Origin of the sequence: Dyadobacter tibetensis Y620-1, assembly GCF_000566685.1 — a bacterium.
In the GTDB taxonomy this organism is placed as follows: Bacteria; Bacteroidota; Bacteroidia; order Cytophagales; family Spirosomataceae; genus Dyadobacter; species Dyadobacter tibetensis.
Genome location: NZ_AZQN01000002.1, coordinates 519044 through 634386, shown reverse-complemented (window position 1 = coordinate 634386; position 115343 = coordinate 519044). Strand labels below are relative to the sequence as shown.

General features: G+C 42.7%; 86 protein-coding genes and 1 tRNA gene (2 of these 87 running past the window's edge). 37 read left to right on the top strand and 50 right to left on the bottom strand.

Features of this window, described 5'->3' with window-relative positions:
- The 10 genes from X939_RS0106280 to ppk1 all read left to right on the top strand — a co-directional run.
- On the top strand, positions 1-1675 hold the 3' portion of the coding sequence (locus tag X939_RS0106280; protein ID WP_025762413.1) for a SusC/RagA family TonB-linked outer membrane protein. The gene continues 1424 nt to the left of window position 1, outside the view; 1675 of the gene's 3099 nt are visible here — the last part of the coding sequence; its start codon lies off the left edge, out of view; its stop codon occupies positions 1673-1675.
- 8 nt (positions 1676-1683) lie between these two features.
- Entirely contained in the window at positions 1684-3285 is a 1602-nt protein-coding gene (locus X939_RS0106275; protein ID WP_025762412.1) for a SusD/RagB family nutrient-binding outer membrane lipoprotein, read from the top strand.
- 137 nt (positions 3286-3422) lie between these two features.
- Complete coding sequence (locus X939_RS0106270; protein WP_025762411.1) at positions 3423-6752, top strand: VCBS repeat-containing protein; 3330 nt, start codon at positions 3423-3425, stop codon at positions 6750-6752.
- A gap of 7 nt (positions 6753-6759) precedes the next feature.
- Positions 6760-8097 (top strand): vanadium-dependent haloperoxidase, encoded by a 1338-nt coding sequence (locus X939_RS0106265; RefSeq protein WP_052353417.1) that lies wholly within the window; start codon positions 6760-6762, stop codon positions 8095-8097.
- Positions 8098-8183: 86 nt separating this feature from the next.
- Positions 8184-9152, top strand: coding sequence for an outer membrane beta-barrel protein (locus X939_RS0106260; protein WP_131694647.1), 969 nt, complete (start codon positions 8184-8186; stop codon positions 9150-9152).
- Between the two features lie 398 nt (positions 9153-9550).
- Positions 9551-10417, top strand: a complete 867-nt coding sequence (locus X939_RS0106255; RefSeq protein WP_084299347.1) for a ThuA domain-containing protein — start codon at positions 9551-9553, stop codon at positions 10415-10417.
- Positions 10418-10466: 49 nt separating this feature from the next.
- Positions 10467-13634 (top strand): PVC-type heme-binding CxxCH protein, encoded by a 3168-nt coding sequence (locus X939_RS0106250; protein ID WP_025762407.1) that lies wholly within the window; start codon positions 10467-10469, stop codon positions 13632-13634.
- Between the two features lie 196 nt (positions 13635-13830).
- Positions 13831-15525: a hypothetical protein gene (locus tag X939_RS0106245; RefSeq protein WP_025762406.1), complete on the top strand. Its 1695-nt coding sequence runs from the start codon at positions 13831-13833 to the stop codon at positions 15523-15525.
- Positions 15526-15694: 169 nt separating this feature from the next.
- Complete coding sequence (gene gyrB, locus X939_RS0106240; protein ID WP_025762405.1) at positions 15695-17653, top strand: DNA topoisomerase (ATP-hydrolyzing) subunit B; 1959 nt, start codon at positions 15695-15697, stop codon at positions 17651-17653.
- Positions 17654-17925: 272 nt separating this feature from the next.
- A complete protein-coding gene (ppk1, locus tag X939_RS0106235; RefSeq protein ID WP_229236011.1) occupies positions 17926-20157 on the top strand; it encodes a polyphosphate kinase 1 in 2232 nt (743 codons plus the stop codon).
- A 61-nt stretch (positions 20158-20218) separates the two neighbouring features.
- Here the strand turns inward: ppk1 and X939_RS0106230 are convergent, their stop codons facing one another.
- The 4 genes from X939_RS0106230 to X939_RS0106215 form a co-directional block, all read right to left on the bottom strand.
- Positions 20219-22687, bottom strand: coding sequence for a bifunctional UDP-N-acetylmuramoyl-tripeptide:D-alanyl-D-alanine ligase/alanine racemase (locus tag X939_RS0106230; RefSeq protein ID WP_025762403.1), 2469 nt, complete (start codon positions 22685-22687; stop codon positions 20219-20221).
- Positions 22688-22946: 259 nt separating this feature from the next.
- A complete protein-coding gene (locus tag X939_RS0106225; RefSeq protein ID WP_025762402.1) occupies positions 22947-23567 on the bottom strand; it encodes a nucleotidyltransferase family protein in 621 nt (206 codons plus the stop codon).
- A complete protein-coding gene (locus X939_RS0106220; RefSeq protein ID WP_025762401.1) occupies positions 23564-24718 on the bottom strand; it encodes an XdhC family protein in 1155 nt (384 codons plus the stop codon). Before X939_RS0106220 ends, X939_RS0106225 begins: the two co-directional genes overlap by 4 nt.
- 8 nt (positions 24719-24726) lie before the next feature.
- A complete protein-coding gene (locus tag X939_RS0106215) occupies positions 24727-25884 on the bottom strand; it encodes a cysteine desulfurase family protein (RefSeq protein WP_025762400.1) in 1158 nt (385 codons plus the stop codon).
- 348 nt (positions 25885-26232) lie between these two features.
- Here X939_RS0106215 and X939_RS0106205 point away from each other — a divergent pair, with 348 nt between their 5' ends.
- The gene (locus X939_RS0106205) at positions 26233-26868 is read left to right on the top strand and encodes a peroxiredoxin (RefSeq protein WP_025762399.1); all 636 of its coding nucleotides are present in this window, start codon (positions 26233-26235) and stop codon (positions 26866-26868) included.
- A gap of 67 nt (positions 26869-26935) precedes the next feature.
- Here the strand turns inward: X939_RS0106205 and X939_RS0106200 are convergent, their stop codons facing one another.
- Entirely contained in the window at positions 26936-27670 is a 735-nt protein-coding gene (locus X939_RS0106200; RefSeq protein ID WP_025762398.1) for a DUF6962 family protein, read from the bottom strand.
- Between the two features lie 425 nt (positions 27671-28095).
- Between X939_RS0106200 and X939_RS0106195 the strand changes: the two genes are divergently transcribed.
- Positions 28096-28797 (top strand): MCP four helix bundle domain-containing protein, encoded by a 702-nt coding sequence (locus X939_RS0106195; protein WP_025762397.1) that lies wholly within the window; start codon positions 28096-28098, stop codon positions 28795-28797.
- A 65-nt stretch (positions 28798-28862) separates the two neighbouring features.
- On the opposite strand, the gene X939_RS0106190 is transcribed toward X939_RS0106195, so the two are convergent.
- Positions 28863-29414 carry a hypothetical protein gene (locus X939_RS0106190; RefSeq protein WP_025762396.1) on the bottom strand — a complete coding sequence of 184 codons (552 nt, stop codon included), beginning with the start codon at positions 29412-29414 and terminating at the stop codon, positions 28863-28865.
- A 225-nt stretch (positions 29415-29639) separates the two neighbouring features.
- On the opposite strand from X939_RS0106190, the gene htpG reads away from it, so the two are divergent.
- Positions 29640-31466: a molecular chaperone HtpG gene (gene htpG, locus X939_RS0106185; RefSeq protein ID WP_025762395.1), complete on the top strand. Its 1827-nt coding sequence runs from the start codon at positions 29640-29642 to the stop codon at positions 31464-31466.
- 50 nt (positions 31467-31516) lie between these two features.
- Here htpG and X939_RS22110 read toward each other — a convergent pair whose 3' ends face one another.
- The 4 genes from X939_RS22110 to rho form a co-directional block, all read right to left on the bottom strand.
- The gene (locus X939_RS22110) at positions 31517-32053 is read right to left on the bottom strand and encodes a helix-hairpin-helix domain-containing protein (protein WP_025762394.1); all 537 of its coding nucleotides are present in this window, start codon (positions 32051-32053) and stop codon (positions 31517-31519) included.
- A gap of 22 nt (positions 32054-32075) precedes the next feature.
- Positions 32076-32585: a hypothetical protein gene (locus X939_RS0106175; RefSeq protein WP_025762393.1), complete on the bottom strand. Its 510-nt coding sequence runs from the start codon at positions 32583-32585 to the stop codon at positions 32076-32078.
- Between the two features lie 35 nt (positions 32586-32620).
- Positions 32621-33520 (bottom strand): OmpA family protein, encoded by a 900-nt coding sequence (locus X939_RS0106170; protein WP_025762392.1) that lies wholly within the window; start codon positions 33518-33520, stop codon positions 32621-32623.
- A gap of 126 nt (positions 33521-33646) precedes the next feature.
- Positions 33647-35386 (bottom strand): transcription termination factor Rho, encoded by a 1740-nt coding sequence (gene rho / locus X939_RS0106165; RefSeq protein ID WP_025762391.1) that lies wholly within the window; start codon positions 35384-35386, stop codon positions 33647-33649.
- Positions 35387-35836: 450 nt separating this feature from the next.
- Here rho and X939_RS0106160 point away from each other — a divergent pair, with 450 nt between their 5' ends.
- The 3 genes from X939_RS0106160 to lptC are packed head-to-tail and all read left to right on the top strand — an operon-like array spanning position 35837 to position 38429.
- Complete coding sequence (locus X939_RS0106160; protein WP_025762390.1) at positions 35837-36556, top strand: type III pantothenate kinase; 720 nt, start codon at positions 35837-35839, stop codon at positions 36554-36556.
- Positions 36546-37862, top strand: a complete 1317-nt coding sequence (bamG, locus tag X939_RS0106155) for a BamG family beta-barrel-assembly machinery protein (RefSeq protein WP_229236009.1) — start codon at positions 36546-36548, stop codon at positions 37860-37862. Before X939_RS0106160 ends, bamG begins: the two co-directional genes overlap by 11 nt.
- A 24-nt stretch (positions 37863-37886) precedes the next feature.
- Positions 37887-38429 carry an LPS export ABC transporter periplasmic protein LptC gene (gene lptC, locus X939_RS0106150; RefSeq protein WP_025762388.1) on the top strand — a complete coding sequence of 181 codons (543 nt, stop codon included), beginning with the start codon at positions 37887-37889 and terminating at the stop codon, positions 38427-38429.
- Here the strand turns inward: lptC and X939_RS0106145 are convergent.
- The 11 genes from X939_RS0106145 to X939_RS0106095 all read right to left on the bottom strand — a co-directional run bounded on the left by X939_RS0106145 (position 38426) and on the right by X939_RS0106095 (position 47942).
- A complete protein-coding gene (locus X939_RS0106145; protein WP_229236008.1) occupies positions 38426-38848 on the bottom strand; it encodes a c-type cytochrome in 423 nt (140 codons plus the stop codon). The two genes, lptC and X939_RS0106145, sit on opposite strands and share 4 nt — an antisense overlap.
- The gene (locus X939_RS0106140; RefSeq protein WP_025762386.1) at positions 38841-39506 is read right to left on the bottom strand and encodes an SCO family protein; all 666 of its coding nucleotides are present in this window, start codon (positions 39504-39506) and stop codon (positions 38841-38843) included. Before X939_RS0106140 ends, X939_RS0106145 begins: the two co-directional genes overlap by 8 nt.
- 1 nt (position 39507) lies before the next feature.
- Complete coding sequence (locus X939_RS0106135; RefSeq protein ID WP_025762385.1) at positions 39508-39942, bottom strand: hypothetical protein; 435 nt, start codon at positions 39940-39942, stop codon at positions 39508-39510.
- 21 nt (positions 39943-39963) lie between these two features.
- Positions 39964-41622, bottom strand: coding sequence for a DNA repair protein RecN (gene recN / locus X939_RS0106130; RefSeq protein WP_025762384.1), 1659 nt, complete (start codon positions 41620-41622; stop codon positions 39964-39966).
- Between the two features lie 140 nt (positions 41623-41762).
- Entirely contained in the window at positions 41763-41990 is a 228-nt protein-coding gene (locus tag X939_RS0106125) for a hypothetical protein (protein ID WP_025762383.1), read from the bottom strand.
- Positions 41991-41994: 4 nt separating this feature from the next.
- Positions 41995-42906 (bottom strand): type IX secretion system protein PorD, encoded by a 912-nt coding sequence (porD, locus tag X939_RS0106120; RefSeq protein ID WP_025762382.1) that lies wholly within the window; start codon positions 42904-42906, stop codon positions 41995-41997.
- Positions 42903-44129 (bottom strand): bifunctional phosphopantothenoylcysteine decarboxylase/phosphopantothenate--cysteine ligase CoaBC, encoded by a 1227-nt coding sequence (gene coaBC, locus X939_RS0106115; RefSeq protein WP_229236007.1) that lies wholly within the window; start codon positions 44127-44129, stop codon positions 42903-42905. The genes porD and coaBC overlap by 4 nt, the downstream gene beginning before the upstream one ends.
- Before the next feature lie 115 nt (positions 44130-44244).
- Entirely contained in the window at positions 44245-44556 is a 312-nt protein-coding gene (locus tag X939_RS0106110; RefSeq protein WP_025762380.1) for a DNA-directed RNA polymerase subunit omega, read from the bottom strand.
- Positions 44557-44607: 51 nt separating this feature from the next.
- Positions 44608-45549 (bottom strand): outer membrane protein assembly factor BamD, encoded by a 942-nt coding sequence (locus X939_RS0106105; RefSeq protein ID WP_025762379.1) that lies wholly within the window; start codon positions 45547-45549, stop codon positions 44608-44610.
- A gap of 73 nt (positions 45550-45622) precedes the next feature.
- Positions 45623-46234: a T9SS type A sorting domain-containing protein gene (locus tag X939_RS0106100; RefSeq protein WP_025762378.1), complete on the bottom strand. Its 612-nt coding sequence runs from the start codon at positions 46232-46234 to the stop codon at positions 45623-45625.
- Between the two features lie 166 nt (positions 46235-46400).
- Positions 46401-47942, bottom strand: a complete 1542-nt coding sequence (locus tag X939_RS0106095) for an OstA-like protein (protein ID WP_025762377.1) — start codon at positions 47940-47942, stop codon at positions 46401-46403.
- Positions 47943-48107: 165 nt separating this feature from the next.
- On the opposite strand from X939_RS0106095, the gene tilS reads away from it, so the two are divergent.
- The gene (gene tilS, locus X939_RS0106090; protein ID WP_025762376.1) at positions 48108-49454 is read left to right on the top strand and encodes a tRNA lysidine(34) synthetase TilS; all 1347 of its coding nucleotides are present in this window, start codon (positions 48108-48110) and stop codon (positions 49452-49454) included.
- A 64-nt stretch (positions 49455-49518) separates the two neighbouring features.
- On the opposite strand, the gene purL is transcribed toward tilS, so the two are convergent.
- Positions 49519-51780 carry a phosphoribosylformylglycinamidine synthase subunit PurL gene (gene purL / locus X939_RS0106085; RefSeq protein ID WP_229236006.1) on the bottom strand — a complete coding sequence of 754 codons (2262 nt, stop codon included), beginning with the start codon at positions 51778-51780 and terminating at the stop codon, positions 49519-49521.
- A gap of 192 nt (positions 51781-51972) precedes the next feature.
- On the opposite strand from purL, the gene X939_RS0106080 reads away from it, so the two are divergent.
- The 10 genes from X939_RS0106080 to X939_RS0106030 all read left to right on the top strand — a co-directional run bounded on the left by X939_RS0106080 (position 51973) and on the right by X939_RS0106030 (position 61476).
- Positions 51973-52057 (top strand) — tRNA-Ser (locus tag X939_RS0106080).
- Positions 52058-52653: 596 nt separating this feature from the next.
- Positions 52654-53862, top strand: coding sequence for a GTP-binding protein (locus tag X939_RS0106075; protein ID WP_025762374.1), 1209 nt, complete (start codon positions 52654-52656; stop codon positions 53860-53862).
- A 28-nt stretch (positions 53863-53890) separates the two neighbouring features.
- Positions 53891-54136 (top strand): hypothetical protein, encoded by a 246-nt coding sequence (locus tag X939_RS23280; RefSeq protein ID WP_084299326.1) that lies wholly within the window; start codon positions 53891-53893, stop codon positions 54134-54136.
- 12 nt (positions 54137-54148) lie between these two features.
- Entirely contained in the window at positions 54149-54784 is a 636-nt protein-coding gene (locus tag X939_RS0106065; RefSeq protein ID WP_025762373.1) for a class I SAM-dependent methyltransferase, read from the top strand.
- Between the two features lie 82 nt (positions 54785-54866).
- Positions 54867-55778 carry an NAD(P)/FAD-dependent oxidoreductase gene (locus tag X939_RS0106060; RefSeq protein WP_025762372.1) on the top strand — a complete coding sequence of 304 codons (912 nt, stop codon included), beginning with the start codon at positions 54867-54869 and terminating at the stop codon, positions 55776-55778.
- Between the two features lie 371 nt (positions 55779-56149).
- Positions 56150-56500, top strand: coding sequence for a four-helix bundle copper-binding protein (locus X939_RS0106055; RefSeq protein ID WP_044198529.1), 351 nt, complete (start codon positions 56150-56152; stop codon positions 56498-56500).
- An 88-nt stretch (positions 56501-56588) separates the two neighbouring features.
- Positions 56589-57125 (top strand): DUF421 domain-containing protein, encoded by a 537-nt coding sequence (locus X939_RS0106050; protein ID WP_025762370.1) that lies wholly within the window; start codon positions 56589-56591, stop codon positions 57123-57125.
- Between the two features lie 295 nt (positions 57126-57420).
- Positions 57421-59826: a TonB-dependent receptor gene (locus tag X939_RS0106040; protein ID WP_025762368.1), complete on the top strand. Its 2406-nt coding sequence runs from the start codon at positions 57421-57423 to the stop codon at positions 59824-59826.
- Positions 59827-59926: 100 nt separating this feature from the next.
- Positions 59927-60403, top strand: coding sequence for a DUF4625 domain-containing protein (locus X939_RS0106035; RefSeq protein WP_025762367.1), 477 nt, complete (start codon positions 59927-59929; stop codon positions 60401-60403).
- 143 nt (positions 60404-60546) lie between these two features.
- Positions 60547-61476, top strand: coding sequence for a DUF4625 domain-containing protein (locus tag X939_RS0106030; RefSeq protein ID WP_025762366.1), 930 nt, complete (start codon positions 60547-60549; stop codon positions 61474-61476).
- Between the two features lie 72 nt (positions 61477-61548).
- Here X939_RS0106030 and X939_RS22105 read toward each other — a convergent pair whose 3' ends face one another.
- From X939_RS22105 to X939_RS0105990, 7 genes are all read right to left on the bottom strand, one after another.
- Positions 61549-62976: a sulfatase family protein gene (locus X939_RS22105; protein WP_198034367.1), complete on the bottom strand. Its 1428-nt coding sequence runs from the start codon at positions 62974-62976 to the stop codon at positions 61549-61551.
- 289 nt (positions 62977-63265) lie between these two features.
- On the bottom strand, positions 63266-64213 hold the full coding sequence (locus X939_RS0106020; protein ID WP_025762365.1) for a glycerophosphodiester phosphodiesterase family protein: 948 nt from the start codon (positions 64211-64213) through the stop codon (positions 63266-63268).
- Positions 64214-64761: 548 nt separating this feature from the next.
- Positions 64762-67278 carry a zinc-dependent metalloprotease gene (locus X939_RS0106010; protein WP_025762364.1) on the bottom strand — a complete coding sequence of 839 codons (2517 nt, stop codon included), beginning with the start codon at positions 67276-67278 and terminating at the stop codon, positions 64762-64764.
- Between the two features lie 37 nt (positions 67279-67315).
- Positions 67316-68794, bottom strand: a complete 1479-nt coding sequence (locus X939_RS0106005; protein WP_025762363.1) for a RagB/SusD family nutrient uptake outer membrane protein — start codon at positions 68792-68794, stop codon at positions 67316-67318.
- 20 nt (positions 68795-68814) lie between these two features.
- Positions 68815-72297: a SusC/RagA family TonB-linked outer membrane protein gene (locus X939_RS0106000; RefSeq protein WP_044198692.1), complete on the bottom strand. Its 3483-nt coding sequence runs from the start codon at positions 72295-72297 to the stop codon at positions 68815-68817.
- Positions 72298-72463: 166 nt separating this feature from the next.
- Positions 72464-73438, bottom strand: coding sequence for a FecR family protein (locus X939_RS0105995; protein ID WP_025762361.1), 975 nt, complete (start codon positions 73436-73438; stop codon positions 72464-72466).
- 106 nt (positions 73439-73544) lie between these two features.
- A complete protein-coding gene (locus tag X939_RS0105990; RefSeq protein ID WP_025762360.1) occupies positions 73545-74138 on the bottom strand; it encodes an RNA polymerase sigma factor in 594 nt (197 codons plus the stop codon).
- Between the two features lie 306 nt (positions 74139-74444).
- On the opposite strand from X939_RS0105990, the gene X939_RS0105985 reads away from it, so the two are divergent.
- The 4 genes from X939_RS0105985 to X939_RS0105970 all read left to right on the top strand — a co-directional run bounded on the left by X939_RS0105985 (position 74445) and on the right by X939_RS0105970 (position 79116).
- Positions 74445-74888 carry a hypothetical protein gene (locus tag X939_RS0105985; protein ID WP_025762359.1) on the top strand — a complete coding sequence of 148 codons (444 nt, stop codon included), beginning with the start codon at positions 74445-74447 and terminating at the stop codon, positions 74886-74888.
- Between the two features lie 425 nt (positions 74889-75313).
- Positions 75314-77395, top strand: a complete 2082-nt coding sequence (locus X939_RS0105980) for a glycoside hydrolase domain-containing protein (RefSeq protein ID WP_025762358.1) — start codon at positions 75314-75316, stop codon at positions 77393-77395.
- A gap of 216 nt (positions 77396-77611) precedes the next feature.
- The gene (locus X939_RS0105975; protein WP_025762357.1) at positions 77612-78229 is read left to right on the top strand and encodes a YceI family protein; all 618 of its coding nucleotides are present in this window, start codon (positions 77612-77614) and stop codon (positions 78227-78229) included.
- A 5-nt stretch (positions 78230-78234) separates the two neighbouring features.
- Entirely contained in the window at positions 78235-79116 is an 882-nt protein-coding gene (locus X939_RS0105970; RefSeq protein ID WP_131694649.1) for a cytochrome c, read from the top strand.
- 438 nt (positions 79117-79554) lie between these two features.
- Here the strand turns inward: X939_RS0105970 and X939_RS0105965 are convergent, their stop codons facing one another.
- From X939_RS0105965 to X939_RS0105940, 5 genes are all read right to left on the bottom strand, one after another.
- Entirely contained in the window at positions 79555-80307 is a 753-nt protein-coding gene (locus X939_RS0105965) for a carboxypeptidase-like regulatory domain-containing protein (RefSeq protein ID WP_025762355.1), read from the bottom strand.
- Positions 80308-80394: 87 nt separating this feature from the next.
- Positions 80395-81786 (bottom strand): right-handed parallel beta-helix repeat-containing protein, encoded by a 1392-nt coding sequence (locus tag X939_RS0105960; RefSeq protein ID WP_025762354.1) that lies wholly within the window; start codon positions 81784-81786, stop codon positions 80395-80397.
- A 617-nt stretch (positions 81787-82403) separates the two neighbouring features.
- Complete coding sequence (locus X939_RS0105950) at positions 82404-83129, bottom strand: LytR/AlgR family response regulator transcription factor (RefSeq protein ID WP_025762352.1); 726 nt, start codon at positions 83127-83129, stop codon at positions 82404-82406.
- A 62-nt stretch (positions 83130-83191) separates the two neighbouring features.
- On the bottom strand, positions 83192-83971 hold the full coding sequence (locus X939_RS0105945; protein WP_025762351.1) for a LytR/AlgR family response regulator transcription factor: 780 nt from the start codon (positions 83969-83971) through the stop codon (positions 83192-83194).
- A complete protein-coding gene (locus X939_RS0105940) occupies positions 83943-85136 on the bottom strand; it encodes a sensor histidine kinase (protein WP_025762350.1) in 1194 nt (397 codons plus the stop codon). The genes X939_RS0105945 and X939_RS0105940 overlap by 29 nt, the downstream gene beginning before the upstream one ends.
- A gap of 422 nt (positions 85137-85558) precedes the next feature.
- On the opposite strand from X939_RS0105940, the gene X939_RS0105935 reads away from it, so the two are divergent.
- From X939_RS0105935 to X939_RS0105910, 6 genes are all read left to right on the top strand, one after another.
- On the top strand, positions 85559-85978 hold the full coding sequence (locus X939_RS0105935) for a nuclear transport factor 2 family protein (RefSeq protein ID WP_025762349.1): 420 nt from the start codon (positions 85559-85561) through the stop codon (positions 85976-85978).
- A gap of 495 nt (positions 85979-86473) precedes the next feature.
- A complete protein-coding gene (locus tag X939_RS0105930) occupies positions 86474-88291 on the top strand; it encodes a sulfatase-like hydrolase/transferase (protein ID WP_025762348.1) in 1818 nt (605 codons plus the stop codon).
- A 21-nt stretch (positions 88292-88312) separates the two neighbouring features.
- Complete coding sequence (gene sugE / locus X939_RS0105925) at positions 88313-88630, top strand: quaternary ammonium compound efflux SMR transporter SugE (protein ID WP_025762347.1); 318 nt, start codon at positions 88313-88315, stop codon at positions 88628-88630.
- Between the two features lie 158 nt (positions 88631-88788).
- A complete protein-coding gene (locus X939_RS0105920; protein ID WP_229236005.1) occupies positions 88789-89472 on the top strand; it encodes an RNA polymerase sigma-70 factor in 684 nt (227 codons plus the stop codon).
- Between the two features lie 37 nt (positions 89473-89509).
- Positions 89510-90514 carry a FecR family protein gene (locus X939_RS0105915; protein WP_198034366.1) on the top strand — a complete coding sequence of 335 codons (1005 nt, stop codon included), beginning with the start codon at positions 89510-89512 and terminating at the stop codon, positions 90512-90514.
- Positions 90515-90693: 179 nt separating this feature from the next.
- Positions 90694-92136: a sulfatase family protein gene (locus tag X939_RS0105910; protein WP_044198524.1), complete on the top strand. Its 1443-nt coding sequence runs from the start codon at positions 90694-90696 to the stop codon at positions 92134-92136.
- Between the two features lie 416 nt (positions 92137-92552).
- Here the strand turns inward: X939_RS0105910 and cobA are convergent, their stop codons facing one another.
- The 16 genes from cobA to X939_RS0105825 form a co-directional block, all read right to left on the bottom strand.
- Entirely contained in the window at positions 92553-93314 is a 762-nt protein-coding gene (cobA, locus tag X939_RS0105900; protein WP_025762342.1) for a uroporphyrinogen-III C-methyltransferase, read from the bottom strand.
- A gap of 100 nt (positions 93315-93414) precedes the next feature.
- Positions 93415-95634 carry a nitrite/sulfite reductase gene (locus X939_RS0105895; RefSeq protein WP_025762341.1) on the bottom strand — a complete coding sequence of 740 codons (2220 nt, stop codon included), beginning with the start codon at positions 95632-95634 and terminating at the stop codon, positions 93415-93417.
- Between the two features lie 100 nt (positions 95635-95734).
- On the bottom strand, positions 95735-96979 hold the full coding sequence (locus tag X939_RS0105890; RefSeq protein ID WP_025762340.1) for a sulfate adenylyltransferase subunit 1: 1245 nt from the start codon (positions 96977-96979) through the stop codon (positions 95735-95737).
- Between the two features lie 71 nt (positions 96980-97050).
- Entirely contained in the window at positions 97051-97950 is a 900-nt protein-coding gene (gene cysD, locus X939_RS0105885; protein ID WP_025762339.1) for a sulfate adenylyltransferase subunit CysD, read from the bottom strand.
- 86 nt (positions 97951-98036) lie between these two features.
- Positions 98037-98741 carry a phosphoadenylyl-sulfate reductase gene (locus X939_RS0105880; RefSeq protein ID WP_025762338.1) on the bottom strand — a complete coding sequence of 235 codons (705 nt, stop codon included), beginning with the start codon at positions 98739-98741 and terminating at the stop codon, positions 98037-98039.
- A 23-nt stretch (positions 98742-98764) separates the two neighbouring features.
- The gene (locus X939_RS0105875) at positions 98765-99937 is read right to left on the bottom strand and encodes a trans-sulfuration enzyme family protein (RefSeq protein ID WP_025762337.1); all 1173 of its coding nucleotides are present in this window, start codon (positions 99935-99937) and stop codon (positions 98765-98767) included.
- Between the two features lie 69 nt (positions 99938-100006).
- Complete coding sequence (locus X939_RS0105870; protein ID WP_229236004.1) at positions 100007-101179, bottom strand: sulfite exporter TauE/SafE family protein; 1173 nt, start codon at positions 101177-101179, stop codon at positions 100007-100009.
- A gap of 500 nt (positions 101180-101679) precedes the next feature.
- Positions 101680-103005 carry a Gfo/Idh/MocA family protein gene (locus X939_RS0105865; protein WP_025762335.1) on the bottom strand — a complete coding sequence of 442 codons (1326 nt, stop codon included), beginning with the start codon at positions 103003-103005 and terminating at the stop codon, positions 101680-101682.
- A 337-nt stretch (positions 103006-103342) separates the two neighbouring features.
- Positions 103343-105241, bottom strand: a complete 1899-nt coding sequence (locus X939_RS0105860; protein WP_025762334.1) for an FAD-dependent oxidoreductase — start codon at positions 105239-105241, stop codon at positions 103343-103345.
- A gap of 42 nt (positions 105242-105283) precedes the next feature.
- Positions 105284-106258, bottom strand: coding sequence for a hypothetical protein (locus X939_RS0105855; RefSeq protein WP_131694650.1), 975 nt, complete (start codon positions 106256-106258; stop codon positions 105284-105286).
- 19 nt (positions 106259-106277) lie between these two features.
- A complete protein-coding gene (locus X939_RS0105850) occupies positions 106278-107276 on the bottom strand; it encodes an FAD:protein FMN transferase (RefSeq protein WP_025762332.1) in 999 nt (332 codons plus the stop codon).
- A 78-nt stretch (positions 107277-107354) separates the two neighbouring features.
- Positions 107355-109160: an FAD-dependent oxidoreductase gene (locus X939_RS0105845; protein WP_025762331.1), complete on the bottom strand. Its 1806-nt coding sequence runs from the start codon at positions 109158-109160 to the stop codon at positions 107355-107357.
- Positions 109161-109221: 61 nt separating this feature from the next.
- Positions 109222-110385 carry a hypothetical protein gene (locus X939_RS22100; protein WP_131694651.1) on the bottom strand — a complete coding sequence of 388 codons (1164 nt, stop codon included), beginning with the start codon at positions 110383-110385 and terminating at the stop codon, positions 109222-109224.
- Positions 110386-110391: 6 nt separating this feature from the next.
- Positions 110392-112851 (bottom strand): hypothetical protein, encoded by a 2460-nt coding sequence (locus X939_RS0105835; RefSeq protein WP_025762329.1) that lies wholly within the window; start codon positions 112849-112851, stop codon positions 110392-110394.
- A 59-nt stretch (positions 112852-112910) separates the two neighbouring features.
- Positions 112911-114599, bottom strand: coding sequence for a RagB/SusD family nutrient uptake outer membrane protein (locus tag X939_RS0105830; protein ID WP_025762328.1), 1689 nt, complete (start codon positions 114597-114599; stop codon positions 112911-112913).
- Positions 114600-114610: 11 nt separating this feature from the next.
- On the bottom strand, positions 114611-115343 hold the 3' end of the coding sequence (locus tag X939_RS0105825; RefSeq protein ID WP_025762327.1) for a TonB-dependent receptor. The gene runs 2687 nt beyond the window's last position; the window shows 733 of its 3420 coding nt (coding positions 2688-3420); the start codon falls outside the window, past its right edge — the gene reads right to left on this strand; its stop codon occupies positions 114611-114613.

Below are 115343 nucleotides of genomic sequence, written 5' to 3'. Positions count from 1 at the left end.
GGCAGCCAAATACACCTTTACCGATTGGTTATATGCTCAGGCTAGGGTAGGTTATGACAACTCCAACGATAGGATTTTCAAAGTAACTCCATGGGGTACTGCTTATTCGAAGGAAGGGAAAGGGGCGCTAGATGAACTGTCTAATGCGCAGCTAACCGAAATTAACTTGGATGGTTTGATAGGTGTAAACAAGAATTTTGGTGAAGACTTTTCCTTGGATGCGTTGTTAGGAGGAAATATACGTAAAAACGAATATGAGAAAATAGGGGTTAATGGTAGTCCGTTCGTTCTACCCTATTTATATAGCTATAATAATGTAGTCAATTACGGCCGTTCTTATGACTACTCCAAAACGGAAGTGCAGTCGGCGTATTATAGTGTTGATTTAGGCTATAAAGGGTTTTTGACGCTGAGTACCACGGGACGTTATGACGTTTACTCCACCTTACCTAAGGATAACAGAGGTATTTTTACACCATCTGTAACAGGAGCTTTGGTATTTAACGATTTGGTGGATATTCCCGCCCTTAGCTTCGGGAAGCTCCGTGCCTCTTATGCTATTACCAGTGGAGAGCCTACGACCGCCTATGGGACAGCCATTTATTACGGTGTAGGGAATGCATTTAACGGGATAGCCACGGGGAACTTTAGTTATGGACTGCCCAACCTATTTTTAAAGCCCTTTACCAAGGATGAAGTAGAAGTTGGTCTTGAGTTAAAGTTTTTCGGAAGTCGCCTAGGCCTGGATGTTTCTTATTATGAGCAGAAAACAAAGAATGAAATCATGCCTGCTAACTACAGCCCGGCTACAGGATATACCAGTGGGGTAGTGGGTACGGGTTCGGTGCAGAATAAAGGTCTCGAATTACAGTTGTCGGGAACACCGGTGAAGCGGGAGAAGTTTGGTTGGAACGTCTCCTTCAATCTTACTTCGGTACATAATAAGATCCTCAAAACGGATGGAAATAAGCAAACCATTAATTTGGGATCAAACAGAGCCACATTAGGAAATGCTGTAACTGCTTTTGTAGTAGGAGAAGCAGGGCCTCAAATTAGAGCCTATGATTATAAATATGCCTCTAACGGAGCGATTGTTGTGGACGAAGCAGGGCACCCAGTGCGTAGTGACGAGCTCAAGAATTTTGGAAGCGTATTGCCCACATTATTTGGAGGGATTAATAACGACCTGAATTTCGGAGCCTTTAATTTCTCTTTCCTGGTTGATTATAATTTTGGAAATAAGATCCTTTCTGCCACAGAAAATTATGCTATCCGGAGAGGATTACACCAAATGACCTTGGAAGGCCGGGATGGGATAACCACAGGCGTTACAGAAGGAGGGGCAGCCAATACGGTGGAGGCTACGGCCAAAGGATATTATACTGCACTAGCTAATAATGTCACTGGTGTAAGTGTTCTGGATGGAGATTTTATTAAGCTACGCCAATTGACATTGGGCTATAGCATTCCTGCCCGTCTGATTGAAAAATGGCCGCTGGTTCGCGCTGTAAACGTGTCTATTGTGTCTAGAAATTTGGCGGTATTGATGAAGAAAACGACTAATATCGATCCGGAAGCAACTTTTGGAGCCAATTTAAGATATGCCGGTATCGAAGGTACCAGTCTTCCGGCTACTCGCAATTTTGGAGTCAACGTAAATATTAAGTTTAAATAAGAAGGACTATGAAAAAGAGCATATATACCTTGGCCTTAATTGGATTAATCCAGTTTGGGTGTACCGATAATTTTGATGAAATTAATACGGATCCTACCCGTTCATCAGAGGCAAGTTTTGATGCCAATCTGTTGCTGCCTAGCATACAATACAAGCATGCTTCAGCTACTGCAGGTTATAATGGCTCCATTTTGTTTCAGAGTATGTGGGTGAAAATATTAGCCTCTACCACTTCTGGTGCGGCCAGCTATTATAGCAATGCTGATAAGTATGTTATTTCGAGCAATACCAACTCTTATTTGGCGAGTAGCTGGAATACCGACTTCGGGGCGGCGAGTTTCGCATATGAAATGGAGCAGCTAGCGGCCGAGAAACCCTTACTGAGCAATCTCAAGAATATCGCTATCATCATGCAAATCCAGAGTTTGGCTGCTATTAGTGATATCTATGGAGATATTCCCTATTCTGAAGCACTAAAAGCCAAATCGGCAGGCTTGATCTTGCCAGTATATGATACCCAGGAGAGCATTTATAAATCGATGTTGAGCAGACTGGAAACGGCAGTAGTAGCCTTGGATCCTGCTGGAGCGATTCCTACCAACGATGCTTTTACTTATAAGGGGGATATAGTAAAATGGAAGAAGTACGGTTATTCCCTGATGCTGAAGCTGGCCATGCGCTTGACTAAAGTGGATCTTGCTACTGCCAAGACCTATGCCGAAAAGGCAGCAAAAGGAGGTACTTTTACTAGTATTAGCGACGACGCCTATATTATGACCGACGAAGCTAATGGGTATACCAACGGAAATGGATCCGCACTTTCAACTCCAGCCGACGTGTACCAGGTACGTTGGAGTAAGCGATTGATTGATTATCTGAAAGAAAATGATGACCCCCGCCTAGGTAAAATTGCGGAAGTCCCTCAGGCTGGGCTAGCAGCGAATCAGAGCTTTGATAAGGCTGGAAATTCTACTCCGGCCATACAGATGGGATTACCCAATGGTTATGATTTGAATGGCGGAGCCACCGATATCACAAAGGCCCCAGGATATCCTGGTCCTACTGGTTCTGGAGCGGATGTTACCCCCATCGGTAATTATTCCAGACCTACCCAATTTTACAGGGATAGAAGCGGGCCCTTGTATGTGTTGACTTATGCGCAGACAGAACTGTTACTTGCAGAAGCAGCGACACGTGGTTTCGCAGTTGGTGGAACGGCTGCAGCTCACTATAAAAATGCAGTATCTGCCGGGATCCAGTCATTGTCCTATTTTGGAGCAGAGGCAAGTATTCCGGCGGCCACGGCCAATGCCTATGCCGAAGCTCATCCTTTGGTTGAAGCCAATGCCCTAAAGCAAATTAATGAACAGTATTGGGCGACCACTGGCATGTTTTTTAACTTCGTTGAAGCATGGAATAATTGGAAACGCTCAGGGTTTCCTGAGTTAACTCCTGTGAATTATGTGGGTAATTTCTCGGGTGGTCAGATACCCCGTCGCCAACCCTACCCAACATCGGAAGCTACCTTAAATGGGGTTAATTATAATGCAGCTGTCGGCAGACTTAATGGAGGAAACAACTGGGTTTCCAGAAGCTGGTGGGATAAATAAGATAAGTGGTCTATGGCTAGGAAGGCTCCCTTCTTAGCCATAGGCATTTTTAATGTACTGGTTTATGGCTAACTTCAACGACTCGTTGAAGTTTTTTGTTAATAGCCTCTATACCTACCCGAATTATTGATAAGATCATGATGATTCCTCTACGCTTTTTACCCTTCACCACCTGTTTCTGCCTATTATTAATCGGTAATGCGTCTTTACTCGCTCAGATACCCTTGTTTAAATTAATCAGTTCTAAGGAGTCCGATCTCAAATTTGTGAATTCGCTAAACGACAAGGAAGATCTGAATGTTATGGCCTACGAATATTTTTATAATGGAGGTGGCGTAGCCGTAGGTGATATTAATAATGACGGACTGGAAGATTTGTTCTTGACCTCCAATATGGGGGAGAACAAATTGTACCTTAATCTTGGCAATTTAAAATTTAAGGATATCACTAAACATGCCTCCAAAGAACTTCAAGGACGTAAAGGCGGATGGAAAACCGGCGTCAGTATGGCGGATGTGAATGGTGATGGATTGCTTGATATTTACATCTGCTATTCTGGTAAGGTTGAGGAGCAGCTCCGGAAGAATCAACTGTTCATCAATTTAGGGGTGGGTGATGGTGTCGTTAAATTTGAAGAACAGGCAGAAAAGTATGGTTTGGCTGCGCCCAGTTATAGCACTCAGGCTGCCTTCTTCGATTACGATCAGGATGGAGATCTGGATATGTTTCTACTCAATCATAGTGTCAAGAAAATTGATAATTTAGAGTTGGCTAAATTTAGGCAGCAGACAGACGAACTGGCAGGGAATAAACTATTTGAGAATAGGAATAATCATTTCGTTAATGTAACTGAATTGGCGGGGATTAAGCAATTTCCATTGACTTTCGGTTTGGGGCTCGCCATCGCGGATGTCAACCAGGATGGGTGGCAGGATATTTATGTTACCAATGATTATAACGAACCTGATTATCTCTATATCAATCAAAAAAATGGAACCTTTGAGGACGTCTCAAAGACTTATTTCAGACATATGGCCCAGTTTTCCATGGGAGTCGATATAGCAGATTATAATAACGATGGTCTGCCTGACCTGATATCCTTAGACATGCTGCCTGAAGATAACCGGCGTCAGAAACTGTTGCAGCTTCAAGAAAATTATGAGGCATTTGAGTTAATGACAAAACAGGATCTACATCGGCAGTATATGCGCAATATGCTCCAGTTAAATAACGGTAATGGGACTTTCAGTGAAATTGCCCAGCTGGCGGGAGTCTCTAATACAGATTGGAGCTGGAGTCCACTACTGGCTGATTTCGATAATGACGGATACAAGGACTTATTTGTCAGTAACGGGTATTACCGCGACTACACCAATAAGGATTTCTTGCGTTATTGGGGCGATTATAAAATTAGAAAGGCCATAGACCGTGAACCAATGAAGTTGATGGATCTGGTTCAGGCAATGCCTTCCACTCGAATTGCCAATTATATATTCAAAAATAACCGTGATCTCACCTTCAGCAATCAGCAGCAGGAGTGGGGGCTTACTCATCAGGCCGTTTCGGCAGGTGCTGTTTATGCAGACTTGGATAATGACGGGGATCTGGATCTGATCATTAATAATATCAACGAAGAGGTGTTTTTATATGAAAACCAACAGAATGTAAATGGAAATCAAGGATTTATGCAGGTGGTTTTAAAGCAGAACCAGGGGAATACCAACTGCATCGGAGCAAAGGTATCTGTCTATAGCAGGGGCCTGACGCAATACCAGGAGGTCAATCCATCTCGCGGCTATCTATCCAGTATGTCTTCACGACTGCATTTTGGGTTGGGGGCCGGGCAATTTCCTGTCGATTCGGTGGTCGTAATATGGCCTGATATGCAAAAGCAGGTACATAAGGGCCTTGCTATTAATCAACAACATGTTTTATTTAAGGATCCCAAGGGGGGCACGAAGCGCCCAAATAGGGAGTCATTATCGGCAACTTCAGCTGAATCGATGGTCAGCATGATCAGCAGTCCTATTCAATATATCCATCAGGGTTTCGACGAAAATGATTTTAAAAGGCAACCGCTGATGTTATCGATGTATTCTCAAACGGGCCCTATTTTGGCACAAGGCGATGTCAACAAAGATGGCTTAGCCGATGTCTATGTATCAGGACATTCCGATCGTCAGGCGAAGATATGGATTCAGGGCAGAAATGGGGAATTTTCTGAAATGCCTGGATTTTCAGTAGGCGATGAGAATGAAAGTACTAACTCTGCTGCGTTATTTTTTGATGCCAATGGAGATGGTTACGATGATCTATATCTGGCCAAGGGGGGATATGGATTGGTGGTTCCGAACACCCTGGCCCTGCAGGACGAACTGTACCTTAATGATGGGAAAGGTGCCCTTCGATTGTCCGTTCTCTCCCTGCCCAATCTGAAAGGGAGCAGCAAGTCTTGTTTGCGACCCGCTGATTTTGATGGGGATGGCGATCTGGATTTATTCGTTGGGGGACGCATTATCCCTGGAAGATATCCTGAAAACCCTAAATCTTACCTTTTGGTAAATAAAGGGAATGGAACTTTTGAAATTGCTCCTACTCCTTTTTCTGAAATAGGAATGATAACAGATGCGCAATGGGGGGATGTGAATGCCGATGGCCGCCCCGATTTAGTACTTGCAGGAGAGTACATGCCTATAAAGATTTATCATAATTTGATAAGTGGATTTGAGGATGCTACCACTCATTATTTTGAAAAAGAAATGTCAGGAATTTGGAGTAGTCTGACCCTGGCAGATGTGAATGGCGATGGTCAACTTGATCTGCTGGGAGGCAATATGGGTTTGAATTCACAGGTCAAAGCTTCCCAAGAGCAACCTGCTATGCTTTATTATGCTGATTTTGATGAAAACGGTTCAATTGATCCATTTTTTACCTTCTACATTCAGGGCAAACCCTATCCCTTTGTCAGCAGAGATGAATTAAACGATCAGATGTTTGGTATGCGTAAGAAGTTTCGTTCCTATCAGGATTATTCTGATGCCGGAATAACCGACATCCTTTCGCCAGAGCTAATGAAAAAGGCCAAAGTCAAAACTGTGAACACCTTAGAGACCCAGGTTTTTATTCGCCAGGGTGAGCGGTTTATAAAGAAAACCTTGCCTATCGAGGCACAATTTGCTCCGGTGACTGCGTTGGTGGCCAGGGATATAAATCAGGACGGGAAAGTAGATCTTTTGTTATTCGGTAATAAATCGGCCAATCGATTGAAAATTGGTTCTATAGATGCTAATTATGGCTTCATGCTTTTAGGAGATGGAAAGGGTGGATTTGATTATGTACCGCAAACTCGTTCTGGAATAAATGTTCAGGGAGATGTAAAATCAGTAATAGACATGACCGTGGCAGGGAAAAATATAATGTTAATTGGGGCTTTCGACCATCCTATCCAGGCCCTTTCATTTAAATAAAATGTCAATGAGAAGTTGTACTTTCTTCCAATATAGTTCTGTCCTCCTCCTCATCATGTTGATAGGCTCTGATTCATATGCACAGCGCATAATCGCCTACGAAAAATATATGAAGGACATCGTTCAGGCGACCTCCATGGTGATGATTCACGACGTGGTGAATCCTCCGGCAGCAAGTAGGTTTTATGCTTACAGTCTCTTAGGTGCTTATGAAATTATGGCGAGCCAGAAGAAGGATATAGTGCCATTAACGAGCCTGAATACCGGATTTGGGCCAGTAATGGTACCCAAGAATGAAGTTTATGATTATCAGGTTGCAGCCTTGCTTACAATTCTTCTTACGGCACAGGAAATATTGCCATCGGGATATATGCTGGAAGAGAAAATTAATTCCTTTACTACGACTCTTTTAAAGGAAGGATTAACCGTTGAGCAGTTGAACCAGGCTAAGATGATAGCCGATACGGTGACCAAACAAGTGCTTCGACAAGCCTCTCAGGACAATTACGCCAAGTTAAGTGCCCTGCGTAGATATCGCCCTCTCAAGGGAGATGCTTATTGGTACCCCACGCCTCCTGGCTATATGGAGGGGATAGAGCCTAATTGGAATATAATCAGGCCGGTTTTCCTGGATAGTTGTAGCCAATTTACTCCCATGGAACCAGTTGTTTATAGTAATGATCCGAACAGTTCCTTCTATAAAATGACTGATGAAGTATATCGCACGGTCAATAATCTGACCGAGGAACAAAAGCTAATAGCATCATTCTGGGATTGTAATCCATTTGCTATCAATACCTCGGGTCATATGATGATCGGTTTCAAAAAAATTAGTCCGGGTGGACATTGGATGGGGATAACGAGCATAGCAGCAGACAAGGCCAATTTGGATCTGGGCAGATCCATTACCGCTCATGCCCTGGTGGCGTTCACCCTGATGGATGCGTTTATCAGTTGTTGGGACGAAAAATATCGGAGTAACCGAATCAGACCCGAAACAGTAATTAATCGGCTTATTGACAAACGCTGGCAACCTTTATTGCAAACCCCACCCTTCCCGGAGTATACCAGTGGTCATAGTGTCATTTCAACTGCGGCTGCAGAGGTCCTGAGCTTTTTGTTTGGCGATTCTTTCCAATTTACCGATGATACCGAGATTATTTTTGATCTGCCAAAGCGAGATTTTCCTTCATTTCGTTATGCGGCGCAGGAAGCGGCTATTTCCAGACTATATGGAGGTATACATTATAGAGATGCCATTGAAGCTGGGCAGGACCAAGGGGGGAAACTGGGGAGGTTTATCGTTGGCCGGCTTAAATTGGCAGGTGTCCGGTCATTGCGCTAGCATTTCCTGTTCGACAATTATTAAAATCTAACCCTTATCTTTGAACCCGTTAATTGACTTTTACCAAAAGGCTGAAGGTATCGAGTGTGAAAAATTGTCTCTATCTATTTCTTTTCTTATTTGCATGTTGCAACCCAAAGGCTTCAGGCCAAGATCTATTGGTCACCTCGCGGGGGGACTCTTTGCAGGTTCGATTACACGAAGTCGAAGGAGAGTATATTCGCTTCGATTGGAAAGAAAGATTGAGGACCACGGTTAGGGAGCTTCCCCGAAGTGAGGTGGCCGTGCTCATCAAAGGTTTCTATGAGAATCAGAAAAGGCCTAGGGATACTCAGAAAAATACAGAGAACACAGATAGTGCCCAATCTGCAGCAAAGGGTGAGAAAGTACCGGACACTGAATCCATTGAAGTAGCCTTTCTGGATACTATTCAAATATCGTCTTCATATAGTCCTGAGTGGCAGTTAGGTGCGTATGCAGGGTTAAGTAAACGACTGTTCAGTCCCAAGATTGGCCTTTCGCAGTCAGAACTTGATTACCTTCAAAAAATTAAAACTGGTTATTCTTTTGGTATTGCCGCTAATCACTTTTTCAAAAAGCGCTGGGGGCTAGGCTTACGTTATGATACCTACCGGTCTGATGCCAGGAAAAATGAAACGAATACCAATAAGGTTAACATTCAATTTATAGGTTTGTCGCTTTTGCATCGCAGTCCCCTTAGCGGAGTTGGTGGGTATATTCAATCAGGTTTTGAAATCGGCTACCAGCCCTATCGCAACCATGCCGTGATCAATGGGTTGGAGTCCTTGCTCCATGCTAAGTCTATGGGATGGGGCATTTCTGTGGGTTACCACAGAGCCGTAGCGGAGAAAATAATTCTCAGTCTGACGGGGACCTGTTTGATAGGAGTTAGTTATAAAATGACCACTGAAGTTAATGGTTCAAGACAAACATTGTATCTAAACAGAAAAGATTTTGAAGATCTCACCCGAGCCGCTATAACTTTAGGGATTGCATTTGCTGATGTTGTCCCGAATCTGTTTCGAACAAAGTAAGCGCCTATTTTTATGTAATAGAATGGTTTGTGAAGCACCTGATTCTGGAGAGAGACAGGATAGATTTAGAAGGAGCGGTTCGTTACTTCATAGCCTGGGCTCTTGCCAACAATTAGGTTCAGTAATAGTCCCCAATGCAATGATATGAAAGATCAATTGATGGAATTCTGATCAGACTTTGAGCCATATGAGTCTTTATTGAACTCCTCATATGCCGGTTTTAAAAATTATAATAGGATTAACTAAGGGGGAAATAGGAGTTTAAAGTCTATACCATATGTCATTGCTGAAAAATTATGTCAATATTCGTTCATTTTGCGGTAGAATGGCTGAATAATTGACTTAAAATAAAGAAATTCCTAAATAACCATTCAACCTTAGCTTTAATGAAAATTAAAATGACTTTTTGGCTTTTGGGGCTGCTAGTAGTGACCCATTCCGCATTCAGTTGGGATGTACCCAATAGCCATCCTACAAAGAAAAAACCCCTCGTAGTCTTCGTCACTGGCGATCATGAATACAGTGGAGAAGCCACTCTTCCCATAATTGCCACAGAATTAGAGAAGAAATATGATATACGTGCTATTGTCCTTAAGGCCTACCCAAACCAGAATAGCGAAAAAAATATCCCCGGACTTGAGATCCTGAAAGAAGCAGACCTGGCCGTGTTTTATTTAAGATGGAGACAGTTGCCTTCCGAGCAGTTAGCCTTGATTGAGGATTACCTCAAATCGGGTAAACCGGTGATGGGTTTCCGTACGACCACCCATGCCTTTAATTTTCCAAAAGGGCATGCAGATGAGCGATGGAATGCATTCGGAGAGTTTGCGCTCAATTCGCCTCCAGGCTGGGGGGGAGCCGCTAAGCATACGCATTACGGTCACGAAAGCACTACCGATGTTCGTATTGTGGGGGAGCAGTCGAAGCATCCTATACTTACAGGAGTAGATCCTACTTTTCATGCCCAGTCTTGGCTGTACCATGTACTTCCCGATTACCCTACTTCAGGTTCTGAAGTTTTGCTTATGGGTTCAGCTGTAAATCCTAATCGCAAGGCCGTTGATAATCCTGTGGCATGGGTAGGTAAAAATAGCTACGGTGCCAAGATATTTATGACTACACTGGGTCATCCGGAAGATTTTAGAATCCCCAGCTTCCAGCGCTTAATTATTAATGCCATACATTGGGAATTAGGCTTAAAAGTACCTAAAAAGTGGCATGGACCGACGGAAATTAATGTTCCATACCGGGGCATTGCCAAATAGAGAATGCAATTCATATACGACTAATTCCTTAACTTAAAATTGAGATAAAATGCCTAAATCCAAAAGATTAAGTATGCTAGGCCTTCTGCTTATTGGTGGCCTCATACTCGCTTTTAGTGCCTTCCGCTTTGGCCCTGCCGAAACCTTAAAAATAAAAAAGGGATCCCATATTTCACTTATTGGCAATAATCTGGGATCCAGAATGATGGAGTATAACCTCTTTGAAACTGAAATGCAGACCCGGTTTGCAGACAGTTTGCTTTATATCCGTAATATGTGTGATGCTGGCGATACCCCAGGTTTTCGGCCTAGAGCTAGTAGAAATGACCCCTGGGCATTTCCTGGGGCAGAAAAATTTCAGACCGAGCTGGCCACCAATTCGCATAGTGTAGGTCATTTTGAATCGCCAGACGAATGGTTGACGCGCCTTAAAACGGATATCGTTATCGGGTTTTTCGGATATAATGAATCGTTTGAGGGACCCAAGGGGCTTGAAAATTTTAAAGGGGAACTCGAAGCCTTTATCAGGCACACCAAGGCTCAGCGCTATAATGGCTCTACCGCTCCTCAGCTCGCCTTGGTTTCTCCAATCGCATTTGAAGATCTCTCTGCCAAAATGGACTTGCCCAATGGGAAGAAGGAAAATGCCAATCTGGCATTATACACCGCTGCCATGAAGGAAGTAGCAGAAAGAAACGATGTGTTATTTCTAGATGCCTTTAATCCTACAAAAGAATGGTATGCCAGTTCTTCTGCGGATTTGACAATCGACGGTTCACAAATGAATGAAGCAGGTTATGAGAAATTAGCTACCCTGCTCGCTGATAAACTTTTTGGCTCTGGATCTTCCAAAGCTGAGCCCCGCAGGGCGGCTATTCGCAAAGCAGTAGAAGAAAAAAACTGGATGTGGCATAACGATTATAAAATTCCGAATAGCGTTCATGTATACGGCCGTCGATATAACCCATTCGGTCCTGAAAACTACCCGGCGGAGATTGAAAAAATCCGTCAAATGACAGACATCAGAGATCAGGCTATCTGGTCGCTCGCCTCTACGGGCAAGAAGACCGATCTGGCCGCTGAAGATGCCAAAACCAGAGAGCTTCCTAAGGTGAAGACCAATTTTAATCCCGACAAGAATGGTAGTCTGGAGTATCTGTATGGACAGAAAGCACTGGACCAGATTAAAGTAGCTGATGGTTATAAGATTGAACTTTTTGCTTCCGAAGAAACCTTTCCCGACCTTGCTAACCCCGTGCAGATGTCCTTCGATACCAAAGGACGTTTATGGGTAGCTACTATGCCAAGTTACCCCCATTATCAACCCGGTAACTCCCGGCCTAACGACAAATTATTGATTCTGGAAGATACAAATGGGGACGGTAAAGCGGATAAGCAAACTGTTTTCGTGGATGGTTTACATCTGCCTCTCGGTTTCGAAATTGCTCATGAAGGGGTATATGTATCCCAAGGGCCCAATTTGAAGCTCTATACGGATACAAATGGGGATGACAAAGCCGATAAAGTTGAAATATTGATGAGTGGTTTCGATGATCATGATACACACCATAATAGTAGTGCCTTTACGGTAGATCCTTCCGGTGCCATCTATTCTGGTGAAGGTGTATTCCTTCATACTAATGTGGAAACCTCTTATGGGCCAGTTCGTGCTAGTAATGGTGGATTTTATCGCTACGCTCCGCAATTGCATAAATTAGAACGTACTGCGCAACTTTCTATTCCCAATCCATGGGGAATCATGTTTGACGACTGGGGACAACCATTCTTTGCAGAGACTTCAGGCCCCGACGTTCGTTGGATGCTTCCCGGTTCGGTTTTACCCCGATACGGCAATGCCACCCATAAGTCTGTAAATTTGATTGAAGATGCACACCGGGTACGCCCTACTTCGGGTTTGGAATTTATTTCAAGTCGTCATTTCCCGGACGATGTTCAGGGTGATTTTTTGATTAATAATACCATTGGATTCTTGGGGACCAAGCAACATACATTGAAAGATGATGGAACAGGTTATGCGAGTCGTCACCGTAAGGATTTGATCGTAAGTACCGATCGGAACTTCAGACCAGTAGATATGGAGTTTGCCCCAGATGGTTCTCTGTATGTGATCGATTGGCATAATATCTTAATCGGACATATGCAGCATAACGCACGTGATCCGTTGCGCGATCATTCTCATGGTCGGGTATATCGCATTACCTACCCGGGCCGTCCGTTGGTTAAGCCTGCCAAAATTCATGGTGCTAGTTTAGATGTTCTTTTTGATAATTTGAAATTGCCGGAATACCGGGCGCGCTATCGCACAAGAGCAGAGCTCCGTGGCCGCGATCAGAAGCAGGTTTTAGCGAAGGCTAAGACCTGGGTAGCTGGATTGGATAAGAACGACCCGAATTACGAACATCAAGTCCTGGAAGCACTGTGGGTAACCTGGGGAATGAATAAGGTGGATCAGGAATTGTTGCGTAAGGTGATGAAATTTAAAGATTTTAGAGCCCGCACAGCAGCTGTACAAGTGTTGCGGTACACTGGCCATCAAGTAGCCGACCAGGCTCAATTATTACAACAGGCGGCCAATGACGAACATGGTAGGGTAAGGCTTGCAGCGATAGTGGCCGCTTCCTGGATAGGCAAAGAGAAAGGTATGATGGTATTAAATGCTGCCTCTAAAAAGCCTATGGACGAATGGACCATTCATGCCTATGATGCTGCAGTCGCTCACCTTAACGACAGATCTGTGAAGGAAGTCAAGGAAACCGTGGTTGCCTCCGGACTTAAGGGTAAGGAACAGGAGTTGTTTAAGGCAGGAAAAGAAATCTTCTTAAGGGAAGGATATTGCTCTACCTGTCACCAACCAGACGGTAAAGGTCTGGAAGCTGCCGGTTTCCCTCCTCTAATTGGTACACCTTGGGTAGTAGGAAGTGAAGAGAGGTTGATTAAGCTCGTATTGAATGGGATGATGGGGCCAATAGAAGTTGCGGGTAAAAAATACCCTGGACAGGTTCCCATGACGCAATTTGCTGGCCTGCTTAATGACAAGGAACTAGCGAGTGTTTTAACTTATGTACGAAATTCCTTTGGAAATAAAGCACCTGCCGTATCCCCCGAAAAGGTGAAACAGGTAAGAGCTGCTTCAGCCAGCAAGAAAGGATTCTATAAGCCTGAGGAATTGCTTAAAATGCATCCTATGGAAAAATAAAGCCTGGTTGAATGGAAGTGCTATCCTGGGGACTTCCGAAAATGAATTAAATATATGGGCGGGCCAGTGGATTATTTCACTGGCCCGCCTATTTTTTTGTCTAAAATGTGCTTTCTTCGCCTTTAATTGATCTGTTCAGCAGGTATAAGTACTACCACTGAAAATCGAAATTACATTAAACAAGCATATTTTGAGTATGTCGAAATTGGTATATTGGCTGGGTCTATTGATCATTTATTGTTTCTTCATTATTTATAATTTCTTTTATGCAGTTGACTTTCCCTTTCAAGACGACTTCTTACTTATTCAGTTTGTTGAGGCTGTAACGAAACCAGGGGCCGATTTTGCCGTTTTCCTGCGGGAACTATTTAGTGTTCATAACGACCATAAAGCGGTGGTACCCCGTCTTATTGCCTTGGGAAATTATAGTTTAACGGGTACGCTGAATTTTCGCGCTTACACGGTTATTACGGCTATTAATATCAGCCTGATATTCTGGTTTTTATACCAACAGTTCAAAAGGACTTCCGTTTCAATTGCCTATTTTTTGCCGGCGGCACTATTCTTTTTTCACCCCCTGTATCATGATATTACCGGCTGGTCGCTAAATGGTATGCAGCATTCCATTAGTACAGTGTTTACCATTGGGAGTATTGTGATGGTATGCCGCAGAACCTGGTCGGGAGTAGGATGGGGTATTTTAATGGGTCTCATGGCTACTTTTACCCATGGGAATGGTATTTTTTCCTTCCCTGCTCTCATCTTCTGCCTGATTCTCTTTGCAGAATGGAAGAAGTCCATAGTAGTCGTATTGGGTATGTTTTTGGCACTTGGCTTCTACTTATATGGATATCAATTTGGTCAAGCTGCTGGTTTACCAGACAATTTCTGGGCTCCATTCGAATCTTTTACAGGCTTTATAGGCGCCTCTATGATGGTATGGACCGATCAGGTAATTTGGTCAGTAATATGGGGTGGACTGTTGATTCTAATCGTGCTCATCCTAATCGTTTTATGTCTGAAGAGCATGTTATATCAGGAGGAATCTTTACCCGTTCGACAAATCCCCTTATTAGGTGTATTCGTCTACATGCTGGTTATGAGCATGGTTATAGCCGTTTTTCGTTCTTCTGCCGGAGGAGCCATTACCAGTCGGTTTCAAATCTATGCGGCTATGTCTACCGTTATTGTTTATTTGCTACTTTTGGATTTGGGGTACCTGAGAAATAAGTTTTTACTCCACTGCATAAGCCTAATAGGCGTTGTATATTGTACATATTCTTATTATAGGTTTACTCGAACTGTAGAAAATAAACAGACCACATATTTAGCGGATGTGTTTAACTGGGTTAATAACCGGGAGTTGTTTTCTGTGGAACGATCTCTTCAACGGAATGCATCGTTCTACCTTTTTCCAGCTACCGACCGTGGTATATTGAGGATGCCAGAACCCCGGATAAGTAAGGCGGAAATAGAAAAGGCATTTTCGTCAAGTTCTCTACCCATGTCAGCCGATTCATCGGCAGCCATTTTCGATTGGAATTTTATAAGGAGTATCAATGGGGTGGTGGATAGCCTCACTTACTTTTATATCAGTCAATCGGAGGCACCTCCCCGTTTACCTCTTCTTTCCAATCGGTTTCTCGCCCTTAGAAATATTGAAAGCGGAAAAATATGGTTGCATGCTGCCACCCCGGAAATGGAAGGACGGAAGGCGGTTTTGACCATACAGCACTACCACAAATCTGGTTTCCAGGCATTATTTAGAAATGATGACCTTATAGAGGGACGGTACCAGTTACTGGTTGTCGATGTTTCGAGAGATGGTAGTAAAAAGTTTTATCACTCCCATCTTGTCTTGGTTTCCCAGGGAGGGAAACTCCTGTTTTAGGGGATCATTCAAGGATTCTTAGCAGGTTTGATGAGGCTCAGAATGCCCACCATCTGAAGCCTGCGTCAAATCGGTACAGAGCCAAGGAAAAGTAGTTAAAATGTCGTACCTTTACACTTTGCTTTGAGTGCTCTTGGAGTGAATAAAGTTACTGAGTAAATACAAATATATGTCAAACGAGATTGTGTTAGGAGTTAATAGTTATTCAGCCGAAAATATACAAGTACTTGAAGGGCTGGAAGCCGTACGTAAGCGTCCGGCAATGTACATCGGTGACACTGGATTTAAAGGTGTTCACCATCTTATTTGGGAAGTTGTAGACAATTCCATTGATGAGGCCATGGCTGGTTATTGCGATACCATTCATGTTACCATCGAAGAAAACAATTCTATTACCGTACGTGATAACGGTCGCGGAATCCCGACAGGCTATCATGCCAAAGAAAAAAAGTCGGCCCTGGAGGTGGTACTTACCGTCTTGCATGCTGGGGGTAAATTTGACAAAGATACATATAAGGTTTCTGGAGGGCTTCACGGAGTGGGGGTATCCTGTGTGAATGCTCTTTCTATCCATCTTCGGGCTGAGGTGCATCGCGAGGGGCAAATTTTTGAACAGGAGTTCAGTGAAGGAAAACCTTTGTATCCCGTACGGGTTATTGGTGAAACGGAGAAAACCGGAACCACTATTCACTTCCTGCCCGACGATACTATTTTTACGGTAACCGAATATAAATACGAAACTGTTGCTACACGTTTACGCGAACTATCATTCCTTAACAAAGGGATTCGTTTAACTCTGGAAGATAAGCGTGAACTTGACGAAAACGGAAAAGCACTCTACGAAGAGTTTTACTCTGAGGTAGGTTTGAAGGAATTTGTACGCTATCTGGATGCAACCAGGCAGCCCCTGATTCCTGAGCCGATTTATATGGAGAATAATAAGGGGACTGTTCCGGTGGAAGTCTCGATGATGTATAATACCTCCTATAGTGAGAATGTATATTCTTATGTAAATAACATTAGTACCATAGAAGGAGGTACGCACGTATCGGGCTTCAGAGCTGCGCTTACCCGGACCCTTAAAAGTTATGCCGATAAGTCAGGAATCCTGACCAAAGAAAAAATTGAGATCAGTGGAGATGATTTCCGGGAAGGACTTACAGCAGTAATTTCTATAAAGGTAGCCGAACCCCAGTTTGAAGGGCAGACCAAGACCAAGTTGGGTAACTCAGAAGTGACGGGTGCGGTCAGTCAGGTAGTGGCTGAAATGTTGGAGACTTATTTGGACGAACACCCAAAGGAGGCCCGTACCATTATCGACAAGGTGATATTGGCCGCTAAGGCTCGGATTGCCGCTAAGAAGGCCCGTGAAATGGTGCAGCGCAAAAACGTGCTTACCGGCACAGGCTTGCCTGGCAAGTTGGCTGACTGTTCCGAGACCGACCCTAAGGTATGTGAGATATATCTGGTAGAGGGAGACTCTGCAGGTGGGACTGCCAAGCAGGGCAGAAACCGGGCATTTCAGGCAATCTTGCCTCTGCGAGGTAAGATTCTGAACGTCGAGAAGGCTCAGGAATATCGTATTTATGAAAACGAGGAAATTAAGAATATGTTCACCGCCATGGGTGTTCAGATCGGTAAGGATGGAGATGAACGGGCTTTGAATATCGAAAAGCTACGCTATCACAAAATCATTATCATGACCGATGCGGATATCGATGGTAGCCATATCCGTACCCTAATCCTAACCTTCTTCTTCCGGTATATGAAGATTTTGATAGATGAAGGGTATATTTATATTGCGCAGCCGCCCCTTTATTTGGTGAAAAAGGGCCGTGAAGAACGCTACTGCTGGACCGAGGGACAACGTGAGCAAGCCGTGAAGGAGATCGCAGGGGCGGGTAAAGAAGAAAATGTGAATGTACAACGTTATAAGGGTCTTGGTGAAATGAATGCTGAGCAGTTATGGCAGACCACGATGAATCCAGAGAAGAGAAGTCTTAAGCAGGTGACGATCGAGTCTGCTGCGGAGGCCGACCATTTGTTCTCTATGCTCATGGGCGATGAGGTGGCACCCCGTCGTGAATTTATTGAAAAGAATGCTAAATATGCCCGAGTAGATGTATAGGCCATCAATTCGTTAAGAAAAAGTAAACGGATGGCTGTATTTCAGCCATCCGTTTACTTTTTTAACCATTTCATAATAAAATATATCTCGATTTAGAAACAAATAAGGTCGAAATTCGTTGAATTTTTTAGATTTGGGATAAATATTAACACACTATCAACAGTAGCATTCGTCGACCCCGATCAGTTAAGGATATGATATATAAGACCGATAAAATTAAAAAGTTTACCAATATATTGTCACTATTTAAATCAAATAGGCAGGAATCAGATATGGAAGAATCTAAATTGATGAGCCCTTCTGAGAAGGCCAATACCTTGGTGCAACAGAGCGATTTGATTAGCCGCGATTTGAGCTGGCTAAAGTTTAACGATCGGGTGCTCGACCAAGCCGAAAATAAAGACAGAAACTTATTTGACCGTCTCAAGTTTTTGGCGATTACTTCATCTAACCTAGATGAGTTCTTTACCATTCGGATCGGAAGTTTATATAACTATCTGGATTTCGGAAAGGAGAGGATGGACTATTCGGGACTAAGGGAAGTGCCTTTCCGTAAACTGTTGCTTAAAGAGTCGCAGGATTTTGTCCGTAGGCAGAATGAGTGTTATAGCAATGAGCTCTTGCCCCTTTTTGCCCAGCATGGTTTTAGGATGCTGACCCTTCCCGAGATAAGCAATGAGGAGAAAAAGCTTGCCGAGGATTTCTTCGATCGAACGGTATATCCCATGCTTACCCCCATGCTGTTTGACTATACGCATACCTTTCCGGTGTTGCTGGCAAAAGTTTTGGTATTTGGCGTGATCACGCAGGTAAAGGGTAGCACTTCCGAAGAAGATCGTAAGTTGTCCTTTGTACAACTCCCCCATAATCTCCCCCGTTTCTATGCCATAGAACGGGCAGAGGAAATCGTTTTTGTTCCTATAGAAAGCATCGTCCGTAATTATATTCAGAAGCTCTATCGAAACGTAGAGATTGTCAGCACTAATCTCTTCCGAATTATCCGTAATGGCGATTTTTCAATGGAGGAGAGTGATGATATGGAGTCAGATTTTATCGATGAAATAAAACAGAAAATAAAAAGCCGTCGTTTAGGTCGGGTGGTTCAGGCTTCAATAGAACCAGGCTTTGATCCAGATTTGTTAAGTCTGATCAAAAAGCGCTGGGAAGTCGACGATTCTAATGTGTTTGCCTATGACGGGCTGATAGACTATACCTCTTTATGGAGTATTATCAAGCATCCTGAATTTAAGGATCAGATTCCGCCGACTCGCCCTTCGGTCCCTCCCTTGGTATTAGAAAGGGAAAGGATTCCAGACGTTTTTGAAGCGATGCGGGAGAGGGATATTTTCCTGCACCATCCTTATAATAATTTCGAACCGGTGCTCCAGCTGTTGGAGCAGGCAGCTGAGGACCCTAAGGTTTTATCTATCAAACTTACCATTTACCGTCTGGCCAAAAACTCACGGGTTACGGAGGCATTGCTGCATGCCGCTGAAAATGGTAAAAGTGTAGCTGTACTTTTTGAAGTAAAGGCCCGTTTCGATGAAGAAAATAATATAAAGGAAGCTCAACGACTTCAGAAAGCCGGATGTTTCGTCATCTATGGTATTGGCTTGCTCAAAACTCATACCAAGCTTCTTCTGATCGTTCGAAACGAAGGCAATCAGGTTCGTAGATATGCACACCTTTCCAGCGGTAATTATAACGAGGATACTTCCCGTTTGTATACCGATACGGGGCTGCTTACCACCAATGAAGAGTATACTCATGACATCTCGGAATTTTTTAATGTAATTACCGGACATTCCAACCCGGCAGAGTATCAGAACCTTATTACAGCCCCACGTTATATGCGTGATAAGCTCCTGGAGTTGATCGATCAGGAAGCGGAAAATGCTAAGGCTGGACTTCCTAGTGGTATTTGTATAAAAATTAATTCCTTGGAAGATCGGGCCATAATCTATCAATTATATATGGCCTCGCAGGCTGGTGTGCCTATTAAACTGATAGTGAGAGGAATGTGTTGCCTTCGTCCAGGTCGCGAAGGTCTGAGCGAAAATATAACCGTACGCTCCTTAGTAGGCGATTTCCTTGAGCACTCCCGTTTGTTCTATTTTCATCAAAATGGGGATCCGCTGGTGTATGGAGGAAGTGCAGATGCCATGGTGCGAAGCTTCGACCGGCGAATCGAATCCCTCTTCAAATTGGTGGACCCAAGGGTGAAACAAGAAGCCATCCATATCCTTTATTTTAGCCTACAGGATAACGTCAATTCCTATGAAATGCAGGAGGATGGTACCTACTTAAAATGTGAAGTAGTAGAGGGAGAAGAACCCTTGAACGTACATAAAGCATTTTACGACGTTACCCTTGAGGAGGTGATGGCGACCAGGCTTTTTGAAGATAATAATCCGGCCTGCACAGCGGAAGAAATGGTTATTTCCGAAGAACATACACCTACCGATAGCGACCATTCTGAAGAAGCGGATTGTAAGACAATCTGATATAAGTTGAAATATTATAGCCATGGAGGTGCAGCAGATGGTTGTTGCACCTCCATGGCTATTACTCTTTATAAAAAATTCTTTTTACTCTACTTCCAATGCCTGTAAGGATTTCATAAGGAATGGTCTGGGTCTTTTGAGCTAGTTCTGATATGGTTATTTCTTTTCCGAAAATAATGACCTCATTCCCCTCTTCAACTGGAATTCCAGTGACATCCACCATGGTCATGTCCATACAGATATTTCCGATGGTAGGACAGCGGTGTCCATTGATCCATACCTGCCCATTGCCATTGCCTAATTGGCGGTTATAACCATCGGCATAACCGATGGCAATGGTAGCGATGGAGGCGTTCTTGTCTAGTCTGCCCTTTCTACCATAGCCTACTGTTTCTCCTGCCAACAAATGTTTTACCTGGGAAACCACCGTTTTGAGTCTCCCGACCGTTTGAAGCTGAGACTGTTCCTGCCCTGTGGCCTCTACGCCGTAGAGCCCTATGCCTAAGCGCACCATGTCCAAGCGATATTCAGGAAAACGCACGATGCCGGCAGAATTAAGCAAATGCTTGATGACCGGATAGCCTAAAATTGCCTCGATCTTTTCGGCCCCGGCCTTAAATCGATCGTATTGTTGGATCGAGAAGGCATTATGCTCTCCTTCGTCAGCTCCGACCAAGTGCGAAAATACGGAGGCCACCCGGATGTAAGGATATTCTGCTAAGGTTGTCTCAAGCCAACCTAACTCTTCGGCAACAAAACCCAGTCTATGCATGCCTGTATCCAATTTGAGGTGTACCAAAGGCATCAGGGTGGGCTCATTGCGCATTCCCGCATAATGTATCCATTCCTGCATAATTTTCTCACTATAAATTTCCGGCTCCAGATTATATTCCCAAAGCATATCGAAGGTGGCAGGAGACGCATTCAGTACCATGATCGGGATCGTGATTCCGCTCTGACGTAAAGCTACTCCTTCGTCGGCGTAAGCCACCCCTAAATAATCAACCCTATGATATTGCAGTAAACTCGCTACCTCGGTGCTCCCACTTCCATATGCAAAGGCCTTGACCATGGCCATTATCCTGACGCCCTTACCAGCCTTGTTGCGATAATAGTTTAGATTATGTGTCAAAGCATCCAGATTTATTTCAAGCACGGTATCATGCACTTTTTGTTGGAGGCGGTGTACAATTTTTTCGAAAGAAAAGGGGCGAGCCCCTTTAATTAAAATCAGATTGTCGGTCAGGCTCCCGAAGGGGAACGACTTTAAAAACAGATCGGTATCTGGATAAAAATCCTGACGGGGCAGGTCAAAGTAGGTCTGCTGTTTCATCATTTCTGGACCTATACCAATAAATCTGTCAATATTCTTTTCCTTTAAGATCTGAGCCATGGTTTGATATAGGTCAGCCGGTAACTGGCCAGAATGCAGAATGTCGGAGAGTATAACCGTCTTTTCATTTCTTTGTTCCTGTTGAGTAAGAAAACCCAGGGCCATGGCGATCCCTTGCATATCGTTATTATAAGCATCATCGATAATATAGCATCGATTGATTCCTTCTTTTAGCTCCAGGCGCATAGAAACAGGACGAAGAAACTGTATTCGTTGTTGTATGTCCAGAGGTTGCAAGCCTTGCTCCAGCATGAATATGATGCAATGCGTCAGATTTTCTAAGGAAGCTTCATCCCGGAAAGCCGTTTCGAAACGACATATTCCAAATTGCCCTGTCAGAGCAATAAAGGTTTTATCTTTCTGTGGACTAAAGACTACTTGAACATCGGCCCCACTTAAGGCACTGCCCCAGCTAATGGTCCTCAAAAATGGATTTACCGGTCTTAATATTAATTCAATCTCCTCGTCAATCTCCTGGTAATCCTTTCTGTAAATAAGCTTTTTGACTTTAGTGAATAAGCGTAACTTCTCAGTTATTTTTTGTTTCCTACTTCTAAAACCATCGTCATGAGCCGATCCGATATTGGTAAATAAGCCGATGGTAGGAGCAATTACAGGCTGCAGATATTCCATTTCATGGGCCTTGGAGATACCCGCCTCAAAAATTGCGAGGGTATGGCTCTGCTTCATGTTCCATACCGAGAGGGGCACGCCTATTTGAGAATTATAACTTTTTGGACTGGCGATCACCTGTTCTCCGGGAGCCATAAGCTGACTAAGCCATTCTTTTACAATGGTCTTCCCATTACTACCTACAATCCCCACAACGTCTATATTAAAATTACGGCGGTGCATGGCCACCGTCATCTGTAAAGTACGGATGCTTGAGGTTACCACCCAGAATTGAGCGTCTGAAAGCTTCAGGATCCTGTTTTCAAGATTTTCATCTAAACTGCCGGACTCTATAACAAATTCCCGTACGCCTTTATGGTACAACTCGCTAATAAACTGGTGCCCATCATGGCGTTCGCCTTTGATACAGAAAAAGATACTCTGATCGGGAAAGCTTAATTGACGACTATCTGTAAGTATATATTTGGCGGAGCTCTTTATTGCCGCCGTGGTAGGTTCGATCACGATTTTATAAAACTATTATTTAATTTGGCAAAGGTATCAATCCCTTACAGCTTAAGAAGGAGATTGCCCGATTTTCTCTAGATTTTGCAGGGCTTTTCATTATTTCTCTAAGATTTGAAAGGATGACTCAGCTGCATACTCTTGGCTTCTGAACTTAGTGAATAGGAAAGTTAATGTACGTGCCGGCCGATGTGTACCTCCCTATGATAATTTCAGCAAGACTACATCAGAATCACCGGTCGTAGAATTTTACATGCACCTAGGTCAACGATCTTCCCTCTATGAATGCAAGATAATCTTCCCAACTATCCAAATCGATATTTCCCAGTGGAAAAGGAATAGAGGTAGCCCGATCGGCTCTCAATTTCAGTAATGGCTGGGCTCCAGAACCTTCATTCAGTTGCATAAGGTCTGGGAAAAGATCTTTAGCAAATAGAACCGGTGTGCCCATCTGTTCCTTATAATAGGAAGCTATTATACTTTTATTTGATTCATAATGCGTAAGCAGCAAATTATCCAGATGCTGCGCCCTAAGGTAAGGCTGGTCGCTGACCATAAGAATTACGGCATCTAAAGCGGGAAATGTCTCCAAAATTTTATGTATACCCACTCGGATTGAGCTGCCCATTCCTTTTTGCCAGTTCTTATTCTGAACTACAACTACTGGATAAGTATCTAACTCTACGGTGATTTCTGTATGATACATTCCGGTGACCACTACGACGGGATTCGCCATAGATTGGCATGCCTCTTCGGCCATCAATTGAATTAAGCTTTGGTTTGCGATGGGTAACATCTGTTTAGGTTGTCCCATACGTGAAGAGCTGCCGGCCGAGAGCATGATTATCCCAGTTGCAGGAAGGTCGGTCCTTGGGTTCATAAGTTCTCCGGTATTTGTAATGGATGATGTATAGGAGCATCCTTATAACGTAAGGACCTTCCCGTTTTACCGGCAAAGACTCCTTGAATTTCTGCCAATATGGATAGGGAAATTTCATCGGAAGTTTCTGCACCTATTTCCAGGCCTATGGGACCATAAACTTTGGCTTTTTGAGAGTCAGGAATTGTTGCTCCACTTTGTTCCTCAATTTCTGTATACATTTTTTCTAATTTAGACTTAGGGCCTAAAATGCCTAAGTACCTTAGATCGGTGCGGGGCAATAGGTCCATGAGTATTTGGAGGTCGTAACGATAATTATGGGTCATGAGTAATACAGCAGTTCGCAGATCTATTGACATACCTTCTACGACCTTTTCAGCTTTAGCAACCCTGCATATACTGGCACCAGGGAAACGTTCAGAGTTGCAATGGCTCGAGCGACCATCGATAACCTGTACTTCCCACCCAAGATGTGCAGCCATATAGCTCAACGGAATGGTATCATTGCCGGCACCCACTACCAGGAGCCTAAGGCTGGGGGGGATCCATTCGGCAAAAGCAGTTAGTCTTTTGTCAGCCAGATTTATTTCTTCAAAAACTGAAGTTTGAGCCCGGTAGGTTTGCTGGGCAATTTCATCGATCAAATGGGTCCTAAATTCACTATTTCCAGTCATTTCTGATGTTTGGGGAGTATCCGAAAATAGTAGACAGGTGCCGGGATGGGGCCCTGAGGCAGCCTTGTGGTCAAAGAGCGTGATGAGTACCGATGGACATCTGTCTTCCAGTAGCTTAGCAAGTAGGACCATTGGGTTAACTGACATAGAACCGTCAATGGGTTCAAAAAGTATGTGAACAATACCATTACAGCCCAGCTGAACTCCAAGGGTAGTATTATTCCCTTCAGTCGTATCGTAAGTTACCAGCTTGTTTTTTTTCTGAGAAATAGCTAGAAGGGCCTTTCTAAGCGCATCGCCTTCCAAGCATCCTCCGCTAATCGCTCCGGTAAGCTGTCCTTCATCGGTAACCAACATCCGAGCGCCTGGTCGGCGATAGGAAGAGCCCTCAACCAATACTACCGTTGCCAGGGCCGTAGCTTGGCCCTGACTTCGAGCCTGATGGTAAGCGTTTATAATGTCTTTTATTTCCTTCATGGCTTCTTTTAAAATGAATATCCTTGATGGATACGATGAGATAAAATGGCGGATTTTAATTGTTCTTTAGCCTCATTTATTTCATACTTGGTGTTAAAGCGCCCCAGACTAAATCGGAAGGAGGATTCTATAATTTCAGGACTCTTTTGCATGGCTAGTAATACATGACTTAGCTGTCTGGTAACGCTACTGCATGCGGCGCCTTGAGAGAAGGCTAACTTACTGCCAAGACTTAGAATAAAAGCTTCGCCTGAGACACCCTCTATATATAGGTTAGAGCAGTGGGGGAGTCGGGTATCCGTAGGGCCATTCTGGTGTACACCTCCCAATCTCATAAGTTCTTGCTCCAATTCATCCCGCCATTCGCTAAGTCTACTGGCCTCTTCAGACATTTCCAGTCTGCTGATAGCGCAAGCCTCTCCCAGACCGATAATACCAGGCACATTGAGTGTCCCACTTCTGAAGCCAGCTTGTTGCCGCCCTCCTTCGAGTTGGGCCTTTAAACTAATATTTTTTCGTTTGTAAAGGATACCAATACCCTTTGGTCCATACATTTTATGGCCACTAAAGCAGACTAAGTCGACGCCACCTTGTTTTACTGACACAGGAATTTTCCCAACGGCTTGGGTTGCATCCGAGAAGAAGGGAATATTTTTAGCCCGGGATAGTTCGCCTATTTTTGTGATAGGCTGAACAGCTCCCGTCTCATTGTTTGCAAAATGAATACATATAAGCCCCGTATCAGCACGAATGGCGGCTTCTAGCTCTTCCAGACAAATCAGGCCATGCTCATTTACCGGCAAGTAGGTGACGGGGTAGCCCAAGGCCTCCAAACTCGCACAGGTGTCTAATACTGCAGAATGCTCTGTCGCGCAGGTTATAATATGGTTTTTCTCAGGTTGGTTAAGTAGTATCCCTTTCAGTGCTAAATTGATTGACTCTGTGGCTCCAGAGGTAAATATTAATTCCGAGGGGTGCGCACCTATAAGCTGAGCGCATTTCTCTTTAGCCTCGTCAACTCCTTCAGCCGCTTCCCACCCGAAAACATGATTCCTACTGGAAGGATTGCCATATATTTTTGTGAAATAGGGTAGCATCACCTCGAGAACTCTCGGGTCCATAGGAGTAGTAGATTGGTGATCTAAGTATATTGGACTTTGCGGCATCTAGAATTATGTATAATAAATGAATGAAGTACAAATTAGCCATATATATCTAAAAATTATACTCTAATCCTTTTTTTTAGATCAGGAATTCTATGCTTTTCAAGTTGCTTCGAATCTTCCCCAGTCAATTCTTAAACCGATACTGGTAAAAAAATTGAAAGTTAAAAAACTGCTTCACCGGTATTCGGTTGCCATAAAATTGCGGCTTAAGAGATAGCCCCGGATATCCCGAGAACCTGCGGCAGCAGCTGTCAAGGAAAGTGGGGTAAATTGAACCTTTTGGCTATTTTTACCATTATTCATTACAAGTATTTAAGAATAAATTATTCATTTTAAACCCATCGAATTATGAGTCTTAGATTAGGAGATATCGCCCCAGATTTTGAAGCAGATACTACCCAAGGGCATATACAATTTCATCAGTGGCTTGGCGATAGCTGGGGATTATTATTTTCACATCCTGCCGATTTTACTCCTGTATGTACCACAGAGCTTGGTAAGACAGCACTTTTGAGCGGTGAATTTCAAAAAAGAAATGTGAAAGTATTAGCCGTTAGTGTAGACGATGTAGAGTCACATAACCGCTGGATCCCCGATATTAACGAAGTGAATGGCACCGAAGTAAATTTCCCTATCATTGCCGACGAAACCCGTAAAGTGGCGGAACTCTACGACATGATTCATCCCAATGCAAGTGAAAAAGCCACAGTGCGTTCGGTATTCATCATTGGGCCCGATAAAAAGATTAAACTAACACTGACCTACCCAGCTTCTACAGGGCGTAATTTTCATGAAATATTAAGAGTTATTGACTCCTTGCAGTTAACAGCCGATTATTCGGTGGCTACCCCGGCCGATTGGAAAGATGGTGAAGATGTAATTGTGGTGCCGGCGATTAGCACAGAGGATGCAATCAAGAAATTTACGAAAGGTGTTAAAGAGGTGAAGCCATATCTTCGCTATACTCCCCAACCGAATAAGTAATATTCTGTTTATATTAAAAATAGAGCTCCCTCATGTGTTGTGCGAACAATATATGAGGGAGCTCTATTTAGGAAACATCCATTTCGTGTTTAACTTTTTCTATTAAATCATGTTCTTCTCCATAGTAGACCATATTTCTGGCCCCCAGATAGTAATAGTAGATGGACGCACCCATGGTAATATGACTGATGTCGTTATAATTGAACCATGGGCCAAAGCTTAATTTCAAGGCATGTAATCCTGCCGAGACAGCACCTAATCCGGTTGCTATAAAGATGAATTTGCTCCCCGGATCCTTCTTTTTTTTATACATATATACTTCTATTGTAAAGAGCATTAGGAACAAACCGTAAAAGGCATGCACCTCTACTACTACGAAATTGAGGGTGATAAATGTAAGTACAAAGAAGATAACCAATTCCACATAATTAAGAATTCCCAGAAATTTGCCTGTGTTCTTGGCCAGTAAAGGCTTAACATGCCAAATGGCGGCACGCTCAAATAAGGCAACCGCGATCATGCTAGCAAACCAGCCAGGGATTTTACCCTGCAAACCGGTAATATAGATAAATCCATGGCCCAAAATACCTCCTATGGCTGTGGCCAAACCCATGAAAAGGAAAAAATACTGAATTTGGGTGTACATACGGTGAACCCGGCCCAGTCTGTTTAGCTGTATAAAGGCATAAATACAAATTAGGGTCATCAGCAGACTCGATATGACAGTGGAAGGTTCAAGGATGGTAATGCCCATAAACTGGATTTGATGTACCTCGCTGTATTCGGCTGGAACGTTGTTCATAAATTAAGTTATAACTATAGTTTTGTAGAATATCTTCAAATTAAATACAATTGATTCAGTAATTACAATTTCCTTGCCAGTTGATTTTCTTTTGTTCCCCGGCGAAGAATGGACACTTGCGCAAAATTTAGTACTCGAAAGCCGTAAAAGTTGTATTACAAGAGAAGTATCTATGGAATAGGGTGAAGGAGGCAGCATTGACTACCAGCCCCGGCTCGACTGAGCAGAAAACGCGAACAATAAATTGCCCAAAGCAACGATAATGCCAATGACACAAGGATGCCTGTTTGGTAAAAATGGTACAATTTTTAAAAAGTATAGTGCTATTTGCTAAACCATTTCCCGAAACGCATGGTTTATAGAATAATAACAAGTATTTTTAAAATAATTGTTAAGAGTCATCTGAAAACCATAATATTAAAATAATGAAATGGTCATTCATCATCCAGCAAAAATTAAAGGCAGCCTTGGTTTTATGCTCCCTCATGGTGCTTATTATTCTGGGGACGCTTTTATCCTCTAGCAGTATGAAGGGAATAGATAAATCCGTTTCCTCTATATACCAGGATAGATTGCTGCCTGCTACCACCATTATCTATCTCACTGAAAATCTTTATAATAAGCGGTTGTCATTAGAAAAATATTTATTGTCGGCCAGGCCCCGATTTCGCAAGGATATACAATCAAGCTTGACTGCTTATGATGCCAACATCGATTCATTAATTAAATCATTCGAAGGAACCTATCTTGTGGAAAGGGAGGCTCATAGTTTGGTAGCCCTTAAAAACAGGATTAAAGAGTATGCCCTTCTGGAGGAGATGATTATCAATCTGAGTGAATCTGGACGAATTGATGATGGTAAAAATTTGTTTGAAGGAGCTGGAGCAAATACCTTTCAGAGGACAATCCTCAATTTGAATGAGCTTACAGCAATACAATCACATGTAGGCCAGGAGTTAATACAGGAGTCTAAAGGAGATATGGCCAGTGTGAATGCAGTTATGGCCCTGCAGATTATGATGGCTATTATCATTGGTCTTATTATATTGACTCTGATAAAAAATTCTCAAATCATTCATCAGCCAAGAGTCAAGAACGTAAAGGAGCAGAATTTTAACTTAAATTGATATGGGTTATCCCGACATAAAAAAAGGAGAGGCTAGCCTCTCCTTTTTTTATGTCGGTCCTCTTGCTATTGTCCTACCTTGCGCCCTTTCAGGGTTTCACGGGTATTGTTGACCTGTTTAAGTAAATCTTTCTTCACAAAGAGTCGGGCTCCATTTCCTGCCTGAAGATCGAAAGTACGTTGTTTATACTCAAATTTATTTTCAGGGAGAACATCTAAAAAGTAGTTCTGTCCACTAAGGTTAAATTGCATCCCCTTGGTATCTTGCTGGGTGTCGTCCCAGGAGACATGAATTGTTCCGGTAGCAGATCCTAGCGATACACCAGGTGTAAAGGGTAATACATTGATGGTCTGGATGCTTTTTCCATTACTCATTGTAATTTGTCCTTCAGGATTAACTTTGATGTCATTAGGGTCCGACACTTCCCTACGTATGGTAATGGCCTTGTCATTAAAGAATTGGACCTTTTCAAGAGGAATACCAGCTTCTTCCAGGCTTCTCCTGAGATCTTCAGTAAAGACTGTATAATTGGACAAGGGAACCGAGTTCATGGTGGTACATGCACTAAGGCCTACCAAAAGGAAAAGGCTTGCTAGTATTGTTGATTTTATTTTCATAATGGATGCCTAAAATTCTATTGTTTCTGATTCGTAATAATTCGTTTCGACGGTTAACGCAATATTAATAAAAAGCTGATCGGTACACAAATTCCCATTATTTAGTTGACTTCTGTCAATTTGGCAGATACGACCTCAAGGAATTGTAATTGGAACGTTAATTTGATATCCATATTGCAGGAGATATTTTATAAGCAACTATAAATTTTAAAATAATCGGTTATTATGGAATCAGTGATTCAAGAAAAAGGAAGTTTAAGCATTCACACGGAAAATATATTTCCTATTATTAAGAAGTTCCTATACTCGGACCACGAGATCTTTTTGAGAGAATTGGTGTCTAATGCTGTAGATGCTTCTCAAAAGATAAAAAAATTAGCCTCATATGGTGAGTTTGACGGTGAACTGGGAGAATTAAAGGTTCAGGTAAAACTAGATAAAGAAGCCAAAACCATTACTGTTAGCGACAATGGGGTGGGGATGACAGCTGAGGAAATAAAGAAGTATATTAATCAAATTGCGTTCTCTGGAGCCACAGAGTTTGTAGAGAAATACAAGGATAAAGGGGATAACGGAAATATAATCGGAAACTTCGGTTTAGGATTTTATTCGGCTTATATGGTAGCTAAAAATGTTGAGATAATTACCAAGTCTTTCCGTCCCGGATCAGAAGCTGTACGCTGGGTATGTGATGGATCCACCGAATTCGAACTGAGCGGTACCGAAAAAGAGGGACGTGGAACGGATATCATTCTACATATTGCCGAAGATTCAGAAGAGTTTTTAGATTCTTTCCGTTTAAAGGGTATACTTGAGAAATATGGTAAATTTTTGCCAGTTGCAATCGAATTTGAAGATAAGGTAATTAATAATACTACCCCTATCTGGACCAAAAATCCCTCGGACTTAACCGATGAGGAGTATATTGCGTTCTATAAGGAACTACATCCATTTGCAGAGGATCCACTATTCTGGATCCATTTAAATGTGGACTATCCTTTCAATTTAACAGGGGTGCTCTACTTCCCAAAACTGAAAAACGATTTCCAGGGACAGAAAGAAAAAATTCAGCTTTACAGTCGCCAGGTCTTTATTACAGATGAAGTGAAGGATATTGTTCCGGACTTCTTACAATTATTGCACGGGGTGATCGATTCTCCGGATATTCCCCTGAATGTGTCACGGAGTTATTTGCAGGCTGATGGTAACGTGAAGAAAATTAACGGATACATCACAAGAAAGGTAGGAGACAAACTGGCAGAGATCTTTAAAAATGACCGTCCGGGTTTCGAAGCCAAGTTTGATGACATTGGCATGTTTATTAAATATGGTATCATCAGCGATGATAAATTCTATGAGAAGGCTAAGGACTTCTGTCTAGTGAAGAATGTCGAAGGGAAGTATTTTACTTTTGAAGAATATAAGGATAAAGTAAAGGAGAATCAGACAGACAAAAATGACAACCAGGTATGGTTGTATACTACGGATGAGAAGAAGCAGGATGCCTTTATTATTTCTGCTCAAAAGCGTGGTTACGATGTGTTGAATCTTTCGAGCATGATCGATGCACATTTCATTAATGCCATGGAGCAGAAACTTGAAAAAATCAATATTAAACGTGTAGATGCGGAGACACTTGATAAATTAGTAGAGAAGGACCTGAAGTTAGAAAGCGTACTTTCTACAGAAGAGACAGAGGCTCTCAAATCTGTATTTGAAGAGGTTAGAAGCGATAAAAGTGCGCAAATACAGATCGAAGCTATGCCTGTTGATGAACTGCCAGTAGTCATCACCTTTCCGGAATTTATGCGTCGGATGATGGATATGCAGGCTACTTCGGGTCAGCAATCCATGTTCGGAAATATGCCTTTAATGTATACGGTTTCGGTGAATGCCAATAATCCGGTAATTACCAAGATTCTTAAGACCGAAGATAAGGCGCACCAGAGAGCCTTAGCCAAGCAGGTTTTCGACCTGGCTATGCTATCTCAGGGTATGCTAACGGGTAAGGATCTTACTCAGTTTATACAGCGGTCAGTGTCGATAATTTAAGGTTCTATTTTTGCCTCGTATTAAAAAGAACCGTCGGAAGGCGGTTCTTTTTAATTGATAGGGGGTTCTTTTCCACCCATAAGGTGTTCTTTTAAGTTCTGAAGCTCTATCCATTTTCCAAATTTGGCCAGATTGGCCTGCTTGGGCCAGGAGCTCGGATCCTGAATTTGAAAGCGGGGCCCTGCGTTTCTTAATATTGAAGCCAATCGTATTGGCGAGGTATTGGCAAGATCTCCATAAGTTAGTATGCCTTCTTTCTTTAATAATTCTTCGATTTTAGGGCCTATGCCTTCTATGATTTTAAAGTCATCCGATTTACTTTGTTCGGTTTCCGGCTTGGGATATACGGTTTTTCGGGTAGACACCGTAGATAATCTGTCCTTCTGCCGGCCCTGAATGGAGCTGTCCTTTTGTAACTTCGAAATTTCTGACCTTAGATTCGCTATAGAATTTTTAATCCGATTTGATTTTACCGATAAAAAAAGACGGGATAGGGCATATCCAATTACTGCCGAAAGCAGCAAAGGGAATATGATTTCGGTAACCGAGGTCCATTGAAAAAGATTATCAGTAAATAGGGCGTTCATAGGTAGGGTGAGGGTAAATTACTTAGATATTTTTGGTACGGTCTATTTCTTCTTGTAGCGTAGCTAGCTCGTCCCATCGGTGTGCAGCCGCCAAACCGGCCTGCTGTTGCCATACAATGATATCCTCCACGAGGATTTCCTCTCCTTCATGGCCGATTTGTTGTTTGAGATGAAGCGGATTATAAAGTTGTAGCTGCCGATAAGTGTAGATGCCATGAGAGGCTAATTTTTGTTGCATCTCCGCAGAAATCCCATGAATTTTTGTAAGGTCATCAGGAATCTTCTCTGCCGCAGTGGCGAGGGGGCTGCTCGCCCTCCCGGTCTTAGGAGGAGAGGAGTCGCGGCTGCTTTCCGACTGACTTTGAAGATGACCTAACTCATGCTGAAGTTTGCTTTCAGTATGTTCAAGAGCTGTCACATAAGGTGTATGCGTAAAATAACCTGCTGCAAAGGCGAGTAAGAACGCCCCTAGAAGCATGATAAGAAATATAATTAGATCGGAACTTGTTGCCGGAGCATATATAAAAAGCATGTCAGTGGATTAGTATCAATTAATGCATAAAATAATTATTGTACTACTAGCGAAACACGACGGTTGGCTCTCCGGCCTTCTATCGTGCTGTTAGATGCTTTCGGTTCGGTTTCGCCCTTGCCTACCACGCGCATCCTGTCGGCAGGAATACCGAGTTTTAACAGTTTGTTCTTCACGGCGTTTGCTCTTTTGATAGAAAGTTGCATATTCCATTCGGCACTATCCTCATTATCCGTATGTCCGGTTATAACTAATTTTCTATTCCCTGGCTTAGCCAGATATGCTTTTGCAGCTTCCAGAAACTTACGGTTTTCAACCGTTTGTATATAATTTATACTTGCATAAGGAAAATAGAGTTCTATTTTGTTAAAAATACTGGTGAAGGTCTGGTCTGATGCCAGATCCGTTTCTGTGCTTGCCTCCCTTTTGTAAAAATTAAAGGTTATAGACTCTTTTACTATATTGTCAGGAGGAGTGGTCGTGGATATAGAGTCGGAACCGAAGCGGATTTTTGCTGGGTCAACACCTTTGCTACTCAATATCTCTTTTATATGGAAAGCCCGGGCGAGTCCTAGATTGGGGAAAGCTCCGGGATTTGTTTCGGAAGTATGATAGCTACCCCTGATCATCAGACGTTGATCTGGATTTAGACTAAGATGCCGGGCTATAGAGTCAAGAATTACTTCACCGCTATGCTCCATACGGGTAGCTTGTGAAGCAGGAAATAATATGGTGTTTTGCTCAATATTAGGCTTGTTTTCTGCAATGGGTTGACTATTAGAAAGACTGTATTTGGCTTCCTTTGCAGAGAATAGGGAAGGGATTTCAAGATTTAACGATTCACAATTTTGACGGATATGGCAAACATGCCAGTAGGTTGCTATGATAATCCATAGGACAAGGCTGCTCCACCAAAATGCGCTTTTTCTTAACATAATTCAATTGTATAGGGTTGTTTTGACTTGTAAAAAAGTCTACGGTCACCTAAATCTAATTACAAGCGCTGTAATAGGCAAATACAATTAAAAAAAGCCACTGATTTTCGGCAGTGGCTTTTTCAATTATCGGTTCATTGAGATCAGAAACTCTTCATTATTTCGGGTTCCTTTCATGTTATCAAGCAAGAAGTCCATGGATTCCATAGCATTCATATCCGACATATGTTTCCGAAGTATCCAGACTTTCTTCAGGGTTTCCTTATCTTGTAACAGGTCTTCCCGACGCGTTCCGGAAGCCATTACATCGATGGCTGGGAATACTCGTTTATTGCTAAGCTTTCTGTCTAGCTGAAGTTCCATATTTCCAGTTCCTTTGAATTCTTCAAAAATTACTTCATCCATTTTGGAACCGGTATCTATAAGTGCGGTGGCAATGATGGTAAGAGATCCACCATTTTCTACATTTCTTGCCGCTCCAAAGAAACGTTTGGGTTTATGCAGGGCATTGGCATCAACACCACCCGAAAGTATTTTTCCCGATGATGGAACAACTGTATTATAGGCTCTGGCCAAACGGGTAATCGAGTCTAATAGAATAACCACGTCATGACCACACTCTACCATTCTCTTGGCCTTTTCCAGCACAATGCTGGCCACTTTGACGTGGCGATCTGCCTGCTCGTCGAAGGTGGAAGCAATAACTTCAGCCCGCACACTTCGTTGCATGTCTGTAACCTCTTCCGGACGTTCGTCTATCAGAAGGATAAGCAAGAACACTTCCGGGTGATTGCGGGTTATGGCATTGGCTACTTCTTTTAGAAGGACGGTCTTACCCGTTTTGGGTTGAGCTACAATCATACCCCTTTGTCCCTTACCTATTGGAGCAAAAAGATCCAATATACGTGTGGAATATTGATCGGGCCGGGAGCTTAACTTAAGACATTCATCGGGAAACAGGGGAGTGAGGTATTCAAAAGGAATCCGGTCACGGATCTCCTCAGTGGTTTTTCCGTTAACCGTTTCAACCCTAAGTAGAGCAAAATATTTTTCACCTTCCTTGGGTGGTCGAATCTGCCCCTTTACGGTATCTCCCGTTTTAAGGCCAAATAATTTTATCTGAGAAGGAGAGACATATATGTCATCCGGGCTCGCCAAATAGTTATAGTCGGCCGAGCGAAGGAAGCCGTATCCTCCATCTTGCATGATCTCCAGCACTCCCTCGTTGAGGATAAGTCCATCGAATTCGCGAACGTAATTATTATAGTTTCTTTTGATTTTGGCAGAAGTGTCTTCCCGTGAACCCTGTGCCTGATGAGCGGGGCGATCGGACTGCTCCCTAGGTTCCCTAGGTTCTCTGGCAGGTTTATCGGTTGAACCTTTTCTGCTTTCGGGACTCTCCTCCTGTTGCTGAGGAGATACACCTGTTTCAGGCTCCTGTTGTTTTTCTGTTATTTCTTCTTTACCTGAGGTTATTTCTTCCTTACCCAGATCTTCGATGGTATCTTCTTCGCTTTCCAGATCTGAATGCAGCGCCGCATTACGATTCGATTTATCGAATAAAGGGGCTTGTTTAGCGGGAGCAACTTTTTTTCTGCCCACCTTGGTAGGGCCCTTACTGGAGGGGCCTTCATCGCCCGCACTCCGGCGTGTGCGCTTTTTCTTGGTTTCTTCTCCCCCATTAGTAGTCGTTTCCGATTCGGGAGAGGGAGCTACGGTAGGTGTTGACTCTTGCTGTTGATGCGAGGATATCCGGCTTATTAGTTCCTTTTTGGTGGTTTTTTGTAAGTCAGAGATTCCTAAACCCGTTGCTATCTCTTTGAGCTCTGATAGAAGCTTGATGTTCAATTCATCGATTGTAAGCATAGAAATATTGTGCAGTAAGCATAGAAACTTACCCCTTGATTTTTATAGATGTGAATTTAAATAAAAGATGTCGAGGACTGAGGCCCCGAATTCATGTGGCGGTCATTGATATATGTATATATATTTTTTCATCTGCACGGAGTTCCAAGTGGCTCGAAACATGAAATTGAGGGCTATTTTAAGAACGATTGTTAGATTTGGTAACTATAAAAGGACGACAAACCTGATAAACACCCTTTAATGGACTCATCCGATAAGATGATAACGATCAATATAATGAAAAATACTTGAAGGAAATATTGGAAAGTTTTATCTCCACGAAATTATACATTAGAATTTAACAAAACAAGATTTTTTTAATTATTTATTTTTTTTGATGAATTCTACTAACATTGTGCCTAGGGTTGGAATTCTGAAAAAAAAATAGAATCGACCAATAAACAGAGGAGTATGACAAATATGGTAATCGATGCGGGAAATACGCATTATAAGGTCGGAATATTCGAGCATGAGGTTCTAATTTATAACAGAGCAGGACTTGATCTTAAAGGTGTTCGGGAGATGATTGACATGTACCGGCCTGAGTACAGTATCTTTTCTTCTGTAAACATTGAGTTTGAAGAGTTTATGGTGGATATTGGTGATATTGGGCCCATTATTTCCTTATCGCCTAAGATTCCCTTACCGATTTCTTATCACTATCATACACCCGAAACATTGGGGATGGACCGACTGGCCGCTGCAGTAGGGGCCCAGGCCCTCTACCCGGGTCAAGATGCGCTTGTGATTGATATGGGCACCTGCATAACCTATGACTGGATAGATGGTAATGGGGTATACCAGGGTGGCATAATCTCCCCAGGGATGCGGATGCGTTTCCAGGCAATGAATCGTTTTACAAAAAGATTACCCCTTCTTGAACCACCTCGGGAGGCTACATTCCTTGGCAAAAGCACAAAAGAGTCCATGGAAAGTGGGGTGATGAATGGAATAATTGCCGAGGCGGAAGGAATAATTGCCCGATATCATAACATTTCGCCGACAATGTGCGTAGTATTATGCGGTGGGGATGCTGCATACTTTGAAAGTCGCTTGAAAGACACCATCTTTGTAGTCCCGCAACTCGTACTAATCGGTTTGAACAGAATATTGATACATAATGTCGTTTAAAAATAGTTATAAATTCCTTGCCTTATTTCTTGCCCTAACTGGCGGAAATTTTACTCTTCAGCAATCATATGCACAGGGCTTGGGCAACTCCCCATATTCTTCTTTGGGAATAGGGGAGCTTTATGGAGATTCTTTCTCCGATAATGCTGGTACTGGTCAGGCAGGTGTCAGTTCCGGAAGTGGATTTCAGATTAATAATCTTAACCCTGCGCTTTGGGTACGAAATAAGTTTACAACCCTTGACTTTGGGGTGATAGGTCAATATAATCAAATTCAATCGGGTAATAAATCCCAGCGTAATGCGGGCGGAAATCTGGGTTATGTGGCCCTGTCATTTCCAGTTAGTACCAAATGGAACCTGGGGGTAAGTCTTAAACCGTATAGTTATGTTGATTATAGCAACGAATTTATCAGGACAGTTCCGGGTACCCCATCCAGTGCCTACTATAGCACCACAGGTAAAGGGGGTATTAATAAAGTCTCTTTTACCAATGCTTTTCAGATTGGGAAATACCTGAGTGTAGGCCTTGAGTCATCCTACTTGTTTGGGAATATTCAACGCTCCTCAACCGTACAGCTACCCATCATTGCCGGAGAATATTATCCTCTGCCTACTGGTGGTGACTATCAGGTGGCCATTATCGAGCGTAATACCGTTTCCGATTTTAGTTTTAAGGGTGGATTAGCGCTTCGAGTTCCCATTAAGAAAGAGAATAAGCTTTTCTGGAATTTGGGTGGAACTTATAGTTTAGGTTCTAAGCTGAATACTACTGAGACAACTTCCTTCGAACTCTCTCAAAATGGGACCAATATTGTAGCTCCCGACACGCTTTCCAAAGATCTGGGCGGCTCCATGACTCTGCCGGCACTTTACCAGGTAGGTACTAGTTTCGAATGGCCTTTTAAGCTTACGGTCTCTGCCGATTATAGTTATCAGGACTGGTCTAAATATAAAGGATTCTCAGGATCTAATGACGGTCTGCAGAATGTCAGTCGCTTTCATTTAGGAGCTGAGTATCTGCCTAACTTCACCTCCTTGAAATATTTCGATGTAGTACGATACCGATTGGGCTTTAGCCATGGTCAGATGCCGTACTCTATTAATGGGTCCAAACTCAATGATACCAATATTAGTCTAGGTATCACATTCCCAATGGGAGGGCGTTATTCAAACTATATTTCTGTTGCTTTTGTTGGAGGACAGAGAGGTAACTCCTCTGCTGGGCTAATTCGCGAACGCTATGGTAAAATGGTGTTAGGTATAACCTTAATGGACCGCTGGTTCGTTAAACAAAAACTAGAGTAATCGCTTGATTAATTTCCATAATTAATGAATACTTACAGATATTTATATTTGTTATTGGCGACGACGGTATTTTTTATTTCTTGTGAAGACAATGAAAATGTCGCTGGAGCGATTTATAAGGGACCGATAGAAGAGGTTCAAAATGTGGAGGTTCTTTATAGTGAAGAAGGGGAGCTTAAGGTTCAAATGCGTACCCCGAAGCAATTACGTTATCAGAACGATAATAAGGTATTTCCAGACACGGTCAATATTAATTTCTATAATCCTGAAGGGGCCATTATTACCAGATTAAGGGCCGACTCAGGACATTATAATAAGGGAGAAGATGTGTTCGTAGTGATTGGAAATGTTAGGGTGATGATGTCAGAGACGAATCAGTTACTGAGGACATCTGAATTAAAATGGAGCCCTAGAACGCAAAAAGTTTTTACAGACAGACCTTTAACGGTAAAAAATCATATAACCGGTGAAATTACTAAGGCGGTAGGTATGGATGCAGACCAGGACTTCTCGCATATCAAGTTCAGAAAAGGAACCGGTATTTACCGGTTCGAAGGAGCTCCTTAATTTTTGCAATTCTTCAATGCCTCATGAACAAATTCTGTAGGCGTATAACTGATGGTGTCCGATTTCCATTTCATATTTAAATAGCTGATAATTTCTGCAATTTCCAGATCAGTAAGCTTAGGGTTTCCAGGCATAGGTCGGTTTAATTCCCCAATCCCGGAACTCCCATTCTTGATAAGACAGGCTAGTCGGGCGTCATTCCCTAGAAGAGTCGACCCGGAAATGCTGGGGTAAAGCTGAGCCATACCGGCCCCGTCGTCCTGGTGGCAATTGGTACAATTGGCCTGATACAGCCTATGCCCCTCTACAAAATATTGCTCCTTCTTGAGTTCTTCTGTTGATTGGCAGGAAAAGCTGCCCCCAATAATGACCATTCCTATCACCATGGATTTGCTCATGGCTGTATAGTGCTTATTCATACTCCTTCTTCAAAACTTTTATATCCTTGATCAATTTCTGTGTTCCTTCTTCGGTAGTGCCGTCATACATTCCGCGCACATGCCGATCCTTGTCCACCAGAATAAAATAACCACCGTGAATATAGCCTCCTTCCGCAGTACTATCGGCTTGTGCAGGGGTCATGTAGAATTTCTGACCTATTTCATAAATGTCCTCTTTAGGCCCTGTCAGAAACCACCACTGATCTCCTGTAACGCCCAGATCTTTGGCAAAAGCATTTAGTACTTCTGGTGTATCATGATCCGGATCAATGGTATGCGAAAGTATTTTCAGTTGGGGATCGTCTTTGAACTCCTTATAGACCTTCAACATTTGCCGTTTCATAACCGGGCATATGGTTGGGCAAGAGGTAAAGAAAAAGTCAGCAACATAAATTTGATCCTTGACTGAAGCTTCGGAGATGGTATCGCCATTTTGATTAGCAAATCGAAATGAGGGAATTTGGTGATAAATTGTATCGACCACCTCTTTACCGTCAATGGTAGTAGTGGTCCAGTCCCGTTCGCCATATATTGGTAATTTATTACTTTCGGAATTGCAGGAACTAAGCAGGGTTGTGGCTGCCAGAGAGAGGGCAAAACTCACCGATCTCAGGGAAAAGGATGCTGTATGCTTCATTTTATAGGTCTAAATAGGATTTTACTTCTTCAAGATTTTTTTCAGTATTTTGCTTTAGTCTTGAAATCTTTTCTTTTTCACTTTCAAAATAAATAATGGCCTCTTTGGCTTTTAAATTTTTTGCAGAATCGCCATTAAAACGCTGCATCCATTGCATCATCTCTGCATCTGATTCGTCTAACTTACTATTGAGTTGGGTGAGGGTAAGTCGCTGCTGGGCTAGCTGGTTGTCGGCTATACCTTCATTTTCCAAGCTGTCAATGGTGGCCAATTCCTTATTAATACGCCCTTTCATGGTCATAATCTGATCCATATAGGCCATTACTTCGTCATGAATAGACAACACTTGTTGCTCTAATTCCTGAACCTGTTCTTTTTTTTGTGAACAGGAGGCCGTAATAAGGAACATGCATATCAAGTAAAAATATAGTTTCATACCAATGGGTTTTTAGATTATTTATTGAACTTCATCAATCATATCGCGGGCATTGCTGATTATGGATTCGGAAGGGTTATGCCCTCCAATCATTTGTGCAATTTCTACAATACGTTCCTCTCGGCTCAATTTTCTGATATTACTTACCGTCCTGTCCGCACTATGATCTTTATAAACAAAGTAATGGGCATGACCACTCGAGGCAATCTGATGCAAATGGGTAATGGCGATAATCTGATGTTTTTCCGCCATATTTAGCATCATTTTTCCCATCTTGATTGCAATTTCTCCTGAAACACCTGTATCTATTTCATCAAAAATAATGGTTGGTAACCTTCGCTTATCGGCCAATATATATTTGATTACCATCATAAGTCGGGAGAATTCGCCTCCTGAAGCCACTTGTCTTAATTCCTGTGGAACAATACCCTTATTGCCACTAAAGAGGAAAGCCACGGCATCTATGCCCATCGGTCCAGGCTCAATGGCCGCAATCTGAATGGAAAAAGATGCGTTGGGTATGCCCAAATCCTTTAACCGGTCAAGAATGATCTGCTCAATGGGTTTAACTACTTTTTTTCGCTGTTCCGAAAGCGTTTCGGCCATTTGCAGCATTTTTTTCTTTGCCTGATCTCTTTGTATTTCTGCTGTCTTAATGGCCTCATCCAGGTTAAGAACCGTATTTAGTTTTGCATCTAACTGTTGTTGAATAGTCAGAAGATCGGTTAGATTTGCTACCTGGTGTTTTTTTAATAAGGTATAGAGAATATTTAATCGCTCCTGCACCAATTCGGTACGTGACTGATCTAGATCAATATTCTGGTTAAACTGATCGATTTCATCGGCAATGTCACGGAGTTCGATCAAACAGCTTTGTGCTCTTTCTGCCAGTGGATTAAGTTCATTTACGAGTCTTCCGGCCTGATTCAATGCTACAACTGCAGCTTTTAAAGATTCAAGAGCCGAATTTTCCGGGTGCTCCAGATGTGTAAAGGCGAGGAGCAATTTTTCCTTTATTTCTACCGCATGTTCTAGAACCAGGAGCTCTTGTTCGAGTTGGCCTAGCTCGTCAGGAGCTATTTTTACTGCTTCGAGTTCCTGAAAGAGGAATTGGTCATAATCAAATTCCTTCCTAAGCTGGGCAGAACGTATCAAAAGCTCCTTAAACGCCTTTTCTTTTTCTCTATAGTCCTGATAGGCGGTCTTATAGTTTTTGAGATAGGACTCATTATTGCTGTAAGCGTCCAGAACTCTGAGCTGAAATTCGTTATTCCCGAGCTGAATGGAATCGTGCTGGGAATGGATATCCAGCAATTGATTACTTATTTTTCGAAGTGTATCGAGGTTAACCGGAGTATCGTTTATAAATGCCCGTGATTTGCCAGATACGGAAATTTCCCGGCGGACCAGGCACTCATTAGAAAAGTCTAGATTTTCCTCATCGAAGTAATCATTCATTTCGTATCCCGACAAGTTGAATGTTCCTTCAATCACACATTTTTCACGGGCATCGTAAAGTGATTTGACGTCGGCACGGTTTCCCATTAGCAAACCTATCGCACCTAGCATTATCGATTTTCCGGCTCCCGTTTCTCCCGTGATAATATTGAGCCCACCGTCTGGATTCATTTCCAGATGCTTAATTAAGGCGTAATTTTTAATGAGCAGGTTTGAAAGCATTTCTATTGTATGGCTAAGGGCGATTTAGAAATATTCCTGATATATAAATGCAGAATGCACTCACGAAGATAGCCAGTATAAAATCAATTCAGAAATAAAGAAGAAGGTACTTCTATGGAATATAAAGGCAGGAAGCGGGGTCAAGATGGCTCGAGCCTGTCATACAGGATTTCGTATAAATCTTTATCTGAAAAATGATGTTTATGTGTTCTTTGATCCGTGAGGGTGAAACCAGAAGCGTCTATTGCAGTAATATTACCATAAAAGGTATTACCGTTTCTGAGGACAACATGAATCATGCGGTTAGTAAGTGACTCAATGGAGGGGCGTAAGGTATGGCCAGCTATGCGAACAATTCTTTTACTCATCAACCTAATTATTAAGTTTCTGATAAAGCTGTGTTTTAGCAGGATCCAAGCTTGTAAGAAGACTATATGCTTCTTTCTTTTCGTCCTGGGTGCCCTCTAACATAATACGGTAGAGTTCGTCAGATTTGGCATCGAAGAAGGAATTAACGACGACATTAGCTTGATTCTGGCGAGCAATTGTATTGATTGTCCGAAGGGTTTCCAGGACCTTTTGCCGGGTAACCGTTGGCTTCTCAGTCGCTACGTCCAGCCCTAGCCGATAATATTCGTATAGGCCCTCCCGAAACGGAATAAATTGCTGGCTCATAAGGCTGTTTATCAATGCATAGCGATTTTTGGAATCTACATTTTCCCATCCCCGTTTGTTGGGAGAAGCATTCCGGGCCAGATTCACGATATTAAAAGCTTTTTGTAAATAAGGATTTCCTCCTAATCTGCTGAAAGAATCATAATCATAAGTAAGCGCCGTGTACGCATAAAATGCCAGTAAATAGGGGAGCTCTTCGGTATAGCTATTTTCGTTAAAATATAGTTGAGTACTCGGTAGGTAGTTGAACTTTACATTCTTATCAATAAAGGTTAGCAACACTGTTTCATAATTGCTATTGTATACCGGACGGGTAACGATCAATTGGGCGTTCGCTTCATAAGTACCCTGAGCAATTGAACTGGTCAAATTTAAATTCAGTTTGCATTTAATGCGTTCATCCTTCGAAAAAATGTCTTCCGTAAATTTATAAGTATTAAGGAAATCATTAATATAAGTCTGCAACTGATTCATACGCTGAGGATCGGTATTCTGTTGAGAAACCAATTGGTCGTAATTCACACTGACAGAGAACTGAAACGATTGGGAGTAGCCCTTGGAAAGGCCACTCAGGAGTAGCAATAGTATCAGGTAGCGTACTTTTTTCATAGTTGGGTCCACTTGCTTATCACGAGGTCGAGAATGTCACGGGCAACAGCCTGTTTTGACTTTAGCTCAAAATGGGTAATGTTTTTGTATTTATCAATAACGGTAATTTTATTGGTATCGTGTGTAAAACCAGCTCCAGGATCATTTAAAGAATTGAGAACGATCCAGTCCAAATCTTTTCTTTCTAATTTGCCCATGGCATTAATAAGCTCTTGCTCCGTTTCAAGCGCAAAACCTATTGTCAGCTGGTGCGGGCGCTTCCGAGTGCTCATTTCAGCCGCAATGTCTTTAGTTTTAGCCATTTCCATAACCAGAGTCCCCGAATTTTTTTTGATTTTCTGAGCAGCAACCTCCACAGGGGTGTAATCAGCAACAGCTGCTGCAAAAATTATTAATTCATGTGCTTCAAACTCAGCTGAGACAGCCTCATACATGTCGGCCGCTGATGTTACTGGAATCACTCGAATGGAGGCGTTTTCGGCCTGAATGGACACGGGGCCACTCACAATGGTAACTAATGCGCCGGCATTGGCGAAGGCCTCTGCAAGGGCATATCCCATTTTACCGGTAGAACGGTTGCTAATATATCGTACAGGATCTAATGCTTCCATGGTGGGGCCTGCCGTTATCAATACACGCCTACCACTCAGGCTGGGGATAAAAGTAAAGTGTTGGATAAGCTGACTAATAATAAACTCCGGCTCCGCTAGTCGTCCATCGCCAACGAGCCCGCTGGCTAGCTCGCCATACCCGGCAGGAATCAGTTTGTTGCCATAGGATTGCAGCTTCAGCAAGTTTTCCTGGGTAGAAGGATGGTGGTACATATCCAGATCCATTGCCGGTGCAACATAAACTGGACAGCGAGCGGATAAGTAAATAGCGCTGAGCAGATCGTTACAATATCCTTGGGCAAAAGCTGAAATAGTTTTAGCCGTTGCGGGGGCAACCACTATCAGATCGGCCCATAGGCCTAGTTCTACATGGTTGTTCCAGGATCCTGTTGATCCTTCTATAAAACTGCTGAGTACTGGCCGCTTGGAGAGGGTTGCCAAGGTGAGGGGAGTAATAAAATCCATGGCTGCTGTGGTCATCACCACCTGTACCTGTGCACCCTGTTTAACTAGCAGGCGGACGAGCAGGGCAGACTTGTAGGCAGCTATACTGCCCGAAACACCAAGCAGAATTTTTTTTCCGGCCAAAGGAGAGTCATTTGATATAGCCACTGATCAATGATTTTTAGCTGTAGGTTCGGTTACGGCCCCACAGTATGGATACAACAAAGCCAGTCATGGCTTCCTTTGGGGGATGATCACGACTGGCTATATTCGTTTGAGAGGCTTATTCCTCTGTATTCTCGCGGTATGCATGGTAGGTCTTTCCTTCCATAAACTCGTCTATAGAAATGCTACCTGCTTTAGGCATTCTTTCGTAAAATTTGGATATTTCGATCTGCTCTCTGTTTTCAAAAACTTCTTCCAGATTGTCTACTCCCGAAGCAAATTCAGCCAATTTGTTATTTAGCTCTTCCTTCATTTTACTGGAGATCTGACGTGCTCTCTTAGAAATGACCGAAACAGATTCGTACAGGTTCCCCGTTACGTCGGCAATTTTGTCTGTGTCGCGGGTAATGATTGATGGATTCGTTGCCATACTGGTATCTTTGCTAAAGTTGATTTTCTTAATAAATAATTAGGTTGGCCATTAGCGCGTTGGGCCTTTGGCGGTAGTTGGAGCGGATAACTTCGTTGGATTCTTGCTTGGGTCGCCCTGCTCTTCCTTGGTTTTTCGATTTTTTTCTTCTATTTCGGCAATGCTCGCCAGTTGTTTCTGACTGTCTTCAAACATTTTCTCTGCTTCTTTGCCATATTTAGTCTGAGGATATTTATCTACCATTTGATTGTAGAATTTTATCACATCCTGATAACGTTCCTTCTGCTTAAGCAACTGGTCCAGAGTATAATTGAGACTATTAGTTGCCAGCCCATATTGCGCATCAACCTTCAAAAAAGTTAGCTCTTCATTATACTTAGAATCGGGGAAGTCTTTACGAAAGTTCTCTATTGAGATCACCGCCGACTTCAAGGACATCATATTGAAATCACTGATCTTGTGATAGAGTTTGGCCTTTTCATAAGCTTTAAGCTCCAGTTTATCCCGGAGTTCAAGAATAAATCGGGTACATTCTTCTCTGAATTCGCTATCAGGATAGGTATTTATGAAATCCTGGAGAGCGGAAATTGCCGTAAAAGTGCTGGTCTGATCTAAGTTATGTGGAGCCGAGTCCTTATAAAGCGAGTAAGCATGCATATAGTAAGCCTCCTGGGCAAAATCGCTACGTGCATACGTATCGTAAAATTTCTTGAAAAGAAATTGACTGGTATTATACAATCCTTGCTGATACTGGGTATAAGCGTAATAGAACTGCGCCATTTCTGATTCGGTACTACCTTTCAGAATAGGAATGAGCTCCTCGAAAAGTATGCCTGCCTTATAAAAGTCACCTTTCTTATAATAGGTTACAGCCGCATCATACTTTTCTTGATCCGTACCTGTTTTCTGTAATTTAGAAAACTTACCGCAGGAACTTAGAATTAAGACAGTGAGTAGGAGTATACTTATACTCTTAAAAGCGTTTTTTAGCATATAAAGGCAAAGGTAATAAAAAAAGCAACACCATCCATAACGGTGGTGTTGTCAAAATAGTGTTTGCTTATATTCATTGTTGGTGCCGAATGAGCATTTTTTTGGTGGCAACCTTTTTCCCGTCCAAGGAGAGTTGATAAAAATAAAGTCCAGTGGGCATTTCCCGTGTATTGACTCTGATTTTCCGTTCCGATTTCTTTAGATCATATTCCTGCATCTGCGTGCCTAGGATGCTGTAAAAAATTACTTTCGCCTCGCGAACACCTGGTTGGATGGTGAAATCTAATTCGGCATACTCGCTAGCAGGATTGGGATATATATTCGATACGGTAATTTTTTCATTTGAAAATAACTGCTCCTCAGCTTTGGCAGTAAGCTCCATACTTGCCGGTTTACGTTCTACACTTTTTTCAGGCAATTCAGTGCCCAGAACTGATCCCCGCTCAGATTCTATGGAGCCAGAAAACAAGATTCTGTAGAAGCTATTTAACGCCTTAGGCTTCTGGAGAGATAGTGGTTTATAATCCATAGGAGCCGGGCCACTATAAAATTTGATATCTTCAATGGTCGACGACTTCTTGTTAGTTCCCAAGTGAAGCCTGCTGCCATTTTGGGCTGTCTGCGCATAAGCAAATTGACCAATTATAGCAGTGATTAATAAAGTGTATAGTATATTTTTTTTCATAGGTATTCATGGATCTTAGTATTCCGGTTACAAATTACTTTGCATGCACGCTGAATCGTACAAAAATATAGAGAACTTATTGTAAAATCAAAACATATTGTGTAAATGGCGATATTTATTTTTTCTTAAAAAATATCGTGCCATAGTGTTCGATTTTATTGGATTTTTATTCGATTTTCCAACTCGCTTTTTCTAAGGTCGGTTTTTCATTTATTCTCCAGCTAAATCCTTCTAATTGGCGTTCGGTAGGGACAATTTTTGAAGGAGGTATAAGCCGACCGTCAGGTTTGCCAATAAAAGCGATTCTATGAACCTGATTGTTAACAAATAACAAATTCATTTTGCCACATATCACCCGGTTAAGGCCAATCATCTTTTGCTTATCGTCTATGGCATAATAGGCGCTCTCCCCGTTTCCGTCCACCAGGACCTGTTTTAATTTATTTTGTTCTTCAAAATAAGCATTAATTGTTCTGCCCTTTACTTGGTTATGTTGTTTTACCAGGGTGTCCTCAGTGATAACGAATGAATGCCCTTTTAATAACATTCTATTAATTTCATTATTTACTAAAAAGGCACTGATCGTATCGGCCTCCATCTGGGATGTAGTATTACTCCACAAGATGGGTTTTTTAAAGAATTTGATCACTGAATCTGCCGTATCGTAAAATATGGAGTCGCACTGCCCTTGAAAGTCCGTTTTGTATATGAATACATTTTTATTGCCAATTAATTTCCGCGTACTATCGGCTGCATTATCGAAAGAATAAAGGGTGTCTGCACGAATGTATAAGGTGTCGTCGGCTACGAGGTTCCTGATATAGGCATGGCCATATATTTTAGATTCTCCCTTTTCCTTGTTGTAAAAGCCTTGGTCGCCATTCAGGATGGTTTTGTCCTTTTTGGCTATTATCACAACATCTCCTTTTCCTATGCCATTATTGGTCTTACCATCGACAAAAATAGAGTCGGCTGTCAATGTATAGGTTTCATTATCAACCGTGGTACGTGTACTAAATTCCGATTGATTAGAAACAGTGTTGTAACGTCCTCTGGTGGCCAGTACTGTTCCGTCCTTATTGACAATTTTACTCGGCCCTCTAAAATCACTCCATTTAGTGATGGAATTATAAAAGAGGGTATCCGTGGTCAAGGTATATTTCTTATTGACTAATTTGACTTTTGAGTAATAGGTGAATTCTTTCGTCCTTGTATTATATAGTCCTTCATTACTTGTCAAAACGTCTTCTTCGTCCACTGTTCTTCCTGGCACTTTATAATAAGCCAAGCCGGCACCCATGTCATACTCCATTTTTCTTGTAGTAAGGGTCCTTTTTTTGTCCTTTAAAACAGTTCTTTTTCCACTCACGATGGCCAGACGGGTATTACCATAGTAGAAGAGAGTATCTCCGGTAATGGTAATCGTATCACCTTGGACAATTTTAACATTTCCATAGGCTTCGATTAGATTACTGGTAATATTTTGAACGGCTAAATTGCTATACATCAGAGCGCCTTTATGTCTGAAAGTTCCATTAGTAACCTTTCTCATTTCTACCCCATTTTCATTAATGAGTTCAAGTTCGTCAGATTTTATAATTTCAACTTTATCTTCGGTTTGGTCGATCCCCTGAGCCATTGCCCTGAAGGCTGTCCCAAGTATCAATAGAGTCAGCATGCCTGCAAATCCTGATACTTTGATTAACATGACGCTGAATAGTTTAATATTGTGGCAAGTTTTTATATGAAAATTTTGCATTTATTTCTTTTCTGTTCCAGTAACTTTGGTATTTACTCAAGTCACCAGATGGCAGGAGTGCCGAATTTCTGTTGAATGAGGCTCAAAATTACATCAAATACGAATGATTGAGGTATGCTGGATGCTTTTTTAACGTTTATTAACCAATTCGAGCCTAAACTTTCCGAGCGTCCGACTATTGTAGCGAGCAGCGGGGGCATAGATTCCATGGTATTGCTAGACCTAATGGCTAGGGCAGGGCTCCCGGTTGTGGTAGCACACTGCAATTTTGGGCTGCGAGGACAGGCCTCCATAGATGATGAGAGCTTTGTTCGGTCGAAAGCCAAAGCTTATGGATTTCCCTTCACTTCAATCCAGTTTGATACCAAGGGAACTGCAAAAAAACTTGGTGTTTCAACCCAAATGGCTGCACGGTCCCTGCGGTATAATTGGTTCGAAGAAATAAGACGTAAGGAGGGGGGCAACTGGATCGCTACGGCTCATCACCTCAACGATTCCCTGGAAACAACTTTGCTCAATCTTACCCGTGGAACCGGAATTGAAGGTCTAAAAGGTGTGCCTGTAGTCAATGGTGCAGTAATACGCCCCTTGTTGTTTGCAGAGCGGAAGGAGATTGAAGCCTATGCCGCGAAGCATCAAATAGCCTGGGTGGAAGATATTTCCAATGCCTCTCTGGATTATGGACGAAACCTGATAAGACACCGGGTAGTTCCGGTTTTGCAGTCGCTGAACCCTGCATTAGAAGCCGGATTTAAACGCTCCTCGGAAAGGCTTCGCTCGGCCAATACACTGCTGGAAGAATATCTTGACGATTGGGCCCGACAAACGATATGTAAAATCTCCGAAGGTGTTTCAATCAGTTATGCTAGAATGTGGGACAGTACGGAACCACTTTACCGTCTTTGGTATTTGTTGCAAGCATACGGTTTTTCTTATGCTCAGATGCCTGCTATTTTAGAGGCAAGTAAGTCGGAGCCTGGAAGAAAATTTTATTCGGACACTCACTGTATTTTGGCAGACAGGCAGATGTACATAGTTCAGGAAAGGGCGGGGTTAATAGTTTCCGATGCTGTGGTAATTGAAAAGATTACGGACAAAGTTAGTTTAGAAACGGGGCTATTAGAAATGTATAGGATGCCCGTCTCTTCTGAATTTTCAGGGAAACGGGATGCGCGTGTTATTTATTTTGATGTCGATATTCTTCATTGGCCTCTCTGTGTGCGTCCTTGGAAGCAAGGTGACCGTATAAAGTCGTTTGGAATGGAGGGGAAGTCCCAAAAAGTCAGTGATCTTTTAATCGACCGTAAGTTAAATCGTTTTGAAAAGGGGAAGGTTCAGGTTCTGACGGATTCAGATGGTCAAATCTTATGGGTTATCGGATTGAGAAGCTCGGAATTAGGGAAAATCACCGGGGCTACGAAGGTAATGCTCAAGTTGAAATTTACTCCCAAACGAGACTAAACTGAACAAAAACAGCAAAAGCCCGAACTGTATAATTCGGGCTTTTGTGATAGGATCTAAAATATTATGCAAATAGCTTGCCCAGGGAGGTGTTGAATAGCTCCTGAGCTTGTGCTGAAGCAATGACCTCTACGCCATCGACAACAAAATTTTCCTTGGTAACTTTTCCTAAAAGCGAATGAGGAGTTTTTAATGTCTCGCCCAGGAGTCGCTGAAAAGCACCCTGTTGGCCTGGCTTGACGCTCACTATTACACGGCTTTGAGCCTCACCGAATAGATATGCATCTTTTCTGAAATTTTGGTCAGTGGAAATTTCAAAGCCAAGATTATTGGGTAAGGCTGATTCGGCCACGGCAACAAATAGGCCCCCATCCGAAACATCATGAATAGATACTGCTAGTTTCTGGCCTATGATTTGTTTTACCGACTCCTGTAGGGCGTGTTCTTCATCAAGATCAAACGCGGGTGCTGGCGATTTCTTTTCTCCCCGGAAGCTATACAGGTATTCCGATGAGGCGATATCATTTTTGGGCGCTCCCACCAGATAGATAAGGTCGCCTTCCTCTTGAAAGGCCAGGGAAGTCTGACGAGAAGGGTCTTCAACGAGACCGATCATACCGATGGTTGGTGTTGGGAAGACAGGGCCGTCATCTGAACTCTGATTGTAGAAACTTACATTACCCCCTGTTACTGGGGTGGCAAATTTGATACAGGCTTTACTCATTCCTTTAACGGCCTCTACGAATTGCCAGTAAACTTCGGGTACGTAAGGGTTTCCGAAGTTTAGGTTATTGGTTACTGCCAAAGGCTCTGCTCCCGAACAAACCAGGTTTCTAGCCGCTTCAGAAACGGCGATCTGGGTCCCGACAAATGGATCTGCATTTACGTAACGACTGTTGCAGTCGACCGTCATTGCGATAGATTTGTCATAGTTAGGGCGCTTAGCATCCCGGATACGTACTACAGCAGCGTCAGAGGGTGCATTAGTTGTGCGGGTGGCTGTGCCCACCATAGAGTCGTACTGTTGAGAAACCCATTGACGAGAGCAAATATTGGGGTGGGAAAGTAGATGATGCGCAACCGCAGCGATCTCGTCACCATCAACATCTTTTACCGTATTGATATCGAATTTTTTAAATTCCTGAAAATAAGCTGGTTCGGTATATTCCCTGTGGTACTGGGGAGCACCTCCACCTAGCACAAGGTCATGGGCAGGAACATCCGCAATCATTTCTCCGTGTTGGAAGAAATGTAGACGCTTGCTGTCGGTAACCTCACCAATTTGTACACAGTGTAAGTCCCATTTATCAAAAATGGCCTGGATATTTTCTTCTTTTCCTTTTTGTACTACCACCAGCATTCGTTCTTGGGACTCGGAAAGGAGTATTTCCCAGCCATGCATATTGGCTTGACGAGTGGGGACTTTATCTAAGTCGATGATCATACCAAATCCATCCTTGGCACTCATTTCTGAGGTAGAGCAGATGATTCCAGCTGCACCCATATCCTGAATACCGATTACATCGCCGGTAGCAATGATTTCAAGTGTGGCTTCTAAGAGTAACTTTTCCATAAATGGATCACCTACCTGTACAGCAGGAAGTTTCTCATTGGATTTGTCGGTGATATCCTCAGAGGCGAAAGTAGCCCCATGAATACCATCCTTACCGGTTGCAGACCCCACAATATAAACAGGGTTGCCAACTCCATATGAGGTAGCTTTGGCAACTTTTCCAATTTCCACGATACCAGCAGAAAACGCATTGACCAGCGGATTGGTATTATAAGATTCGTCGAAGAACAATTCACCACCCACGGTTGGGATTCCAAATGCATTGCCGTAATCGCCGATTCCTTTTACAACACCCTTTACCAACCATTTTGTTTTGGCAAGTTCAGGATTTCCAAATCGAAGGGAGTTAAGCTGAGCAATAGGGCGAGCCCCCATGGTAAATATGTCCCGATTGATTCCGCCGACGCCCGTAGCGGCACCCTGATAGGGTTCCAAAGCAGAGGGGTGGTTATGCGACTCTATTTTAAAGCTACAAGCCAGTCCATCTCCTATGTCTACCAAGCCGGCATTTTCTTCCCCTGCCTTGGCGAGCATACGATCACTATCTTTGGGCAGTGTCTTAAGCCAGACGATAGAATTCTTATATGAACAGTGTTCCGACCACATTACCGAGAAGATACTGAGTTCAGTGAAGTTGGGGGTACGACCTAGAATGTCCTTAATTTTATCAAATTCTTCGGGTAATACGCCAAGTTTGCGGGCCGTTTCGACGGTAGGGAGGGCGTTGCCATCCTGTATTTCGGTATTTGACACTATCATTGATGGTTTAACTGGGAATGGTTTAAAGACGAAATTTAGTATAACGCCTATTATTATGGCGCAAAATTAAGCTTTTAGAATAAGAGAAACGATATTCAAATAAAATTTCTCTAAAAGTATTGTAAATTAAAAATCAATTACTACCTTTGCCCCACGTTAAGCAAAAGGCTTGACGGTTCGACTTAAAGAGAGATGGCAGAGTGGTCGATTGCGACGGTCTTGAAAACCGTTGACTGTAACAGGTCCGGGGGTTCGAATCCCTCTCTCTCTGCAAAGTGCCTATACAGCTTGTATGGGCACTTTTTTTATGCTTGACACTCTATTTGCTACTTTTTTGGATCAACTTTCAGGCTGGGGGGGGCTAAGTTTAAGTTGCAAAACTTGTGGAGAGTCTAGGATTAATTTTCGCTTGTATTCCAACTCATTAGTCAATCCTCTCCAAATTACCCATTCTGATTTTACGGGAATAAACTGAAATAATCTATTTATTAAACCATGTCACCCATTCTGGGTATGCACGGATAAGGGTCGACTATCGACTGCCAACAGCCAACCGATTATGCCCTACAGCATTCTTCAGCCCGGTTAGGGGTTGCATCTATCATTACCTATTCTTACAGTCCCAAAAGGGCGGTTTTTATTTCTGCAGGTGTAACGGCAGAGCATGTTTTAGTTACATATTGAGTATTTCTCCTTAGACAACAATATTACTTCGCCGTCGCATCAGTTTTAAATATAGAACGTGTCATTTATATATGCAACAATGTTGCATTTGATATTGAATTGCCTATATTTGCAACATCGTTGCATTGGGTGTACTAAAAGATAAGTAGCAAATTGAAATTATTCTAAAGGTTTAAAACCGATATGGCAGAGAAAACGAAACTACCCGTGACTGTTTTGAGCGGATTTTTAGGTGCGGGAAAAACTACTTTACTGAACCACATCTTGCATAACAAGGATGGGCTGAAAGTAGCCGTCATTGTAAACGATATGAGCGAGGTAAATGTGGATGCGAGACTGGTGGAAAATGAAAACACGCTTTCCCGAACCGAAGAAAAACTAGTGGAAATGAGTAATGGCTGTATCTGCTGCACACTTCGTGAAGATTTGATGATAGAGGTACAAAAGTTGGCCCTAGAGGGGCGCTTTGATTACCTGTTGATTGAAAGTTCAGGGATAAGCGAGCCCGTACCTGTTGCACAAACTTTTTCTTTTGTAAGCGACGAAAACGGAATAGACCTTTCTCGTTTCAGCTATATTGATACAATGGTTACGGTGGTAGATTGCTTTAATTTCTTTAAGGACTTCGGCACCGACGAACTATTGCAAGACCGCTACCTAACCGATTTGGAAGACGATTACCGTACCATTGTAAATTTGTTGACCGATCAAATCGAATTTGCAAATGTCATTATATTGAACAAAACTGACCTTGTGGATGAAAAAACAGTTGGGCTTTTAAGGGCAGCTATTCACAAACTGAATCCAGGGGCGAAAATAATTGCTTCGATATTTGGTAAAGTTTCACCCACCGAGATTTTGAATACCAAAATATTTGACTTTGAAGAAGCCCAAAATTCGGCAGGCTGGCAAAAAGAATTGCAGATAGAAAGTCATACACCCGAAACCGAAGAATATGGCATTAGTTCTTTTGTATTTCGTAATCAAAAACCATTTCACCCTGATCGGTTTTGGCACTACTTAAATGAAGAATACCCAAGTGGAATTATCAGGGCTAAAGGTTTATTTTGGTTGGCTTCACGACCGAATGATGCCCTTAATTTTTCACAGGCAGGCGGTTCTTCAAGATTGGAAAGGGCAGGTGTTTGGTGGTGTAGTATGCCATTTGACGAAAGAATGAAATACGATTCATTTGCTCAGAATAAAGATCTTATTGAGAGTCGTTGGAATAAGCAATGGGGCGACCGTATGAATGAACTCGTTTTTATAGGACAGGATATTGATAATGAGCAAATGATTGCCGATTTGGAAAAATGTTTGTTGCACGACAACGAGCAACTTTTGTTTGACAAAAAAATAGGGTTTAACGACCCATTTCCAAAAGACATATGAGTTTTCAGGTCATTTTAATCCAATAATAATGATAGAAGTTTTTACAACAAATGTCCAAGGGAAAGCCCAGGCAGAACGCATTTTAGGAATTCTTAGCCATAGTTTTCCAACATTGAAAATTAATTTTGATTTAAGTGAAACCGTTTTGCCATATCCTTGTGGACATTCCATTTTACGAGTTGAAGGCACTACAATAAATTCTGAAAAAATAATAGCAGTTTTAAGGCAATCAGGGCTGATATGCGAAATTTTAGAAAATAAAGTCTGCAATTAATTTATATAATCTATGGCTGAATTTTGGGAAGAAGCTTTTAAGGATAAACTGGAAATGTGGGGCTTTGAGCCTGCAAAATCTGCGGTACTGACCAAAAATTTCTTCGTGGAAAAGGGCATACGAAATATTCTCATTCCAGGGATCGGTTACGGACGAAATGCACATATTTTCAAGGAGAGCGGAATTGAAGTTACAGGAATTGAAATTTCAAAAACGGCGATAGCGTTGGCTAGTAAACATTACGGTACAGATATAACTATTTATCAGGGTTCTGTAACGGATATGCCTTTTGACAATAAGCAATATGATGGTGTTTTTTGCTATGGTTTGATTTATTTATTAGATAGCCACGATAGAATAAAACTTATTTCTGATTGCTATAATCAATTATCCGAAAATGGCTATATGATCTTTACGGCTGTTACGAAAGAAGCTCATATTTACGGACAAGGAAAGCAAATAGGGCAAGATCGATTTGAAATGTTTGGCGGTGTTCAAATATTCTTTTATGACAAAGAAAGCATTCAGCAAGAATTTGGGAATTCAGGATTGTTTGAAATTACAGAAATAACTGAAAACTATCCTTTCTATTTAATAAAATGCCGAAAGGGAGACACCAAAAAATATGAGGACCAATTTAACACGTAGAGAAATCATTAAACATGGTGGATTTACTTTATCCGCATTGGCTTTGACCTCTACTCTAACATCTTTTAAAAAATTTAATCTTATGACAGACAGTAAAAATTTTGATGTAATCATCATAGGTGGAAGTTATGCCGGGCTTTCCGCTGGAATGGCATTGGGACGGGCATTACGGAATGTTTTAATCATTGACAGTGGATTACCCTGCAACCGGCAAACACCACATTCGCATAACTTCATTACTCAAGATGGAGAATCACCGAGCGTAATTGCAGATAAAGCCAAGGCACAGGTTTTGAAATACGACAGCGTAAAATTTATTAACGGACTTGCTGTTAATGGAAAGAATACTAATAGCGGTTTTGAAATCACTATAAATACAGGCGAAGAATTTACAGCCAAGAAACTGATTTTCGCAACAGGCTTAAAAGACATTATGCCTGATATAAAGGGCTTTAAGGAATGTTGGGGCATTTCCGTTATCCATTGTCCGTATTGCCATGGTTACGAAGTGAGAAAAGAAAAGACAGGTATCTTGGCCAATGGTGATTTTGCTTACCATTATGCCCAGCTCATTCGTAATTGGACCAAAGACTTAACCATTTTTACCAACGGAAAGTCTTCATTTACACAAGAACAAGCCGATAAAATCGCCAAACACAATATACCGGTAATTGAAAAAGAAATTGCTTACCTCCACCACGAAAACGGTAATGTTCAGCATATCGTTTTCAAAGACCATACAACCTTTGAACTAAAAGCAATCTATTCACGACCCATTTTTGAACAACATTGTAAAATCCCCGAAATCTTAGGTTGCGAAGTGACAGAACAAGGTTATATCAAAGTGGATATGTTTCAGAAAACAACCTTAACAAACGTTTTTGCTTGTGGTGACAATACCCACCCGATGCGTTCCGTAGCCAATGCTGTGGCAACAGGAGGAGTTGCAGGTGCAATGGTAAACAACGGAATGACAGAGGAAGAGTTTGACTAAAAAAGTTTATCGACTCCGTTAAATATCGCTCTTGTTAAAACTTAGCTCATGGATTGAGGCTCAGGCTCGCTTGATTTCAATTCTTTAAACAGCGGATCAACATTTCCTGGGAGCTTGATTCCGGTTTGGACATTGCAGGTCTTGTTTAGATTTTGCTAGAAAAATACAGCTGTCGAAGTCAAGAGAAGTAGTTAATCACCTAGGAGCATACTTTTAACTTTTCCCTTCCTTCAGCTTAAAATCATATGCGATTTGACCACGTAGTTTGTGAGACCCGGCTTTTCTTTAATTTTCTATAACACAGCGTACCCTTTGGTTCGACTTTTTTAGATGAATAAACATATTGTCTATTTATTAAATCTAAATACGTTATGAACTTTATCAATCAAGACATTCAAAAGATCATTGAAGCCTGCTCTGACTGTGCTGTCAGCTGTAGTAATTGCGCTAGTTCCTGTTTACAAGAGGAAAATGTGGCCGATATGGTTACCTGCATACAACTCGATTTAGAATGTGCCGCCCTATGTAGAAGTACAGCGGAATTATTGAGCTTAGGCAGTGGCTTCAGTGCTCATTTATGTAGAATTTGTGCAGATGCCTGTGTAGCCTGTGCCACTGAATGCGAAAAACATGCGGAAATGGGAATGGAACATTGCCGCCGGTGTGCTCAAGCCTGCCGTAATTGTGCCCAGGCATGTGAGGAAATAGCCACAGCCGAATAATTATGGTGATGACCGTTGCCAACTCTCTTACCGAAGACTTCCTGTCATAGAGGGAGTTGGTAGCTTACTTTTGAAACTGTAAAGTATTATGGAAAATCTATTTTTTACCAGTTGGGAGAGTCTTATACGAACTTTTATCATCTGTATTTTAGCATATTTCTCTCTCGTTATGATGCTGAGGATATCCGGGAAAAGAACGCTTTCTCAGATGAAAGAGTTTGATTTTATAGTCACTGTAGCCCTAGGATCAACGTTAGCTACGGTTTTATTGAGTAAAGATGTAGCCCTTGCCGATGGGACCTTTGCCCTGGCGCTACTAATTTCTCTGCAATATATTCTGGCAACAGCATCGGTTCGTTCCAAGTCCTTCGCCCGGCTAATCAGTTCGGAACCTACTTTGGTATTGTATCGCGGCAGATTTTTAAAGGATGCGCTCATAAAAGAAAGAGTTACTGAGGATGAAATACGATCGGTCCTAAGAAGTCAGGGAGTAAAGTCCATTGCCAATATAGAGGCAGTTGTGATGGAATCGAATGGAACCTTTACCGTGGTAGCCGAAGGAAGCTTGACGGATCCCGATTCGCCATTGGCAAATGTTGGCAAGGAGGGGGCTAACCCCTCTTGATGACATAAATCTCTTTTCTCCACCATTTTAGTAATATTTTAGTTTCCCGTTTTCCTCGCATCGGCTTTTTGCTTCCACAAGGCCTTTGACTACTTATCCTATCCTGATTCTGAAAGTTAATGTTAATAAATTGTTGTTTCAGGAATTCTACTTCGGTTTCTGATACCCTAATCTCTTGTTGATACCTCATTGCAATTTCTTTATTTGCAACAAAGTTGCAAATAAAGAAATAACCTGTTTTATTTGCAACAATGTTACATGTATAGGGTCTTTAACCGATAGTACAAATTAGGAAATGAAAGGAATTATAACCTATATAATGCTGATGTCGGGCCTAGCTCTAGAACCGGATAATGTATTTGGTCAGAAGCTATCAGGTAGGGTTGAGGACCAGAAGGGGAATCCGTTGAAGGGAGCCACAATTGCCTTGTTGCCTGCCAATCTGATGACCATAAGTGACTCCAATGGACGATACAGTTTGGAAGGGGTTGTAAAGGGTAAGCATACCTTATATATTACATTTGTTGGTTTAGTACCGATACGTTACCCGGTGGTAGTTGGATCCGCAGACCTTGTTTTACACCCCTTGGTAATGACAGAAGAAGTAAGACTATTACAAGAAGTGCGTATAAAGAAACCAGGTACACCGTATCCTGGAAATAAGAGTCCTCTCAGTAACAATCTGGTAGATAGGGATTATTTAATGAGTAATCTGGGGGGCAGTCTGATGCAATCCATGGAGAAACTCCCTGGTATTAAAGCAATCAGCATTGGCTCAGGAAACGCCAAACCGTTAATCAGAGGATTAGGGTTTAATCAGATAGTGGTCATTGAGAACGGAATACGCCATGAGGGACAGCAGTGGGGTGCTGACCATGGCCTGGAGATAGATCAATTTAGTGTGGGGAAGGTTGAGATAATCAAAGGTCCATCCTCATTTTTATATGGCTCCGAGGCGATTGGTGGTGCTGTGAATATAGTAGCACCTCCAGTACCTGCCCTTAAATCTGTGGGCGGCGCTTTAACCTCAATAGGTAAATCGAATAACGGATTGTATGGGGGTTCATTTAATCTGTATGCTAGGCAATCGCATTTTTTCGTCGATGCCAGGATAACCTGGCAGGGCTATGGCGATTACCGAGTACCAACAGATACCACTTTTGTTTATGACTATGCAGTGGCTTTGAAAAAAAACCGGATTAGAAATACGGCGGGGACGGAACAGGGGCTACATCTTCGATCGGGTTGGATTTCGGAATCCTACCAATCGATATTCCAGGTAAGTAAGACGTATAGTAATAGTGGTTTTTTCGCTAACGCACATGGTCTCGAGCCCAGGAATGTAGATACGGAAGTTCATGATCGCTTTACCAGAGATATTCTGCTTCCCTCCCAGCGTGTTTCACATTTTAAAATAATTAATCAAAGCGAAATTGGCATAGGGAAGGATTTCCTGAATTTGGAACTAGGTTATCAACGCAATTATAGGCAGGAACATAGTCAGTACGTTAACCATGGATTTATGCCTCCACGATACCCTGTTGCGCAACCAGGAGATCAAAATCTGGAGCGAGAATATGACAAGACCGTTTGGTCAGCCAATCTGAAGACAAATTTAGAACGTGGCCGGCATAGGGTAACTATTGGAACGAGCGGTGAAAGGCAACAAAATACAATTGGCGGTTGGGGATTTTTAATCCCATCCTTTTCTCAGTGGACAGCCAGTTTTTTCGCCTTTAATCAGATAACTTTCAATAAGCGGCTCTCAATTCAGAATGCCATGAGATTTGATTATGGCAGCATAACCATTCAGGAGTATAAAGATTGGTTTAAGTCATATCCCGAAAGTGGGGAAGGAGATTATTTGACACGTGCAAATTCTATATCACGGACCTTTAAGAGTCTCAACTGGTCTCTTGGCTTATCCTATACGCGAGAATCAGTTTTTCTCAAAGTAAATGCGGGCACAGGCTTCCGAATGCCAATTGCCAAAGAACTTGCTGCCAATGGAGTTAACTATCATTATTTTAGATACGAAAAAGGAGACTCAACCCTGTCAGCAGAAAAATCCATTCAGCTAGATTTGGGAATCGGCTTTAGGGGGAAAAAGCTATCTCTTGAATTAACACCATATTTTAATTTTTTTCCCAATTACATTTATCTTAATCCTAGTCCGGCACATGATTATTATTATGGGGCTGGTAATCAGGTGTTTAATTATGCCCAAAGTAGAGTGATGCGGTATGGATCGGAACTACAGGTTAAATATAATATTTTGCAATCCTTGAGGATCAGTCTGGCCGGAGAATATCTATATACCCGGCAGCTATCGGGTGCTAAGCAGGGGTATGCCCTTCCTTTTTCGCCTCCAACCACAGCATTAGTCAGGGTTCGTTACAGTCCGAAATGGGATGCTTTTAAGGACCCTTATTTTACTTTGGATTATAGACTTACATCTCCCCAGGATCGGATCGTCCCTCCTGAACAACGGACTCCTGGCTACCAGTTATTTAGTTTTTCAGCCGGGGGTAAGTTTAAAATGAAACATCAGTTTGTTGCCTTGAGCCTCCAGGTTCAAAATCTGTTAAATACCCGTTACTTAAACCATTTAAGTTTTTACCGATTAATTGGATTGCCGGAACAGGGACGTAACCTTATTCTTTCAGCTACCATTCCATTTGAATGGAAAAAAAAGGGTTAGGGTAATTGATCAACCATAGAGGGGAGCTTTGGCTACCTAATTCATAAATATTTTTTTAACCCGAAATCGGCAGCCCTGCAGGTTCGTTTATATTCAAATTATGCTTAATATTTTACAAAAAATTTGCGCATGCTTAGCAATTGGTCTTTTGGTTACGGGGTGTGAAAAAAATATACCCGATATAGATACCGTGTATCCCGTTATTGAAACGGATGGCACTAACTCTTTCCCGGTGCAATGTAGTAGGGTCAAACGAGGAGAACCATTTGTTTTTAAGGCCACTTTTTCTGACAACAGGCAATTGGGGGCATTTAGCTTGGATATTCATCATAATTTTGATCACCACACGCACAGTACCGAAGTAAGCAATTGTCAGACAGACAAAGTGAAGGTTCCCAAAAATCCCTTTTTGTTTATCAAGAGCTTCGATATTCCTGCGAATCTTACCCGCTTCGAAGCCTCTCAGCAGATTGATATTCCCGCCGATATTGATCCGGGAGATTATCATTTTTTGATACGTTTAACGGATCAGGAAGGGTGGCAGACCATTAAGGGGATAAGCTTTAAAATTGAGTAATCCTTTTTTATTAAAAAGTTGTCATTCAGAGCTCTCCTCGCTTGTTCAACCAGCAAATCTACGCACGTCGATAATGGGGCAAACAAATGGCTACACAGGGTTTTTTAATTTAGTTTCAATTTATCAATATATCATTACCCATCATGAAAATTCAAAAAAATGTACTTCTTCTTTTACTTATTTTCTTAGGGATGTTCAGCTCTTGCAGCGAAGATTCGGAACCGGTACTACCCATTCCATCCATTGAGAATGTGGAGGTTGGGCTTAATAATAATGAAATAGGGGTCATAGGAAGAGATTTTCACCTAAATGCCGACGTGATTGCCGGAGAGAAAATCGATTTGGTACGGGTAAGTATCCTGCCCTTGAGCGGAGAGCAATACGCCAGTCCCTGGCAATTTGAACTCGTCTGGGAGCAATATAAGGGAACCAAAAACAGCAATATTCACAAGCACTTCACAATCCCTGAAACTGCTGTTGAAGGAAAATATCAATTCATAATACTCATTACAGACGAGAATGGAACTGAATTGGAGGTAGTTCGTGGAATTACCCTATATACTCCTGAAAACCTGCCCGTTGATCCCCAATTAAATTCCTTTTTAATTTCGAATCCTGATAATAATAGATATGCATATAATTATCAGAAGGCGACAGGAGATGGACTGATAAAATTAGGCGAAACTCTGATAGGTCAGGTTTCCATAAAGAATGTTAAAGGTAGTGGTAAAATGTATGTAGTCTTAATCAATAAAAAGCATAATCATCGACCCGAATCTATTGCGGCTATAGACTTTTCAAAAACAATAGTTTGGAAAGTTTCGGAACACGTTGATTTTCCTACCTCCAGAAGCTTTAGCAACACGGTTTTTAATACTAGTGTTTCTCCTCCTACAGTCATTTGGCCAACTTTAACCATTGGGGCTGAGAATGATAATAATCTTCCGGTTGCTAACCCGGTTACTGGAATGAAAAGTTGGGAACTAGGCGATTATTATGTTGGTATGTTATACCAGAATACGACCTATAATATTAGTTTATTCCATTATACGGATGTTAAATTAACGGAGTAGCGGACAAAGGAATTATCAGTAGAACAAAGGAAAAAGGGCCGTGTATGATGAAAATACACGGCCCTAATATTTTTAGTCAGGCAATTCCAACTTCCATCGATCCCACATGGCAAGAAGTTCTTCCACCTTCTGAGGATGTTTTTTAGACAGGTCTTGCGATTCTAACTGATCAGTGGCAATATGGTATAATTCCAAATGTTTTCGTTGCTCATCGGCAAGAAGCTTCCACTCTCCATCCAGAATGGCTGAAGACACCCAGCCTAGCGGGCGATTTTGTGTAGAAAACCGCCATTCCCAGAACAGAGGTTTTGTTCGGTGGAAAGGCTGATTGGAAAAAATAGAGGAGATATTCTCTCCGTCAGGACGATAGTCAGCGGGTAATTTGTTTTCGGCTAAAGCCGCGAAAGTAGGTAAAAGGTCTACGGCGGAAAGCACACTGGTGCTGTCGACTCTGCCAGCATCTACCTTACCCTTCCATTTGACGATGAAAGGGACATTCACTCCCCCCTCGAAGAGATCTACCTTACGACCTTTAAGTCCACCAGTTGATCCTGCAGTAAGGGCCGGGGGAACATGGGCCGGGCCATTGTCACTGCTAAAAATCACCAATGTGTTTTCTTCCAGGCCCATTTCCTGCAGGGCCTGCATTAGCCGGCCTACATGCTTGTCAGCATCGGTAAGCACGGAAAAGTAGGTTTCTTTATCGGGCGCCAGGCCCTTATAGGGAGCTTTTTGCTCATCTGACGGCCATAAGGGGGTATGCGGATCCTTCAGCCAAAGGTTAATGAACATCGGTGCTCCTTGATCCTTATTCCTTTTTAGGAAATCGATGGTTATATCCACCACGATTCTGCTTGAGCTTTGAACCCAGGTTGTGTCGTCGTCCATATACCGGGTGGTGGGCCAGAGTTGATCTCCTTTCCAGGTCGGTCCGTTCCCGTTCCAGACACGGGTTTCATCATAGCCATAAACCTTTGGCTCCGGTGCGGACAAGTCTCCATGCGGGAGACCGCCACCCCCTAAGTGCCACTTTCCAAAATGCGCGGTGGTATAACCGGCATCCTGCATCAGCCGTGGCATATAAACTGGCAGGTTTTCGTCCAGCCAGTTGGGCATACCTCTCTTAGCATTTGGGGCATTTCCGGCAAAGTGTCCGTGAACCCTATGTCGAGAGGGAAAATGCCCGGTGATTACTGAGGAACGACTCGGAGAGCAAACTCCACTGGTTACGTGAAAGCGGGTGTATCGGGTTCCTTCCGAGGCAAATTTGTCCAGGTGTGGAGTGGCGACTTCAGTAGCACCATAGCAGCCCAGATCGCCATAACCCCAATCGTCGGCAAAAATAAAAATAATATTAGGCCGGCTGTCTTTCTTTTCAATGCCCTGGGACTGCGATTTGTGAGCGTTGCCCACAAGGCATAACATGAGTAATCCACAAAGAAGCCTGGAGGACCATCTCCAACCCGCTAGATGGGTATCAATTAATCTGTCAAGATTCATAATAGCAATTAGATTTAGAAATAATACTATAGTGACTTTTAATTGATATATTTCCCTTATTCTAGGGAGGAGCGCAGGCGAAAATCGGATTTCTCTCAGACTTATCTTATTTTGGTCGCCCTTAATCGGCTCGACCATGAGTAATACTTCCGTCGGGACTATGGCCCATATCCAGGTTGATAGTTCCTGATAATAAAATATTATTTCATGCCAGCTTCTTAGGTTGTTAGTTGAAGGCTGTTTTTTCTGTCGTCTAGTTACAGTAGAGAGAATGAGCTTGTATTAGTCACTATCTGCCCGAAGCTTTACCGAAAAACTTACGCTTTGGACTTTCAATATTCAGCATATCATGAATGGCTTCGGCGGCCTCTATAGGATAATCCGATTCCAGGATGCTAGCGCCGTCCTCCACGATTTGTCTATATGCGACCTTTCTTTCTTCTTTGCTTTTTAATTTGTCATAAGAGGAGGCTGCGGAGATCATACACATAGTGCCTTTTTTATTGAGAAGAGCATACAGTTCCTTATTTTCCGGCTTCACCAAAGGGCCAATATAAGCGATCATCTGTGTGAAAGGGATCTGGGCATTTTCATATTCTTTAAACGCTTCCTTGGTTTTTATGAAGGCAGAAAACATACGGTCTTTGTTATCCTTTAGATAATGTTGCGCCTCTTCAGGACTATGGACGGTTACCATCACAAATGCATCGGCCTTATGTTCTCGGATAAGTTTTGCCGTCATATCTAAGGGAACATCTTTATGATCAAGATTCAGTATCGTTTTCCCTCTGGCCCATTCTATTACCTCTGCCAGAGTGGGAATAGGGAAATCTGTTACATGTCCTTCTGCGTCTTTTAAACGGATGTCTTTGAGCTCTTCGAATGTATAGTCAGCGAGTTGGCCCTTGCCAGTAGTGGTTCTATCCAGGGTGGCATCATGCATCAGCACTATAACACTATCTTTGGTCAGACGCGGATCTATTTCGAAAAAGGCGGGGGTATGTTTTAGGGTATTTTCAAAGGTAGCGATGGAATTTTCTGGAAATCCCGAAACCATGCCACCCCTATGTCCAGCAATAATGGTTCTGTCTTTACCGGTATACTGGAAAAATTTATGGAGATCTGATGCCTTTGTTATATTTATGTTATGTCGTATTTTTTGACCGTATGTAGAAAATGAGCTAAGTCCGCTGAATAGAATGATCAAGATGAGTTTGTAGGTCTGGTAATTTTTCATTTTGTTATGAGTCAAATTGCTTCTAGATTAATCTATGTTTCTGCAACTTAGTTTAATCCATTGGAATTCTAAAATCAGACTTTTATTAGGCTACCATTCTGCCGGTTTAAATGAAGAATGATGCCTTCTATATTATCCAAATTGTAAGAGGAATGGGGGCTATTTAAGATAAAATTAAATTTAACAATAATGGTTTCCAGTGAAGATATCCTGTAAAATCTATAGATTTACGAGTTATAAAGTGATGGGAGATTTTTAATTTTCCTCCTTTCTGTTTACCTATATCTGTTTAGCAAAATCATGTTAGGTACTAGCCTGATAGATAGTGCCCGAATGATAGCGATAGAATGAAGCCTGTGTATTGCTATTCAAACTTGGGTGGAATTTTTTTTACAAGCGTTTGATACCACTATTTTAGATGGGTGCAAACAAAGATTTAAAAGGTTTGCTCTTGGGGAAGGTTGATAATTTGATTTTTCAATTCGTCAGAATGAATCACGATCAGCAATAAATGTTGATCGTGATTCATGGGAAAGTGCAGGAGAATATTAGAATTCCATCAGGTCGCAATCCAAAAAGTCCATTCCACCCATGATCGGCGCACCTGCGGGCATGGATAATATGGCAGCGGGTTTAAATTTGTCAGGGTTGCCTTTGAATTCACCAATCTGAGACAGCCCAAACAACAAATTGGCTTTCTGCTTGAGTGGGGCTTGCTCCACAATATCGGTCATCCATTTCTGCATACCCTCTATTTTTAGCAAGGCTTCCCCTCTTACACTTTCCGATGCTTCTGTGTCAGCGGCAAGGCCCAAAAACGCTTTGAGAGTAAGGTTGTTTACTAAAATTTGTAATTCTCCACGGTACCCGTTTTCTAAGGGTTTTTTCCAGGTACTTTCGATTAATTTGTCGGCCACGGCCATAAAGCCAGGTTGTTTGCTATCCCGTGCATTATATTCAATTAAACGAGCAACTCTTTCCGAGTTCATCAGATAGGCGAGGGTAGTACCCGCTGCAGTTTCGGCTGCCGCCAAAGGGTCGAAGGTAGGACCAGTACGTCGATCGAAGGTTTCTCCAACGCCGGAATATCCTGATGGCCGAGGCGGAATTTTTTGGATCAGTTGTTCTGGAATGCTTAAGGCATCTGGAGTAATGGTGGCAAGCAGCGCATCCAATGCTTTCCATTGTTCGGAGGGCTCTACCATTTTGGTAGCCGTTTGTCCATCGTTTTTCAGGGCATGGGTGAAAAACAATCCTCCAACGGTTTTAGAAACGGCTTCAATCTGGTAGCGATGTAAAAGATAAATCGGTACTAGTACCTCTTCCAAAGTGGCCATAGGTGCTCCCTCTACGATTGCCTTTTCTGAAAATCTATCGAGTAACACCCTTCTTGCTGCCATGATACGGTCCAGCTCCACTATGGCGTTTTCACCATCATCCCATTGGTGCGACCTGGGGTGGGTATGGCCTCCAATATCTGGAATAAATTGGAATCCTTGCTGAAGTGTTTCCTGAATTATTTTGTCAAGCTCTTCATCTTCGTTGGCGCCAGCTGGGAATTCCGAATAACCCCAGATAACCGACCTTTTGTCCCAACTACCAATGCCCTTGGCATAAGAATCCGAAACGTCAAAGGTACCATCGGGCTTCATGGTGAATTTTGGGAAAGGGTAGTCCATCACGGAGGCCCTACCTTTAATACTGGCCGCAAAATTATGGAAATAACCTAGGGTATGACCAATCTCATGGGCTGATAACTGCCTGATTCGTGCCAGGGCAACTTCTTCCATTTGTTTTGACACGGGCTTCCCGTCTTCATAGGGCTGTAAAATGCCTTCCATTATCAAATAATCCTGACGATGACGGTCAGAACCCAAGGTGATGACTCCTTTTATAATTTCTCCAGTCCGGGGATCGGTGTAGGAGGCCCCAGAAGAAAAGCCTCGAGGACTTCCTGTTCGATTGATCCAGTTGACGATGTTATATCGGATATCCATCGGATCGGCACCTTCAGGGAGTTCCATGACCTGGAAGGCGTTTTTGTATCCAGCGGCTTCAAATGCTTGATTCCACCAGGCTCCACCTTCAATAAGGGCCTTCTTGATAGGTGCAGGTGCTCCCCGATCTATATAATAAACAATAGGTTCGATGGCTTCACTCAATTTGGCTTTTGGATCCTTTTTGATCAGCCTATGTCTACGACTGAAACGTTTTAAAATTGGTTCAGACATGGGAGCCGAGAAGTCCATGTAGCTATGCATATTCATTCCGGAGCGAGGGTCGAATTTGCGGGGTTTGTAGCCGGAGTCCGGGAGCTCAACGAAAGACTGATGCATGCGAATTGTAATGGCCGTAGGGTCGGGGGCGATCCCTGCTGCACCCCGGCGACCCGATGTGGCCTGGGAACCACCGGAGCCAGTGAAGGTTAATAAGGATTCGAATTCGGTGTTTTTGGGGAAATTTTTAGTATTCTCCATGTATACAGTCGAACGAGATTCGTCTAGACGATAGGCTCCTCCTCCCGAGGCTCCGCTACCGCGCCTACTGGCCATTCGGTCTCCAATTTTTTGGCTATCCCGAACGATAAAGGGGGTAAGGTCTATCAAAATTCTGTCACCTTCAATAGCCATCGGGACGAAGCCAAAAATGATGGAACTGGCAAAGTTATTTTCGACGGCGTAGGCTTCATCCTTGCTATCTGTAATGGCTCGGTAATTATAATTAGGCTGTATTAGAAACACTTTAGGACCAACTTTTATAAACTTCATAATACCCGAGGAGCCCTGCCCCCGCTCCGGCCCCCCACTACCTACACCAGTCGAAAGTGAATTGAAGAACAAAAATTCCTGATCCAGTTTGTCCACTTCCAGAAGCACCTTACTCGTGTTTTCATCAAAGTAAAAGGGGAAAAATCCTTCCGCTTTTTTATATCCCTGGGTGACTGTGGAAATTGAAGTTGCCGGTTTTTGAGATCCTGTTGCCAGGCCAACGGCCGGTCGGCCTTGAGCAAAAGAACCTGTGCTGGCAAGGCATAGTCCTACTACGACTAAAATGTAATATTTCATATTATAACTGATTGGTAATTAGTGATTTTTTGACGTATTATGGGTTAGGTTTCATTAGCTCATTGGTAGATAACTCGGCTGCTGAAATAGGCCAGATGTACTTGCTTTCGGAGGGAGATACTTCGGGTGCCGATGCCGCTGGTCCGGCTTTTGCCGGTAAGGGCTGAAGCCTTCGCTGAAGATCGGGAACCCGAAATCCTTCTCCGAGTAGTTCAATTTTGCGTTCTTCTAAAATGGTTGTGATCAATGAAGCTTGGGAGCCTATTTTTTCTACGGGAAAGCTGAAGGTGGCGTCTGACCTTCTTCTGATAGCATTTAGTAGGTTCGTTGCCAGATCGAGATTCCCAGCCTGGGCGGCTGCTTCTGCATAATTTAGCAGGATTTCGGCGTATCTGATTACCGGAATATAATCGGAATAGGTAGATGCAACTTTAAACTTATAGAGCCAGGGTAAGCCCTGTTGCATCACTACCAGGTTCTTACGCTGATCGGTAGAGGTACTGCTAAAAACAGGGTCGGAAACTGTACCGTTGCTATTTAAAAAGTACTCGGCGTTGCCGGGGTTAAATGTGAAATAGTATGCAAGAGCATTCTGACCTCCTGGCGCGTCTAGACTGCTCATCGGCAATGAAAATATGGCCTCATTTCCGGTGTAGGTCCCTTGGAATACATTGGTGATCGTTGCTTCCAGCCTATGGCCTACACCCGTAGTGGCCTGATAAGGCGCTGTGAGAGAGACTATTTTTGCTGCTTCAGCCATGACCTTCGTATATTCTCCCTGAGTTAAATAAACCCTGGTTTTCAATGCTATCGCCGTGTTCCTATGCGCACGGGTCGTATTCATGGCTGCATTGGGATAATTCGAGGGTAAGCCTGTTTCCGAATCGTTCAAATCCTGAATGATCTGATTGTAAATTTCACCTACGCTCACCCTTGCCATGGCATTATTTTGTACCGACTGCTCGGCTATGAGTCGCAAAGGCAGACCCATGCTAGCGCCCTTGTCTTCAATATAAGGGCGTGCATATTGTTGGATGAGAGCAAAGTAGCTCAATGCACGCAAGAACTTCCCCTCGGCCATAAAATGGGTATATAATTCACTGTTTACTTTACTTTTATTCTTTTCGAGGCCTTCCATGAAAATATGAATAAGATTAATGGAGGCATAGGCATTGCCCCATAAGTTTTGAACTTCACTTGTGCTGGAATTTACCGTGTGGCTCCAAGTTAGTTGACCGGTTTGAACATTGGGCTTGTTCAATATAAATTCGTCTCCCCGTAATTCCTGATAGATGGTATATCTACCACCGTAAAACTGAGAATTCTTAACAGATAAATACAAAGCGTTCACTTGTGCGTCGATCCTCTCCGGGGTGTCGAATGCATTTGAACTTGAAATACTGGTTGTTGGTACCGTTTCCAAGAGGTCTTTGTCGCAGGAAATACTGGCGATAAGAATCATGGTTATGGAGATGATACTGCCTGATTTGCGAAGGTATGGATTTGTGATTTTCATGTCGTTGTCTGATTTAATCATTAAAAACCAATATTGAGTCCTAATGTAAAGGACTTGCCAGCAGGTACAGCGTTCTTGTCTCTTCCAGCCTGGGTATTTGAATTTCCGTTGGCAGAAATTTCTGGATCAGACCCTGTGTATCTGGTGTGAATCAAAAAGTTGGTAGCAGAGGTATAAACACGCATGGATGAGATACCAACCTTGTGAAGGATTTTCATAGGAACCCTATAGCCAAGAGAGATATTCTTTAATTTAATATACCCTCCATCCTCTACATTGTCTGAATGCATCAATACGGATCCGCTTGCATATTGATCGTTATAATGCAACTTTGGAATGTCCGTGATTTGTCCGGGGGTAGTCCAACGCCTTAGGATATCAGTCTGATTATTGAAAAAGCGATTATCCAGCAAGGTTGCTCTCGTTCCATTGTACATTTTATTGCCCCCGGAGAACACGAAATTGGCAGCCATATCAAAGTTTTTGTAGGAAATGGTGTTGTTAAAACCGCCATAATAGGTAGGTATGGAGTTGCCTGCTATATAACCGTCTCCGAAAGCGTCCAAGGCAGGGGCTGGTCCGTCATCGAGATAAGTCCATGATGCACCGACCGGATTGTATTGTACCTCATCACCATATCGGTTCAGGTATTTTCTGAGCCCATTCGCTGGATTTACACCGGTAGTTTTAACCACATAAATGGCTCCTATGGAGTGGCCGACTCTGGTGATATTGGAGGTTTCAAGGCCACTCTGCCAGATGTCTGTATTATTATTGGCTAGCTCTGTAACTTCATTTTTTAGGGTACTTATATTGAAATTGACCGACCATCTGAAATCCTTATCATTGATTAATTTGGCATTTAGGTCAAATTCAAATCCCGAATTGTACATAGAACCCACGTTATAGGTGATCGTATTTCCGGGTATTCCCTTGGAGGGTGCCTGCACCGCATCCAGTATCATTCCATCAATATTGTTTTTATAATAGTCTGCATCGATGGTAATCCGATTGTTGAGCAAGGAAAAATTAATTCCATAATCCGTTTTTTTGCTCGTTTCCCATCTCAGGTCCGTATTCCCTGTTTGGGAGGGGCTGAGGGTAGTAGCAAGTCCTCCGTAGGTAGCCGACTGATAAAGGGAAAGCGAAGAGTATTCGCCGATATTGACATTGCCTACTTGTCCATAACTTCCTCGAAGTTTAAGCCCGGTGATGAATGAGGACAAGGGGGAGTCCTTGAAAAAATCTTCTTCTGAAATATTCCAGCCTAAAGAGGCGCCACCAAAATTTCCAAACTTATGCCCTGTAGCGAGTCCTGAGAAGCCATCCCTGCGAAAACTAGTACTCAGCAAGTATTTCTTCTGGAAGTCATAATTGATGCTCGAAAAATAGGATTGAAAAGCGTCTTCTACAAAGCTCCCCGTCGAACTTCGCAAAGTGGACCAGCCGCCTTCAAATGTATCGAAAAACCGATCATTTAGGTTTTGTCTGGTCACTCCCCAGCCGGCTGAGCTGGTATGAATAATCTCGGTACCTGCCAGAATGGAAAGACTATGGTCCGCCGCAATGGTGGTGGTATAATTCAATGTATTGGTCCAGCCCGTCCTTTTGTTTTTATTCATGGCGTTATTGGCCGATCCATTTGTTGCAAATCCACCTGCCTGAAACGGATTGTTAAAGGACTTGTTCTCGGTGTTCAGGATATTGACGCTATAATTGGTTCTAAGCTTCAATCCTTTGAGAATCTCGAGCTCACCATAAGCTGAACCCATAAAGGAATTGCTTTCCGAAGTGAATCTGTCATGTTCAATCAGGGGCAGCATATTATAGTAACCTGTAAGAATGGAATTGGCTCCATACCCGATAGAATTTCCTACAATATTATAGGTTCCATCCTCATTGAAGGGACTTAGGTTGGGCGGCAAAACCATCCCCATCCTGGCTAGATTATTGAGCGAAAAGGCGGCTCCGGTTCCACTTGTTAAATTGGCATTTTCAGAATTGCTGTACGTCATATTGGTGCCGAAGGCCAATTTTTTGGTTACTTTATGATCCAAATTTAGCCGTACATTGGTTCTTTCAAAGGTGTTTTTGATCATAAAGCCCTGCTGATTGCTGTATCCCATGGATGCGAAATAGGAGGTTGCTTCCGTAGCTCCCGAAATATTCAGATTATGATTGTGCGAGGTCCCCGTTTTGTAGATATAGTCGTACCATTTGGTGTCAACAAAGCCACCGTCTGGCGTTTCTTGCAGGTTGAAAGCTGGCGCTAGTCCTGCATTAATCCTGGCTTCATTTTTGATCATTACGTAATCTTCCGCCCCTAAAAGTTTTGGGAGTATGGGCTTGGTGTTCAGTCCTACCCATCCGTCATAGTTTACTTTGGCTTTTCCTTTTTTACCCCTTTTGGTTGTAATAACGACCACCCCATTGGCTGCCCGGGATCCATAGATGGCTGTTGCGGAAGCATCTTTTAAAATTTCCATCGATTCAATATCATTCGGGTTCAAGTCTGATAAGGGATTGTTCTCCGCTGAATTGCCTACGTCACCTGTGAATGAGGTGATTCCATCTATGATAATCAAAGGGTAAGAACTGAGCTGTATGGAGTTGTAGCCTCTAATCCTAAAAACAGGTGCTTCGTTTAAAGCGCCCCCACCCGAAACGATGCTAACACCGGTAGCCTGACCTGCAAGGGCCTGGTCAAAGCTGGTGACAGGACGACTGGCGATGGCATCGCCGCTGATATGAGAAGTTGAACCCGTAAATTCAGCACGGTTTTGTGTGGTATAGCCGGTTACGACCAATTCACTAAGCTGGTTCAGTTCTGTGTCGAGTGCTACGTCGACTATCTTGGAATTTCCTAGCTCTATTTCATGCTTTTTATAGCCAATAAAAGAAAAAACCAAAACTACAGGGCTGCTATCGGGTACCCGAAGTACATAATGCCCCTCGCCGTCGGTGATTGCCCCGATGTTGGTTCCCTTGACCAGCACCGAAACCCCTGGAAGCACCTCCTCATTTTGTTTGTCGATAACGGTACCCGTTATTTGTCTATCCATATTGGTTGTAAGATGGATGCCTGGGATAACTAACGCGGGGGTGGTAGGGCGTTTTTTTTCTTCAGTAGGAGTTGGTTTCTCGAACAAAATCACTTGGCCATCCTGTTCTTTGAAATCGAGTTTTGTGTTTTTTAGTAGTTCTGTTAATAGTAGATCTAGTCGTTCATTTTTTACGGAAATATTTACTTTATAGGTCGAAATGAGGCTTTCATTATAGATTAGTCTAAATTTTGTTTTTTGCTTGATTTGAGTTAAAGCTTCTTTCAGGCTGCCGTTTTGAATGCTGAGGTTAATTCGGGTATCTTTTAAGGCTTGACCTTGGGATGGGGACGCCAATAGCAGTGGGGTTGCCAGAGTATCAAGAAATACAAGGAATAAAGAATATTTCATCATTCTGAAAACTAAAGTACTGAGCCGTGCACGATAGAGATAATTTTTCATAAATTTGACCATGTTTTGTTGTTAATGTGAAAACATACGCAAGCACTAGATAGCTACCCAGCAGGTGATTGGCGTTGCGAGCTGAGTAGTTTTATCCGAAATAAGGCGGCGGGCTCTTAGCCTGCCGTTTTTCATGCTTATAATTGATAGAATCTATTTCATAAGTTTAAGGATTAAGTTTTCGGACTGATTTTAATACCACCTTTCCATTTTCAAGTTCATACACTAAGTTATTAGCTAAGCTTAAAGCCTTAAGGATATTGGGCAATGAGTCCTTTAAGTCAAATTCTGCCGTTAGCCGAATCTTTTGAAGGCTGCTTTTTTCGAATTCAATAGGTGTATTGTATTTTTGTTCCAACTCGGCCATCACATCTTTTAGAGATTCATTATCAAAAATAATTCTGCCTTGCTTCCACCCGATGGTATTTTCTGAGTTGATAGAATCTTGAAAAGTGAGCCTATTTGATCTATTAAAACTCGCCCGCTGATTGGGTAATAATAGAACGGGATGTTGCTCCTTAGTAGATTTTGCAGAAACAGAAACGCTACCCTGGCTAACTGTTACTTGGACGGAAGGAAGAAAACTATAAGACCGGATATTAAACTTCGTACCAAGGACGATGGTTTCTGTTCCAGCCGCAAAGACGGCCAATGGTTTTTTTTCGTCTCGTTCAATTTCAAAGTAGGCTTCCCCTTCTTCAAGAAACAACTCTCGCCTTTCTTCTTTAAAGTGTACAGGGTACTTGATCTTGCTGGATGCATTGAGCCAAACGATGGATCCATCGGGCAGTTTGATTTTTTTAATTTCGGATCGTCCGGTACTGATATACGAAAAGTCTGCTTTTGGAATTTGCCAGAGCAATAAGGCAGGATTCAGGTAGCTAAAAAGACCAGCTCCAAGAATCAGTAGAACCGATGCAGCTATCCGCCAATCCATCACATATTTCTTCTGGACCATTTTGTTTTCCTTGGCTGCAATACCCATAAGCCCAATTTTCATTTCCGAATCCATATACTTCCGTAATTCCACGTCAAGTTTGCCTTCATTAAAGAGATAAAAGAAGACTTTTATCTCGTCGGCTGAGGATTTGTCGGTGAAATACTTTTTGACAAGTTCAGCATTGATTTCCGATTCACTCATTTGTTGGGAGTTTGAAGAGAAGACAATTTAGATTTGGCATAGGGTACCTCTTGCATGTAATAATTCATCTTTAATGAATTTTACAATACAAAATAAGTAAAATACATTAAATGGCGGATAATTCTATGGTGATTCCGATCCATGTTATGGAGAGGCCAAATTCCTTAAGGACGGAATGCCTCAGGAGTTTCATAGTTCTGATCATGTGTTTTTTTACGGCGTTGTCAGAAATGCCTAATTGTTGAGCAGTGGCCTTATAAGAGTGGCCATCTACACGACAAAGCTTAAAAATTTCTCTACTACGGGGAGGAATCCGGGCAAGGACGTTGTCTATATACTCCAGATATTCGATCGTTTGATATTCTTCTTCTGAGGTATTTAACAGTGCGAATGAACTTCTCATTATTTCTTCTTGAACCGTTTTTTCTTTGGCCGCATGTTTGAGAAAGTTAAAAGTAATATTTCTAGCCAATACGAATAGATAAGCCCTAAAGGAATAGACCGAAACCAGATTAACACGAATATCCCAAATTTTCAAGAAAATTTCTTGACATATATCTTCGGTATACTCGTCTGACTTGATAAATTTTAGGACATATTTTCGAATCTCGGGATAGTAAAAGTCATAGATGGTGGAAAATGATTTTTCGTTTCCAATGGCAATTTGCTCCAGCAATTTTTTTTCATCAAATAAAATCATGGTTGCCTTCTAAGTTGTAAGCGTGTAGGTTGAGTAGCTAAATTTAAAGACAACATATTGAATATTCTGCATTTTTGATTGTAATCTTTATAGTATTTGGCAAAATCATTTTTTGTATACCAATAATGATGAAAAATGATTGTTTTGTATAATATCATATGGTTATTTTGTTCTTGTTTTTAGGCGATTGTATTTTTCACAATTTCTGATCTTAAATAATTTATTCGGTCTCACTCATATCTGGTTGCATGGACACCCAGTTTTGTAAAGTTTAAGACCAAGCGTCCCATTCAGTATGCCATAAAAGTGGTGGATTGGGAAGTAAACCTGGGCATAGGCGCGGAGGAGAATATGGGCAATGCGCTCCATCCTGGAGATGGTGGTTTTATTGCAAGCTTTAGTGATGGTACCACTACTGGATCCAACTGGAAGGCTCAAACTTTTTATATAGCTCCCTTAGTGAATGTAAACTGTGTAGTGGAATCGGGTAACTCCCGTCTATCATCTAGCTGCAGTGCCAGCCCAGCTACAGCCGACGCATTTGCACTGCACAGGGAAGTACCTACCACGTGGTATGCAACAAGTTTCAACGATGCTAGCTGGCCCAGTGACAGCGTTTTCTCTAAAGCCACCGTGTCGCCAAAAGTAGTCTATATTAATTTTTCGACCCAGTTTAATGGAGCTCAATTTATTTGGTCCTTCAACCTAATACTGGATAACTTGGTTTGGCTAAGATTTCAGGGTAACTAATGGATTTTACCACGACTTGTTTCGTATCGCAATCGGCAGTCGGCTTTGGGCAGTCAAACTATTCCCGAAAACGATTTTCGAGCCGATAGATACTGTGCATTGGTTATAATATCCATCATACCAAATCGGTCGTGATAAGGTCAAATGAATTGCGTTTTTCTTGATTTTTAATTAGACCTAAAGATTAACTGGTTAGGTAGTATCGTTTTAGGGGGTAATTTTATTTATGCATATTTGGGGTATTGGGCCTAATTAAGGAATAGCGGTCTGATTACTTCGAAGCGAGCGGCTAGGAATTTGCTGGCAAGGAAGCTTAGGTTAAATTAAAAATTATGAATGTTCTGAACGAATTAGAAGACGGAATAAATTCATAGTTTTGTTAACACGCCCAGAAACTATCAATTTACGCTCTCAATTCGTTTAGAATGTCATTTTACTACAACAGAAAATCAATTCTTTTTTTATTTGCCACTATTTTGTGGCTCGGACCGATTTGGTCGCAAGGCTTGTTTGCACAAAGTGATCAGGTTAATGTATTTCTGGGTTCATCCGGTGATCATGGACAGCTTTCACCTGCAGCATCTTCTCCATTTAGTCAGCTAAGTATAGTTGCCAAAACGAGTCCGTCAACACATACTGGATACGAACGTCTAGCCAGTCAGGTATGGGGTTTTACCCATAATCGGTTTGAAGGGGTGGGATGCCAGGGAAGTGGAGGAGTGTTATTACTTACGCCATTCTTAGGTGATTCAGATAATGGGCAAGCCCTTCATAAGCAGTCCGATCAGGGTAGGCCGGGGGCTTACGGAATAGCTTTTACCAACGGGATTTCGATGAAGGCCACAGTTTTTCAAGATTATGGGCTGTCGGAATACGAGTTCCCTGTGGGATCGAAGGGTTATCGGTTGGATCTTTCTCATACTTTTAATAATGCTTTTGTAGAGGAAGAGCACCGGATAGAGGCTGGTGTTTTATCGGGCCTGATCCGGGCTAATACTACCTGCCATGCCGGTACTTACACTATATATTTTGCCATAGATATGGGTGAGGCAGCCCAATGGTCCGCTCAGGATGAGCATGTGATGGTTGCCAAGCTTCCTGCTAAAACTAAGACTCATCAGGTGCGTATTGCTTTTTCGGCAGTGGACGAGGAATCGGCACTACAGAAACTGAAGAAATGGAAAGGAACTAGTTATGCAGAGGTTTTCAATAAAAGCAAAGCGGAGTGGGATCAGTACTTAGGAACAGTTCAGGTGAAAGGGCCTGAAGATAGGAAGCAACTATTTTATTCACTTGTCTATCGTACATTACAGTCGCCTTTTCGGATTTCAGAAGCGGATGGTCGTTTTCGGGGAACGGATGGGAAAATACATCAGTCCGAAGGCGCTCGTTATCATGGATGGGCCATCTGGGATAATTATAAGACGCAATTACCCTTACTATCTCTGCTCTACCCATCCTTATACCAGGACATCACCCATTCGGTGGCAAACTTGTATCGGTATGGAAAATATGATTTTGCCGGTCCTCACGAACCAGCCAATTCGGTGCGTACTGAGCATGCAGGAGTGGTCCTTCTTGATGCCGTAAACAAAGGCTATGCGTTGGACTTTGCCGGAATCCGAGATTCTCTGGTAGCTGATACGTCCCGTTTCGATTTCTCTAAACCAGACAAGTATTTGGAGGCTTCATTTGATATGTGGACGATGGCGAATCTATTTTCTAAATTTGGAGAAAAGGATTTGTCCAATCATTTTAAGCTCCGATCCACCACTTATAAGCCAGTTTGGTTGAAGGAGTTTAAGGACTTAAATAGGTCGGATGTAGATCGCATGTCTGCTCGTAAAATGTACCAGGGGACCATTCGACAATATCGGTGGGCCGTACCTTTCGATGTCTCTGGATTGATTGAGCTTGCCGGAGGTAAAAAGGAATTTACAAGCCAGCTGGATGAATTTTTTGATGAGTACTATTTTAACCGGGCTAATGAGCCTGATTTACAATCGCCAACGCTTTATTACGCCAGTGAAAAACCATGGAAATATCAGCAACTGGTCCATCAACTTGCAGTAGACACGGTCGTACAATACTATTTTAATGATAATAGCCGCGGGATAGGCGCACATATCGACCGGATATACAAGAATGAGCCAAAGGCGTTTGTGCGCACCATGGACGATGATGCGGGTGCTATGTCAGGATGGTTTGTATTAACTGCTTTGGGAATACAGCAACCTTTAGTAGGGGAGCCTGTCTACTATTTAAATGTTCCATTATTTAAAGAAATTACCATTAAGCTACCTCAAGGAGCACTTCAGATCCAGGTCAAAAATTTCTCGAATCAAAATCGGTTTATATCTCGCGTTTTGCTGAATGGTAAAGACCTCAGGCGCTTATGGCTCACCCATAAAGAGTTGGCTCAGGGAGGTAAGTTAATCATAGAATCTAGTAACAAACCTAGTGAGTACGGGTCGGAAAATATATGGATTGGTGGACAGGAACGTTAAGTTTCGCCGGCTAGGCAGAGTTATTTTTGGGCTTATTGTACCATTTTCTCGTCGGATGCAATTCCGATAAGCCTGGATGCTTTTCAGGGCAATAAACGGTGGTTGGTCGATGATCGCTGCCCTTAATCGACAGTAGGGGAAGGGCGATCTTATGGAGGAATGAGGAGGCGTATCTTTGCAAAAAATTATTGCATCTATAACGCTTACTTAATCGTCATGAAAAAAGAATTAATTCCCTTGATTTTCGCTTCTACAATATTGTGGAATTGCACGGACCATGAACCTGTAAAAACCTATCAACTCCGAGAGCAGGAATCCGTAGCGGAATGGAAGGGCTATTTAAGAACAGGTTATTTTAACGAAGGGTCGATTGGTGTAAGAAGTGAAAGTCTAACCGTTTCTGACCAGGTCATTACCGGTGGAACCTTCACTTTACCCTTGTCATCCTTAGTCAATTTTAACTTGCCGAATGAAGATCTTAAACAGGAACTTATTCATCATCTTCAGAGTCCCGATTTCTTCAATATGGCTTTACATCCCACAATGAAATTTAAGATCAGCGGACTGTCGCCCTATACCGGCTCAGGAGAGGATGTTGTTTCAGGAGCGAACTATGAGGTGAAAGGTGATCTCTCTATTCTGGGAATTACGCATGAGATTAGCTTCCCTGCCAAAATAGTCTTTAAAGGAGATGACTTCACGGTGGAAGGGCTGGTAAAAGTAGACCGCACCAAATGGGGCATTCTATATGGTACCGATGAGTCGCAGCCGGCAGAGAATATCATAGAAAAGGTTATTGATATTCATTTAAAGTTGGAAGGAGGTAAATTATAGGAGCCATGCTGAAACGTAAAGTAATTGTCCGTGGCTTTGCTGTTGTAATAACCGTTTTAAATTTACTCTTAATAGCCTATCTGGTTATTGCCAATGATATCAAAAAGCGGACCGAAAAGATATACGCATTTAAAGAGAAAACAATCGCAATACCTTCTGATAGCTTAAGTATAGCACGGGGCAAACACTTGTCAGTCATCAAAGGTTGTCAGGATTGTCATGGAGCAGATTTGGGTGGAAAACTGATGATAGACGATCCGGGACTGGGGGTGATCGTAGCCTCCAATCTTACAGGGGGCAAGGGAGGCCTTCCTCAAGACTATGGGGTCCAAGATTGGATGAGAGCATTGAGGCATGGAGTGGGTCGATCAGGAAAGGCACTTATACTCATGCCTTCTCATGAAACAGCCCTGCTTTCTAAAGCCGACCTGTCTGCTCTAATTGCCTATTGCCGTCAGGTGGATCGTGTAGACAGACCACTGCCAGCTAACAAACTTGGCCCCGTTGCCAATATGATGGGTTACCTGGGTAAAATGCCTTTATTGTCGGTCGAAAAAATTAACCATGTCGCACCACTGCGTCTTGAGGTTGATACGGCTCCGGGACCAGCCCTAGGCGAATATCTGGCCATTTCATGTAGTGGTTGTCATCGCGCCGATTTTAAAGGCGGCGACCCCATTGCCCCTGGAATGCCTGAAGTTCCGAATATAACGAGTTCAGGAGCTGTAGGGAAATGGACTCAGGAGCAATTTATATCTACCTTAAGGACGGGTAAAACGCCCACAGGCCACCAGTTAAAGAATGAAGAAATGCCCTGGATGATGACTGCTCAATATGATCTAAAAGAGTTGGTATCGCTTTACCTATACTTACGCACTATAAAATGAAAGTCAGTGATGAATAAAGAGTACCAATTTTGACGGAATAATGGATCGTCAGAGTTAAGCATTGTGAGATAATATTTTAGACTTTTATTCTCCGGTTGGGGAATAAAAGTTTTTTATTTTTCGAACCTGCATACTACCTGGCTCATATAATATTAAAATATAAAAAAGGCAATTAATGCGGTGTAGAAAACAAAGGCAGATTCCGTTATTATCAGAACAGAAAAGCCAACCGAACGATTACGGTTAGCTTTCCTATTCCTTTCTAGCTTTTCAGACCTGTTGCAAAAGAAAAGTTCTCTAATGGGTTTAGAGAACTTTTCTTTTTTAGATATCTGCTCTTTCGTTATATATTTTTATTTATAAGGCAGAAGCATTTGATAAGAAACATATCTTTCTGGGTATTTTGACTTTATATATTTACATGATGGACGAATTTTGCTATTCTGAATACTGAATTATCGCAGAGTTATTACCCCAAATATTTTCAGGTTCAAAGTCGAGCTGAAAATCTGTTTTGAAATCCTCAATTTCATCAAACTGCTTGCCAATTCTTAAGGGTACGGAGCGTCCGTCTTTCTTATATACGGCCGATAGCTGATAACGTCCAAGAGGTATATCTACCAAATAACCGTATTCATTGGTATGAGGCTTACCAGATTTGAGCTTGAGCGTTTTCCCTGAAGTTCCATCTATGAGTTTGCCGATAGGCACTAAAGTAAATTCGATATTTTCTACATCATATATTTCGCTCAAGATAAACTTATTGATGGAAACGCTACAGCCATAATATCCTTGATATTCACTTCCACGGGGACCAGAGAGCTTCCATTGGAAATTTCTGATGCCGCCATCGATGCTAAAGGCTTCATCTTGTTCCGGGTGCAGGTCAAGGGTATAAGTTTTATCGTTCAATTTTCTTTTGATACTGGCTGAGGTCACGAATGTTCCTACCCTTGGCAGTTTGACTTTATACTGGCCATTGGCATCGGTAAATACGACAAGTGTGGAATTATAAATCATGGTATTGTCTACGACTACTTCCACTCCAGACATGGGGTTACCTTGGGTATCTACCACTTTTCCGGTGGCAAAGCCTTCTTCCGCGACATGGGGATCAGGGTTCTTACTGTCGCAAGACTGGAATAATGCCGATAAAATAAGGCAAAATGTGATTATGTGAAATCTTTTCATCTTTGTATATGCGTGTTTTTTAAGGAATAAATCCCCCGGCTGTACCTTTCAGACGGGGGATGAAATGCTATTGTTCAGGAGTTTGGTCTATAATTGTTTTAGAATTGCCCCGGAAAGGTTATCCTTAAATACATTGACGGTCTCCAAATCATTATTTACGATGGTATGGTAGGATACATAAATACCATAACCACCACTGTTCTGAATCGTATTATTTTTGACGGACATTTGAGCTGCAGATCCATGGACTGCAATATTGGCTTTGACTCCGGAAACAAGGTTCTGGCTACCTCCATCCCGTATCTCGGCGAATTCAATGATGTTATTTGCACTGGCGGTACTAAATAGAATTCCCCTCCAATAGCCTCTCATTGTTTCTGCACCTCGGAATACTATTTTAGCGTCTTTGGTTCCAACGGCTTTCATGAATCCCTTATCAATTCTAAGATAGGCCTCCCTTCCCATTTCAATGATGGTTTCCGGCAGGACTTTCCAAGCCGCCTGAACAGAGAGGGAAGAAGATATTCTATATGGCGTTTTATCCTTAAATACCGGCCATGTGATTTCATTATTGAGATCGAACTCTAAAATTGAGGCATATATTTCTACGACATTGCGCCCGTTAGCACCGGTAAATACTGAATTTTCGTCCAGGTTATGCACGTTTTTTGCGTTAATATTGATTCCAGCCTCAACATTATTTTTAAATGTATTCGTAGAAAATTCACCTAATGCCGCCCCCTCACCAATATATAGACCATAGCCCTTATTATAACTAAAGGTGCAATTTTTGATAGACATTTGAGCACTGAAGTTTCCGGCCAGGGCCATGCCGGCTCTTGTGCTTCCGAATAGAGGTTGAGCACCGGCATGCATTATCTCTACGAATTCCATTTTGTTACCCCCATTGGAAGAATTCACCTGGACTCCTGCCCAAAATCCTGTAGTTTTCTCCCTACCTTCAAACCGAATTGGTTTGTCGGCTTCGCCCATAGCAATAAATGCTCCTTTGTCACTAACGGTGAGTCTGGTATCCCGGGAGAAGGCAATGACTACCCCGGGGTTGATCGTCAACTCAGCGTCTACATTAATGTTCTTAGTGATCACATAATCGGGTAGGTTAGGATTGGTAATTCGGTCGATCAGTAAGGTCTTGGCTTTAATATCCGAATCAATGGTTTCGGGTTCTGCGGCGGCTGCGGTAATAATCACCTTATCCGTGCTCTTCCCCCCGGCGTTGCTTATAGTAAGCTCGGCCTGATATTCACCTACTTCGTCGGGTACAAATGTCGCTTTGGCTGTATTGGCGGAGCTGAGTGTCACTGTGCTACCAGTGGGTTTTTTAATGATAGACCAACTGAATTCAAATGGCTTATTCTGGCCATCCGTTGAGCTACTACCGTCGAGGGTAACGGTTTCACCTACTACTACTTGCTGATCGGCCCCTGCACGAGCAGTCAGATCGGCCCCGGGTACCACTTCTTTGGTTTTGTCCTTGCATGCCGAAACAAGCAGGGTAATAAATAAAAAGGAGATTAAAACTTTAAATTTGACATGGCTATAGATAAATTGGTTTTAACTAAATGATTTTTTTACGAGCTTCCTAATGCTGCATGATAGGGCTCGGAGTCGATTTGACAATAGGGTGGATTTTAATTTTACATAAGCGAGTAAAGATTGAAGTTTTACAAAATGGGGATGAGATTTTTTGCAATTTTAAGCTATATATCCGACTCCAAATGCCGCCTATCTGTCCGCATAGACTTACTTCCATCCTTATCGACCAACGACATTCAATGAGCTCGTTTAAGTCAATAATGCATAATGGAATGGCGAAATGGTTAGGAGATGGTCGAAATCGTACCGAATAGGACCGTTAGGTTGACCTAGAAGATTTTGTAATAGGTACCCGATGGGAGGAGAACTTTGGCGTTGAAGATGCCCAAGGAATATATTTGTGTATTTTTAAGAATACTATAGTATAAGAAAGCGCTTAGGCGAAAGAAAAATGAGTGCAGCGGCCCAGGGAATCTCATTTGGGAAGAGGGGCAATGCCATAGATCAACCGTGTGTAATAGAGTAAGGATTTACAGAACTTAATATATAATTCTGAATCTTCTTTGGAAGTCTGCCTTGTAGCTACGACCGATTGGAAGTTCCTTGCCCGCTATATCCACGCCAAAGGAATGATAGCCTTGAATTTTAGCCAGAGAAACGATAAAGGACCGATGTATTCGTATGAATTTGTCCTCCGGTAGTAATTCTTCAATAACACTGATGCGTTGTTTGGAAACCAGAACTTTATCTATTAGTATAAGTTTAACATAATCTCGAATACTTTCAATCCAGAGTATATCATTTAAGTTGACTTTTATCGTTTTTCTATCCACCTTTAAGTATATAAAGATATCTTCTTGTTGTTTGTCTGTACTTTTTGTTCCTATCGATATCTGACGATTTTGAATCTCAAAGAGGGTGTAGGTTTTATCTATGGCTTTAAGGAAACGATCGAAAGATATGGGTTTCAGTAGATAGTCTATTGCGTTAAGATCGAAACCTTCTACGGCATAGTCAATATATGCTGTTGTAAAGATCACTTTGGGTGGGTTCTTTAAGCTTCTTAAAAAGTCGGTTCCTTTGAGGTCGGGCATTTGAATGTCAAGAAACATCAGATCAATTTTGGATCTTTGTAAGATCTGAAAAGCCTGGATGGCATTTTGGCAATGGGCAACAATTTCTATCTCACCGAAATTTTCCAGATATGTAGCTAAGATGGCGAGCGCATGGGGCTCATCGTCAACCAAAATTGTTTTTAATTTCATAATGTATTATTTGGGGAGAAAGAGTGCTTCTGATGGTATAAAACCGAGGCATAAGAATGTCTTTATTTGAGTTTTGAGAGATAACTTTTCATATTATCTCTATAACCACGTGTACATTTCACCGTTTTCCCTCCGGATAGATGCAGGATGTATTCTCCATTAAAATAGGATTCTAACTCCAATATAAAATTGATATTTACCATACAGGATCGGCTGACCCTCATAAAATTGACAGGATTCAATTTTGTCTCCAAACTGGACAGGCTCTCGAATATTACATGTTTTTTTGATCCTGTAGTGAATAGACTGATGTAGTTGCCATCTGCGCACAAGTGGGTAATCTCTTCAGTCTTGATCAAAATCATCCTGTTGTTCTCTTTGGCAATGAGACGTTGTAAAAAAATATCTTCCTTTTCTGAGGCATGCATCTGGAGAAGTTTACCGATAAGTTCATTGACTTGAAGGTGATTCTGATCCAGGATCCTTTTTTTGATCCGATCAAGGGCCTGATAAAATCGGGTATAGTCGAAGGGTTTCAGTAGATAATCGGAGGCACATACTTCAAACGCCCGAAGGGCATATTGATCATAGGCCGTTGTGAATACTATATGGGGTTGATGATGAGGCCATATTTCTTTGATGACTTCAAATCCGTCAAAACCGGGCATCTGTATATCCAGAAATAGAAGGTCGGGGCGGTGTTGCAATATTTTCATCACCGCCTCGGTTCCGTTACTTGCCTCGTCGACAATCGTCATGGAGGACTCGTCTATCAGCAAATTCCGGATTACATCTCTTGCCAGCACCTCATCATCAATTATAATACATCGACATTTTTTCATGCACCAATGGATTAGCGTTAGTTTGGGCTTTAATTTGTATTGTAACCACCGTGCCGCCCTCCGAAGGGTGCGATATGGTCAGTTGTGCTTCGTTGCCAAAAGTCTGTTTGAGCCTTTGCCTTGTATTCTTAAGGCCCATTCCCATTCCCTCTGACGTTTTTTTAGTCCAGGGTCCCGAACCATTATCAATGATCTGAATGATGAGCTGACCATCCTTAATACAACTGGAAATATGAATGAGGGCATTGGTAGTCAGGTCGGATATGCCGTGGGTAATTGAATTTTCTACTAATGGTTGGAGTATTAATTGCGGAACCTCACAACGTTCAGTTTCGGGGTGGATATCATAGCTGATCTGAAGGCGATCTTGAAAGCGAATTTGTTGAATGAAAAGATACTGCTTGGTAAGCGTAATTTCTTCTGAAAATCGGATAAACGACAGTTTATGGTTCGCTAGTACCGATCTTAAAAGATCGCTTAAGGTAACGATCATGCTAGTAGCCTTACTTACTTCTGCACGAATCATTAAGCTTACTACAGCATGTAACGTATTGAATAAAAAATGGGGGTTAAGCTGCATTTTTAGCGCTTCCAGTTGTGCGGTGGCAAGCTGGCTTTGGAGTTGTTCGTTTGCCAGCTCCACCTCAAAATGTTGTTGCTTGAGCGCCTGAAAACGGTACATGTACGATATCCGGCTGAACCCTACTACCAGTAGCATGTACTGACCAAAACTTGCGGTATAGCTGATACAGATCGATAGCAGGTATTTTTCAATAGGAATGGATTTTCCTATAAATAGAAACATGATCGGATTTGTAATAAAGAAATGGAATACATTGATGAGAATATTAAAAAAACTCAGGATCAAAAAATGATAATATATCTGGAGCAGGAGGTCTTTTGCCGATTGGTTGAAAACTAATGGAAGCCGTAAGGAGGCATATAAAATAAATGGCGAGGTCAGAACCCAGAATATACCATCTAATAACCAAATAAAAGTTTCATGATAACGCATCGGTTCTCCTTCCCGAAGTATCCATAAGGCTGTAAGCTGTCCGAATGTCATTACGGCAAATATACTCCAATACCCCAGTGAGTAAATCCAGAATTGTCGCACCGTAATGGGGATATGAGACTGCTCGAGTAAGCGTTGTACCAAGCGCATAGGGTTAAGACTTAGATGAATATTGATGATGCCGGGAATAGTTAATGAATAATTCTCCTAAAAATCAGTTCGAGTTAAAATGTTCTTTTTAAGCGCATTTTCAAAAATAAGAATCCCAGTTCGTACCTGATATAATAATTATTCAGACGGTGTATATATTTATCCAGGATGAATGGATTGTGGTGTTAATAGCCTTTTTTTAAGGTCGGAATATTGGCTATTGGCTAACAAAAAGAAGGGCTACCTGCTTTTTTATAACAAAATCGCTTCCACATAAATACTTTTTGCCTTTTGATGTACTCCTCCGACATCTCCCTTTTATCACGATTTCTACCAGTAATACATTCGATTACTTCATCTCGTCAAATATCTATAACTTCTGGCGGATTTATTAACACAAAATACAACTTAAACAGCAATAAATGAATAAGATAGAAACAGTCAAGAAACTTTATGGACTCTTTGCACTGAAAGATTTCGATGGTCTTAGACAAATTCTTCATGAAGATATAAGTTGGAACCAGATGAAGGGCTTTCCTGGTGGGGGGCAGTACGTAGGCTCGGAAGTAGTAATACAAAAGATTTTTGGTGGTTTTAGCAGGGAATGGACAAGCTGGAAAGCGACCATTACCCGCTATGTCGAAAGTGGGGATGGTGTTTTTGTGATTGGATATTATGAAGGGACCTTCAAGGAAACCGGGCGATACATGAAAGCGGACTTTGCTTGTGAATATAAGGTTAGTGATGGAAGAATTATAGAGTTTAACCAGTATACCGATACATTCTTAATCGGACAGGCTATGGGGTTAACGAGGGATATCATGGAAACCAATATGGATTAAGGTTTTACGGGATCTCGAGAAATTTGGGGGTAACTACCAAATTATCCTTATAAAATATTTCTTTAACCCGAGGGCATTTGAGCACGGAGAGATGAGCCAGCCACTGAGAAGGGGAGAGTGTGCGAGGGTTCAAGTCTTTAGCTACAAATATGCAAGTTATTCTCTTGAGCTTCTCCGGACACCTCCTGACTATTGAACGATCCAGTCAATCGGTTCTGGTAAAAATGTTACTACTTTATCCTTTTCTGTCTACTACCGACGAAAAATTATGATTATTATTCCCTCTGGTTTGAATTATCCGGCTCTTTGCCTATGCAAATGATTTTTTTAAAGTATTGTCTATTATGATGGTTAAGTTTTGGACCTCCGGTGCTTCTTATTTTATCTAGCAATGGTGTAGGTGCAAGAATCAGGGAGTACCAGATTAAGATAACTCATACTTGCTTTTTCATTTTGATTGGAGGAGTCAGCTTAATTCGTATTTTTTATAACATAATGATCAAACAAACGCTTTGTCTTGTCTTCGTACTGCTGGGTTGTAGTCTATATGCTCAGTATAGCAACAGGCCCAATATTCTGTGGATAGTCAGTGAAGATAACAGCCCTTTTTTAGGTTGTTATGGAGACAGTTTTGCCACCACACCAAATCTCGATCGGCTTGCTGAGCAGGGAGTCCTATATAAACATGCTTTTGCTACGGCACCGGTTTGTGCCCCTTCTCGTTCTACATTGATTACTGGGATGTATCCGCCCTCTCTAGGAACTGAGAATATGCGAAGCAACTATCCTGTGCCGCAGCATGCAAAGTTTTATGCTACGTACCTAAGAGAAGCAGGGTATTACACAAGCAATAATTCTAAAAAGGATTATAATACGGTGGATCAGCCCCAAGCCTGGGATGAGTCGAGTGCAAAGGCTACTTACAAAAATAGACCCGATGGAAAACCATTTTTTGCAATTTTCAATTTGACGGTGTCCCATGAAAGTGCAGTTCATAAGCCAATTTCCGATGCAGCCTTAAAGCACGATCCAAAACGCGTACCAATTCCTCCTTACCATCCTCGAACGAAAGAAATGGAACATGACTGGGCGCAGTACTATGATAAAGTTGAGCAGATGGATGCACAAGTCGGACGAATATTGAAGGAGTTGGAAGAATCGGGACTGGCTGAAAATACGATTGTATTTTATTATAGTGATCACGGAGGAGTATTGGGCCGGAGTAAACGATTTTTGTTCGAATCAGGGCTTAAAATTCCGTTAATAATCCGCTTTCCTGAAAAGTGGCGAGGGTTAGCACCCGGAAGCCCAGGTTCGCAGACCGATAGGATTGTCTCTTTCCTGGATTTTGCTCCCACCTTACTCAGTTTAACGGGTATACCTATACCCGAACATATGCAGGGAAGTGCATTTTTAGGTGCACAACAGGGAGCCGAACATAGCTATGCTTATGGATTCAGAGGAAGGATGGACGAACGTATCGATCTTTCCCGAACGATCAGGAATAAGAAATATAGATACATAAGGAATTATATGCCACATAAAATCTATGGTCAGTACCTGGAATATCTATGGCGGGCACCTTCAATGGCTTCCTGGGAACGTGAATATAATGCGGGAAGACTTAATGAAGTTCAGAACCAGTTTTGGCAAGAAAAGCCAGCGGAGGAATTATATGATATTGAAAAGGATCCACATAATATCCATAATTTAGCTTCTGATCCCGGCCACGCAGCGTTACTTAAAGTGCTTCGGAAGGAAAATCATGATTGGCTTCTCAAAAGTAGGGACATTGGATTTGTGCCTGAACCTATGTTACTGGAGATTTCTAAGTCTGGTACCCCATTCGATTTTGGGCAATCTCCAAAATATTCATTGGAACGAATACTGGAAACTGCGGAAATGGCTTCCAGTCGAGACGCTTCTTTCATGGGCTCACTTAGGCTTCGTCTCAAAGATTCCGACCCTGTAGTCCGTTATTGGGCAGTGATAGGGGCTATCATCCAGAAAGATAAATCCGCACAGAAAATCCTCACATCTTTATTGAAGGATCAGGAAGTAAGTGTACGCATTGCAGCTGCCGAGGCGGTCTTCGGCTTGGGCGACATCAATGGGGCACTGAAAGTACTGAAGCAGGTATTAAAGAGCGATAATCAAATGGCCCGTGTGTATGCCCTTAACGTTCTGGAGCAAATGGGAGAGGACGCCCGCCCTGCGCTGGATGAAGTCAAAATACTGCTAAAAGATAATCCCGGGGGTGGGGACTATGATGTGCGCGCCGCCGAGCGGTTGGTGGAACTATTAGGTATGTAACCTTGGTTTAGTTTAAATTTTATGACTTGGTTCTATTTAATTTTGGCAGGCCTACTCGAAGTCGTTTGGGCCTATACCATGAAACGTTCTGAAGGGTTTTCACGCCTGGTGCCTTCTATAATAACCCTGGTAGCTATGCTGGGTAGTTTTGGCCTTTTAGCCTATTCGATGAAAACCCTGCCATTAGGTACCGCCTATACCATCTGGACAGGGATAGGAGCCATAGGTGCCTTCATTGTTGGTATTGTAATACTGGGTGAGCCTTTAACGATGGCTCGTGTTCTCGCAGCATTGTTAATTGTCGGAGGACTGGTATTGATGAAGCTTTCTACGCCATAGTCAGGTTTCAGGATTTCGCCCTCCTATACGCTGACTTGGGTGGTTAATGCTTTATATAATAATATTATTTTCGAAAATATTACTTATTTGACTCAGGTATTTTTCAGATAATCGAGTCTTGTTAGCAGGTAGATTAAAATATAACGATCACTGTTAATATGAGTATGGGGGAGATTATGGCTCAAGAGAAATTGTCTGCTCTTAGCAAAGGGCCCGTGTTGGAATTGTCAGATAGGGAAGCAGTTGTCAATCCGGAGTCTGGAATATTAGTAGATGATGAAGGCCTGATCCGCCAGGCATTCTCGGTAAGTGCCGAAAATGGCTGTGAATATCTATTTCGACGTTATCATGGCCCCTTATGCAACCATGCGCTGCGATTTGTATATTCCAAAGAAAAAGCCGAGGATATTGTAAGTGATGTATTCTGCAAGTTCTGGAAAAATGGATCCTATCTTGCCGTAACCTCCTCTTATCGGTACTATTTGTTCAGAAGCGTGCGCAATGAGGCCTATACCCATTTAAGATCCGAATTTAAACAACTAGATAACATAGAAGCTTCCAGTGGTTTTCCGGCCGCCATTTGCGAACAGCCCGATGAGGTGACACAATATGAAGAAACCTTTAATCGGGTTAAGGAACTTGTAGAACAATTGCCTCCGCAATGTCGAAAGGTATTTTTAATGAGCCGTTTCGAAGGAAAGCGATATAAGACCATAGCAACGGAACTTGGCATTTCTATCAAAACCGTGGAGTCGCATTTGGTGAAAGGGCTGGCCTTGGTTCGAAAGGGCCTTGGAGACTATCTGGTGTCAGTACTGCCCTTTTTATATTGTATTTGCTGATTTCCACGAAAAATTACTAATGGCAAAACGGATGGGAATGGAAATTTCAAAAGAGCTAATCTTTAAGAATTTTGAAAATAATGTGACGCCCTTGCAGCGAAAGCATATAGATGAGTGGTTGCGGGATCAATCTAATGAGGAACTTTATTATAAATATCTTGAAGAGTGGGAAAATCAAAATCCAGAATATCTGCCGGACAGTGCCCGGCTGGTAGATAAATATGTAAGTTTTGTAAGGGATAATCCTTATACGCCCTCGATGGCTGGAAACGACCCTGACGTCGAGATAGGATCCAGTTCCTGGAGCGGCGCTTACCGGCCTTTTGCAGCCGTGATCATTGTACTACTAATCGCCTTTGCTGTTATTTTATTTAAAGGCCAATTTTTATGGTACCAAGAATATAAGACCCTGGCAGGTCAGCGAAAAAATATTATTCTTAATGATGGTACTCATGTGATATTACAGCCAATCTCAACTTTATATGTTCCAAGATGGAATTTCTTCGCAACCGATCGGGAGGTACTCTTGGAGGGAACAGCGGATTTTGCAGTCGCCCATATGCCTGACGAGCAAAAGTTCGTCGTGAAAACGAATAAGGATTTTGAAATAATAGTCTTGGGAACTGAATTTTCTGTTTCGGCAAGCGCGGTAAATTCCGAGGTCTTGTTGAAAACAGGAAAGGTTCGCCTGCAATATCTTGAAAATAGTGAAGGGAAAGAGCTCATCATGAAGCCTGGAGACCAAGTCCATTTAGATGAAAATAATAAGCTTACCTTGTATCAGGGGCAAGTCAAGAAATTATTTTCTCCAGAGTCCCCGCGTCATTTTGTATTTGACCAAATGACCTTAGCAGAATTGGCCGACATGCTAGAACAGGATTATGGAGTTACGGTAGAGATTAGTTCGGAACAGTTAAAAAATCGAAAACTAATGGGTTCATTCATGGCTCAGAACCTGGATGAACTACTGAATACGCTTGGTGAGCTATTAAATGTCTCTGTCAGTCGCAGGGAGAACCATATTGTCTTTCGCTCCAAATAATAATTGTTTTGAATGTTAATTTTGATTCTAAATTCAATCGCATTCCGTTGGGCGGAAATATTTCTATGACAGAGACGAGTAGACTCGTCCAGGATTTATCTATTAGGCTATTATTTTAAAATAAATCTGACTATAAACCAATGATCATCATAATCAGGTGATCACCCTTAAACTGCTAAATGATGATCAAAAGTATAATTGCAGGTTTGTTACTGACCACGGCTTGTGGACTTGTTTCGCGTAATGTGGCCAAGGAGTTGCCTAAGAAGCCTAATATCATTTTTATTTTTACTGACGACCAGCGTTATAATACCATTCATGCCCTGGGTGGAGATCAGGTGATCACCCCCAATTTGGACGCATTGGTATCGCAAGGAACTACTTTTACCCATACCTATAATATGGGGGCATGGGGCGGTGCAGTCTGTGTTACAAGTAGGGCCATGCTCATCACCGGTATGGCGGTTTGGGATGTGAGAGAGGAAGAAAAGGATTATTCAAAATTATTTGCCAAGGATGGCTTCTGGCCTCAGCAGCTTAAAAAGCAGGGCTATCAGACCTATATGACTGGTAAATGGCATATTCGCCAAGATCCAAAACAAATTTTTGATCATGTGCGCCATGTTCGGGCAGGCATGCCCAATCAGACACCTACTGGATATAACCGCCCCCTTTCTAAAGCCGATACCACTTGGCAGCCCTGGGATGAAAAATACGAGGGATTCTGGCAGGGAGGCAAGCATTGGTCTCAGGTGGTAGCCGACGACGCGGTAGATTATATCACTGAAGCTTCTAAACAGGAGGATCCATTTTTTATGTACCTCGCATTTAATGCTCCTCATGACCCGCGACAGGCACCCAAACGCTGGGTGGATCAGTATCCGGTAGAGGATATCAAATTGCCTGCTAGCTATCTGGACGATTACCCTTTCAAAGAAGAAATGGGTGCCGGGAAGGAGCTTAGGGATGAAAAGCTCGCACCATTTCCTCGAACTCCCTATGCTGTGAAAAAAAATATTCAGGAATATTATGCGAGTGTCTCCTATACCGACGAACAAATCGGACGCATTCTTGATGCCTTGCGAAAAAGTGGAAAACTGGAGAATACCTACATTTTCTTTACCTCAGACCACGGCCTATCGGTAGGTCATCATGGATTAATGGGAAAGCAAAGCATGTTTGACCATAGCATGCGTCCACCTATGATTGTTGCAGGTCCCGGAATACCAAAAAATGAACGTCGCACTCAACAGGTTTATCTGCAGGATATCATGGCAACGACCTATGAATTGGCCGGGGTGATCAAACCCGATCATGTATATTTTAAAAGCCTTTTGCCCCTGATCAGAAATAAAAATAATAAGGCCCCCTACGAAAGTATTTATGGCTGCTATACCACGCAACAACGCATGGTCCGGACCGATCAATATAAGCTCATTGTTTATCCGGAAGCCAATAAGGTTTTACTGTTCGATATGAAAAATGATCCGGAAGAGATGAAAGATATTGCGGCACTATCGTCTAGTAAGCCAATATTGAAGACTTTAAAACAAAAGCTGTTACAGCAGCAAAAGGAGCTTCACGACCAACTTGATCTGACTAAGGTGTTGAGTAAGATTTGAACAACTTATCCAGGCTTAAATGTTGATGACTGTTGATCACTAATCGACATCCGGAACAGGGAAAAGGTCTTTAAATGCTCGTTTCGCATGAAATGTGTAATTGGATTACACGAAAATGTAATAGCAAATCGGACCTTTAAGAGGGTATTAAAAATTAATTGCAATCATGGTTCAGACCTTGTAAAAAGTCCTGATAGAAAAGGTCTGGACCATGTATTAAGAAGAGAAAAGTTGCTTATAAAAAAGCAGTTGCCGTTCTCTATAATAAACGAAGATCAATTGGAAATTGGGTATTAAGTGGATCTAGTGATAGTACATCGGTATATTATAAGGAAAATATCAGTCGATCCAAAGACTGAAATATATATAGCGCTATTTCAGACCATCATAAGATTAGTTGCTTGTAGAGTTGGATTTTACTCCTTAGCTTGAGGCGTAGACACCAGGGCATAAACCTCTTCAATAGACAAATCGGGTAGGGAGGCTACTTTACCTATTACGATAATGGCCGGGGAAGCTATTTCTGCCACACCTGCGAGTGCTACGATATTGCTGATGCGTCCTGTTACTACCTTCTGATTCTCCGTAGTGCCACTCTGAATGATAGCAATCGACTCGTCCAATTTTCCAAGCTCTGCGTAAATGTTCACAATCTCGGTCAATTTATGAAGGCCCATTAGAATAATTACCGTCGCCGTTGACTGGGCCGCCAGGCTAACGTCTTTGGATAGGGCATGGTTTTTGGTTGTGCCTGTAACAACCCAAAAGCTTTCACTCAGGCCCCGACTAGTAACGGGGATGCCCGCCATGGCAGGTACTGCATAACTGCTCGAAATTCCTGGAATTACTTCGGTGCTTATTTGATGAGCGGATGCAAAAGCGAGCTCCTCATACCCTCTGCCAAAAATAAATGAGTCACCACCTTTTAGTCTTACTACCGATCCAAATTGTTGTGCATTTGCCAGTATGAGATTGTTTATTTCATCTTGTCCGCAGCTTGTCTTCCCATATCTTTTACCCACCAAAATTTTAATACAGTCTTCCGGGCAGTGTTCCAGTAAGTCTGGATGCGCCAAAGAGTCGTAAAGCACTACTTTGGCTTGTTGCAGGGCTTTAACAGCTTTTAAGGTAATAAGATCTGGATCGCCGGGGCCGGCGCCTATCAAAGTCAGTTTCATACGCTATGGAAATACAACAGGAATGGCCAGTAATGTTCAATTTTATCGGATAATGGGAAAAGTGGCCTAGGATAAATATAGGTCATAGGCCACTTTCACTTTAGCTATCTTGCCCAAACGTTAATTCTTTCAGTTGGGGAGCTCCTGTTTCCTGTAACTGTGCCTCGCGCGTTGCATTGATGAACTGGAGGAATTTTCCGGCTGTTTCAATGTAATAATTGGCAAAAGCTTGGGTGGGCTCAAATTTGTTGAGGCTAAAGGCTAAAGATTTGAATGGAGTTGCCTCTGCCTCCGGAAGAGCAAACTCTTGAGGAGTGCTGTAACGGAATGCCTGGCCAAAATGTGTTTCGAAATCGTTGATAATACCATATTGCGTATTAGTAGAAACGTCTGTCGTCATAAGTAGCGCTTTAGCACCAGTAATCAGAACGTTATATGCATGGTATATGCCATCAGCCCATACTCCGGCTTCGAAGCTCTCTTTAGCCAGGGCTAGTTTTTCATTGGCCTCAATCAATGTTGTTCCTACTAAGTCAACAAGTACCGAGGCACATTCACCAACTCCTACTTCGGTTTTGAACATCTCGTCATGATCCCAATCGCGGTACTCCTCATCCTTCACTTCAGACAGGTCGGCCAATGGCTTAAGCAACTGGTAAAAGTAATTCTTTGTCTGGCGCAGGTAATACTGGTTAAAGTATTCTCCCTCGAAAGCATTGAGTTCAAAATCTTTGAACAGCACTCTCAATGCTTCAGGTCCGCGTTTGGTAGGAAGTTTAATTACCTTGTCTCCAATAAGCCCGATTCCGTCCCCGGTGAAGCCTCCACCAAGCAAAACCTGAAGGGCCGGTAATACTAGTTTACCATTTTTAATGGAGCTACCATGAAAGCCAATATTAGAGGCGTTATGTTGGCCACAACCATTCATACAGCCACTTATTTTTATTTTGATATCCTGATTATAAATCATTTCAGGAAACTCCTGATGCATAACATCTTCAAGGGCCCGGGTAATACCATAGCTACTTGAAATTGCCAGGTTACAGGTATCTGTTCCTGGACAGGTAGTTATATCTGCCGTACTATCGAAACCAGGATTAGCCAATCCCAACGCTTTTAGTTCTTTGTAGAGAGAGGGTAAATCTTCTCCTTTGACAAAGCGAAGTAGGTACCCCTGATTGACCGTTACCCGGATGTCATTACCGGCGAGTCTGGTGACAATATCGGCAAGTGACCGTGCCGTATCCGAATGCATATCTCCAAGGAGAACGCGAAGGTTGACCCCGTACCATCCTTTTTGTTTTTGCTCAAATACGTTGGTCTGTAACCATTTAATGAAGGTTTCCTGCTCCTCGGCTGCTAGCACCGTTTGGGCCAGGTCTACAATTTCCTGCTCCGAAAGTGATGGTCTGTCGCTGTAGTTACCGCTTATATCGTTCGGAATTGTTGTTTTTATTTCAAAACGTTTGCTCTTAAGTGCCTTATGCTCTTCCCGGGCTCTTTCCAGTAAAGCTTCCAGACCTATATCATTTAATAAAAATTTCATCCGTGCCTTATGGCGGCGTACTCTTTCGCCATATCGGTCAAAGACCCTTAAAACAGACTCTATGAACGGGATGACATCCGCTTCTTCAAGAAAATCGAAGGCTGTTTGCGCTGAAAATGGCTGAGCTCCCAATCCTCCTCCTACCAGCACCTTATAGCCTCGCACATTTTCACCCTGGGCGTTAGTGCCTAGTTTGGCAATTAATCCGACGTCGTGAATGAAGGCAAAGGCCGAATCTTTTTCTGAGGATGATAGGGATATTTTAAATTTCCGGCCCATATCCTGGCAAATAGGATTGCGCAGGAAGTACGAAAATATTGCGTGGGCCATCGGGGAAATATCAAATGGTTCGTCTGGATCGATTCCGGCTACGGCCGATCCGGTCACATTTCTTATGGTGTTACCACAAGCTTCCTTAAGGGTTATTCCCGCGTCTTCAAGGTCGGCCCATAACTGAGGTGAATCGGCCAGTTTAACAAAGTGCAGCTGAATATCCTGACGGGTAGTCGCATGCAGGTTTCCAGTGGCATACTTATCAGAAGTATTGGCAATTTTTACCAGCTGTTCGGCCGTGATACGACCGAAGGGTAATTTAATTCGGATCATCTGCACCCCTGGTTGGCGTTGGCCATAAACCCCTCTTGTAAGTCGGAATTTACGAAATGCCTCTTCTGGTGTGTCTCCGCTGTTAAAAGCCTGGATTCTATTATTTAGATCAAGTATGTCCCTTCTGGCAGCTTGGGAAACTCTTTCAGAAATGATTAATTCGCTCATAGTAATTTTCCTTTGGTCTATCGGATTAGTATAGTAATATACTTAAGTTTTATTATCAAACCACCGATTTCTTATGAAGTACAGTGGTTTGATATATTATTTATTCAATCATACAAGCCCCTACCGTGATATTGGAGGTTTCATCAATGAGGATGGCTGCTCCGGTCATGCGATTGGATTGATAAGGGTCGTAAGCAATAGGCTGAGCCGTTCGTAATACGATCTTCGCTACAGCATTCAGGGTCAGTTGATCCACATCTTCCTGGTGCTCATAGGTGCTGATATCTACTTGGTATTCGATGCTTCGTACTGAGCAACGGGTGCGTGCAGTACCATGCTGCAATACATACTTGCTACCCGATTTAAGCGCCTTTTTATCATCCATCCAGCAAACCAAGGCATCGATGTCCTGACTTACGATAGGCGAGCTGTTAGCAGAAACGATCGTATCGCCTCTACTGATGTCTATATCATTCTCTAATAATATCGTTACCGATTCTAAAACAGAGGCTTGCTCTACTTCGTTTCCTCCAAGTTCGATTTTTGCGATTTTACTTTCCTGTTCGGATGGTAAAACTTTGATAGAATCACCCTTTTTAAAGGTTCCACTTTGTACGCGTCCGGCATATCCACGGTAATCATGTAAGGCATCGGTTTGAGGACGGATTACATATTGAACGGAAAAACGGCCATCTTCGGCGTTATAATCCTTTAGAACATTTACATTTTCCAGAACAGAGAGTAGGGTAGGTCCAGTATACCAGGTCATATTTTCTGACCTGGTGACAATATTGTCACCATTCAAAGCACTAACCGGAATGATGGTTAGATCTTTTATGTTTAATTTCTTGGCCAGTTCCTGGTAATCAGAGGCTATTTTCAAGAAAGTATCTTCTGAATTTCCTACAAGATCCATTTTATTAATGGCTACCGCCACATGTGGAATCCCAAGCATGGAGGCGATTAAAGAATGGCGCCGGGTTTGTTCAGAAACGCCATGGCGAGCGTCAACAAGAATAATGGCCAAGTCTGCATTGGAGGCTCCTGTAACCATATTGCGGGTATATTGAATATGACCTGGAGCATCGATGCTGATAAACTTACGCTTGGGCGTTTGGAAATATTTGTAAGCTACATCAATGGTTATCCCCTGCTCGCGCTCCGACCTTAGACCGTCCGTAAGCAACGCTAGATCTATTTCACCAGCATTTCTGGTCTTACTCGCTTTTTCAATGGCCTCCATCTGGTCGGCCAGAATATTCTTGGTATCGAAAAGCAGGCGTCCGATGAGGGTACTTTTACCATCATCTACCGATCCTGCCGTTATAAATCTTAATAAATCCACTTTCAATCAATTTAAATGTTATTACCTGCTTCTGCCTGGGGTGCCAGCTATTACTGCTATTAGCTCTAAAATCAGAAATAGCCTCCTTTTTTACGGTCTTCCATAGCCGCTTCAGTTTGCTGGTCATCAATTCGGGTTTCTCCCCGTTCACTGATTCTGGAGATAGTGATTTCCGCAATTACTTCTTCAATTGTCGCTGCTGATGACTCGACTGCGGCAGTACAGGTCATATCGCCCACAGTACGGAAACGAACCTGACGTGTAACGATCTGATCGGCAGGGTCCTTTTCAATTACTGGCGTATTGTTTAGGAGTCTTCCATCTCGTAAGATAAGCTCTCTTTGATGAGCGAAATAGATTGATGGGAGGTCGATTCCTTCACGTTTTAGATAATTCCAAACATCTAATTCCGTCCAGTTCGAGATGGGGAACACCCTTACGTTTTCTCCCTTGTGGATGCGTCCATTAAACAGGTTCCAAAGTTCCGGGCGCTGCCGTTTTGGATCCCATTGACCAAACTCATCACGGAATGAGAAAATTCGTTCTTTCGCACGTGCTTTTTCTTCGTCCCGGCGTGCGCCTCCTATACAAGCATCAAATTCGAATTCTTCAATGGTATCCAATAAGGTGAAGGTTTGAAGCCAGTTTCGACTCGCATTTTTACCCGTTGGCTCTTTTAGGCCTTTAGCCTTGATAGTGTCTTCAACGTATCGTACGATCAATTTTGAGCCAGTTTCCTCGGCCAGCTGATCGCGGTAGTTAATAGCTTCCGAAAAATTGTGCCCCGTATCGACGTGAACAAGGGGGAAGGGGATTTTGCCGGGGGCAAAGGCCTTCTGTGCTAGCCTAACGAGGGTGATGGAGTCTTTACCACCCGAAAAAAGTAGTGCAGGGCGCTCAAACTGACCTGCCACTTCCCGCATGATATAAATTGCCTCCGCCTCTAACTGATCCAGATAATCGAAATTCATAATTCAGATATTTATTTACTTGTATATTTTTGATAGGCCTGATCATGGATCAAGACCCTTCAAGCAACTTCAAAAGCGATACTTACTTATTTGGCGTGCAAACCACATTCTTTTTTAGATTCATCTTCCCACCACCAGCGGCCGGCTCTGAAGTCTTCGCCCTCCTGTATAGCCCTGGTGCATGGGGCGCATCCTATGCTTACAAAGCCTTTGTCGTGTAAAGGATTGTAAGGGATACCATTGCTTTTTACATAATTTTTGACTTCCTCGAAGGTCCACCGCATAATCGGATGAAACTTCACCAATTGGTGTGCTTCATCCCATTCCAATTGGGGCATATCATGGCGGTTACCCGACTGTTCTGCCCGGATTCCTGTAATCCAGATCTTAGCATCTTTGAGTGCCCGGTTTAGAGGTTCCACTTTTCTGATATAGCAACATTCTTTCCTATTTTCAACCGATTCATAGAAACTTAATGGCCCTTTGGTACTCATCAATGCTTCTACAGAATCTGTCTGCGGGTAATAGACCTTCAGTTTGGCATCATACCGGTTATTGGTTTTCTGCAAGGTCATATAGGTTTCGTTGAATAAACGGCCCGTATCCAGACTGAAAATTTCTATATCCAGTTTGTTTTTTAAGATAAAGTCGGTAATTACCTGATCTTCATAGCCAAGACTCGAGGAAAAGACTACTTTTCCTGGGAAAGTGTCGGCTAAAATAGCCAATGCTTCTATCTCTGTTTTTCCATTGATGGCCGCCTCTAAGCTCGATATATCGATATTCATCATATTTCTCTTTATGTTCAATTCTGTTATTGCGCCGATATACTCGCTGCCTGTGTAAAGTCTTCGACCAGGTCGTCGATATGCTCCAGCCCAACGGATATTCGAAGCAGACCGGGGGTGATGCCTAAAGACTCCTTTTCGCTCTCTTTTAACTTAGCATGCGTTGTCGTATAGGGGTTGGTTACAATCGTACGCGTATCCCCCAGATTCGATGACAAGGTTGCGATCTGGAGAGCTTTCATGAATTTGGAGACTCTTTCAAAGCCCCCTTCCAGCTCTATAGTAATCACAGCACCACCGGCTGACATTTGTTTCTGGGCCAGCGCATATTGTGGGTGGGAGGGAAGGAATGGATATTTTACCTCCTTAACCTGAGGGTGCTCGTTTAATGCGATAGCTAATTTCAAGGCATTGTCGCAGTGTTTTTCCATTCGAAGTTCCAATGTTTCCAAACTTTTGCTAAGAACCCAGGCGTTGAATGGAGACATAGAAGGTCCCGTTTGGCGACAAAAAAATCGGATATCCTTGATATATTCTTTTTTTCCTACTACTATCCCCCCGAGAACGCGTCCCTGTCCATCCATAAATTTGGTGGCCGAGTGAACGATCAAATCGGCTCCATATTCAGCAGGTACCTGCAACACCGGTGTAGCGAAACAATTGTCTACGTTAAAGATCAGCCCATGTTTTTTGCAGAGCTTGCCAATCATTTCCAGGTCTACAAGATCCAGGCCCGGATTAGAGGGCGTTTCCAGGTACACCATTTTAGTATTGGGTAATACTGCAGCCTCCCATTCAGCTGCGGTCGCTGAAGAATCGAGATAGGTATAAGTGATATTCCATTTGCTTAAGATTTGGGTAATGATCTGATGTGCTGATCCGAATAGTGCTCTACTGGCCAGAATATGATCACCACTTTTCAATAGGGCAGCCATGCTGGCAAAAACAGCAGCCATGCCTGTGGCAGTAGCGACCCCGTCTTCGCTATCTTCCATCATGCAAACCTTATCTACAAACTCTTGTACTGAGGGGTTGGAGAAGCGGGAGTACAGGTTGCCTTGTTCCGTTTCATCAAAAAGGGCTTTCCCCTGCTCGGCAGTTTCAAATGTGAAACTGCTCGTTAGAAACAGAGGAGTTGAATGCTCGCGGTACTGCGTTTTGCTGGTTTGCGTTCTGACCGCTTTCGTTTGCTTTTTCATATAATAGAATCCTTGGGCTGACACCTAAGGCGGAAAAAAAGAAAAATATTGGTTACTGGAAGGACGGTGTTAATTGCCGAACCATACCATATAAATGATTCTTAAACTTACAATGATAACGATGGTTCCCACCATGATCATCATGGTTTTGATAGGTAAACGGCGGGAAAGGCTGGCCGCAATGGGCGCGGCTGTCATGCCACCGAGTATCAATCCCAGCACGATCTGCCAGTGTGAGAAACCTATCAGTGTAATAAAGGTAACGGAACTGGCTAAAGAAACGAAAAATTCGGCCAGGTTTACTGAGCCTATTGTATATTTTGGATGTCTTCCTCTGGCTATGAGCGTGGAAGTTACGATGGGTCCCCAACCTCCTCCTCCAATCGAATCCATGGTGCCGCCAAACCAGGCTAGCCATCCAATCTTTTTGATAGGTCTCTTTTCTACACGCTTTTTCAACGCTTTCTGAATAATAAGAATTCCCAGTATTAGGGTATATAGGGCCACCAATGGTTTGATAATAAAGATATACTGCTCCAGAGAGGATACCAGATAAGCGCCTGTAATAGCGCCGATCACTCCGGGAATCAGGATTTTCTTGAATAACTTACTATTGACATTGCCAAATTTTAGGTGAAGGTATCCAGAAACGCCACTCGTGAAAATTTCGGAAGTATGAACGCTCGCACTGACAGCGGCTGGTGGTACCCCTATTGTGAGCAGAAAGGTAGAAGCGGTCACTCCATAGGCCATTCCTAAGGCCCCATCTATCATTTGAGCAATAAAACCTGCCATCAGAAAATAAAAGAACTCTTCGCTTACAGAGAGTTCATTCCATACCAGGGTAAGGCGGTCGAAGGTCACATAGGTGAACAGTAAATGCCCAATGATCATCAGTGCAATAGCCGCAAAAATATTCATTAAGGTTTCTGTGCCTGTTCGGGGACGTGTGGTAGCGGCCCAAATTTTCCTGCCTATCAGTGACCAGCTGAATTTTCCTGATGCAAGATGTTCGTTGGGTACCGCGGCCCGGGTAGACTGTCCCGTGGCTGGGTTAAATAGCAGATCGGATTCTGCAGGAAGATTGGTTAGGAATACCTTAGCACCTTGCTGCCGTGCTATAGCAGCCAAACGCCGATCTTCTTGCAGACTTCCTGTAGCTATTACAGCAACCGGTATCGTCTCAATTTCATGAACTTCACCTTGGCTTTCGAGCGATGTTATTTCGGTTGTTTCCTTCAAAGTCTATAAAGTATAGTAAGCTTATAGAGTAATAGCTCAATAAAAAAAGCAAATGGTTGATTTGCTAGTATTTGTGCTGGGCGCAAAGATAAAAGGGTTTTGTTATTATTCAAAGGAATTGGTCATCCAATGCTTAAAGGTAATAGACTACTTATTGTTCCCGTAATACGGTTATGGGGTCTCGAAAGAGCCCTTATTTTCTTCTGAGTATGTTTTTTCCATCTTTTCAAAAGATAACGGTAAAACCTCAATGATTGTATTTTTTAATAGAAAAAAGGAAGTTATAGTTCCTGGTCCCATCACTTTCAGTCTTTAATCTTAAGGGTATATCAGTTGAACAGATAGAATAAGGTTGCTTCAGGTTTGACGGGTTGTTAATCTAATTACCCTAGGAAAAGCGACTCAACCTGCATATGCTTCTCCATGTGCAGGTTGAGTCGATCTTATCAATCCAACTGAATAGTCAGTAGCTGGCAATACTCTTGAAAAAGCGGAGCGTTTTAGAATTTGCGATACATCCCGCCAAGGTATTGGTTTGCTTCCTCTTCTGAAAACTGGGCCTTGGCTGCATCCCAATGCAACGTTTTATTTGGGAACCGACCGGCAATTACGCCGAGTAATATGGTTTCGGTGAGCCTGGAAGCGTAAGAAAAAGGTGCGCTACAGGTGGCTTTCCCTAAGCAGGCATCTACAAATTCATGATAATGTTTATGTACTTCAGAACTATATTCACGTACCGGTGGACTGAGTTTGAAAGGGGTGATATCGATATCCTTGTAGCTTCCATCCACAATCAGCTTGGGCATTACCTGAAAATGAGGAAGATATAACCTTCCTTTCTCCCCTATAAACATTGCCCCTTGATCGTGCAAGTCTGCTCCATCAGGAAGCATCAGATCTTCCCGTTGTTGATCGGCCCCAACACCATCATACCATACCCATTTTAAGGTATCGGTAGTATACTTTGTTCCAGGGAACTCATAAGTCACCATATTCTTTTCGGGAAATCCAAAGCCATTTGGTTTTCTGCAATTGGTTGTGATGGTTCTTGGCACGTCCAGCTGTAAGGCATTATAAGGCGTATCGAAAATATGTACACCCATATCTCCTAAGGTGGCACAGCCATAATCTACAAGCTTACGCCAGTTACCGGGGTGGTAAAAGCCATTTTTGTAGGGCCTTTCGGCAGAAGTACCCAACCACAAATTCCAGTCTAGATTGGCCGGAACGGGATCAGCAGTTTGGGGAATGGGGCCATTATACCCCCAGTTTTTTGGTGACCATGCCCTAACCGTATGAACCTTGCCAACGATACCGGACTGAATAAGTAAGGTAGCCAGTTTGTAATCATAAAATGAGTGTACTTGAATACCCATTTGAGTTACCAGTTTTTTATCCTTCGCCAATTTATCCATGGCTCTGGCTTCTTTTACATAATGGGTTAAGGGCTTCTGACAGTATACAGGTTTGTTCATCTCCATGGCCATGATCGACGCCGGTGCATGGGTATGATCCGGCGTAGACACGATTACGGCATCAATTTCCTTGCTCATCTCTTTAAGCATGACCCGGTAGTCCTTGAAGGTTCTGGCCTTGGGGAACTGGCTTTTAACTTTAGCAAGTACATCGGAATCGACATCACAAAGCGCTACTACATCTACATGAGTATGAGAGGAAATGGATTTTAGATCCTCTTGCCCCATCGCTCCTAAACCTATGTGAGCGGTTCTTAGGCGCTTATCGGCAGAAAACGACCAAGACTCTGTTGGCAACATGGCAAGAGAAGATAAAGCTGCTGCGTTTTTAAGAAATGCTCTTTTATTCATGAATCAATCGGTTAAAGAATTGGGTTGGGAATAAATGGCCTACCAATGACCAATTTTAAAATTAAGACAAGATCTGTATTAATTGCAGCTTTACAAGCTATTATTAAGTTCCAGACCATAAAATCGAGGCAAGGTTCATGTATGATTTTTACCTTATGTTCTTCATATGGACGTGCTCGGGGGTGATTGGCTCCTACTGGAACGGGTTATTAGCTATTCCATTTTTAATTATTACTGTTTTATAGCTTCTAAAAAAAACAATATGTGAATCCGACCTAGAGCGATTTTCCCTACCAGCAAAGTTTAGAGTTCTCTGCCGGTAGGACGAAGACGGGCCTTAGTCCAAATAACATCGGATTTCGAAGACCCTGGCCAGGGTATCACCATGGGTCTTATCAATAAATAGCCTTAACTTATCGATCTGGACGGGAGAAATATTATGCTTCGCCAGTCTATAATAGTTGTCCTTTACCGTAATATCTCCCGCCGCCTTGCCCTGATTCTTGAGTTCAATGCGATATTCAGCAACGGTTTCGGGCTGAGGTCCCCTTACCTGATCCTGGTAAACCCAGTCTTGTGGTGAGATTCGTAAATATCGTTTCAGTCCGGTGTCAAAGGTGATTTGAATATTATTAATCCTAATGGGTTTGTCCCATTTGAGTTCTATCCATGCTCCCTCATCTTTCATTTCGGCCTGCCACTGGTGGCTTTTGCCATCTTCAATATCTCTATTGATTCCATCAAGCAAGGCAGACGCCGGCCCTTCACTGGTGGATGACGAAGCGGAAACCGAGGCTTTACGAGCCAGATCGCCCGGATCTTCATTTTTAACCCCTAATATCCCCTGATCTTGTCGAAGTAACAGCTGCTGTAAAGGCTGGATATGCTTAGGCTCATTGCCTAACTGGGTAGGACTAACTTGGTTGCGAAGGCTATATGCAGCAGCCGTTCCTATGGCCTGACCCATGAGTGCACAAGTCGCCATTACACGGGTTGAGGATAGGGCCACATGAGATACACTTGCGTTACGTCCGGCCATCCAAAGGTTGCTGATGTTCTTGCTATATAAGGATCGTAAGGGAATGGAGTAAGGCTTTTTGACTTTAATGGACCTGAAAGGTTGAATCCCGGTACTGTTCATGCCTTCTGGTGGGTGATCGTCGAGTGGCCATCCTCCATAGGCTACGCGGTCATCGAAACTTTGTGGCATCTGTATGTCTTTTTGTTTCATCACGTAATCACCTATGAAACGCCGGCTCTCCCTTTTTCCTGGTACCATGCCAATCCAGGACAGAGCCCAGTTCTCAGATTCAGGATGGTTGCCCGAATTTTTGATATAATCCCATACGCCAAAAAGTGTGGCAAGCAGATCGTGCCGAATTTTTCGTCCATCACCAACAATATCTTCTAGACCACCGAGTTCCAGCCACCAATAACCATATTCCCAATTGGTAACAGAGCGATGTAGAAAGTCTTTTGTGCTGTATTTTCTGGCCCAACTTGGAGGGGTATAGGGCATTTTCTTGTCATGCTTTTGGGAGGTGAATAGCAAACTGTTACCCATGGTATTAAGGTCGGCTTTGTCCACGGCGAGCGATTCACCCCAGAGCGATTTAGCCTCCCGGCCCCGCATGAAGTCGGCCCCGGCAAGCGCACCAAGGGTGCCGTCTCCGGTACAGTCTGCGAATTGCTTGGCATATATCTCAAAAAGCTCTTCCGTCTGAGAAGAAGTAGCCAGAATTTTCTTTATGATATTCTCTTCTACAACCGCCTCCCAAACGCTGGTATCGAGCAAAAGGGTTATGTTTTCTTCAGCATAAACTTTATTATAAAGTATAAAGTCCCACATCTCGTATGAGCGCTGTGGGTTTTCTATGGAGTCGGTGAGCATAAGTTCTTCGAGTATACCCGTTTCTCTCCACACCGTCTCCAGCATACTAGCTCCAGAAACATGCATACGTATTTCGCTACTGGCATTTCCTCCTAGTCTCGATCTGTTTTGTACCAGCACAACCTTCAGTCCATTCCGGGCTGCGGCGATTGCCGTACAAATGCCTGCCATTCCTCCGCCGGCTACCAGCAGATCGGTATACATTATTTTCTTCTTATATACCTCCCGATCTATTTCCACGGGTTCTGGGCATTTCTCAGCTTCGTATAGGGTTACCGGGTCTAACATCATCAAACCTCCGCCTAAGCCTAGAGATTTAATAAAATCACGTCTTTGCTTTTTCATACAGTATAATTAGGGATTGGAATATTCGGTAGTAATTAAATTTTAATAATTTTCTCCTAGGGCAAGGCTTTCTTCAAGGATTTTGTCAATTTTTTGGTTTTGATTCTCATTTAATGATAATCCTATCGCTTTCAATTTCTCTATGATGCTCTTCCCCACCTTATTTCCCTGAAGCCGATTCAGAATTTCATTTTGCATCGGGAACGGGACCGTGGGGAGCAGGCTAACCAGCTGCTGCTGATACTGTTGATTGCCCCACACCGATTTATCTAATTTCTCAACTGCGAAATAAGGAACGAGCTCATTATTACTGCTCAAGAGATTGATCAACTGCTGGGTATAAAGTAAAAGTTGGGACTTAGGAATATGATTTAATGCATAGTATTGATAGGCCCGGCGATCGGAGTTAAGCATCATCTGAAGGACACTTTGATTCATTCGTTTCTCTGTATGGGCCAAAATGCTATCTGAAAGGGCGCCGTTAACAATATGCCATAAGGTGTAAGTACTGTAGAGGGCCCCCTCTACCACCTCATCGGCAATGGCAGTGTTGGTGGCACTGGTGACAGCATCAGTAACCACTTCCGATTCTATGATTTTCTCCGGATCCAGCAGGTTGTCTACCTCGTAATCCTTTAAAATGGAAGCATTATTGCTTAAAATTCTCTTAAGCTTTTCATGGTCTGCCAGGGTGAATTCGATATGGTCGAACTTGGTAAGAGGTGATTTTTTTGGTGTTTGGTAGTCCATGAAATTCCCTAAAAGGTCCCAGTAGACTTCAATCTCAACCAGATAGCAGAGGCTATCCTCGCATACGGGAGTTTTGAGACGGCTATAATAATGGCTCGGTAGATCCTCTTTATCATACTCCAACCTGACAGAAGCATTAACCCCGCCCTTTAGAGGTGTGCTAAATGCCAGCTCTTGCCGTTTATCCTTATGGTTTTGTGCACCTGCTGGAGCGCAAATGAGAGAAAGCGAATAGAATAAAGTCATCAAAATTGATAATCGCTTCATATATTCATTTTTTAATATTTCAAGGTATTTTTGACCTGATAATCGAACGAATTCCTGTGCTGGCATAGGTGCAGATCCCCTTATCAGGATCGGAATACACGATGAAAATATCTAAGTCGTCCCGCTCTTCTACAAAGCTTTTTACGGTCTCCAGGTCCATAAGAAAGAAAGGGGTATCCAAGCCATCAGCCGTAATCGCATCATGGGCCAGCACCGTTACGGAAAGTATGTTACTGGTTTCCATATCTCCGTTCCTGGGATTGATAATATGATTGTAACGCCGACCATTTTTGGTGAAATGGTTACGGTAATTTCCTGAAGTCGTCATGGCTCGATCCTCAATAGGAATGGTAGCAATGAGTCTGCCTGGCTTAGTGGGATCTTCGATCCCGGCCATCCAGGAAATATTATCGTCTTTTCTCCCACCACAACGTATTTCTCCGCCTATCTCAACCATATAGCGTGTGATACCCTGCCGCTCTAAAAACATAGAAAGCAAGTCTACGGCGTAACCTTGTGCTATACCATTGAAATCAAGACGGACTGCCTGGTGCTTTTTGGTGACTGTAGCGGTGTCAAACTGTATATGGTTAAAATCTACCAATGGCAATATGCTATCGAGATCAATAGGCTGTATTTGATGCTTTCCTGCGGGGCCAAAACCGTAGGCTTCCACTAAGGGTAGGATAGTGGGGTCGTACACACCCCCTGATAAATCGAATATTTCTTTTGATTTGGCGAGCACGGGATAAAAATAGGGGGATTCGAAACGATGTGAAATCTCCCGGTTGAAACGAGAAAGTTCTGAGTCTGGGCGATATAGAGATAGGCAAGCATCGAAGGCACATAGGATGGAATCTAATTTCGTTTGGAAGTTCCTCTTTTCTCCGTCATAATATTTAACCTGATAAGTAGTGCCTTGTGTTTCTCCGTATAGCGATACAAAATTTTCCTGAGCTTTCCCCTGAATAGATAAGCAGCAAGCAAAAATTAGGCTGGTAAATTTTGAAAAATACATAAAGTCATCACATTAGAGCCTCTAATTTACAGAAAAGCCAAATATATACTTCAATATACCTGGCTTTTCTGACTTTAATTATGGTTGTGGAGTATGCTCGTCTCTTACCATACTCAATAAATCCTGAAGGTGATTCTGATAGACTCCCCTGGGGGTGGTACGATGCTTCTTGGCTACAGATGCGGCCATGCCCACCACTTCGCCCATCATTCCACAGGTACGCATGACACGAGTGCTGCCAAATGCCACGTGTGTGGTACTGATATTTCTTCCAGCCATAAAGAGGTTCTCGATGTTCCGGGAATAAAGGCAACGGTACGGAATGGTATAAGGGGCAACTTTAATATGTTTGGTACCGGCAAAAAATTCATTACCCTCGAAATACTGGCTGTTCTTCTTATCTGGAAAATGTAAGTCGATCGTCCAGGTTGCTGTAACCGTGGCATCATCGTAGAACTTACCCTCCTGGATGTCCATCTGATTCAGTACATGATCACCCATCAGGCGTCGTGATTCCCTTTTGCCTCCAATATAAGCCACCCAGGCGAGTTTGTTATAGGCGTATTTACTCGCCTTATTATTTTTCAAATAGGACCAGTTCCCATATATCGCACGTAGATTATGGTCTCTGATCTCTTCGGCCTGGGTAATAGTGTTAAAATTTCCAAATCCTGTTTCCCATTGCCAATCCGACTGAGCTTCATCAATATGGTATTCATCGGAGAATTGCAAGGCCCATGGTAACTCAGGGAAGGAGGAGGTGCTGTCGCGACGTGTAGAAGCCCAGAGATTGGACGTGCCAAGGGTAAAATCGTCCGACTTATTCCCTGCCAGTGATTCACCGGTTTCCGCTTCGCTCTCCCTGCCCATGCGGAATTCTGCACCAGCCAGATAGCCCACTGTTCCATCACCGGTACAGTCGGAGAAGAAGGAGCCGCTGAAACGCACCTCTTGATTGGTTGCAATATCCCGCCCAATGACCGCAGTAATTTTATTATTTTCCTTTTCTAATTGATAGACATGTGTGTTCAGAAAAAGACTGATGTTTTTTTCTGCTTTAACAATGGCAATTTTGCGGGCATCGCCATATTCCTTTGCATTGGGATTCCCATTTCCAGGATCTCCATTATCCATTTCACGAACGATACGGCCCAACTTAGGATAATGATTTTTGTCAATATCCCCCATTAGGTGAACCCTGATCTCGGAGCTGTTATTACCCCCCAGTACCGGGCGATCTTGAATGAGAGCGACTTTCAAACCCAACCGGGCTCCGGAGATAGCCGCGGAGGTCCCCGCTATTCCTCCCCCTACTACGACTAAGTCGAAGTGTCCCGCGTCTTTAGGTTTATCCGTCAGTTTCAGCTCTTTTCTGCGAAAAGCAGAAAGTTCTTTTAATCCGTTAGGAGGAGTAAATCCCTCAGTATCAGTAAATAAAATGGCATCGCATCGGCCATTGAAACCAGTAAGGTCTTTTAATGCTAGCTTGAGAGATGTTTCATTTACATTCACATCACCTCCGGCATACCATTTCCATTGGGCTGATCCGCTTGCACCATAGGTCGGCCCCACGGCTTTTCCATCGATGAGAACCTGAAACTTTCCGGGACCAGTAGGGTAGGGGGCCCAGTCCTTAGTCCGTACCCACATTTTATACTTACCCTTTTTGGGAAATTGGACGGTTGTTTCAGCATTTTTTACCGGCTCTCCCATACCGTGGGCCATTAGATACGAAGACTGCATAACGGCAAATGATTGCTGATCGATGACCCACCCCCCTTTGTCGTGAAATGATTCGGTCTCAACGAAAACATGGTGTTGTGCCATAAGGCCTGGCATGATCAGTACCCCCAGGCAGATGAGTATACATTTGATTCTATTCATGATAAATTGTTTTACTTGATTACTAATGATGATTTTGGGTTTAGGAATAGGGTGCGGCTAGTTAATTTTGTGTTTTCTTCTGATATGCTTCGATCTCTCGGCCTACCTTAGTCTGATACTCCTTGTTATGTGTTAGGATATCATAACTTAGTTCTGCCAGAGCCCTGTCTTCATTGGTCAGATACCTGGCTAACTGTCTTTGAGCGATGGCTGATAATTTTTGCTTTTTAATGAGTTCAGATAGTTGCTTTCGTTGAGCCTCGTTGCCATCAGGCAGCCAGGTTATCCAGCCTGATAAGGAAGCTTCATTGATATTGAGATCGGATAGTTTCTTAAGAATGACCATCTGAGTACTGAAAGGAGAAGCTCCATATAACTTCTGTAACCATTCCTGGGTTTCTATTTTTTCCAGAAAGGATGCCCCAACTTTTTCCAAGGCATATTTGGCCGTGAAAATATTCTTTCCAGACATGACCCCCTTGACCGCTTGTATATAATCATGGGGTACCGACCCATTAATATCAAGAACTCTGTCCAGTGCATAATACTGATAATGATGGTTATTACTTCTGAGGAAGTCGAGATATAAGTCCTTGTTTTCATATTCAGAAATAATATTTTTAATTTCTTTTGTAACAGGCCCATAGGCGATTTTCCAGAGTGTAAAACAGGTGTAAACGGCTCCATCAATCACTTCATTTTTAATCGTTTTCAATGTTGCTCCAGACTTTGTATCTACGGAGTCAGACAGGTCGTCGGTGCCTTCAGTGATTAGGTCCTTCATCTCAAGGTCTCTGAAAATAGAATTTTCTCGACTCAGAATTTCCTGCAGTTTTTGATAGTCTTCCTTTTGAAACTCATCATGATCCACTTTGGTTAAGATTTTTCCTTCGGGCATTTCGTATCGTTGAAAATTTCCCAACAAATCCCAGTAGAAGTTTACATGCACCGGTTTGCATTCGTTTGTATAGCAAACCGGTGTGAAAATGTTTCTGAAGAAATACTGGGGTACTCCTGTCTTGTCCAAGGCCAGTTTTAGGGTATAAGTCAAGGTGTCATTTTCGGTAATACGAAACTCGCGGATGGTCGAACTGACTTCTGACTTAATAGCAGGCATGGATCCTTGGGCCATGGAAGTTGCACTGGCCATCAAAACCGAAACAAGGATCAAGCCGACCCTAAATGGCCTTAAGTGTTTTAAGAAAAAGGAGCTCAAGTAAATCATGATCTATTACTGATAAGTTAACCAGGCAGTTGCCACACAGGCATCCTTTGCCGTGAAACGGATCCACCGCGCTTCAAAGTCGGAGGGGAACTCCAATTCAAAAGATTTTCCGGGTTGAATGATTACGGTCTTATATTCCATCCAGGGGCCATGACCTATGGGATTTACTTCAATTTGAAATTCAATTGCTTTTTTCCCTTGGTGCGAAAGTTGGAGTTTCTTCTGATCATAAAATCCAATTAAATAGGGATCAGAAGGGACATTGGCCTGAACGGAAGTGTTTTTCCACGGTCCTCCACGTCCCGTAGGTTTACCAAGTTTCCACAAATCATCGATGGTTCCGGCCCATACCTGAGCCTTGCCATCTTCGGAACTGATAATATGTTTGTTATTTTTGGTTTTTCCTTCAACTCCAGTCATTACCAGCAGACCCCTATAGGACGCATAATCATGAATAGACAGACCATGAGAAGCGACGGGTCTTATTTTTGCATATCCGTCGGCATTCTCTGCGGGGAGTTCATAAAAGGTGCCATGAGCATTAAGAAGGTCGCGTTCTGTGGCTACTTCCCGGCAGACTCTCAGCTGGGCGTCACGTGTTCTTTGGTCAAATGCGGAAGAACCTAGAGGCAATCTCCAGCGACGACCTAAATCGTCTATAATGAGCACAGATGATTCTTCAACCTTTATGGCATCTTCGGGAATTCTAAATTGCTCCCTGATTAGCTGCGCCATTTTCTGATTCTGAACGGGAGTCAGATTCAGTGCACTGTCCAATTCATAATAACCGCTTTCCTCAAGTCCTCTACTACTGAATTGATGCGCCAAAACGCCAAGTTTTCTACTATTTTTACCTAAACCAAATAGTAATCCACCAGTAAACTCCTGAGATTGGGTTGTTGCCAGGCCTTGGAAAATGGGGTCAGTGGAGGAGGTAAAACGGGAGCGATCGGAGTAGTTGAAGGTAAAGGTCAGAACTCCATCTGAGAGGGGGGTAGCCCGTATCCATTCGCCTTGATCCCCTTTTGTGAAGGACTTCATAACAGACTCCCCTGGCTTAAGTTGAACCTGGCTAAGTTTCGACCATTTATTATCACCTTTTTTGTCCACTTCTAATTGAAGGGTGAGGGAATTGCTGCCTTCATTTTTTATCCAAGCCGTTTTGTAGGTCCAACCTGAAAAAAGGAAGGGATCGGAAGGTCTGTAGGCCAAGACTTCCTCGGAAATCCACAGTGCACCTTGGGCCGTATTAGGCCCAAGGTGGTTTGGCTTTTCAAAGTCGGTAAACCAGAGGTTAGAATTAGACTGTCCTGGCCCTTCTATAGATCCTTTGGCTTTTCTTTTATTTAAAAATTCTTTCTCTGCGCTGTCATCACAACCAAAGACGAGTCCATTATGCCAGCGCGTAAAATCTCCGATCACCTTCAGATAGGCGGATTTTGGACGGATGCCTGCCGATTGTTCGGGGTTGAAATGAGAAGGAAAATCCCAAAATAGGCCATGCATGGTCATCAGATAATCGGGTTTGTCTATGGTGCCCACGTCCCTAATCCTGGGCCATTCCGTATTCCAGCCATGGGCTCCATCATAGGTATGGCTGGCTTTGGGTAACCTATAAAAGCTCCATGAATTATGATAACGGGCACCTAATAACACGGACTTGTGGTCCCAGCCGGTAGCCCAGATAGGGTCGGTGTCAGGGTTTTTATTCCCCTCAATTCCTCCCGGGCCAGTGACTTCTACAAACTGATTTCTACGGACCACCTTCCAGTCCTGTCCATTCCATTCCGCCAACACACCCGCTTCTATGTCAAAATGCTTGAGCGCCTTTTGACCCGATTCGCCGTTATTCGAGAATACCATTACGCCTTGTCCTGAATAGAGACCCTTGCCATGGGCTCCGGGAAGGAGCGGACCTGAATGGCCTTCAGTGTCCTTTTTTAAGAAATTACCATCGGTATACAGGGTCTTAACAGATAAATCATGAACATTTACCTCATAAAATCCCTCTTCCATGGTTCCATAATAAATTTTATTGGCTGGGTCGCTCAAATGGCGTGCATTTCCGGTATGGCGGCCAGGCATTCTGCTGTATGGAATGGTTCTGACCGAGGCGTTTTGGTCAATGGCGTAAGGACCAATGAACAACTGCTGACTTTCCCGATGTATCATTCTGTTTGCCGGGGTTCCGCCAATACTTTCGGGGCGTACTACCATATTGAGCTGATTGTCAATTTCGTAAAGCCTGTCGGAAGAACCCATAGGTTTATGAGGTCCATAAGTAATAACCCATAATTTATTGGCCCAGGGGACCACGGCTCCAGTGCCACATTCTCCCTCGTTATTATAATAGGCAAGGTGTGGGTAAATGCCGCTTAAATAGGGGTATTGATTCTTTCCGGGAAAGTTTTGGGCTATACAGATATTACCCAGTATGATTAGTAATAGGCTTAATGATTTGTTCATCGAAAATTAATTTTGAAAAAGGAATAGGGGAGAGGTATATCCCCTATTAAAAATTGATCTTAATAATTAGGGTTCTGTACTAGTCCACTCGTTAGGATCTCGTTGGTAGGAATTGGCCAAAGGTATTGTCGGTCTTTGTCGAATTTCCGTATGGTCAGTTGTTTTATTAATCCTTTATCGTACATAGAACTGAAATCGGCTATGCCATCCGCATCGATTGATGGGGTTCTGGGAAAAAACCAGAGTCCTTTGGCTACTATTTTTGACTTGAGTTCGGCGGGGTCAAGCAAACCATAATTCGGTTTATTTAGAGTCTTTTCTGCTAATTTCCAACGAATAAGATCCATATATCGAATGCCCTCGTTGGCAAACTCCATCCTACGCTCCATGCGTACCAGTTTTCGAAGACTTGGGGCATCTGCTAAGGTAAGTGCAGGATATTTGCTGGTTTCCGTAGGGGCCACTTGGTAGGCTCTGGCCCGAACGGCATTCATGGCCTGTAGAACGGATGCATCAATTTGATCTAGCTCAATTTTTGCTTCTGCATACATCAGTAAAACGTCGGCATAGCGAATAATGATTAAGTCTGGCTCTACCCGCCATGAATTTTGTAACCAATCTGCATCTACACCTTTTTTCCAAACGAGTCCATTATAAGAGGCATATTGTGCCACCACCCGATTGTCCTTATTTTGCACGTAGGTATTGTCGGATAATCTTTTTACCTGCAGGGAATCGGGATGCGGCTGATAAATAAAACCCAGGTGACCGCTTTGAAAGGGTACTATCGTGGCATTACACCGAGGATCGCGGTTAGCAAAGGGTTCATGCGGATCAAATAGGGGTGACTCATCTATGGGTTTTCCATCTACGCATAGAAAGGATGCAAACAGGTCCCATGATGGATTTTTTGCTCCCCAGCCTCCAGCATTACGGGTAACATAATTTTGACAATCACCCTGGGTAACGTTCAGTACGATGGATCTTGGCAAACCAAATATGGTTTCCTTAGAATTCTTAGTTCTTGAAAGAAATAAGTTACCGAAGTCGCTATGCAGCTGATAAACATTCAGATCCATACATGCTTTAGCAGCGTCTTTTGCTACGGCCCAGTCGCCCATTTGTAGGGCAATACGAGCTTTCATGGCATAGGCAGCTCCTGCCGAAGCTCTCTTTAATTCTCCAGAACCATACGTGCCCTTCAGATTTTGTGCTGCAAAATCATAGTCTTCATATATCTTCTGAAGGATGGATGCCTTATCTGTCTGAGGAGTATTGAGGGCCTCTTCTATATCTACTGGTTTTTCCAGATATACGACATTTCCGAAATGTGAAATAAGACGGGCATATTGGCTCGCGCGCACGAATCGTGCCTCGGCAAGATAGCGATTGAGTTCTTGGGCAGAAAGCTGTTCTTTGGCTCTATCCACCCCCTGTATAATGATATTGGCCCTGGCAATGGCTTTATAAGTATTACTCCACCAGGTTCTGACGAAACCAGTCTGGCCATTAATAGTAGCCCCGGTAATATCGGTTGTGGCCTCCCTATAGAGCCAGTCATCTGTCCAGTCGTCCTGATCCATCATCCAAAATGCCTCCTTATAAAGTCCGTTTAAGGACATCTCGAGTTCTTCGGCATTGGAATTCCAAGTCTCGCTGGAACCATCAGAAAGTGGGTTGAGATCCAGAGTGTCACAAGCTACTAGGCTTAAGACCATGGCTAGTATTGAAATTATAGGCTTTTTCATTGAAAGTCGATTTAGAATTTAACTGAGATTCCGAAAACCATCGCCGTTGTGATAGGATAATTGAATCCGTTCATTTCAGGATCCCATCCTTTTGGGAATCGGTGAAGGGCAAAAACATCGCTAAAGGTTCCATACAACCGAATGCCCTGGATATGTAGTTTTTCGGTAATCGTGGAAGGGATTTGGTAACCTAAACTCACATTTTTTAAGCGTATGTATCCTCCATTAAACATCCAGAAGTCGGACATAGCATAATTATTACCGGCCGATACATTGGTATAACGGGGATAGATAGCCTGGAGATTTTGTTCTGGGGTATTATAATTACTCCAACTCGAGCCGTCCAAAAGGGCGGGAAAATTGCCAAAATTAGCCAGTAGCGGTCTGATCATGGAGGAGGTAATTCGGGAATTCTGATGACCAACACCTTGGAAAGTGAAGGACAGGTCGAAATTCTTAAAATTAAGACCGAAGCTGGGTCCGAACATGTAACGGGGAAGAGAGCCTCCTAATAATACCCGGTCATATTCTGGAGATATTTTGCCATCTGGAACACCTTCTGGTCCACTAATATCTTTGTACCGAATATCTCCGGCCCGAACATTGCTATTGGTAACTGCCGAATTGGTAACTTCATCGGCGGTTTGAAACAAACCTATGGACTGGTATCCATACCACTCGTTAAATTCGCTGTTTTGCTTTTTTATCTGATCGCCAAGAAACTCTGTTCCGCCCAAATCTCCC

Coding starts and splice junctions, on each gene's coding strand:
- X939_RS0106110 (WP_025762380.1), bottom strand. CDS start 44,556: ATGGCAACGAATCCATCAATCATTACCCGCGACACAGACAAAATTGCC.
- X939_RS0106200 (WP_025762398.1), bottom strand. CDS start 27,670: ATGAACAACGTTCCAGCCGAATACAGCGAGGTACATCAAATCCAGTTT.
- X939_RS0106030 (WP_025762366.1), top strand. CDS start 60,547: ATGAAAATTCAAAAAAATGTACTTCTTCTTTTACTTATTTTCTTAGGG.
- X939_RS0106010 (WP_025762364.1), bottom strand. CDS start 67,278: ATGAAATATTACATTTTAGTCGTAGTAGGACTATGCCTTGCCAGCACA.
- X939_RS0106100 (WP_025762378.1), bottom strand. CDS start 46,234: ATGAAAAAAAATATACTATACACTTTATTAATCACTGCTATAATTGGT.
- cysD (WP_025762339.1), bottom strand. CDS start 97,950: ATGAATTTCGATTATCTGGATCAGTTAGAGGCGGAGGCAATTTATATC.
- X939_RS0106255 (WP_084299347.1), top strand. CDS start 9,551: ATGACTTTTTGGCTTTTGGGGCTGCTAGTAGTGACCCATTCCGCATTC.
- X939_RS0105995 (WP_025762361.1), bottom strand. CDS start 73,438: ATGAGTGAATCGGAAATCAATGCTGAACTTGTCAAAAAGTATTTCACC.
- X939_RS0105830 (WP_025762328.1), bottom strand. CDS start 114,599: ATGAAAAAGCCTATAATTTCAATACTAGCCATGGTCTTAAGCCTAGTA.
- X939_RS22110 (WP_025762394.1), bottom strand. CDS start 32,053: ATGAACGCCCTATTTACTGATAATCTTTTTCAATGGACCTCGGTTACC.
- X939_RS0106020 (WP_025762365.1), bottom strand. CDS start 64,213: ATGAAAAATTACCAGACCTACAAACTCATCTTGATCATTCTATTCAGC.
- X939_RS0106195 (WP_025762397.1), top strand. CDS start 28,096: ATGAAATGGTCATTCATCATCCAGCAAAAATTAAAGGCAGCCTTGGTT.
- tilS (WP_025762376.1), top strand. CDS start 48,108: ATGCTGGATGCTTTTTTAACGTTTATTAACCAATTCGAGCCTAAACTT.
- X939_RS0106000 (WP_044198692.1), bottom strand. CDS start 72,297: ATGAAAAATTATCTCTATCGTGCACGGCTCAGTACTTTAGTTTTCAGA.
- X939_RS0105880 (WP_025762338.1), bottom strand. CDS start 98,741: ATGATGAATATCGATATATCGAGCTTAGAGGCGGCCATCAATGGAAAA.
- X939_RS0105915 (WP_198034366.1), top strand. CDS start 89,510: ATGGAAATTTCAAAAGAGCTAATCTTTAAGAATTTTGAAAATAATGTG.
- X939_RS0105850 (WP_025762332.1), bottom strand. CDS start 107,276: ATGTATTTTTCAAAATTTACCAGCCTAATTTTTGCTTGCTGCTTATCT.
- htpG (WP_025762395.1), top strand. CDS start 29,640: ATGGAATCAGTGATTCAAGAAAAAGGAAGTTTAAGCATTCACACGGAA.
- X939_RS22105 (WP_198034367.1), bottom strand. CDS start 62,976: ATGAATCTTGACAGATTAATTGATACCCATCTAGCGGGTTGGAGATGG.
- X939_RS0105875 (WP_025762337.1), bottom strand. CDS start 99,937: ATGAAAAAGCAAACGAAAGCGGTCAGAACGCAAACCAGCAAAACGCAG.
- X939_RS0106220 (WP_025762401.1), bottom strand. CDS start 24,718: ATGAAGGAAATAAAAGACATTATAAACGCTTACCATCAGGCTCGAAGT.
- porD (WP_025762382.1), bottom strand. CDS start 42,906: ATGAAAAAAGTACGCTACCTGATACTATTGCTACTCCTGAGTGGCCTT.
- X939_RS0106125 (WP_025762383.1), bottom strand. CDS start 41,990: ATGAGTAAAAGAATTGTTCGCATAGCTGGCCATACCTTACGCCCCTCC.
- gyrB (WP_025762405.1), top strand. CDS start 15,695: ATGTCAAACGAGATTGTGTTAGGAGTTAATAGTTATTCAGCCGAAAAT.
- X939_RS0105835 (WP_025762329.1), bottom strand. CDS start 112,851: ATGAACAAATCATTAAGCCTATTACTAATCATACTGGGTAATATCTGT.
- X939_RS0106265 (WP_052353417.1), top strand. CDS start 6,760: ATGAGAAGTTGTACTTTCTTCCAATATAGTTCTGTCCTCCTCCTCATC.
- X939_RS22100 (WP_131694651.1), bottom strand. CDS start 110,385: ATGATTTACTTGAGCTCCTTTTTCTTAAAACACTTAAGGCCATTTAGG.
- X939_RS0105935 (WP_025762349.1), top strand. CDS start 85,559: ATGAATAAGATAGAAACAGTCAAGAAACTTTATGGACTCTTTGCACTG.
- X939_RS0106055 (WP_044198529.1), top strand. CDS start 56,150: ATGAACTTTATCAATCAAGACATTCAAAAGATCATTGAAGCCTGCTCT.
- X939_RS0106105 (WP_025762379.1), bottom strand. CDS start 45,549: ATGCTAAAAAACGCTTTTAAGAGTATAAGTATACTCCTACTCACTGTC.
- X939_RS0106095 (WP_025762377.1), bottom strand. CDS start 47,942: ATGTTAATCAAAGTATCAGGATTTGCAGGCATGCTGACTCTATTGATA.
- lptC (WP_025762388.1), top strand. CDS start 37,887: ATGAATACTTACAGATATTTATATTTGTTATTGGCGACGACGGTATTT.
- X939_RS0105845 (WP_025762331.1), bottom strand. CDS start 109,160: ATGAATAGAATCAAATGTATACTCATCTGCCTGGGGGTACTGATCATG.
- sugE (WP_025762347.1), top strand. CDS start 88,313: ATGACTTGGTTCTATTTAATTTTGGCAGGCCTACTCGAAGTCGTTTGG.
- X939_RS0106005 (WP_025762363.1), bottom strand. CDS start 68,794: ATGAAAATCACAAATCCATACCTTCGCAAATCAGGCAGTATCATCTCC.
- X939_RS0106205 (WP_025762399.1), top strand. CDS start 26,233: ATGAGTCTTAGATTAGGAGATATCGCCCCAGATTTTGAAGCAGATACT.
- X939_RS0106135 (WP_025762385.1), bottom strand. CDS start 39,942: ATGAAACTATATTTTTACTTGATATGCATGTTCCTTATTACGGCCTCC.
- X939_RS0105895 (WP_025762341.1), bottom strand. CDS start 95,634: ATGAGCGAATTAATCATTTCTGAAAGAGTTTCCCAAGCTGCCAGAAGG.
- X939_RS0105970 (WP_131694649.1), top strand. CDS start 78,235: ATGCTGAAACGTAAAGTAATTGTCCGTGGCTTTGCTGTTGTAATAACC.
- X939_RS0105855 (WP_131694650.1), bottom strand. CDS start 106,258: ATGAAGCGATTATCAATTTTGATGACTTTATTCTATTCGCTTTCTCTC.
- X939_RS0105965 (WP_025762355.1), bottom strand. CDS start 80,307: ATGAAAAGATTTCACATAATCACATTTTGCCTTATTTTATCGGCATTA.
- X939_RS0106175 (WP_025762393.1), bottom strand. CDS start 32,585: ATGCTTTTTATATATGCTCCGGCAACAAGTTCCGATCTAATTATATTT.
- ppk1 (WP_229236011.1), top strand. CDS start 17,926: ATGGAAGAATCTAAATTGATGAGCCCTTCTGAGAAGGCCAATACCTTG.
- bamG (WP_229236009.1), top strand. CDS start 36,546: ATGTCGTTTAAAAATAGTTATAAATTCCTTGCCTTATTTCTTGCCCTA.
- X939_RS0105865 (WP_025762335.1), bottom strand. CDS start 103,005: ATGAATAAAAGAGCATTTCTTAAAAACGCAGCAGCTTTATCTTCTCTT.
- X939_RS0106075 (WP_025762374.1), top strand. CDS start 52,654: ATGGCAGAGAAAACGAAACTACCCGTGACTGTTTTGAGCGGATTTTTA.
- X939_RS0106245 (WP_025762406.1), top strand. CDS start 13,831: ATGTCGAAATTGGTATATTGGCTGGGTCTATTGATCATTTATTGTTTC.
- X939_RS0106225 (WP_025762402.1), bottom strand. CDS start 23,567: ATGAACCCAAGGACCGACCTTCCTGCAACTGGGATAATCATGCTCTCG.
- X939_RS0105980 (WP_025762358.1), top strand. CDS start 75,314: ATGTCATTTTACTACAACAGAAAATCAATTCTTTTTTTATTTGCCACT.
- X939_RS0106270 (WP_025762411.1), top strand. CDS start 3,423: ATGATGATTCCTCTACGCTTTTTACCCTTCACCACCTGTTTCTGCCTA.
- X939_RS0106035 (WP_025762367.1), top strand. CDS start 59,927: ATGCTTAATATTTTACAAAAAATTTGCGCATGCTTAGCAATTGGTCTT.
- X939_RS0106275 (WP_025762412.1), top strand. CDS start 1,684: ATGAAAAAGAGCATATATACCTTGGCCTTAATTGGATTAATCCAGTTT.
- X939_RS0106215 (WP_025762400.1), bottom strand. CDS start 25,884: ATGCCGCAAAGTCCAATATACTTAGATCACCAATCTACTACTCCTATG.
- X939_RS0106140 (WP_025762386.1), bottom strand. CDS start 39,506: ATGAAGCATACAGCATCCTTTTCCCTGAGATCGGTGAGTTTTGCCCTC.
- X939_RS0105950 (WP_025762352.1), bottom strand. CDS start 83,129: ATGAAATTAAAAACAATTTTGGTTGACGATGAGCCCCATGCGCTCGCC.
- X939_RS23280 (WP_084299326.1), top strand. CDS start 53,891: ATGATAGAAGTTTTTACAACAAATGTCCAAGGGAAAGCCCAGGCAGAA.
- X939_RS0106050 (WP_025762370.1), top strand. CDS start 56,589: ATGGAAAATCTATTTTTTACCAGTTGGGAGAGTCTTATACGAACTTTT.
- rho (WP_025762391.1), bottom strand. CDS start 35,386: ATGCTTACAATCGATGAATTGAACATCAAGCTTCTATCAGAGCTCAAA.
- X939_RS0106040 (WP_025762368.1), top strand. CDS start 57,421: ATGAAAGGAATTATAACCTATATAATGCTGATGTCGGGCCTAGCTCTA.
- X939_RS0106170 (WP_025762392.1), bottom strand. CDS start 33,520: ATGTTAAGAAAAAGCGCATTTTGGTGGAGCAGCCTTGTCCTATGGATT.
- X939_RS0106060 (WP_025762372.1), top strand. CDS start 54,867: ATGACAGACAGTAAAAATTTTGATGTAATCATCATAGGTGGAAGTTAT.
- X939_RS0106250 (WP_025762407.1), top strand. CDS start 10,467: ATGCCTAAATCCAAAAGATTAAGTATGCTAGGCCTTCTGCTTATTGGT.
- X939_RS0105910 (WP_044198524.1), top strand. CDS start 90,694: ATGATGATCAAAAGTATAATTGCAGGTTTGTTACTGACCACGGCTTGT.
- X939_RS0105940 (WP_025762350.1), bottom strand. CDS start 85,136: ATGCGCTTGGTACAACGCTTACTCGAGCAGTCTCATATCCCCATTACG.
- X939_RS0106065 (WP_025762373.1), top strand. CDS start 54,149: ATGGCTGAATTTTGGGAAGAAGCTTTTAAGGATAAACTGGAAATGTGG.
- X939_RS0106145 (WP_229236008.1), bottom strand. CDS start 38,848: ATGAATAAGCACTATACAGCCATGAGCAAATCCATGGTGATAGGAATG.
- X939_RS0105975 (WP_025762357.1), top strand. CDS start 77,612: ATGAAAAAAGAATTAATTCCCTTGATTTTCGCTTCTACAATATTGTGG.
- X939_RS0105920 (WP_229236005.1), top strand. CDS start 88,789: ATGAGTATGGGGGAGATTATGGCTCAAGAGAAATTGTCTGCTCTTAGC.
- X939_RS0106160 (WP_025762390.1), top strand. CDS start 35,837: ATGACAAATATGGTAATCGATGCGGGAAATACGCATTATAAGGTCGGA.
- X939_RS0105860 (WP_025762334.1), bottom strand. CDS start 105,241: ATGAAAAAGCAAAGACGTGATTTTATTAAATCTCTAGGCTTAGGCGGA.
- X939_RS0106190 (WP_025762396.1), bottom strand. CDS start 29,414: ATGAAAATAAAATCAACAATACTAGCAAGCCTTTTCCTTTTGGTAGGC.
- X939_RS0105945 (WP_025762351.1), bottom strand. CDS start 83,971: ATGAAAAAATGTCGATGTATTATAATTGATGATGAGGTGCTGGCAAGA.
- X939_RS0105990 (WP_025762360.1), bottom strand. CDS start 74,138: ATGATTTTATTTGATGAAAAAAAATTGCTGGAGCAAATTGCCATTGGA.
- recN (WP_025762384.1), bottom strand. CDS start 41,622: ATGCTTTCAAACCTGCTCATTAAAAATTACGCCTTAATTAAGCATCTG.
- X939_RS0105930 (WP_025762348.1), top strand. CDS start 86,474: ATGATCAAACAAACGCTTTGTCTTGTCTTCGTACTGCTGGGTTGTAGT.
- cobA (WP_025762342.1), bottom strand. CDS start 93,314: ATGAAACTGACTTTGATAGGCGCCGGCCCCGGCGATCCAGATCTTATT.